91 protein-coding genes, 7 tRNA genes, 1 rRNA gene and 1 other RNA gene (2 of these 100 running past the window's edge) are annotated in these 115343 nt (G+C 51.8%); 18 read left to right on the top strand and 82 right to left on the bottom strand.

Features of this window, described 5'->3' with window-relative positions; all coding sequences use genetic code 11:
* The 4 genes from HH215_RS26135 to HH215_RS36905 all read right to left on the bottom strand — a co-directional run.
* On the bottom strand, positions 1-480 hold the 5' portion of the coding sequence (locus tag HH215_RS26135; RefSeq protein WP_169282552.1) for an S-layer homology domain-containing protein. The gene continues 1704 nt to the left of window position 1, outside the view; the window shows 480 of its 2184 coding nt (coding positions 1-480); its start codon is at positions 478-480; the stop codon falls past the left edge of the window.
* 225 nt (positions 481-705) lie between these two features.
* A complete protein-coding gene (locus HH215_RS26130) occupies positions 706-963 on the bottom strand; it encodes a type II toxin-antitoxin system RelE/ParE family toxin (protein ID WP_169284587.1) in 258 nt (85 codons plus the stop codon).
* A gap of 50 nt (positions 964-1013) precedes the next feature.
* Entirely contained in the window at positions 1014-1400 is a 387-nt protein-coding gene (locus tag HH215_RS26125) for an AbrB/MazE/SpoVT family DNA-binding domain-containing protein (RefSeq protein ID WP_169282551.1), read from the bottom strand.
* A gap of 190 nt (positions 1401-1590) precedes the next feature.
* Positions 1591-2739: a YecA family protein gene (locus tag HH215_RS36905; protein ID WP_310735505.1), complete on the bottom strand. Its 1149-nt coding sequence runs from the start codon at positions 2737-2739 to the stop codon at positions 1591-1593.
* A gap of 114 nt (positions 2740-2853) precedes the next feature.
* Between HH215_RS36905 and HH215_RS26115 the strand changes: the two genes are divergently transcribed.
* The 3 genes from HH215_RS26115 (at position 2854) to HH215_RS26105 (ending at position 5880) form a co-directional block, all read left to right on the top strand.
* Positions 2854-3507 carry a response regulator transcription factor gene (locus HH215_RS26115; protein ID WP_169282550.1) on the top strand — a complete coding sequence of 218 codons (654 nt, stop codon included), beginning with the start codon at positions 2854-2856 and terminating at the stop codon, positions 3505-3507.
* A 2-nt stretch (positions 3508-3509) separates the two neighbouring features.
* Positions 3510-4907: a HAMP domain-containing sensor histidine kinase gene (locus HH215_RS26110; RefSeq protein ID WP_169282549.1), complete on the top strand. Its 1398-nt coding sequence runs from the start codon at positions 3510-3512 to the stop codon at positions 4905-4907.
* Positions 4908-4992: 85 nt separating this feature from the next.
* On the top strand, positions 4993-5880 hold the full coding sequence (locus HH215_RS26105) for a hypothetical protein (RefSeq protein WP_169282548.1): 888 nt from the start codon (positions 4993-4995) through the stop codon (positions 5878-5880).
* A 71-nt stretch (positions 5881-5951) separates the two neighbouring features.
* Here the strand turns inward: HH215_RS26105 and HH215_RS26100 are convergent, their stop codons facing one another.
* The 4 genes from HH215_RS26100 to HH215_RS26085 all read right to left on the bottom strand — a co-directional run bounded on the left by HH215_RS26100 (position 5952) and on the right by HH215_RS26085 (position 10772).
* A complete protein-coding gene (locus HH215_RS26100) occupies positions 5952-6917 on the bottom strand; it encodes an ABC transporter substrate-binding protein (RefSeq protein WP_169284585.1) in 966 nt (321 codons plus the stop codon).
* A 38-nt stretch (positions 6918-6955) separates the two neighbouring features.
* The gene (locus HH215_RS26095; protein WP_169282547.1) at positions 6956-7987 is read right to left on the bottom strand and encodes a FecCD family ABC transporter permease; all 1032 of its coding nucleotides are present in this window, start codon (positions 7985-7987) and stop codon (positions 6956-6958) included.
* Positions 7987-8994 carry a FecCD family ABC transporter permease gene (locus tag HH215_RS26090; RefSeq protein ID WP_169282546.1) on the bottom strand — a complete coding sequence of 336 codons (1008 nt, stop codon included), beginning with the start codon at positions 8992-8994 and terminating at the stop codon, positions 7987-7989. The genes HH215_RS26095 and HH215_RS26090 overlap by 1 nt, the downstream gene beginning before the upstream one ends.
* A 137-nt stretch (positions 8995-9131) precedes the next feature.
* The gene (locus HH215_RS26085) at positions 9132-10772 is read right to left on the bottom strand and encodes a helix-turn-helix domain-containing protein (RefSeq protein ID WP_169282545.1); all 1641 of its coding nucleotides are present in this window, start codon (positions 10770-10772) and stop codon (positions 9132-9134) included.
* Between the two features lie 204 nt (positions 10773-10976).
* Here HH215_RS26085 and HH215_RS26080 point away from each other — a divergent pair, with 204 nt between their 5' ends.
* Positions 10977-15119 (top strand): Ig-like domain-containing protein, encoded by a 4143-nt coding sequence (locus tag HH215_RS26080; RefSeq protein ID WP_169282544.1) that lies wholly within the window; start codon positions 10977-10979, stop codon positions 15117-15119.
* A 157-nt stretch (positions 15120-15276) separates the two neighbouring features.
* On the opposite strand, the gene HH215_RS26075 is transcribed toward HH215_RS26080, so the two are convergent.
* Both HH215_RS26075 and HH215_RS26070 read right to left on the bottom strand, forming a co-directional pair.
* A complete protein-coding gene (locus tag HH215_RS26075; RefSeq protein WP_169282543.1) occupies positions 15277-22758 on the bottom strand; it encodes a putative Ig domain-containing protein in 7482 nt (2493 codons plus the stop codon).
* A 145-nt stretch (positions 22759-22903) separates the two neighbouring features.
* Positions 22904-24148 carry a fibronectin type III domain-containing protein gene (locus HH215_RS26070; RefSeq protein WP_169282542.1) on the bottom strand — a complete coding sequence of 415 codons (1245 nt, stop codon included), beginning with the start codon at positions 24146-24148 and terminating at the stop codon, positions 22904-22906.
* Between the two features lie 141 nt (positions 24149-24289).
* Here HH215_RS26070 and HH215_RS26065 point away from each other — a divergent pair, with 141 nt between their 5' ends.
* Positions 24290-25549: an MFS transporter gene (locus tag HH215_RS26065; protein ID WP_169282541.1), complete on the top strand. Its 1260-nt coding sequence runs from the start codon at positions 24290-24292 to the stop codon at positions 25547-25549.
* A 1-nt stretch (position 25550) separates the two neighbouring features.
* Here HH215_RS26065 and HH215_RS26060 read toward each other — a convergent pair whose 3' ends face one another.
* The 9 genes from HH215_RS26060 to HH215_RS26020 form a co-directional block, all read right to left on the bottom strand.
* Positions 25551-25943 (bottom strand): type II toxin-antitoxin system death-on-curing family toxin, encoded by a 393-nt coding sequence (locus tag HH215_RS26060; RefSeq protein ID WP_169282540.1) that lies wholly within the window; start codon positions 25941-25943, stop codon positions 25551-25553.
* A gap of 1 nt (position 25944) precedes the next feature.
* Positions 25945-26238, bottom strand: coding sequence for an AbrB/MazE/SpoVT family DNA-binding domain-containing protein (locus tag HH215_RS26055; protein ID WP_169282539.1), 294 nt, complete (start codon positions 26236-26238; stop codon positions 25945-25947).
* 214 nt (positions 26239-26452) lie between these two features.
* The gene (locus HH215_RS37095) at positions 26453-26656 is read right to left on the bottom strand and encodes an S-layer homology domain-containing protein (protein ID WP_169282538.1); all 204 of its coding nucleotides are present in this window, start codon (positions 26654-26656) and stop codon (positions 26453-26455) included.
* Between the two features lie 26 nt (positions 26657-26682).
* Entirely contained in the window at positions 26683-28578 is a 1896-nt protein-coding gene (locus HH215_RS26045) for an AraC family transcriptional regulator (protein WP_169282537.1), read from the bottom strand.
* Positions 28579-28684: 106 nt separating this feature from the next.
* Positions 28685-30919 (bottom strand): SfnB family sulfur acquisition oxidoreductase, encoded by a 2235-nt coding sequence (locus HH215_RS26040; RefSeq protein WP_169282536.1) that lies wholly within the window; start codon positions 30917-30919, stop codon positions 28685-28687.
* Between the two features lie 58 nt (positions 30920-30977).
* Complete coding sequence (locus tag HH215_RS26035) at positions 30978-32210, bottom strand: acyl-CoA dehydrogenase family protein (protein WP_169282535.1); 1233 nt, start codon at positions 32208-32210, stop codon at positions 30978-30980.
* A gap of 165 nt (positions 32211-32375) precedes the next feature.
* A complete protein-coding gene (locus tag HH215_RS26030) occupies positions 32376-33353 on the bottom strand; it encodes a MetQ/NlpA family ABC transporter substrate-binding protein (protein WP_169282534.1) in 978 nt (325 codons plus the stop codon).
* A gap of 53 nt (positions 33354-33406) precedes the next feature.
* Positions 33407-34069 (bottom strand): methionine ABC transporter permease, encoded by a 663-nt coding sequence (locus tag HH215_RS26025; RefSeq protein WP_169282533.1) that lies wholly within the window; start codon positions 34067-34069, stop codon positions 33407-33409.
* Positions 34059-35084 (bottom strand): methionine ABC transporter ATP-binding protein, encoded by a 1026-nt coding sequence (locus tag HH215_RS26020; protein WP_169282532.1) that lies wholly within the window; start codon positions 35082-35084, stop codon positions 34059-34061. Before HH215_RS26020 ends, HH215_RS26025 begins: the two co-directional genes overlap by 11 nt.
* A gap of 342 nt (positions 35085-35426) precedes the next feature.
* Between HH215_RS26020 and HH215_RS26015 the strand changes: the two genes are divergently transcribed.
* Together HH215_RS26015 and HH215_RS26010 are read left to right on the top strand one after the other, a co-directional pair.
* On the top strand, positions 35427-36812 hold the full coding sequence (locus tag HH215_RS26015) for an LLM class flavin-dependent oxidoreductase (protein WP_169282531.1): 1386 nt from the start codon (positions 35427-35429) through the stop codon (positions 36810-36812).
* Positions 36813-36975: 163 nt separating this feature from the next.
* On the top strand, positions 36976-38178 hold the full coding sequence (locus HH215_RS26010; RefSeq protein WP_169282530.1) for a M20 family metallopeptidase: 1203 nt from the start codon (positions 36976-36978) through the stop codon (positions 38176-38178).
* A 108-nt stretch (positions 38179-38286) separates the two neighbouring features.
* Here the strand turns inward: HH215_RS26010 and HH215_RS26005 are convergent, their stop codons facing one another.
* From HH215_RS26005 to HH215_RS25960, 10 genes are all read right to left on the bottom strand, one after another.
* Positions 38287-39447: a mandelate racemase/muconate lactonizing enzyme family protein gene (locus tag HH215_RS26005; RefSeq protein WP_169282529.1), complete on the bottom strand. Its 1161-nt coding sequence runs from the start codon at positions 39445-39447 to the stop codon at positions 38287-38289.
* 17 nt (positions 39448-39464) lie between these two features.
* The gene (locus tag HH215_RS26000) at positions 39465-40001 is read right to left on the bottom strand and encodes a zinc-binding dehydrogenase (protein WP_169282528.1); all 537 of its coding nucleotides are present in this window, start codon (positions 39999-40001) and stop codon (positions 39465-39467) included.
* Positions 40002-40102: 101 nt separating this feature from the next.
* A complete protein-coding gene (locus HH215_RS25995) occupies positions 40103-40477 on the bottom strand; it encodes an alcohol dehydrogenase catalytic domain-containing protein (protein WP_169282527.1) in 375 nt (124 codons plus the stop codon).
* Between the two features lie 33 nt (positions 40478-40510).
* Positions 40511-41212, bottom strand: a complete 702-nt coding sequence (locus tag HH215_RS25990; RefSeq protein ID WP_169282526.1) for a PIG-L deacetylase family protein — start codon at positions 41210-41212, stop codon at positions 40511-40513.
* The gene (locus HH215_RS25985; RefSeq protein ID WP_169282525.1) at positions 41209-44127 is read right to left on the bottom strand and encodes a DUF5107 domain-containing protein; all 2919 of its coding nucleotides are present in this window, start codon (positions 44125-44127) and stop codon (positions 41209-41211) included. Before HH215_RS25985 ends, HH215_RS25990 begins: the two co-directional genes overlap by 4 nt.
* A gap of 22 nt (positions 44128-44149) precedes the next feature.
* A complete protein-coding gene (locus HH215_RS25980; protein ID WP_169282524.1) occupies positions 44150-45430 on the bottom strand; it encodes a hypothetical protein in 1281 nt (426 codons plus the stop codon).
* Between the two features lie 85 nt (positions 45431-45515).
* Entirely contained in the window at positions 45516-47621 is a 2106-nt protein-coding gene (locus HH215_RS25975) for a carbohydrate binding domain-containing protein (protein WP_169282523.1), read from the bottom strand.
* 22 nt (positions 47622-47643) lie between these two features.
* On the bottom strand, positions 47644-49419 hold the full coding sequence (locus HH215_RS25970; protein WP_169282522.1) for an extracellular solute-binding protein: 1776 nt from the start codon (positions 49417-49419) through the stop codon (positions 47644-47646).
* A 62-nt stretch (positions 49420-49481) separates the two neighbouring features.
* Entirely contained in the window at positions 49482-50372 is an 891-nt protein-coding gene (locus tag HH215_RS25965; protein WP_169282521.1) for a carbohydrate ABC transporter permease, read from the bottom strand.
* Between the two features lie 20 nt (positions 50373-50392).
* A complete protein-coding gene (locus HH215_RS25960) occupies positions 50393-51355 on the bottom strand; it encodes an ABC transporter permease subunit (protein WP_254450229.1) in 963 nt (320 codons plus the stop codon).
* A 291-nt stretch (positions 51356-51646) separates the two neighbouring features.
* Here HH215_RS25960 and HH215_RS25955 point away from each other — a divergent pair, with 291 nt between their 5' ends.
* Genes HH215_RS25955 through HH215_RS25945 form a run of 3 tightly spaced genes read left to right on the top strand, consistent with a single transcriptional unit; the run spans position 51647 to position 54964 of the window.
* A complete protein-coding gene (locus HH215_RS25955; protein WP_169282520.1) occupies positions 51647-53404 on the top strand; it encodes a sensor histidine kinase in 1758 nt (585 codons plus the stop codon).
* Positions 53382-54047 (top strand): response regulator, encoded by a 666-nt coding sequence (locus HH215_RS25950; protein ID WP_169282519.1) that lies wholly within the window; start codon positions 53382-53384, stop codon positions 54045-54047. The genes HH215_RS25955 and HH215_RS25950 overlap by 23 nt, the downstream gene beginning before the upstream one ends.
* Positions 54048-54088: 41 nt before the next feature.
* Complete coding sequence (locus HH215_RS25945) at positions 54089-54964, top strand: helix-turn-helix domain-containing protein (RefSeq protein ID WP_169282518.1); 876 nt, start codon at positions 54089-54091, stop codon at positions 54962-54964.
* Positions 54965-55119: 155 nt separating this feature from the next.
* Here HH215_RS25945 and HH215_RS25940 read toward each other — a convergent pair whose 3' ends face one another.
* From HH215_RS25940 to HH215_RS25930, 3 genes are all read right to left on the bottom strand, one after another.
* A complete protein-coding gene (locus HH215_RS25940; RefSeq protein ID WP_169282517.1) occupies positions 55120-56517 on the bottom strand; it encodes an MFS transporter in 1398 nt (465 codons plus the stop codon).
* Positions 56518-56583: 66 nt separating this feature from the next.
* Positions 56584-56775 carry a hypothetical protein gene (locus tag HH215_RS25935; protein WP_169282516.1) on the bottom strand — a complete coding sequence of 64 codons (192 nt, stop codon included), beginning with the start codon at positions 56773-56775 and terminating at the stop codon, positions 56584-56586.
* 40 nt (positions 56776-56815) lie between these two features.
* On the bottom strand, positions 56816-57079 hold the full coding sequence (locus HH215_RS25930; protein WP_169282515.1) for a hypothetical protein: 264 nt from the start codon (positions 57077-57079) through the stop codon (positions 56816-56818).
* 174 nt (positions 57080-57253) lie between these two features.
* On the opposite strand from HH215_RS25930, the gene HH215_RS25925 reads away from it, so the two are divergent.
* The gene (locus HH215_RS25925; protein ID WP_169282514.1) at positions 57254-57598 is read left to right on the top strand and encodes a winged helix-turn-helix transcriptional regulator; all 345 of its coding nucleotides are present in this window, start codon (positions 57254-57256) and stop codon (positions 57596-57598) included.
* Positions 57599-58099: 501 nt separating this feature from the next.
* Here the strand turns inward: HH215_RS25925 and HH215_RS25915 are convergent.
* The 3 genes from HH215_RS25915 to smpB all read right to left on the bottom strand — a co-directional run bounded on the left by HH215_RS25915 (position 58100) and on the right by smpB (position 60003).
* A complete protein-coding gene (locus HH215_RS25915) occupies positions 58100-58537 on the bottom strand; it encodes a RelB antitoxin-like protein (protein WP_169282512.1) in 438 nt (145 codons plus the stop codon).
* Between the two features lie 435 nt (positions 58538-58972).
* Positions 58973-59338: a transfer-messenger RNA gene (gene ssrA, locus HH215_RS25910) on the bottom strand.
* 182 nt (positions 59339-59520) lie between these two features.
* Positions 59521-60003 carry an SsrA-binding protein SmpB gene (gene smpB, locus HH215_RS25905; RefSeq protein WP_169282511.1) on the bottom strand — a complete coding sequence of 161 codons (483 nt, stop codon included), beginning with the start codon at positions 60001-60003 and terminating at the stop codon, positions 59521-59523.
* 471 nt (positions 60004-60474) lie between these two features.
* Between smpB and HH215_RS25900 the strand changes: the two genes are divergently transcribed.
* Positions 60475-61656, top strand: a complete 1182-nt coding sequence (locus HH215_RS25900; protein WP_169280657.1) for an IS256 family transposase — start codon at positions 60475-60477, stop codon at positions 61654-61656.
* A gap of 325 nt (positions 61657-61981) precedes the next feature.
* On the opposite strand, the gene pyrB is transcribed toward HH215_RS25900, so the two are convergent.
* From pyrB to HH215_RS25880, 4 genes are all read right to left on the bottom strand, one after another.
* Positions 61982-62917: an aspartate carbamoyltransferase gene (pyrB, locus tag HH215_RS25895; protein ID WP_169282510.1), complete on the bottom strand. Its 936-nt coding sequence runs from the start codon at positions 62915-62917 to the stop codon at positions 61982-61984.
* Between the two features lie 154 nt (positions 62918-63071).
* Positions 63072-66050 carry a ribonuclease R gene (gene rnr / locus HH215_RS25890; RefSeq protein WP_169284583.1) on the bottom strand — a complete coding sequence of 993 codons (2979 nt, stop codon included), beginning with the start codon at positions 66048-66050 and terminating at the stop codon, positions 63072-63074.
* A 134-nt stretch (positions 66051-66184) separates the two neighbouring features.
* Positions 66185-66421 (bottom strand): preprotein translocase subunit SecG, encoded by a 237-nt coding sequence (gene secG, locus HH215_RS25885; protein WP_169282509.1) that lies wholly within the window; start codon positions 66419-66421, stop codon positions 66185-66187.
* 170 nt (positions 66422-66591) lie between these two features.
* The gene (locus tag HH215_RS25880) at positions 66592-67794 is read right to left on the bottom strand and encodes a GNAT family N-acetyltransferase (protein WP_169282508.1); all 1203 of its coding nucleotides are present in this window, start codon (positions 67792-67794) and stop codon (positions 66592-66594) included.
* A 195-nt stretch (positions 67795-67989) separates the two neighbouring features.
* Here HH215_RS25880 and HH215_RS25875 point away from each other — a divergent pair, with 195 nt between their 5' ends.
* Both HH215_RS25875 and HH215_RS25870 read left to right on the top strand, forming a co-directional pair.
* Complete coding sequence (locus HH215_RS25875; RefSeq protein ID WP_169282507.1) at positions 67990-68580, top strand: TetR/AcrR family transcriptional regulator; 591 nt, start codon at positions 67990-67992, stop codon at positions 68578-68580.
* A 27-nt stretch (positions 68581-68607) separates the two neighbouring features.
* Positions 68608-70056, top strand: a complete 1449-nt coding sequence (locus tag HH215_RS25870; RefSeq protein ID WP_169282506.1) for a DHA2 family efflux MFS transporter permease subunit — start codon at positions 68608-68610, stop codon at positions 70054-70056.
* A 101-nt stretch (positions 70057-70157) separates the two neighbouring features.
* Here the strand turns inward: HH215_RS25870 and HH215_RS25865 are convergent, their stop codons facing one another.
* From HH215_RS25865 to HH215_RS25850, 4 genes are all read right to left on the bottom strand, one after another.
* Positions 70158-70922: a sugar phosphate isomerase/epimerase family protein gene (locus HH215_RS25865; RefSeq protein WP_169282505.1), complete on the bottom strand. Its 765-nt coding sequence runs from the start codon at positions 70920-70922 to the stop codon at positions 70158-70160.
* Between the two features lie 175 nt (positions 70923-71097).
* Positions 71098-71958, bottom strand: a complete 861-nt coding sequence (gene ant(6) / locus HH215_RS25860; protein WP_169282504.1) for an aminoglycoside 6-adenylyltransferase — start codon at positions 71956-71958, stop codon at positions 71098-71100.
* Between the two features lie 34 nt (positions 71959-71992).
* Entirely contained in the window at positions 71993-73117 is a 1125-nt protein-coding gene (locus HH215_RS25855) for a response regulator (protein WP_169282503.1), read from the bottom strand.
* A gap of 27 nt (positions 73118-73144) precedes the next feature.
* Positions 73145-76261 carry a hybrid sensor histidine kinase/response regulator gene (locus HH215_RS25850; RefSeq protein WP_169282502.1) on the bottom strand — a complete coding sequence of 1039 codons (3117 nt, stop codon included), beginning with the start codon at positions 76259-76261 and terminating at the stop codon, positions 73145-73147.
* A gap of 226 nt (positions 76262-76487) precedes the next feature.
* Here HH215_RS25850 and HH215_RS25845 point away from each other — a divergent pair, with 226 nt between their 5' ends.
* Positions 76488-77525 carry an LCP family protein gene (locus HH215_RS25845; RefSeq protein WP_169282501.1) on the top strand — a complete coding sequence of 346 codons (1038 nt, stop codon included), beginning with the start codon at positions 76488-76490 and terminating at the stop codon, positions 77523-77525.
* 176 nt (positions 77526-77701) lie between these two features.
* Here HH215_RS25845 and eno read toward each other — a convergent pair whose 3' ends face one another.
* The 6 genes from eno to HH215_RS25815 form a co-directional block, all read right to left on the bottom strand.
* Positions 77702-78994, bottom strand: coding sequence for a phosphopyruvate hydratase (eno, locus tag HH215_RS25840; protein WP_169282500.1), 1293 nt, complete (start codon positions 78992-78994; stop codon positions 77702-77704).
* 81 nt (positions 78995-79075) lie between these two features.
* Positions 79076-80614, bottom strand: coding sequence for a 2,3-bisphosphoglycerate-independent phosphoglycerate mutase (gpmI, locus tag HH215_RS25835; RefSeq protein ID WP_169282499.1), 1539 nt, complete (start codon positions 80612-80614; stop codon positions 79076-79078).
* Position 80615: 1 nt separating this feature from the next.
* The gene (tpiA, locus tag HH215_RS25830; RefSeq protein ID WP_169282498.1) at positions 80616-81371 is read right to left on the bottom strand and encodes a triose-phosphate isomerase; all 756 of its coding nucleotides are present in this window, start codon (positions 81369-81371) and stop codon (positions 80616-80618) included.
* Positions 81372-81383: 12 nt separating this feature from the next.
* Entirely contained in the window at positions 81384-82565 is a 1182-nt protein-coding gene (locus HH215_RS25825) for a phosphoglycerate kinase (protein ID WP_169282497.1), read from the bottom strand.
* A gap of 445 nt (positions 82566-83010) precedes the next feature.
* Positions 83011-84021: a type I glyceraldehyde-3-phosphate dehydrogenase gene (gap, locus tag HH215_RS25820; protein WP_169282496.1), complete on the bottom strand. Its 1011-nt coding sequence runs from the start codon at positions 84019-84021 to the stop codon at positions 83011-83013.
* 116 nt (positions 84022-84137) lie between these two features.
* On the bottom strand, positions 84138-85160 hold the full coding sequence (locus HH215_RS25815; RefSeq protein ID WP_169282495.1) for a sugar-binding transcriptional regulator: 1023 nt from the start codon (positions 85158-85160) through the stop codon (positions 84138-84140).
* A 228-nt stretch (positions 85161-85388) separates the two neighbouring features.
* On the opposite strand from HH215_RS25815, the gene HH215_RS25810 reads away from it, so the two are divergent.
* From HH215_RS25810 to HH215_RS25800, 3 genes are all read left to right on the top strand, one after another.
* Positions 85389-85463: transfer RNA gene (locus tag HH215_RS25810), tRNA-Arg, on the top strand.
* A gap of 356 nt (positions 85464-85819) precedes the next feature.
* Positions 85820-86404 carry an ATP-dependent Clp endopeptidase proteolytic subunit ClpP gene (clpP, locus tag HH215_RS25805; RefSeq protein WP_169282494.1) on the top strand — a complete coding sequence of 195 codons (585 nt, stop codon included), beginning with the start codon at positions 85820-85822 and terminating at the stop codon, positions 86402-86404.
* A 219-nt stretch (positions 86405-86623) separates the two neighbouring features.
* The gene (locus HH215_RS25800; protein WP_254450228.1) at positions 86624-86884 is read left to right on the top strand and encodes a sporulation histidine kinase inhibitor Sda; all 261 of its coding nucleotides are present in this window, start codon (positions 86624-86626) and stop codon (positions 86882-86884) included.
* 325 nt (positions 86885-87209) lie between these two features.
* On the opposite strand, the gene HH215_RS25795 is transcribed toward HH215_RS25800, so the two are convergent.
* From HH215_RS25795 to HH215_RS25635, 33 genes are all read right to left on the bottom strand, one after another.
* A complete protein-coding gene (locus HH215_RS25795) occupies positions 87210-87980 on the bottom strand; it encodes an SIMPL domain-containing protein (protein ID WP_169282493.1) in 771 nt (256 codons plus the stop codon).
* Between the two features lie 113 nt (positions 87981-88093).
* Positions 88094-88363: an HPr family phosphocarrier protein gene (locus tag HH215_RS25790; RefSeq protein ID WP_094042918.1), complete on the bottom strand. Its 270-nt coding sequence runs from the start codon at positions 88361-88363 to the stop codon at positions 88094-88096.
* A 102-nt stretch (positions 88364-88465) separates the two neighbouring features.
* Positions 88466-89401, bottom strand: coding sequence for a DNA-binding protein WhiA (gene whiA, locus HH215_RS25785; protein WP_169282492.1), 936 nt, complete (start codon positions 89399-89401; stop codon positions 88466-88468).
* 4 nt (positions 89402-89405) lie between these two features.
* Positions 89406-90401: a gluconeogenesis morphogenetic factor MgfK gene (gene mgfK, locus HH215_RS25780; protein WP_169282491.1), complete on the bottom strand. Its 996-nt coding sequence runs from the start codon at positions 90399-90401 to the stop codon at positions 89406-89408.
* A 9-nt stretch (positions 90402-90410) separates the two neighbouring features.
* Positions 90411-91301 carry an RNase adapter RapZ gene (gene rapZ / locus HH215_RS25775; protein WP_169282490.1) on the bottom strand — a complete coding sequence of 297 codons (891 nt, stop codon included), beginning with the start codon at positions 91299-91301 and terminating at the stop codon, positions 90411-90413.
* 78 nt (positions 91302-91379) lie between these two features.
* A complete protein-coding gene (locus HH215_RS25770) occupies positions 91380-92333 on the bottom strand; it encodes an ROK family glucokinase (protein ID WP_169282489.1) in 954 nt (317 codons plus the stop codon).
* Between the two features lie 87 nt (positions 92334-92420).
* Positions 92421-93368 (bottom strand): thioredoxin-disulfide reductase, encoded by a 948-nt coding sequence (trxB, locus tag HH215_RS25765; RefSeq protein WP_169282488.1) that lies wholly within the window; start codon positions 93366-93368, stop codon positions 92421-92423.
* Positions 93369-93396: 28 nt separating this feature from the next.
* Positions 93397-95127, bottom strand: a complete 1731-nt coding sequence (locus HH215_RS25760; protein WP_169282487.1) for a tetratricopeptide repeat protein — start codon at positions 95125-95127, stop codon at positions 93397-93399.
* A gap of 224 nt (positions 95128-95351) precedes the next feature.
* Complete coding sequence (locus tag HH215_RS25755) at positions 95352-96311, bottom strand: ribose-phosphate diphosphokinase (RefSeq protein ID WP_174887641.1); 960 nt, start codon at positions 96309-96311, stop codon at positions 95352-95354.
* 84 nt (positions 96312-96395) lie between these two features.
* Positions 96396-97202: a histidinol-phosphatase HisJ gene (hisJ, locus tag HH215_RS25750; protein WP_169284581.1), complete on the bottom strand. Its 807-nt coding sequence runs from the start codon at positions 97200-97202 to the stop codon at positions 96396-96398.
* A gap of 18 nt (positions 97203-97220) precedes the next feature.
* Entirely contained in the window at positions 97221-97901 is a 681-nt protein-coding gene (gene hisIE / locus HH215_RS25745; protein WP_169282485.1) for a bifunctional phosphoribosyl-AMP cyclohydrolase/phosphoribosyl-ATP diphosphatase HisIE, read from the bottom strand.
* Complete coding sequence (gene hisF, locus HH215_RS25740; RefSeq protein ID WP_169282484.1) at positions 97898-98656, bottom strand: imidazole glycerol phosphate synthase subunit HisF; 759 nt, start codon at positions 98654-98656, stop codon at positions 97898-97900. The genes hisIE and hisF overlap by 4 nt, the downstream gene beginning before the upstream one ends.
* A 30-nt stretch (positions 98657-98686) precedes the next feature.
* Positions 98687-99454, bottom strand: coding sequence for a phosphoribosylformimino-5-aminoimidazole carboxamide ribotide isomerase (hisA, locus tag HH215_RS25735; RefSeq protein ID WP_169282483.1), 768 nt, complete (start codon positions 99452-99454; stop codon positions 98687-98689).
* Positions 99455-99459: 5 nt separating this feature from the next.
* A complete protein-coding gene (gene hisH / locus HH215_RS25730) occupies positions 99460-100089 on the bottom strand; it encodes an imidazole glycerol phosphate synthase subunit HisH (RefSeq protein ID WP_169282482.1) in 630 nt (209 codons plus the stop codon).
* On the bottom strand, positions 100090-100698 hold the full coding sequence (hisB, locus tag HH215_RS25725) for an imidazoleglycerol-phosphate dehydratase HisB (RefSeq protein WP_169282481.1): 609 nt from the start codon (positions 100696-100698) through the stop codon (positions 100090-100092).
* On the bottom strand, positions 100695-101984 hold the full coding sequence (gene hisD / locus HH215_RS25720; protein WP_169282480.1) for a histidinol dehydrogenase: 1290 nt from the start codon (positions 101982-101984) through the stop codon (positions 100695-100697). Before hisD ends, hisB begins: the two co-directional genes overlap by 4 nt.
* A 113-nt stretch (positions 101985-102097) precedes the next feature.
* Positions 102098-102706 carry an ATP phosphoribosyltransferase gene (gene hisG, locus HH215_RS25715; RefSeq protein WP_169284580.1) on the bottom strand — a complete coding sequence of 203 codons (609 nt, stop codon included), beginning with the start codon at positions 102704-102706 and terminating at the stop codon, positions 102098-102100.
* Between the two features lie 26 nt (positions 102707-102732).
* Positions 102733-103953, bottom strand: coding sequence for an ATP phosphoribosyltransferase regulatory subunit (locus HH215_RS25710; protein ID WP_169282479.1), 1221 nt, complete (start codon positions 103951-103953; stop codon positions 102733-102735).
* A gap of 183 nt (positions 103954-104136) precedes the next feature.
* Complete coding sequence (locus HH215_RS25705; protein ID WP_169282478.1) at positions 104137-106032, bottom strand: FAD-dependent oxidoreductase; 1896 nt, start codon at positions 106030-106032, stop codon at positions 104137-104139.
* Positions 106033-106076: 44 nt separating this feature from the next.
* The gene (locus HH215_RS25700) at positions 106077-106553 is read right to left on the bottom strand and encodes an acyltransferase (RefSeq protein ID WP_169282477.1); all 477 of its coding nucleotides are present in this window, start codon (positions 106551-106553) and stop codon (positions 106077-106079) included.
* On the bottom strand, positions 106550-107245 hold the full coding sequence (gene ppaX, locus HH215_RS25695) for a pyrophosphatase PpaX (protein WP_169282476.1): 696 nt from the start codon (positions 107243-107245) through the stop codon (positions 106550-106552). The genes HH215_RS25700 and ppaX overlap by 4 nt, the downstream gene beginning before the upstream one ends.
* Positions 107205-108215: a prolipoprotein diacylglyceryl transferase gene (gene lgt, locus HH215_RS25690; RefSeq protein WP_174887640.1), complete on the bottom strand. Its 1011-nt coding sequence runs from the start codon at positions 108213-108215 to the stop codon at positions 107205-107207. Before lgt ends, ppaX begins: the two co-directional genes overlap by 41 nt.
* Positions 108216-108226: 11 nt before the next feature.
* Positions 108227-109159, bottom strand: a complete 933-nt coding sequence (gene hprK / locus HH215_RS25685) for an HPr(Ser) kinase/phosphatase (protein ID WP_169282474.1) — start codon at positions 109157-109159, stop codon at positions 108227-108229.
* Between the two features lie 132 nt (positions 109160-109291).
* Positions 109292-110413, bottom strand: coding sequence for an ABC transporter ATP-binding protein (locus tag HH215_RS25680; protein WP_169282473.1), 1122 nt, complete (start codon positions 110411-110413; stop codon positions 109292-109294).
* A 91-nt stretch (positions 110414-110504) separates the two neighbouring features.
* The gene (locus HH215_RS25675; protein WP_169282472.1) at positions 110505-111596 is read right to left on the bottom strand and encodes a PucR family transcriptional regulator; all 1092 of its coding nucleotides are present in this window, start codon (positions 111594-111596) and stop codon (positions 110505-110507) included.
* A 77-nt stretch (positions 111597-111673) separates the two neighbouring features.
* On the bottom strand, positions 111674-112621 hold the full coding sequence (locus tag HH215_RS25670) for an MraY family glycosyltransferase (protein ID WP_169282471.1): 948 nt from the start codon (positions 112619-112621) through the stop codon (positions 111674-111676).
* A 629-nt stretch (positions 112622-113250) separates the two neighbouring features.
* A tRNA-Lys gene (locus HH215_RS25665) sits at positions 113251-113326 on the bottom strand.
* 73 nt (positions 113327-113399) lie between these two features.
* Positions 113400-113483 (bottom strand) — tRNA-Tyr (locus HH215_RS25660).
* A gap of 35 nt (positions 113484-113518) precedes the next feature.
* A tRNA-Phe gene (locus tag HH215_RS25655) sits at positions 113519-113594 on the bottom strand.
* A gap of 21 nt (positions 113595-113615) precedes the next feature.
* Positions 113616-113692 (bottom strand) — tRNA-Asp (locus HH215_RS25650).
* 75 nt (positions 113693-113767) lie between these two features.
* A tRNA-Val gene (locus HH215_RS25645) sits at positions 113768-113843 on the bottom strand.
* A gap of 19 nt (positions 113844-113862) precedes the next feature.
* A tRNA-Met gene (locus HH215_RS25640) sits at positions 113863-113939 on the bottom strand.
* Positions 113940-114104: 165 nt separating this feature from the next.
* Positions 114105-115343: ribosomal RNA gene (locus HH215_RS25635) — 23S ribosomal RNA — on the bottom strand (it continues 1691 nt past the right edge of the window).

The following is a 115343-nucleotide window of genomic DNA, read 5'->3' as shown; positions in this document are numbered from 1 at the left end:
AAATAAATACGCTAAGTAGGCCAGAGATACTCCGTAACTCCCTTCGTCCTCCATATCGGTACGATTAACTAGCTTCTGCATCAGATTAATGCCCGCGACTTGATGCGCTTTTCCCCCGGCGGCGGAATAGGCCATAATCGCTAAGGAAAGCTCGGACGCCGAATCGTATTTGCCTTTGCGTTCTAATATTTCATTCCCCTTGCTTTCCAAGTAGCCTTCGGGCAAAGGGGTGCCGTTCCGCACGAAAGCTAAAGCCGCCCAATCCGAGAACCCCTCGCCCTTAAGCAAAATAGCCTCCGCTTCTTTCATCGCCTTTTGCATCTCCGACGGAAAGCGAGGATTAGGGAGATTAGCCGTTGACTCCGCCGCATGTGTCGATGGATTACTGCCTACGAATAGTACGGTTTGAATAAGCAAACAAACGATCACCGTAATCTCAATGAAGAGCTTGCCAAGCCGTTTACTTAGACCGGATTTCATTAGGCACAGTCGCCCCCCTGGATAAAGTTATTCCTTTTTTAATTCTTGCCCCCTATATTGACGCGGTGATATTGTAAATAGTTTCCTGAAAAAACGAAGTCCTCGTTGGAGAAAACTTCTTCTCTTGTTTCATGGGATTTGCGTCTTTCTTCATACTTTGGCGAGAGGATGAGAGTTAACGTTATTGCATAACGTTATTCGAAAAAAGAAAAACGCCCCCTTGGCTTACTTAGGGCGCTTTCTTACACGTCTTTTCAATTCCGCATAAAAATTCTCTCTAGTAACGGCTAAGATAACAACCACCAATTCACCGCTATCATTTTCTTCGATAATATAGGCGATTTCATAATTTGTCTTACCGTAATAAACGTCATAACAATAGTATCCAGCTAAATCCCCGGTCTTAAGCTCACCAATGTAGGGATCTATTCGAATCTTGATAATTGATTCATAAAAAGCTTTTTGGAGCGGCTTCTCAACAATTTTTTTAAGAACCGCTCAGCAGCTTTCTCTATTAATATTGGGAGCACAGACTAACCTCCCATTACATCGCCAAACAGTTCTTTCATTTGCTCGTCACCAGTTCCCTTGAATTGGCGCGCAGCTACTTGGGCTTCTGCAAGCAAATCCTTAGCCGCATGACGAATTTCAGTCTGTCTCTCTCGAAACTTCTCCAACAATTCTTCTTGAGGGCAACCATTTGCAATCAATTCAGCCAAGATTTGCTCGGCGAAGTGATCGCTTCCAGTACTCTGGCGAATTGGACGAATAATAATATTTTGGCCTTGCAATCCAACCTCTACTTCATCTTTTATTCCAACTTGCTCGAAGAACTTTAGAGGTATCGTCACCTGACGCTGTTTCGAAACACGAGCACGCTTCCACTCCACATGCTTCACCACCTCATCAGCTATTGCCATAAAGTATACCCTCCTTTTTCTTGTATATTCCTTTCCTTTACGCTCTGTGATCATTATTTTTCATTTCTTTATTTCTTTATTTCTTTATTTCTTTATTTCTTTATTTCTTATTACACATTATACACCGCTAAAAAAAACATTGAAAAGAGTTTTTACTACTTTTGCAGTTTCTCTTCTGACTGCGATTTCATTAATTTCCGCAACACTTCTTGAACTTCTTGCCGCTTCCGCACGGGCAAGGGTCATTTCTCCCGACCTTATCAGGAGCGATGCGTTGCCCCGGAATCACCCGGGTAGCACGGCCTCCCGACAAAGCACCCAACTCGGCAGGCGTATGACCGCAGTTAGACCAAAGCCTGGTATGATTGTATACCTCCGTAACTAGAGAAGCAAACCGCTTAACTTGCTCCATGTTATCGAAATTGATATCTCTTCTTTCCAACTCGTTCACGATCTCTTGCAAAGGCGCTTCCATAGAACAAGCAAGCTGAATATCATCTAGGAGTTCATCCACGAGCTTAGCATTATTGCACAACTGATTCAAAATAAACAGTCTCAGCTGCAATAGCTGCGGCGTTTTCTCATAATAGTGATTTTCCGAATGCTTTAGAAACTCCTCTTTACCGGGAATATACAGAGGCTTATTCCGAATACGTTTCAACAGACCCTGCAGCTCGTCAATACTGTCTGAATCAAAATAATGACTCGCGAAATACCCATCGATACGTTCGTAAAGCTGCATTCTGTTCAGATGAAAATGGGTGATCTCCTCAAGCTCCGCCATGGTCAAACTCTGCCCGTTCTGATCGTTATAGATGTTGAGAAGCTGCTCCGGCGTACACACCCCATAGAGATTAACCGCCGCATCTACATACTTCAGCACCATTTGCTCCGATGACCGAGTTCGCAGCACCGCATCCCAATCCAACTCCCGAATAGCCTCTTTCACTTCTTCGGGAATTACCAAATAAAGCTTGTCCTCATCGAAAAACGTAAATAAGACGCCACGCTCGTTGAAGTGCAGATAGGTCCCAGGCGTAATTTCGTTATTTTGCACGTAAGGCTGACGCAACAATTGTTGATAAAACAGAAACTCCTCTTCGGTAGACAATCGCAAGGTGAAATCCAATGCGGAAGGTTCCGGAATACTGCGCGTCAGCTCAGCCGCAAGCTCTGCCTTATTCATCTTAGAACGTCCAGGCAAATTGACCGATGAAGCGATTTCGGTTAAGCGACCTTTACCCAGTAGCGGGAGGATTTCCCCAAGATGAACTTTTACTGCTCCCTGTATGGCAAGCTCTTTGTTCCTCTGTTTAAAATGTGCTGAAAAATCGTACATCTTTAACCCTCGATCCCGTAATTTATTTTCTTATTATACATGCTTATGGACAGAAATCATGACTTTACAACTCTATTACATTTCTGTGATATATTGCGTGCAGAGGTGATAGCAGTGGCGACCATTCTTATCGTCGAAGACGAAAAACCGATTAACGAATTGATCCGAAGAAGCCTGCAAACCGTCGGGCATCGTTGCATCTCCGTTTACGACGGACAAGCGGCGGTCGATGAGCTCGCGCGGAATGAATATGATCTCTTGCTGCTTGATATTATGCTCCCTGAATTGGGAGGTTATGAAGTATTTGAAAAAAACACGAGAACCCCGACTATCTTCCTAACTGCGAGGGACGGGTTGTCCGACCGGGTGAAAGGACTGACGATGGGCGCCGACGATTACATGATCAAGCCGTTCGAAATGCTGGAATTGCTCGCCCGCGTGGACGCCGTGCTGCGCCGAACGATGAAAGCAAGCGCGAACGAGAGCTTCGAGCTGGACGACGTGCGAATCGATTTCGGTAGCCGTATCATCTATTGCGATCATCAATCGGTGGAATATACGCCAAGAGAATTCGAGCTATTGGAGGCGCTGGTTAGAAACCGCAACATCGCGCTTTCGCGGGAGAAGCTGCTAGAGTTGGCTTGGGGCTACGACTATGAAGGAGATACCCGGACAGTCGATGTCCATATACAAAAAATTCGGAAAAAGTTCGGCCTGGAAAATCGGATCAAAACGGTCTATAAGCTAGGCTACCGGTTAGAGGTGTAAAGATGAAAGCAAGAACGTTTCTTGTTACTTTACTGCTATTCCTTCTTTTTTTCAACCTGGCCATCTTTCTGTTCTCGGCGATTACGCTCAGAACGAATCTCGACAGTTCGCGCGAGCGCAGCCTTGGCGAGCATTATTTTATCGCTTCCACATACGGGAAGGACTTGTACGCTTTGGAAAGCAGGGGGACAGTCGGTGAGGAGGCGCTGGGCTCGCTATTCCGGTCTTACTCGACTTATTACGGCAAGCAGGGAGTGGCCCTCGAGCTATCCGATAGAGTCGGCACGCTTTACTCTAGTCTCCCGAAAAACTTGCAACTCTCAGGCGATTCTCCAACGGCAATCCCGGGAGAACGCACGGTAACGACTACGAAACAGAACGACCGGACTTACGTCCTCGTAACCGGTAATCTTCCAGCGCCTTACGAGTCCTATACGCTAAACTACCTCTACGACGTCACGGGCAACTTATCCGCGTGGAGCCGAATGACCGGCATGCTCTTCCTGCTAGGTATCGTATTTTGCACCTTGCTGGCCCTTTGTCTGCATTTCGTGCTCGGCCGCGTATTCAAGCCGCTTCGCCAAATTTCGGAGGCGTCCAAGAGCATCGCGCAAGGCGAATACGGTAACCGAATTCGGGTGACCCGCCATGACGAGCTATCGGAAATGGCCGACAGCTTTAATCATATGGCCGAGGAAATTCAGCAGCAGATGGAGCAGTTGAAGCTGGCGGCCGAACAAAAGCAGCGTTTTATCGATAACTTCGCTCATGAGCTTCGAACGCCTTTAACCTCGATATACGGCTATGCGGAGTATATTCAGAAGGTCGCGTTAACGGAGGACGATAAGCTGGAGGCGACCGATTATATTATGTCCGAGAGCCGCAGATTGCAAAATCTAGCCCATCAGCTGCTGGAACTGGCGACGCTCGGCCGCAGCGATATTGTGCTTGAAACGGTCGAGCTGGAAGATCTGTTCCGTAAAACGGCGGAGACCCTTAAGCTCAAGCTGGAAGACCGCGAGGTCCGATTGTCTTGGAAATGCCGATTGGATTCGGTACGGGGCGACCGCAATTTGCTGGAAAGTCTCGTCGTCAACTTGGCGGATAACGCCGTGAAGGCTTGTTCGCCGGGAGGACAAGTACGGCTGGAAGCTTACGTGGAGTCGGAACGCCCCGTCATTGTCGTGAGCGATGACGGCAAAGGAATGACCAAAGAGCAATTAGGGCGAATAACGGAAGCTTTCTACCGCGTCGATCAAGCTCGCAGCAGAGCGGACGGCGGAGCCGGCCTGGGACTGTCGCTGTGCGAGCAGATTGCTGCCAGCCATGGCGCGGAGTTATCTTTCGCTTCCCAAATCGGCAGAGGCACGATCAGCAAAATTACTTTTACAACTTCATGATAACTCGGTGATCGTTTGCTAACCTGGCGTTCTTATACTTGCACTTGCAAACACCAATACGCGGTAACGCAAAGGAGAGCTGAACATGAAGGAAACAACGGTAAAAAGAAAAGAGCTCAAGCTGCTCGTACTCGGAGCGGCAGCGGCAATTACGGCGTGCACGCTAGCGTTCGGCGGCTTGTCGCAAGCGGCGAAAGCCGCCGAGCTGGGCAAGACGGCCAAAGTGCCTACCAGCTACAGCGCGCCGATTGCTCAAACGGCGAAAACCAGCTTGCCAAGCGATTATGTCAAGGCCGATTATCAAGTCAAGCTTCACGAGCTCAGCGGGAAAGGAACGGCTAAGGACCTGAACATGAGCGAGGCCGCCGAACTCGGAGCGCAAAATCTATGGATGCTGTTTCACGCGAACCTGAAGGGCAAAACAATCGTCATGTCTTACCATCCGGCAACCGAGCTCGATCCCCGGGCCGTATGGTACGGCGAAGTCGCCGAAGCGGCCGGGCAGAGCTATACGTTCGAAGTGGACGCCATTACCGGAGATCCCCGAACCGCGTTGCAAGGAAAGTATTGGAAAGATGCCGGATCGCTTGGATTGGACAAAAAACTGCTGAAGCAACACGACGATTTCTCGAAGCTCGTGAAGGAAACGGCTGAAAATCACAAGCTCCTTGCGGGCAAGATCGCTTCGGTTGAATACGTCTCGCAAGGGCACAGCAGTTCGAACTACGGCAGCAATCCCGATATTACCTTTATGGTGAATTCGGAAGACGGCGAACGCGCTCAGTTGACGTTCTCCCGTTATAACAAGGAGCTGCTGTCGGTGGAATATAACGGCTGGCTGAAGGACATGCAGCCTAAAGCGGATGCTGCCGAGAACAACGCGATAGACAAAGCGATGCAGTTTGTGGAAACGCGAAGCGAATGGGGAGACGGAAAAGTCAAGGTGAAGGAGTATCCTTCGGATCAGCAATAAAGATAGAAGAAGCGCAATCCCGGTGGATTGCGCTTCTTCTATTCCGTTATGCTACATGATACCTACTCCGCTTATTTGCCGAAGAAGTCTTCCGCTTCATCCAGCGCCATCTTGTTGCCGATCGAGGAATAGTCCAACCAAGGCTGCTCGCCGATCACGTACACATGCCCGTTCTGAACCGCCTTCAAGCCTTTCCAGATCGGACTGTTCTGCATTTCTTCATAAATCTTCTTCGCATCGTCCTCTACGTTAACGACGACGAAGATCGCATCCGCGTTAAAGTCGGGCAACACTTCCTGGGAGATGACCTCGTAAGGCGCATCCGTAATCTTCTCTACGCCGCTCGCAGGCTGGAAGCCCAAATCTTCGAACAAAATCGGCCCCATTGGACGAGGCGTTCCGAATACCCGCAGTTCCTTCGCCGTGACGCGAATAGCCATCGCTTTCGGGTTGTCGCCGAACTTCGTTTGAATCAAACCTTTAACGCGCTTAAGTTGATCTTCATAATCGGCAATGAACTTTTCCGCTTGCTGCTCCCGACCCAACTCCGCGGCTAGGAGCTTCAGATGATCTCTCCATGTTCCTTGATCGAGATCGAACATCTTAACCGGGGCAATCGCTTCTAGTTTAGACGTATCTTGACCCGCGAACTCCTTATCGGCATAGATCACGTCCGGTTCAAGCTGCAGCAATGCCTCCATGTCCACTTCCTTTGCAACGCCGAGCTTCACTGTATCTTTCAAGCGACCGGCTACATGAGAAAGGAAATCCTTCGCTTTGCCGCCCATCACGCCGCCCGCGGCCGTAACGTCAAGCGCAAGCAAATTGTTCGTAATATGAATCGACAAGGAAGCGATTTTCGGCGCTGCCTGCGCCTCGGGAGAAGCCGGGTCCGCGCTTTGCTCCGCTGCCGGGCTCGTCCCCGCAGTCGGGGAAGCCGTTGCGCTCGATTCGTTATTGTTGCTCTGGCCGCATGCGCCGAGCAATAGGATCATCGCCAGACCTAACAGCATCAAAGCGTTCGTTTTCTTAAGCATTGTTTTCTTAAACATCTTATTCATCGACCTCGGTTCGTTTATTTAGATGATCTTAGTAACAAATAGAGAAAATACGGGGCTCCGATACCCGCAACCAGAACTCCGGCAGGAATCAGGCTAGGCAGAAATAAGGAGCGTCCCGCCGTATCGGCCAGCACAAGAATAACAACGCCAATCATTCCGGAGATCGGAATCACATGCCGATGCGACGAACCTACAAGCCTCCGCGCGAGATGGGGAGCAACAAATCCGATAAACCCGATTCCCCCGGCCATCGCTACGCTTGCGCTTGAGAGGGAAACCGCCGCAACGAGCAGCCCGATTCGTTTACGATTAAGCGACACGCCTATGCTTACGATCGTTCCGTCTCCTAACCCGAGCGCGTTCAACGTTCTCGCTTGCAGCAAGGCATACGTACCGAAGCCGATAATCCAAGGAAGCAACGCGAACACATGGATCCAATCTCTCCCCCATATGTTGCCGACAAGCCATCTTGCCGCGAAGGTATAGGTTTCCGAATCGAGCCGGAGCGAGAGATACAAGGTCAGGGCGCTGAATCCCGCCGCTACCGCGATACCTACGAGAATCACGCGGGTGGGCTGCAAATTCTGACCGCGCTCATAAGCCAGTACGCCGATAAGCAGTGCCGTAAGCATCGCGCCGCAGAAAGTGAATAGCGGGATCAAAAGCGCGGACATCTGCTCCATCGATTGAAAGAAGCTGACAAATACGATAAGCCCGACCGCCGAGCCTGCATTAAGCCCAACGACTCCCGGATCGGCGAGCGGATTGCGGAATACTCCCTGCAAAATGGCGCCGGAAACGCCGAGTCCGATCCCCGCCAGCATCGTAATCAGTATGCGGGGCATTCGATAATCGAACAATACCGTTTCCTCTTTCGCCGTGCCGAATCCAAACAATGTTTGCAGCACCTGCATAGGCGACAGCTTAATCGTTCCTGTATTCAGACTGAATATCAGAACCCCTAGACAGATAACCATCAAGACAACGCCGACGAACATCGCTCCGCGAGCCCGGTTGTTACCGGGTTGTAAATCTTTCAAGCCCATTACAGATTCCTCTTCTCTTTCCGTGCCAAATAGAGAAAGAACGGAACGCCGATAAGCGCCACCATAGCACTCAGAGCAAACTCTCTAGGAGGATTGACCATCCTTGCCGCCAGATCGGCTAACACGAGTAAAACGGCGCCTAATATCGCGGACAATGGAATGATGGCTCGATAGTCCACGCCGACTAGCTTGCGAGAAATATGAGGGATGACGAGCCCGACGAATGAAATCGAGCCCGCAGCCGATACCGATACGCCAGCCAGAATAACTCCGGCTGTAACGGCCAATATTCTCGCCAGCTTGATTCGTCCCCCTAAGTTCACCGCGACCTCTTCTCCAAGCGAGAGCAACGAGATAGTCCTGCTGAGCACCATCGTTAATAGCAACGTCGCCACGATAATCGGCACAAGAAACTTCAAATGCAGCCACTTGATTCCCGCTACTCCGCCGGAAAACCAGAACGCTAAATCCTGGCTAAGATCATAGTAGATGGCGATGCCCGTGCTTATTGCACCGAGCATAGCCGCGATTACGGAGCCCGCGATAATAAGCCGCAAAGGCGTTAAGCCACCGGGTACTTTAGAACCTAATGCAAATATGAAGAGTGTGCTGAGCGCGGCTCCAACGAATGAGCATCCGATTAATCCTAGATATGGCATGCTCGGAACAAAAGCAAAACATAACGCGACAACGCAGGTAGCCCCCGCATTCACGCCGAGAATCCCTGTATCCGCCAGAGGATTACGAGTTACTCCTTGCATGAGAGCACCGGCAACTGCGAATGCAGCCCCCACTACGGCCGCGCCGATCACCCTCGGAAGGCGTAATTCATGAATCACTTGATGGGTAGTCAACGTCTCGTCATACTGAAATACGGCTGCCCATACAACGAACATCGACAGCTCCTTCGCACCGTAGGATATCGCTAGGAACATAGAAGCAAGTAAGGCCAGCAGCGCTATCATATAGATAGCTATTCGCAAAGACAGCTTGGCGCTCCGCTTCATTCCCCCGCTGCCTGTATCGATAGGCGATCCCACCTCGCATTAATACTGATAATCATTATCAATTATAAGAAGACGACGAGAAGCCGTCCATGGTCTATTTTAAGAGTTTCCCGATGGAATATTATTAGATTGTCGGTTTAATGCACATCCGTGTAGTAGTCAACCGCTTCATCCAGTTGGCTCTCGATGGACATCGGAGCATATACGATCCACTTCTCCCAATCCAAGAAATGAACGCGATTTCGGCGAACGGCTGAATGCCGAACATACGCCTCGCTCGTCTGAAGGCGGTGCAAATATTGTTGCTCATTCCCGTCCGAACGAACGGCGACGAACAAATAATCCGAATCGTATTCGGTAAGCTGCTCGATCTCGATTGCTTTCCAATTGAATAATTTAGCACCCGTATGCTCCTCCATATCTTGCAGAAGCCGGTTAGGCGGCAGTAAGCCGAGAGATTGATAGAAAACATGGCCAATGTTCCGATTACCGTAAATGCGCATTCCATAATGGCCGATCACGCATAGAGTCACGGTAGCTTGTCCGATGGCGGCTTGCACTCGCCGACGCGCAGCTTCCGTTGTACGCTCATGCCGCGCTATCCATTCCTTGGCTTCCTCGGTCCGCTGAACGATTCGCGCGACCTCTCGAAGATGCTCGAATACAGTCAGCGTCCCCCATGGAATCGTGATAATCGGGGCTAGATCGCCGATGAGCTCACGAGCCGTCGCAGACACGTTGTCTTTGCCGATCACGAGATCAGCCTTAGCTTCGAGGAAGGTTTGGCGGCTGACCTGCCATACTTCCGATCCGTGAAAGGGCAGCGCGAGCATTCGAGTCGTCTTCGGGATTTCCTTGTACGTTTGCGCGGCGACGGGAGTAATGCCGAGCGTCAGCAAGTGGTCCGTATACGCATACGATAAGGAAATCACGTTCGGCTTCGGTTGCTCCCTGTATAGCGTTGGCGCGCAGCCCGTATACTCCTTGAAGCGGCGGCTGAAATAGAACGAATCCTGATAACCGACCCGCTTTGCCACTTCGCTCATTTTCCGACCGGTCATCAGCAGCTCTTCCTTGGCACGGTTCATCCGAATCTCGGTAAGAAACGTAATCGGGGACCTGTTCATCTCTTGCTTGAACATCTGAGAATAATAAGACGGATGCATCCCGGCCAGCTCCGCCAATCTCTCCAGCGTCAAGTCGGAATCATAAGCCCGGTGCATATAGGGAATCGTCATGAGAATCGCTCGCTTCTCCCCGCCAGGCAACACGGCCGGCGTACTCCCCAGTAGCAGTTCCAGCAATTCGTACATATGCAAACAAGCGCGATTTTTTCCCGATTGATCTGAGATTAAGCCGTTATTTTCTTCATTGAATTCCTCCGCAATCATTAGCACTAGCCTTTGAATCCTGTACTGATCCTGCTGGATACTGCCCGTAATCGGAAAAGAATCGACCTGATCGAACACTCTTCTCGATGCCGATTTTTCCGATAACCGGTACATATCAAAGGTAATCATATAAAGTTTCGTTTCATGGCCGCTTACGCTTCTAGCCTCTACGGTCATGCCGGGTTCGAGCATAAACGAGCTCTTGCGGTTCAATTGGATTGGGATTCCGTTCAATACGAAAGTTCCTTGTATTTTCTCAAAATAGAGAAAGGTCAGCTTCGTCATCGTCTGAGACTCCAACCGCCAACCGTCGGCTTCGAACGAATACGAGACTTCCCCGATCTCGATCAGCGTATTCGATATGTCCAGCAGTTGCTTACTATCCATAACCCGTCTCCTTACCGCGAGAAGTTTCTTAGCTATTTTTCCTATTATAACTTAATTAGCATTGGAAGCTCTCTGGAATAAGTTGTGCCCGCGAATCGAAACAGTCGGCCTTTGACCTTGTGAGTATTTTGTGAGCGCGAGTTGCTATCATTCGACAGAATGAGCGAAATTCAGAAGCTCCACAGGACAAGGAGAGGAATAAGAATGATAATTCGATCTTGGAAACAAGCGAAACTGACGGTTCTTGCCGTACTGATCGCTCTGCAGGCAATGCTGGCTCTGGGGGTGGAACGCGCAGATGCGGCGGGATTCAGATGGCAGGTTATAGGGGAGGAAACGCGTTCCGGGCCTGGGGGATTTGGGGGATTCGAGGACTATGAACCGGAATTACTCGCTCAAGGAAACAGCTTGTTCGTTTCTTATGGAACGTTTCCTACGGTAAAGCGTTGGGATGGAAGCGGATGGCATGGCGTCGGCGAACCGAAATTCGTAATAGCCCCGACTTCGAAAACTTCTTTTCAGGGTGCTCCGGATGGCACGTTGTACTTTGGGTACTGGGATCAAATCAACAACCAACGCCCGAAAGCAATGACCTATGAAGCCGGGGAGAATTGGACGACGCTCGGCGGAGCTGAAGCCGCGGCAGTGAGATCGGACTGGCCGAGCATTGCGGTGGATAGCGCGAAAAACGTCTATATGTCGTATCTCAATGTAGACGATGGAAATAAAATGTACGTTTCTAAAATTCCGGACGGAGGGAACGGTTGGTCCGTCGAAGGCGGTCCCGTGTCGGAAGGGGCAGCTTGGTTCGGAGATATATCCATAGGTGCGGACAATCGGCCCTACGTCGTATACGCGGATGCGGCGAATAATTATCTTCCTAGCGTACGCTTCTACAACGGAACGGCTTGGGAGTACGTTGGAGGGAATAGATCGATCGCTGAAGTAAGTTCCAACTTGCCGCAAATCGTAGCCGCTCAGAACGGGAAACTCTATGTTGTTTATCTATCAGGTAACGAGATCGCTGCTAAAGTGTATGTCGAGCAGTTCGACGGCACGTCCTGGAATACAATCGGTTCCTGGAATGCCGATGAAAGCAATCGCCCTGCATTGGCTCTCGACATCAACAGCAACCCTTACTTGGCCTATAGCGACGCGGACAACGGGGATAAAGTTACGGTACGGTATTATGACGGGGACACATGGGATACGATAGGCCCGACAGGCTTCTCAAGCGGTCGTCCAAACGGTTTGTCGATCGCCGTCGATGCGGACGATAGTCTTTATATCGCTTATAACGATATGGATGATGGGAACAAGCTGAAGGTGATGGGATATTTATGGGACGAAATCGAGCCGACCGTTCAATCCTTTTCCCCGGCGATAGGCGCAACGAACGCGGCTCACAACGCTTCGTTAACGATGACGTTCACCGAAGAAGTCGCGGTCGACGGCACCGATGTAGCCGGACTATATCGAACCGCCAGCGATATGCTCGTGGAGTCGTTCGACGCCGCAGACGCTACGGTAAACGGCCGCTCGGTCACTTTCCAGCCTTCCGAGCCTTTAGAAGACGGAGTCTCTTATTATGTTGTAGTAGAGGCAGACGGTATCCAAGATTTGGCGGGCAATGGTTTTGCCGGACTGCAGAGGACGGATTGGTACTTTACGGTTGAGGATACGCTCGACCCCGCGTTGGAGTCCTTAAATCCGGCTAACGGTTCGTCCGGCGCATCCGTACACGTCAAACCAAGCCTGACTTTCAGCGAAAGCGTAACGCTGGAATTCGGCAAAACAATCGTCATACGCAACGTGTCCGACCAATCGGTCGTGGAATCGTTCGATACGAGCAGCAGCACCCGATTGAAAGCTCAAGGAAAAACGATCGTGATCGAACCTTCGGAACCGTTGGCATACGAAACCGAATACCAGATCGATATCCCCGAAGGAACGATTCGGGATTGGTCAGGCAAGCTGTTCGGGGCAATCGTCGGTACGCAATGGCGCTTTACGACCGGAGCGGAGCCGGATACGCGGCAGCCAAGCGTCAGCGAAGTGGCGCCGGCGAATGGTGCGACTTCCGTTCCCGTCGACAGTGCTCTGACGATGAAGTTTGACGAGCCCGTCAAGGCGGGAATCGGAAATATCCTAATCGTAAATAGGGATGCATTAGAGATCGTAGACACGATATCGATTCTGGAGACGTCCAAAGTTTCGTTCAACGCGGACACGGTCACCATACAGCCTTCAAGGTCTTTGGACTTCGGTACGAAGTATGGCATTTCCGTTATGCCAGGCGTGATAACGGATCTAGCGGGTAACGCCTTCGCGGGCATCATGCCGATGGGCTGGACGTTTACGACGGTACTTCCCGATACCGTCGCGCCGACGCTGACCGCTTCGTCACCGACGAACGGACAAGCGAATGTGGCGGCGAATGCTCCGTTACGTATTGCTTTTGACGAGAATGTGACGGCCGTAGCAGGTAAAGAGATTTTCATCACGGATGCCGATACCGGCAATCGGTTCGCGACGATCTACGCCAATAACATCGAAGCCGTCACGGTGGCGGGCAGCGACGTTACGATTAAACCGTTCGACGATTTCGAATTCGGCAAGACTTATTACGTGGAAATAGAAGATGGAGCTTTCGTCGATGCCGCAGGCAATCCGTACGCCGGCTTGACCGGCATTTCGGAATGGCGCTTTACCATCGGAGCGGCTCCGGATGTTGTCGGTCCTTCGGCAATCTCATTGTCTCCTGCGGATGGAACTGTCGGGGTTGAGCTAAATTCTGAGCTGGCGGTGACGTTTAACGAGCCTGTTCAACCGGCTGCGGGGGGAACGATTACACTCGTTAAGGTAGCAGGCGCGCAACCTGTTGAAAGCTTCCCGGCAACGGATACGGCGAAAGTGACTGTGAACGGAGCGACCGTTCGCATTCACCCAAGCTCACCATTGGCTTACTCGACGGAATACGCGCTGCTATTTTCTGCGGGGGCGTTTCAAGATTTGGCGGGTAACGGCATAACGGGATTAAATGCGATGGGCGACTGGACGTTTACGACGAAAATAAGGCCTGCTCCAATCGGAGGCGGCGGTGGGGGTTCCTCCGAACAAACGTTGTTTGGCCAAGTCAAGAGCGATGGAACAGATGGCGTTATGGCAGAATTTGTCGTTCGAAGGACTGCCGATCCTTCCGGACGTTTTCTCGATTCGGCTACTTTTACGACAGATTGGATACAATCCGTTCTAAAGAAACTAGAGGACAAAGGCGTTAAAAGGGTAACCTTAAGCTGGCCGACAAATAACGGCGGTGCGGACCTGGCGGACTTAAAGATGAGCAAGGAAGCCGTGCAAGCATTAGCCATCGCTGGAGTCGCGTTGAATCTAGAAACAAAGTTCGTACAAGCCGCGATTTCGAACGAGACTTTTCAAGGATCTGCGAAAGAAGTCAGTTTCCATATGGAATCGTTGCAAGATTCTGCTGCCCGCGATGCGTTAGTTAAGCGCGCCAGCGCTTCGAACGGCGCCGTCGCCCTATTCGGCACTCCGGTGAAAATGGAAACAACCGCCCAAGGACACTCAATCGAGTTTACGCTGCCGATCGGGGCGGATGAAACGAAGAAAGCATCCGGCGAAGAGATGGGCATCTATCTTGAATATAACGATGGAACTACTGAGCTTGTAAGCGGCAAACTGGGGTCCCAGGGCGTCAAGTTCTCCGCGAGCAAACCCGGTACGTTCGCCTTAGTTCAAGTTAAAGGTTGGAAAGAAGAAGCCAAGCCGCAGCCCAAGGCACCGTCTATGGCCTACATGAACGGTTTTGACAATGGGACATTCCGCCCTGAAGCCGAGCTGACGCGAGCGGAGATCGCGACGATCGTTAGTCGCGTCGTTCAACGTCCAATCGTTCGCGAGAGCGTTGCGTTCGCGGATATGACAAGTCCATATTGGGCTGGACCGGCGATCGACAAAGCGGTGTCCATGGGCGTAATGCGCGGAAGCCCGGATGGCAAGTTCTACCCCGATAAGACGATTACAAGAGGAGAAATAGCAGTCATCGTCGCTCAACTGATCGAAGGGGATATTGGCATGGGGACGACGTTCAAGGATACTAACGGACATTGGGCACAAAAAGCAATCGATACAGTGTCGGCTGCGAGGATAATGAAAGGCTTTACAGACGGAACATTCCGCCCGGGTCAACCGCTCCATCGAGCAGAAGCGGTCGTCATCATAAACAGACTGCTGGGTATCGCCCCGGCGGTTCGATCCGAGCCTCGCTGGTCGGACGTTCCGGCCTCGCATTGGGCGTTCGGCGACATCCAAGCGGCATCTAAGTAACATGCAAGGTATCCATTTATTCACGTATTACGGCATTCCCCCAAAATCCTCACAAGTGAAAAATCTTGAAATCTATCGCCGCTCCGAAAAAAAGAAGCCTTCGCAACCGCAATTGCGAAGGCTTCTTCCTTATTGCAGGCGTCCCTTTCGGAACGCTTTATGATGCAAAAGTCACGAGGTTCAGCAGCCTCTGCAGCACGGCAACCGCCTCCGCTCTCGTTGCCGATCGCTCTGGCGCGAGCTGCCCGTCGGTTTGGCCAGTCAGAATGCCCTTTGCCAGCATCACCGCAAACGCTTTTCTAGCCCATCCGGCAACTGAATCCTTAACTTTATAAGCGTCAAGCGATAACGCTTGGCCTTCAATGTCTTCGCCAAGATAATTAAGCGAATTGACGAGCATGACCGCCATTTCCACCCGCGAAATCGTTTGATTCGGACGGAAAGATCCGTCGGAATAGCCGCTTGCTAACCCGGCTTTGGCTGCTGCCTTGACCGAGGAAGCATACCATTCCCCGCCGTCTACGTCTTTGAATGCGAGCCCGTCCTCCACTTCCGATACGCCTAGCGCACGCACGAGCATGGTTGCGAACTGAGCACGGGTGACTTTTCCTTCCGGAGAAAACTTCCCGGCGGCGACACCGCTAACGATTTGCTTCGATGCCATTTCCTCAACCGCTTCGCGAGACCAATGCGTTCTCACATCTCCGAACGTCACATGCGAAGTAACCGCAGCATACACGCTGTTGCCTTTTCGTTTGAATACGGCCATGCTCCGACCGGCCTCTTTCTCTAGACGAGAGAGAACGGGCCGCCATTTGCCCGCTTTTTCGTCGAACCATACGACCGTTGTGCGGCTCGCCTCTGGAGAAGAATCCATGTAAATCGCCCTGTTCAAAAATCTATCGAACGAATCCAGCTTTATCGACCGATTCTGTCCGTCATTCAAAGCGACGCTGAATTCGAATGGCGGAGACGCCGCCGTAAAGCCGGCCTGTTGTAGCTCGGACAGCATTCGATCACTCGCGTCGCCGCTCAGCTTTTCGAAGCTTGCCGTTACAGAGCCTTGGCTGCCGGCATAAGCTTGCAAGGAATCCGCCAAGTCCCGAAGCGGCAAGATCAGCCACCCCTCCGTTGAACGAATTCGCAGCTTGGCTTGTTCGCTCGCTTCTAGCAGCTTCTTCAGCAACGCGGATTCCAATCGCACGTCTCCGCCGGATGCTGAAGAAGGAAAACTCAATTCATACTTTCCGGCAGCCGTCTCGATAATGTCCACATTAACCGTTCGTCCGTCCGTCAGCGTGATCTTTGCGACGTTCGGTTTGCTTGTCGGCGCCGTCGGCACCGGCTGCGGAGTAGGTCCAGGGTCGGTTGTTGGATTCGGCGTGCCCTGTTGAACCTGAACGGGAACGACGACGTTAACTCTCGTTCCATACACCGCATCCGTGACGGTCGCCGTCACGTTCGCGGCGCCCGAACCAACAGGCGATAAGATCAGGCCGCCGTCGGCTGACTGAACAACGACCACGCCCGAATTGCTTGAGCTGGCGCCGTCGATCCGCAGCGCACTTTCGGCGTAAGCCGACGTAGCCAATTGATCCGCCGTCATGGCTACCGCTGAGCCGCCGGTTTGCATAATCAAGGTTTGTATCGCCTTGGCCACGGGAGGCAGCTTCGCGGCGGCATGTACCGTGACCGGAACATACATTTGGACGAATGCTCCGTACACCTCGTCCTTAACCGTTACCAGCACTCGGGTGCTCCCGGGACCAACCGGGCTCATGGCCAATTGTCCGTTTACGAGCTGCACCTGCACAATTGCCGTGTTCTCCGATTGCGCGGAGCCGATCGCGAGCAATCCGTCCGGATAAGCCGGAGTCGCCAGATCGTTAGCCTTAAACACGGCGCCGACGCCGCCTTCATTCAAGTCGGAAGCTGCGATCGCCTTAGGGATCGGCGATAAAGGCGTAGCCACCGTCACCGGCAGCAGAATGTTCGTGCTGGTGCCGTATACGGATTCCGTGACAGTAACCGTAACGTCCGCGGCGCCCGCCGCAACGGGCGTAAGCTGCAGTTGTCCGTCTGCGATCCGTGCGGCAACAATGCCGTCGGGATCGAGCGCAATGCTTACGATCGTTAGCTCCGGCAATCCGTCAATGGAAGCCAGGCCGCTTGCGGGAATTTGTACCCCCTTACTACCTATCAAGAGATGCTGCGGCTGAGCCAACTGCTCATACACGACCAAGGGCAGCGCGGTTACCGCCGAACGAACGCCGAATTCATCTACGACTTCCGCTTGGAGTACGTAGGCACCGCTTTTCGCGGGAACGCCTTGAATGACCCCGTTCGCGTCGACCGATAATCCTGGCGGGAGCTCCCCCGCGATGTGCCATTCTGCGTCGGTTTGACTCCCTTGGAACGTCAGTCCGAATTGATACGGCTTGCCGACTTGTCCGACCGGAAGCGAGGTTGTCTCGATCGCCGGCGTATCGATTACGGTCAATTCGAACTGTCGGCTGTCTAGCCCTGTGCCGCCTGTCCCGCTCACTTGCAATCCGAAAGCATACGTGCCGGGGGCAGTCGGTTTTCCGTAGATGACGCCTTCCGAACCGAGCGACAGTCCCGGAGGCAATTGTCCCTCCGCAAGCGTCCACTTATACGGACGCACTCCCCCTGCCGCCGTTATTGGAACCTCGTACGGACCCATTCCGGCATCCGGTAATTTCTCCGGGCTTGTAATGACCAGTTCGGCAGACTCTCCGGTATAGGTAAAATTCGCAGCTTCCACCCGCTCACTGATCCCTAATGCGTTCTGCACCCGGACATCGACGGTGCCGTTTCCAGGCGGCGTTAGCGCGCGGAGCGTATGCTCGTCCACGAATTCGGTCGATGCGGCAGGTTCGCCACCGAACAGAACGACGGAGTCCGGCGTAAACCGATCGCCTGCCACCGAGACGGCGGTACCTCCGACGGCCGGTCCCGTATTGACGTCGAGTCCCGTCAACGCCGGCGGCGGTTCAATCGGCGATCCGACCGCGAAGACGGTACCCCCGGACAAGCCGGCGATTGTATCGGCATCCAATGTCACCGTCGTTACGCCCAGCGCCGCATCGAACGTCTGATTGGGCAGCAGGCTCCATGACGAGCTTGCTGCGTTCCAACGATAAATGTGAACCGCCGATGGCTCAACGTTCTCTACGTTAAACTGAATATCCGAGAAGCTGCCGTCATTTCTGATCTGGAAATATTTATTCGCCGTACGGAAAGTTCCGCTCGTATCGCCGCCGGGATTCCGCTGGAAGATGGAAACCTCCATCGTGCCTACGCCGGTCGCGATCGCAGTCACGTCGCCTGAGACGACTTCCAAGGTTCCATCTTCGGTCGTGCTGGTTCCGATGCCAACGTAAGCGGATTGGACCGGCAGGACGGTAAAGCCCACGGCGGATTGCGCAGTCGCTCCGACGCTGTCCTTCACCTGAACGGTGACCTCGTAATCGCCGGATTCGATCGGCACGCCGTCGATAATGCCGTTTCGCGCGTTAAGCTGCATTCCTTTCGGTAGGAAGCCGGAGACGACCGTCCAATCGTAGCTTCCGCTTCCGCCTTCCGCCTTCAGTTGAATGTTGGCATAGTCGCCGACCTTCATGTCGCTGTCTTCGTGGATAGACGGAGCAAGCAAGACAAGCTGAGGCGGAAGTACTTTTAGCTCGAGATTTGCGGTCGTCGTTTGAACCGGAACAGATTCATCCGTCGCCCTCACGGTAATGGCATACTTTCCGTAACTTCCCGGAACCGGCGTGCCCGTCAATTGTCCCTGGCTGCCAAGAGTCAATCCGGGAGGAAGGTCACCGTCGATTAGGCTCCACTGGTAAGACCCGTTTCCGCCGCTTCCCTCGAGCACACGATAATATGGAACGCCCGTCTGCCCATCGGCCAGACTGCCGGTCGTAATCGTCAACGGGCGATGCTGCAGGACCCGGAGCGAGATTTCTCCCAGCGGGAAGCTGACTGATGACGGTTCTGCCGCTTTACGGGCCGATACTGCCAGTTGGAGCGTCCCGGCCGTCGTGTCCGTAATCGTGAACGCCGCCTTTCCGTCAGGACCGGTCGTACCGAGTCCTGTTCCCGCACCCGTAACTTGCGCCGTGGAAGAATGAATAGCAGCTACGGAAACTTCGTATCCCGGAACGGGTACTCCGTTGATATTATTGACGATGACTTCGAGCGTAGCCGGCGTCGCGCCGTCTCCTAGGATTTCCGTCTCGGATAACGACAAGGAGGATCGGTCGGCGTCGGGAACCGGTTCGGTGAGCGCAACCGTCGTCCCGCCGAGCGTCTCGCCCGTCGAGATGTCGTCAATACGCAGGACGAGAGTTTCCGCTTGCGTTCCTGTATATTCGAAATTAACGATGCCGGAGCTGTTCGAAACCGCCGTTTGCACCGGCAATGCTCCCGACGCGCTGCCTGTACCGACTAGCTTCACCGAACGTCCCGGCATCGGATTTCCGTTTCCGTCCGTCACTTGGAACGTCAGTTCCGCGCTCGCCACGCCATCGGCCGGCAGAACGGCTGGATTGGCGACCAAGCCGCTCAAGCTCAAGCTGTATTGATTGTCCGTGCCCGCGAATTCTTTGGCGAACGCCATCAGCGTTCCCCGCTTATCGTCGTACGTCAGCATGACCGGATAAGAGTGAGAAACCGACAGCTCCGGATTGCGAAACGTTGGCTGACCGACGGCTTCGATTCGTGTCCAGGAGGACAACATGCCGTCTCCGTTGCCGGAGCCCCCAAGCGTGCCAAGGCCCCAAAAATCTTGCTTCATCGGGCCGATGCCATAGCTTCCGGCTTGCTTTTCATAGCCGCCGTACAAGACAAGCTGGCGCGAAGCCTGATGATAGGCTGCGCCGGATAAATATAAATCTTGCGGACCGACCCCTGCCTGATAGACTTGGTTGGTCTTGTCCACCCAATCGATTCCGTTCCATTCATACACTTCGGTATTTCTATTCATCAGATGACGTGCGATCAGCACCGGCTTCCCGACTCCTTTATGGAAGGCCATAAGCGGATCAAGGGTCATCGGCGGCTGGGTCGCGGTCGTTTTCTGCCCCCATGTCGTTCCCGATAGCACCCACGTATCTCCAAAGGCAGGAAGCATTTCCTCGTTGCCGCCGTATAGAATCAGATTGCCATCCCGATCCTGCGTAAGGGCCGCGTTGAGGCGCGGCGGAGGAGCTTCCGTACCGGAAATCGTCCTTACCGGCTTCCCGTTCACCAGCTCCACTTTCCAAAATACGCCGTCGCTGATTTTCGTCCACGCTCCCTCTTTCCAGAGCCACGTATCTCCGAAAACGTTGTAGCTGACGGAACCCGACCACTTATTCGCGGAGCCCCCGAACAGAACGATGCCCCCAAGCTTAGGCGAATACGCCATCGACGCGAACTCTCTCGCTTTAGGAGCGGTCGACAAGCCCTTCGCTTCCTGCCAGCCGCCATTCGCGTACAGCATCGTCTTGCCGTCGCTTGTAAAGCGCATCAACTCTCCCGTCTCCGTGTTATAGACCATCCCGTTGCCGTTGCCGGGATCGTCCGCTATCGTTCCTTCCGCCTTCCATCGGTAATTTCCCTTCGCGCTTGGCGGTACGATCGCGGCGGTGATTTCAACCTTATCCTTCAGATTGGCCCAACGGCCTTTCGTTGCCGTGCCTGTAGAATCGACGACGCCGAAGGTCATCGGGTAAGTCCCTACCGTCGTTGGCGTGCCCGACAGGATGCCGGTCGCCGGGTTAAGCGATATGCCCGGCGGAAGCTGTCCCGATTCGAGCGTCCATGAGAATGGAGCCGTACCGCCCTTGACTCCTAATGGATAGCTATACGGCTGATTCACGAACTGCCCGATCTGAATGCGGCTCGTTGCCGTCTGTATGATCGGGATCTTGAAAGTAAAATCCTTGGAATAATTCTCGGAATCCGTCATGCGGAGCACGACTTCTTCATCCGCGTTAGGCGCGAGAGGCGTGCCTTCGATGACGCCCGTTATCGGATCCAGCGCCAAACCTTTCGGCAGCTTCCCGGATACGATCGATAGCTTGTAATCGCCGTGCCCGTTCAGCTTCTGCTGCTCGGCCGTGAACGGGTACCCTCCGGCCGGCTTCAAGTGGACGCGGTACGGATCTCCGACCCTGCCGCCAGGGAGGTAAGGCTCCATCGTCATCTCCGGCGCAGCCGTAAAAGATACCGTGGGCGGCGTCCCTGCGGCTCCGAGTGTATAATTCGTGTATATGGATATCGGAGGGTAGGGGAATGCGGGAACCGGGATCATGCCCACCGATCCCCCCACCTTGATCTGCAGTTGAGCGTAATTCACCGAGGGGGCATATTGAACCTCCGGAAATTGGATCGTACCGGATGTCGCCGTAGGCGTGATATCCCAAGTAGAGAATTTGACCACATGCCTATCCGCCGTATAATTGAAACGATCCTTAACGACCGCCCCCGCGGCGCTAGGCCGAGTCGAATCCATAATAAACGGATCGTTTCCGTGGAGCATATAATCCAGCAGCAACGAAATTTTGATTTTCAGCGGCGTTTTCGGGATGGGGATCGGAATGGTGATATTCGTCGTGCGGTCCATCCAGAAATAACTGCCATTAAACGGCGCCGCCTTGTTCGTCGAGTTGCCGAATCCGAAATTGAGAATAGGGACGCCAAGATTATATTGCTTTCCTAACGCTTGGAGGATGAAATGAACGTAAAATCCGACGCCGAAAGTCGAGTACATCGTATGCTCGTTCGCGCCTACTCCCTTAGGCGTCATCTGAACGGTAAACTTGGAAGTCTGTCCGACCTCCAGCTTCGGAAGCTTGAAATTCGCGTCGACAGGCCACTCCCAGGAAGCTCCCATCCCTGCGTTGAATTCAAACCAAACTCCGATTTTCACCAAGTCTCCCAGATCGACGATATCGACGATCGGCCAATTCCAATGAATGCCGGGGAATCCCCATTGTCCCTGGAGCTTATATTCGACCGTCGAGTTAGCAGTGCTGGCGGTTGCGGCGGCCGTCTTTTGCATCCTTGGCTCGGAATCCCCGAGCAAAGGAACCCCTGCTTCCGATAATGCTTCGGCACCCGCATCGGCGAGCTCCGGAGTGCTCTCTACCCTTGCGGCAGACGACTCCGTCATCGAATTTGGCAGCACGGGCTGCTCTATCGGCGCAACCTTGGACATGTCGCTGACGAAGTCGGCAACCAGCTTGCCGTCCGCAAGCTGCCCCGCCACGAGCAAGCCGCTGCCGACCCGAATCGGAACCCCGGCCGAATTTTTCTGGAATACGGTTTTCGACGTCAACTGGACGGCAACATATTCCGCCAGCCCCATGGGAAGCTCCGAAGCTTGAATCTCCTCGTCCGCCTGTTGATCGGGGCGAATCGCTTCCTGCTTCAGCACGAGCTCCGTGCCGTTAATCGACACGACCTCGCCGATCAGGGCCTGTCCTAAGCCGGATATCTTCGAGCTTGAAGCCGGCTGTGCGGGCGCCGCATCGGCAGCGCTTGCCTTTGGCATGCCAGAGAAGGTCTGAAAGATCATCAAAAATGCAATAATTATTGCAAAATAAGGGATACGTTTGCGCAGCCTGCCCATAGAATGGGACCTCCTATCGTCTAGTAAGCTAGTAAATTTTACTCTGCAAAATTCTACTAGACTCCGCTCACAAAATTCTCCCAAACTAATTTTTTTCAACTTTAAAATAGAGAAAGCCCGAGAGCCGAAGCTCCCGGGCTTTCTCTTATGGCATCGTTATCTCATCGTACTCATCCACGTCGAACGTGAGGATCTTATCAAAGATCACGTATTCGCTGCGAGCTTTGAACGGTCCTTTGTTACCCGTCTTCGTAAGCTTGTATTTTGCCGATCCGGCCCCTGCATCTTTGGCATCGTACCATGCGAGGAAGGCGTCAAGTTCGGATGCGGAAATGTCGTATTCTTTAATTTGACCGCCGGATAAGTATATCGTAAGAAGCGATCGCATCGGATCGGCCCCGCCTATTGCAGCAGAAGCTTCGTTCGAATATCCGCTTTCTTGACCTAGATTATTCGTTGCGGTTACTACGTAATAATACTCCGTGTTCAGGGCGGCATTCCTGTCCGTGTACGAAGTTTCGTATACGCTTTTGGCAACGGTTATATACGGTCCCTCTTCGAAGATCGATCGTTTCACTTTGTAATACGTCGCACCCGTCACAGTGGTCCAATCCAATGAAATGGATTTATCCTCATTATTAGCGACAGCCCGCAGATGGGTTGGAGAGCTTATCTTCGGTACAGCCGATACCTCGTTCGACCTATCGCTTTCTCTGCCCTCCATAAGATAAGTTACGTTATAGTAATAAGTCGTCCCGTTGACGACATCGTTATCTTCGAAGGAATCGTTTGTAGATACGCCGATAAGAGAATAGGGACCCTCCGGCATTCTTGAGCGCTTGATATAAGAATAAGTTGCTTCCGTAACGCTCGGCGTAGTCCATTGCAACTTTACTTTTCTATCCTCGGAAATGGCTGCAAGATCCGTGATCGGAGGTTGGGTCAACGCGCCGAAAATATCAAACTCATGCAGTCTGGATACGGAAGCGTTGGAATCGATATTTTCGATATGAATATACACGACATTCCTGACTGGCACCTGTAAATTAACCGTTTGAACGGAAGATGCGCGCTCTATCTCTTCCGAATACAAGAATTGCCTCATCCCGTTATAAAAGGTTACTCTCGCTCTCCCCTCCGTCAAATACGATTCGTAGCTCGAAACCGTGACCGGCGACGATCCCCACTCTAGGGCAGAGCCCCAATAAATATCGGCGGAGGTCTGAAGATCGTTATCCGTTGCTCGACTCTCAGTTTGCCACTGCCACGACGGGTAATAACCCGATTTGCCGTTTAACAGCCCGCCCGGCGCGGCTTCGGTTTGCGGTACGGAAATGAATAGACCGAACAACAATGTAAAACTAATTAATGAGCACAAATACTTTTTCACCTGTTTACCTCCTGAAATTTTGGTTTTACCCTCAATTAAAGGTGGCATTCGTACGACATGGGGATGGCGGGGCAGTCTTCGATTGATTTACGCCTACTAGAAGAGTAAGGTTGTTTGGAATAGCATTCCGGAGGCGTATCTATGAAGTTTATCCAATCTACCGCAACGGAGTTGCAAGGCTGGTCCAGAAATATTCGTCTATTCTTCCTAGCGAACATGTTATATCAGATCGGTACGGGCATGTTCTCCGTTTTATATAATTTGTACATCCACGAACTCGGCTACCCTGATGCGATGAGCGGTAAAATCGTCAGTATGCAGTCGCTCGCGACGGCGATATGTTTTATTCCGATCGGTTTGTTCGGCGATCGCGTCAGCCGCAGGAGATTCCTCGTTATCGGCGCTCTGTGTAGCGGAATAATTCTGGCTGGCCGTTCAATATTCGAGTCGGAGAGCAGTCTGCTAACGATGGCTGTTCTCACAGGCTTATTCGCCGCTATCTTTCAAGTACTCGCGATTCCTTTCCTCGCCGAAAATATAGCCAAAGCGGATCGAATACGAATATTCAGCATCTATTCCGCGTTCGTGCTTGCCTCTCAAGTTGCTGGCAGCCTTGGCGGCGGAGTAATTGCGGATGTTATGCAAGCTGCGGGATTAAATGCGCTTCTCTCGTTTAAAATCGTTTTGCTCGCGGGCAGTCTAGCGACGATAGCCGCGTTTCTCCCCTTGCTAGCGATAAGGGAATCAGCACGTAGCCGGAATCAAAATACTAAACCACTCGACAAAAAACCCACCGTTAAGCCAGCAGCTCAACCGAAGGGCGAAATGTCCTTTATAGCCAAGTTTGCCTCCGTTCAGCTCTTGATCGGCATCGGGTCCGGACTTGTCGTTCCCTATTTGAATTTATATTTCACGAATCGATTCTCGACCTCTCTTAGCGCTATGAGTTTATTAATATCGTTAGGTCAAGTGATGACCATTATTTCCATGCTCATTGGTCCGTCGCTGGCCAATCGAATCGGGTCGGTGAAAGCGATCGTTATTTTCCAAACCCTGTCGCTGCCATTCTTACTAATAACGGGTTTCACGAATTTGCTGATCGTTGCCTCCGTTAGCTTTTTATTCAGACAAGCGCTCATGAATGCGGCTAATCCGCTTCAATCCGCGATTCTTATCGATCGAGTCTCCACCAAAAAACAAAGCCTCGCGAATTCCTGCATGCAGACGGCTTTTATGCTTGGCTGGGCAACGATGGGACCTGTTCATTCTTACCTCATCGCTACTTACGGTTATTATTGGGGATATGCCCTAACGTTCAGCATTACAGGCATGTTGTATGTCACCGCGTCGACACTCTTCTTACTATTATTTCGCGAGAAGAGGCCGGTGGCGATAAATTGAATCATCTTGAATCAGAATGTTCTTCGAGCATTTGAATAATCGTCTCCAACGTATGCATCCCTGTTGCAATATCGACAATGAACTCCACTGCGTGCTTTCTTTCCATTCTTAAATGATACCCATTCAACAACAAGAACGACTTTGTAACAAGATAGGCTGTCCGCTTATTCCCATTATGAAAACAAAGATTTTTGACTAACGATTCCAATAATGCCGCAGCCTTATCAAACAAAGATGGATATGCATCTTCTCCGAATACACTCTGCCGAGCCCTTTGTACCGTAGAGTCCAACAGCGAATGATCCTTGACACCTGCTTGATCTGCATCGTTCATTTTCCTCATCATGAAATAATGCGCCGTGACAACTTCTTCTTTAGTTAAATAGTACGTCATATTATCGGTCCCTTAAATCCTCAAGAATACCTGCATCCTCTTCAAACACATCAAAGAAAGCTTCTAGAACTTCAGGGCGAACATTATCGGGCAATTTATTTTGCCGCGCTTTTTTTAACACGATTTCACCACGTTCATTTTCGATGAATTCAATCTCATCGCCAAGCGATATTTTTAATTTTTCAGCAAGTTTTTTAGGCAAGCTTATGCCCAGACTGTTTCCCATCCGCCCTATTTTGCGAGAATAACGAGATACATCCCTTTTGTCTTTCTTCAATCGGACCACACCATTCATTTTTACATTCTCCTTTCTATAGTATGATCACCAGTTAATAAGTTATACCTTCTTACAGTTATAACTTTATAACGTACATATATTTTAACAAGTATCCAAAATGAAATAAAGAAAAACAACAAAAGCGCACCTCCTAGAGTTCACCGGCTAACCCGAATGGGCTTTATCGAATGATTATTCTAGAAGGTGCGCTTTTGTAATTCCGAACCTATGATTACGTGTTGAAGGTAGTCACAAACCGATTAATAATCGCCGCAACTTCGGCACGCGATACAACCCCCGCGGGATCCAGCGTACCTTTACCTTTTCCAGAAAGCAAACCGTTGCTTACGGACCACTTCATCGCATCGACTGCCCAAGTCGAAATTTTGTTCGCATCTGCGAAAGAGACTAGGGACTGACTAGCGTTGACATTCAATTTGTTTTGAGACGAGATTTGTTCTATTATTTATTGCTATCAACCATTAAACTGACGATGATATCCAACTGTTGTTCTACTGAAATCGGATCGCTGGGAAGAAATTGATTGAAATCGATATTGTAGATCCTTCCGGTCTTCCCTGCCGGCGAATTTTGAATAAGCTTCTCCGCTTCCTTCAATTCTTTCTCTGCCCCTTCATTCACGGCCAGAAATAACCGATCGCCTATGAAATCGGGGATTACCTCGGCGGATATTTCCCATGTTTCTCCCTTAATGACGTCAGTCTCTACTTTATCCGTCGGCTTCAAACCTAGATACTTGTAGAGAATGTTGCCTCCCATATTGGTATCGCCGTAAATATAATACGCACCGGGACGCACGTTCAAAATCGAGAAGGTTTCATCGGCACCAATGAACGGGCTAATCTTCTCCTTGTATTCCGCTATTTTTGTCGCGAATGTCTCATTCCATTTCCGCGCTTCCTCTTGCTTACCGAGAATATCGCCGAACATTTCAACATCCTTAATCGGATCGTTGTACTGCTCCACTACAATCGTTGGCGCGATTTTGCTCAATGCTTCGTACCCGCCCTCGAATGCCTCTGCAAACGGTGCCGTTGTTACAATCAGATCAGGCTCCAGCGACATAATCTTTTCCGCGTTAGGCGGAACTCCGACATCCGCAATATCGGAAGTATCGCTTAGGAGCGGATTTTTCAGAATGAAGGTAGTCGAGCCTACCGGCTTTACTCCAAGCGCTATCAGTTCGCCCAGATGGAAGAGGCTGACCACGCGCCGAGGCTTCACGGGAATTTCCGTTTGGCCTTTCAAATGCTCGTAAATCCGCGTTTCTCCAGCCGTGCTGTCCGTAGCGGCTTCTACTGAAGCAGGTTGGGAGGCAGGCGTCCCTGTATTGCCGTTCGACTGACATGCATTCAGAAGCAAAGTTGTGCATAATAGCATCATTGCTCCGAACGCCGGTCTTGAAAATCTGAACATCGATGTATCCCCTTCTCTAATCAAATGATAATAATTATCATTATCATTATGGAGAACATGCTTTTGAGATACAATGGACGATTTTAACGGACGTGATGGATTATGCTGAACAGTCTGCCTATTGTCCTCCCGGAATTGAAGCGGAGAGCAACCGGTATGCTTCTTGAACAAGCGACTGAAATAATAGACATCCGAGTAGCCAACGCTGCTCGCTATTTCCTGGACACGAGCCTCCGATCTCAGCAGGAACTGCTTCGATTTATGAACGCGTACATGAATCAAGTATTCAATCGGACCTAGTCCTAAATGGCTTTTGAACAAGCGAGACAAGTAGCTCGCGCTGCAGCCGTAAATCCCGGCCAATTCCTCGGCCGTAATCGGCTTCCTGTAATTCTCATGAATATAGTGAATCGCTTCGGTTACCAAATTATGTTTGCCGCTTTCCGTTGCCGATGTGCGGATTTGTCGCATGACTTCATGTACGAACGGAAGAAAGGCGGACTGCGCCTGCAACTTGTCCAATGGAGTTGATTGCTGCCACAGGCGATCCATCGCTTGACACTGTTCCTTCAGAGGCAAAACCGCATAAGGAATAAATTCATAAGACATACGGAAGCTCTCCCGATCCTCCGGCAAGGCGCATTCTGCGTTATACAGAATCAAATAGCAGGCAAAGTCGTTTCCCAGCGGCATAAAGCCTAGCTCCGCACCCTTTCCTCCGTGTAGAATGTGGAGGGAACGGGTTTGATAGTCCTTCCCCGACAGACTCACCTTCGCCTCTCCCTGGGTCGTAACTACGAAAAAGCTCGTATGCGCCAAATAGCGATCAGGTAAAGTTCCGTTCTCCACGCGATACTGTCGAATATCCAGCAATCGAACGGCGGTTCGGCTCCACCGTTCGATGTGGGCTTCCCAATCCATACCTTCTTCCCCTCTCGCTATTCGACGAATTCAACAAGGTAGCAGCTCGCACTCCGAATAAGTATCTTTTTACCAGGACGGTTTGTCAAGCTACGTGCTAATTCCGCTAAACTTTGTATTCATGATAAATTCCATTGAGGAACCACTTGCCTACGTTATGAAGTTTGAGACGCGCCGGATCGTGGAGCGTATGGATGCGGACGTTGCGCCAATGACGGTCGTAGTTGTGCTTGCGATCCATCGAGGATGTGCCCGCGACCTCGAATAGGGCGTTCGTAATTTCGATCGCGGTCTCCGTAACCAGCCATTTCGCCGAGTCCACCGTCAACGCGGCATGGCCTGCCGTCTCCGGGTTGAGAACCTTCCGCGCTGCGTCGATGGCATCCGCGGCCCGGTCCAGCAAAGCTTCCGCCGCTTGCAGGCGAATGCCTAGCTCTCCGAACCGGCGGATCAGATCCGGCTCCTCCGACGCGCTGGCCGCTCCGCTGCCGAAAGAAGGACGCGAGTGCTCTCGAACGAACGAAGCAGCATCCTCCAAAGCGGCCCTTGCGATGCCGACGTCGATCGCCGCATGCATGATTTGACCGAATGCCGAGAAATATTGCGGTCCCTCGAAGATTTTCCAATGTTGGAACCGATGACGTTCCGGCACTTTCACTTCCCGGAGCACGACGGTGCCGCTAGCCGTCGTACGCTGGCCGATGCCGGACCAATCGTCCAGTACCGTCACTCCCGGAGCATGTCTCGGGACGAATGCGGTCACCCGCTTCTCCTCTTCGTCCAGCGCAGTGACGGGAATCCAATGGGAATAGAGCGCCCCGGTCGAATAATACTTACTGCCGGAAAGTTCGTAGATTTCCTCGCCATCCGATTTCCTAATCGTGGTCGATATTCGCTTCTCGCGTTTGCCGCCGCTTCGCTCAGCCAAAGCGTTGCCGAATTGAGCTCCCTTCAGCACTTCGCCGAAGAAAAAGCTTTTCTGATCCTCGCTGCCGATGAGCTCGATCGACTTTAAAAAGAAATGGTGGTTTTGCGGGATTTGCCCGATCGATCCGTCGGCGTGAGAGATCAGCTTGAAGATTTCCACGAGCGTGCGGGTGCTCACGTCAGGTCCGCCGTAAGCCTTCGGCACAACGAGTCCAAGCAGTCCGAGCTCGGCGAGTCGCTTCATTTCCCCGAGCGGCAACTTACGCCGACGATCCCGGTCCGAAGCGCCCGGCCGGATCTCCGCCGCGAACGTTCGTGCCGCCTCGAGCGCATCCTCGTCCCCGGCAAGCAGCCGGGCCGGTCGACGATCCGTAAAGAACGAACGCGCCAGATCGCTCTCCGCGTATAGAGAGATTGGCTCGCTCTGGGGAATCTCGATCTGCCCGCCGTCTATGAGCGATTGTGCCCTCTGAGTTGTTGCCTGATCCAGCGCATCGTCCAGAGAGAAATCCGGTTTCAGCAAACCGATCTCTTGCAGCTCCCTCTTGAGGCGGACGAGATGACTCCACTTGTCGTTCGTGACGGTTGTACCGAATTGCTCATATAGGCACTCCGAAAAGACCGACTCCACGGCGTCTTCGGGCAATCCGAGTTGTTTGGCCGCGAATCTGTTCACTTCGTCGCGGTTCTCGGAAGCCCAATCGGATGCGAGGGAGATATGGGCCAGAGTGCGTTCAACCCATTCGGGATGTTCTGCAATCAAGCCAGCGGAAGCAGTCAGCACTGCCACGGCGGGTTTATAGGAAATGTAATCCTCCAGTTCCCGAACGCCGAGCAACCGACGAGTCTTCGCAGCGAGGGCTCTGCCTTCGTAGACGGCTTCCACCTTTCCGAGCAGCAGAGCTTGCAATTCCCGCCTCCCGGCATGCAAACCGTCCGCTCCCTCACGATGGAGTTCTATCCAATTCGGCCTTTCCGACGAGATCCCGGTTCTCGCGAGCGCGACATCAAGATTCTTTTCCGCTTCGCGAATGCGAATAGCATCCTCGGGGTTGCCGCAAGAGGCGATCCCGAGTTTCGTATTCTTCAAGTCTGCCAAAGTCCTCAAAGGCGATTCCGAACGCACGAGAATCGCCTCGCGCCGATACTGAAGCGTAATTCCGACGATGCGAATGTCTTCCCCGGAGGACAAACGCCGCAGCGCCCGCACTGGACTTTCGAATTGAAGCGTATATTCGGTCGCAGTGTTGGTTCTAAACTTCAAGCCGCCGTTTCCTTCGGCACCGGCATATCGAATCGCCGGGATGCCTCTCCGCCGAAGATCGAGCGGCAATTCCCCAAGCTTGTAGGCAAGACCGATCGCGTCTGCAACTTCCGGTTCCGTCACGGTCTGAGCTTCTATCTTAACCGACATGCCTTCCCTCCTTTTTAGTTGATCGAAACATACCTCGTATCGGAAGGAATCGCTTGCGTTATTTATTTGCAATTCCGGTCTGCCAGCCGATGGACGGCCGAGTTCCATTCACCGTGTAATCGCCCACGATTCTCTCTTTGTAGATTAGAGGATTGTGCGAAGCGATCGTCCGGGCGTTGCGCCAATAGCGATCCATTCCCTTCGAACGGGCGGTGGCCGAGGCGCCGAGCGCGTCGAAGATGGAGGAAACGGCCTCCAGCGTTAGTCCAGTAACGACAGTCTGCGCTTGCGATACTTCGACATCGGCCTCGTCTTTCACCTTATCCTCATACTCCGTATCGCCGGCCGTCTCTTCTAAGTCGCATACTCTCTGCAGGGCTTCTGCCGCCTTCAATACAATCGCTCCCGCGGCATACGCTTGGCTGTGCACTCGCCCAACGACCTGAAGCACTTGCGGATCTTCGGCAGAACGGGCCGCTGACGCATGCGAGAACGTTCTCCGGCGCTCCGCAACCGCCGCCGAGACATCCCTCGCGGCCGCTCTGGCAATACCCGCCAATGTCGCGAGATGAACCATCTGGACGAATGCCGTCCCGTATTTCGGATACGATTCGCGGCTCAGCACTTCGTCCTTGTCTACCGGCGTATCCGAAAACGTCGTCGTACCGCTGCCCGTAAGCGTCTGGCCGAATCCTGCCCAATCGTCCGCAATGTCGACTCCTTCCGCCGTCGCCGGTACGATCGCCGTCACGATTTCGTCTTCTTCGTTAGTCGCTCCCACGACGATCCAATCGGCATAAATCGTACCCGTCGAATAATACTTCACTCCGGTTAGCTTCAAGCGCTCCTCTCTCGTGGATAATGTTGTGGCGTAGCTGCCCACTATCGACTCTCCTGTCTCCGTCTGGGCGTTGCCAATGAGAGCCCCGTCCGCCAACCGCTTTAGCCATCTATCCCGCTGCCCGCCGTCCGGCAAACCCAAGATTCTCTCAACGAAGCCGAAATGAATTCGCAACGCCTGCGGCAGGTTTGAATCCGCCTCCGCCAATTCGATCAGCAGGTTGAAGAATTCGGGAAGCGTAGCGCCGAACCCGCCTTTTTCCTTCGGAATCCGTACGGCTCCGAAGCCGATATCCTTCAACCATCCGATTTCTTCGTAAAGCAGTTTACGGTTTAACTCTCTCTGAACGGAGCCTTCCCGGATTCGATGAAAAGTGTGCCTAAATCGATCCGCAAGCCGTTCGTAGCTGTCCGAAGGGCTGCTGCCCCATACGCCTTTGGTATGTCCCATTCTGCTCCTCCTTGCTGATTTCACAACTCGACGGTTTGCCTTCAAATAAATAGACTCTAAGCGACTGCTCTCCGGCAGAATTACCGGTAAGCAGCCGCAGGAGAGTCGGAATTGGCGTGAATTATGGCTCCGTAATTGCCTTCAATCCAGTTGCAGATGTTTCAATTACTTCGCATTCGACGCTTTAATATTCTCGATCAATTGATCTAACGTTTGTTGAAGCTGATCGACCGGAATGTTCGTAACGAAGCTAGCTCCGTTCGTATCCTTCAATACGGCTTCCGCGATATCCGGCTGCTGATAGAGTTTGGCAAGTTCAAGGTAACTAGCGTTATCTTTGTCTTCCTTACGAACGGCAAAGACATTGATATAGGGTCTTGTCGATTCGGCTTCAGGATCATCATGGAAAATCGCATCCGCTAATTTCAGTCCTGCCTGCCCCGCAATCCCCCCGTTAATAATAGAAGCTGCAACGTCCGGCAGTACGCGAGGAGTTTGTTGGGCGACGACCGAAACAATCTTGATTTTGTGCGGGTTCTCGACAATGTCGTCGGGAGTAGCGAACAAACCAGGGTTATCCTTCAGCTTGATCAGTCCTGCTTGTTGAAGCACGAGCAACCCGCGTCCTTGATTGGACGGATCGTCGGGAACGGCGATCTCGGAGCCATCCGGAATCTCGGTCACCGCTTTGTATTTTTGGGAATACAGACCGAGCGGCGCTACAACGGTTGAGCCGATCGGTACGATGTCCAGCTTATGCTCCACGTTAAATTGGCTCAAGAAAGCCAAATGCTGAAACGAGTTAATGTCGACTTCTTTATTCGCCAATGCCAAGTTAGGCAAGGTGTAATCGGAAAACTCGATCAACTCGATATCGATATTCAGTTCCGCTTTCGCTTTTTCCTTAAACAACGGCCATTGCGGTCCGTCCGATCCGGTTACGCCGATCTTGACTTTGATCGGTTCTTTGGAGGGTTCGGGAGACGGTGACGGGGAAGGCGATTCCGCGGCGGCGGAGGATGCCGGCGCCGAGCTCTCCGGTGCCGCGGCTGGATTGCTATTTCCGGAATTTTTGTTGCCGCAAGCGGTAACCGCCAAGAATGCGAGGACAAGTACTAAGCTAAGCCATGCTTGTTTTTTCATTGAGATACAGCTCCATTTCGTATATTTTTTAGTTTGGAAAACAAGATCACGGGTTACCGGCGTAAAAACTTGCGCGAGATTCGGTTTCCCAGGAACTGAGCAATCTGTACAAGAAGAATAAGGATAACGATGGTGACTAGCATAACCGAGCCATCGAAGCGCTGATAGCCGTATGTCATCGACAAGTTGCCTAAACCACCTCCCCCAACCGTTCCTGCCATTGCCGAGAAATCAATAAGCGCAACGGTTATGAACGTTAAACCAAGGATCAGGGGTCCCAGCGCTTCAAGGACAAGAACGCCGAATATAATCTGGAACGAATTGGCCCCCATCGCTTTGGCCGCTTCGATAATGCCCGGATCAATAGAAACCAGGTTATTCTCGACCACTCTGGCAATGACGAATGAAGCCACGATAGCCATCGGGAAGATAGCCGCCCATGTTCCAATGGTCGTACCGATTACGAATCGCGTTACGGGACTGATCGTCACCAGGAAAATAATGAATGGAATCGGACGGATGATATTAATAAACAAATTCAATACCATAAAAACAAATCGGTTTTCCAAAATGTTGCCTTTGCGCGTAACGAACAGCAGAAGCCCGATGAGCAAACCGAACAAACTCGAAATAACAAGAGTGATCGACACCATTGTGATGGTTTGGCCGGTCGCCTCGACTACGCGCGGCCAGAATGTATTCCAATCAACTTTCATGATCGATAACCTCCCCGAGCTCGACTGTCCTTCCCAGTTCGCTGATCACTTCGTCGATTTTGCCGTTCTCCGCGATAAACTCTACGATCAGGCTGCCGAACAATTTGCCTTGCAGCTCATTGATGCTGCCATAAACGATGTTAAAATCGACATCGTGTTTTCTCGTAGCTTTCGACAAGATCGGCTCGCTAGCCGTGTCGTCTTTGAAAATGATTCGAAACAATCGTCCTTTGTGGTCTCTTCTTAACGTTTCCAGCAACTTAGGGGAAAGCTTGTCGTTCTGAACGGAACCGATGAAGTTCCGGGTCGTTAGTTTTTGCGGATGGGCGAATATATCGAATACGTTCCCCTCCTCGATGACTCTCCCCTGCTCCATAACCGCGACACGATCGCATATGCTTCGAATGACGTGCATTTCGTGAGTGATTAAGAGAATGGTAATGCTGTACTCCTCGTTTACTTTTTTAAGCAGTTTGAGAATCTCTTGGGTCGTCTCCGGATCAAGGGATGAGGTCGCCTCATCGCAGATCAGAATGTCAGGCGATGTCGCCAACGCTCTCGCGATGCCAACCCGCTGCTTTTGCCCTCCGGACAACTGTTCCGGATATTGATCCGCTTTGTCCTCCAATCCGACAAATCGAAGCAGCTCTTCGACTCTTTGCTTGAGCTGATGCTTTGGATAACGCCCCAGTTTTAACGGATAAGCTACATTGCCGAATACGGTTCGGGAGTTAAAAAGATTAAACGTCTGAAAGATCATCCCGATTCGCCTGCGCAGATGACGAAGCTCCTTGGATGAAATTTCGGTAACGTCGCGATCGTTAACGAGAATTCTGCCTTCCGTAGGCCGCTCCAACAAATTCACGAGCCGAAGAAGAGTGCTTTTCCCGGCTCCGCTATAACCGATTACACCGTAGATTTCTCCTTTCGCAACCGTTAAGGAGACATCTTCGACAGCGCGGATAGGTTTGTTCTTGGAACCGAACGTTTTGCCGACGGATTCAAATTTGATCAATGATGATCTCTCCTTTGCTGCATGCAACCAAATGAATGCGTAGATTAAACTCATAAAACAGATGCAAATAGTCGGATATAAAAAATAAAAGAAACCTCCCCCGCGTTCGGAAGAGGTTTCGCCCACAGAACTGGCCTCCTCCGCTCCGAAAAACAGAGCCACTTGGAAGTGGAATACAGTTCTGAGTGTTCAGTCACCTGTCTAGGAATAAACTTTAAGTCTAACCGGACGATGTTGTCAATCCTTTTTTTCACGGGCAAAAGCGAGCGTCTTTACCTCTCTTGACACCCAAAAAGGAAAAATGATAGAGTATCGTCAATTTCAACATTGAGGGGAATCGATATGAGTAAACAAATCCGTATGAACGCATTTGACATGACAAGCGCAATGCACAACTCGCATGGGCTATGGAAACACCCGCTCAATGTTCGAACATCCCGGTACAAAGATTTGGACTATTGGACGGAGCTGGCTCAGCTGCTTGAGCGCGGCAAGTTCGATGCTGTTTTTTTGGCGGATGTCGTCGGGATTTACGATATCTACGGGCAGAGCAGAGATGCCGCCGTCCGCGATGCCGTGCAAGTTCCGCTCAATGATCCGGCCTTCGCTATTCCCATCATGGCGCAGGCAACGAAACACTTGTCGTTTGCCCTAACCGTCAGTACAACCTATGAGCATCCATACGCACACGCCCGAAGAATGAGTACGCTGGATCATTTAACAAAAGGGCGGTTGGCCTGGAATGTGGTGACGTCCTATCTGCCAAGCGCCGCTCGAAATTTCGGGTTGCAGGAGATGATGAAGCACGATGATCGTTACGAAATGGCGGACGAATTTCTTGATGTCGTATATAAGCTATGGGAGGCAAGCTGGGAAGATCATGCGATCGTCCACGATGTGGAGAATCGCATGTTCACGGATCCGGCCAAGGTTCATGAGATCAATCATGCAGGCAAGTATTACCGGGTTCCCGGCCCCCATCTCAGCGAGCCCTCGCTTCAGCGGACTCCTGTTATTTATCAAGCCGGAGGCTCCCCGCGCGGAAGCGACTTCGCGGCTCGTCATGCGGAATGCATATTCGTCGGGGGACCGACACCGGCACAGACCAAGCAATATATTCAGGATATTAAGAACCGCGCGGAATCTTTCGGACGCAATCCGGATCACATTAAAGCTTTTACGTTCCTGAACGTTGTCGTAGCGGAAACGACCAAGGAGGCCGAGGCGAAGTACGAGGAGTATGCGAGCCTGTGGAGCTCGGAAGCGGCCAAGGCGCAATACGGAGGATCTACCGGATACGATCTTTCCCAATACTCCGATTTGGACACCTCTTTTGAATACAAGCACACGGAACACGGACAGTCCAGAGCGGCATCCTTGACGAAAGACAATCCGAAGAAATTAACCGTTCGCGAGGTGCTGAACGGATTCGAACGGCCCGGACGCAAGATGTCGATCGTCGGTAATCCGCAAGAAGTGGCGGACGGCATTCAAAGTTATTTCGAGGCGGCGGGTGTCGACGGGTTTAACTTGACGCATATGATTACTCCTGGCAGCTTGATCGATTTCGTCGATCTGGTCGTGCCCGAGCTTCAGAAACGAGGGGTGTACAAAACCGAGTACGAGCCGGGAACCTTCCGTGAAAAGCTGTTCGGAGAAGGCCAACGCTTGCTTCCGGCCGGTCACCCGGGCGCGAATCTTAGGAGGGGAATTTCGCAAGACGGTTGACGGCAGCACAAATAACCGTTATTATCCTCATATATCCCATGTAATTACTTGGTTTTAATACATTTTACCCATCAGACCACTGAAGGTATCTTATTCGAGCGAATTCGCTGCGTATAGGGTTCTTTTTTTTATTCAGTGCATGAATTCAAGGAGGCCGGTTTAGATGAGCACTGCCCTAGAGACATGGAAAACCCAAATCTTACAGCACATCGACGACGCAAAATCACTTTATATCGACACTAGCCATCGTATCCATGCGAATCCGGAGATTGGCAATCAGGAATATTTCGCCTCTAAGACATTAACGGACATTTTGCAGAACGCGGGCTTCGAAGTAACCCGCGATGTTGCCGGCCATGAAACAGGGTTTGTTGCCCGTAAAGCATCGTCAAAACAAGGACCTAAAATCGGTTTTCTCGCTGAATACGACGCTCTCCCCGGTCTTGGACACGCTTGCGGCCATAACATCATCGGCACAACAAGCACAGCGGCCGCCATTGCGCTTTCACGCGTAATTGACGTAACCGGCGGTGAAGTGTTTGTATTCGGAACGCCCGCCGAGGAGGGCGGTCCGAACGGCAGCGCAAAGGGGAGCTTTGTCAAACACGGCTTGTTTGAAGGGATCGACGCGGCGTTGATGATCCATCCGCTCGGTACAACGCGCCTGTCGTCATCAAGCTTGGCATTAGAACCGCTCGATTTTCGATTTTTCGGAAAAGCGTCCCATGCCGCGGGAGCGCCGGAACAAGGGATTAACGCGCTGGATGCGGTTATCCAATTGTTCAACGGCATTAACGCTTTACGGCAGCAGTTGCCTACCGATGTCCGGATTCACGGCATCATTACTCACGGCGGAGATGCGCCGAACATTATTCCGGAGTATGCCTCTGCGCGATTCTTCATCCGGGCAAGCACGTGGGAACGTACGGAAGCCGTCTCCGAGAAGGTACGTAATATCGCTGAAGCCGCCGCTCTGGCAACCGGAAGTACGGTAAAGATCGAAAGGTTCCAAAATGAAGTGCACGACTTTGTTTTGAACCGCCCGCTGGACGAAATCGTCGGCAAACATCTCGAATCGTTAGGCGAAACCATCGTCTATGAGCAGAAATCGGGCGTGGGCTCGACCGACGCCGGAAACGTCAGCCGAGTCGTTCCGACAGCCCATCCTTATATCAAGATCGGTCCCGACGATCTGACTCCTCACACGCCTGATTTCCGTGAAGCGGCAGGATCAAGCAGAGGGGATGAAGCGTTGCTTATCGGCGCTAAAGCTTTGGCCTTAACAGGGTTGGAGCTCATTATCGATCCCGAGCTTCTTGCATCGGTAACAGCAGAATTTAACCTCAATAATCAGGCAGCACAATAAGGTGACCTCCAAAAAAGCCGTCGGCTGCAATCTGGCTGCATTTTTGGGGGGATAGTAAAGCCCCGTCCGAATGAGGACGGGGCTTTGTTTATAAGCTGGTAGAGAAAGCTACAAAATCTGCCCAATTCGAGGCTGGAATTGGGGATCCTCCGGGTCATAGAAAACCATTTCCCTCTTAAAATGATTGCCGAAATGGTCCAGCTTGGCGATATCCAAATCGATGCCGAACCCGGGACGGTCGGGAACCGTGATTGTCCCCCGATTAAAGATGATCGGCTCCCGCAGCAGATCGCCGGTCATGAAATTTAAATGCGTATCGTTGGCAAACGGGAAGTTGCGTGAAGACGAAATGAAATGGACATTGCCCATAGTGCCAATACCGGTTTCCGCCCAGCTTCCGGTTACGCACCAGATACCGGCGTGGTTTGCCAGATCGACAATTTGCTTCGCTTTCAAGATTCCTCCGGCCTCGGACGGATAGACAAGAAAACACGCGCAAGCTCGTTTATCGATCAAACGCAAAGCATCTTCATAGGTGGCGCATCCTTCATCCGCGATGATCGGCACATCAACCGCGCGAGCCACGGTCGCCATACCGTCAACGTCATCATACCGGGTAGGTTGCTCCACCATTTGCAAATCGTATTTTTCCATTTTTCGTATGGCTTTGATCGCGGTGGGTATGCTCCAGTTTTGATTGGCGTCAATGCGGATTTTGATTGCGGGGCCTACCGCTGCGCGCACGGCTTTCACGCGCTTCTCGTCGAAGTCGATATCCCTGCCGACCTTTAATTTGAGTTCGCTATACCCCGCAGCGACGAATTTCCGTGCTTCTTCCGCATTGTTTTCGGGCGTGTCGATAAATATATAACCGGCGAATGCCACTTCGGATTTGCACTTGCCGCCCAGGAGATTGTACACTGGCGTATTTAAGATTTTACCCCGCAAGTCGAGAAGCGCCATCTCGATTCCGGCCATGCCGTAATTACCGATTTGTTGCCAATTCACGCAGTATTCATCCAACTGATGAAGAATCGATTCCAATTCCATCGGGTCGCGCCCGATCAGAAAAGGCCCAAACTCTTTGTCGACCACAGTCTGAATGACGGGAATGGTCGGCCCCACCGACTCTCCGATTCCGATCAGCCCTTCGTCGGTCTCGATCTGGACGATCAGGGACGGAGCGCTGTACCTTGTGCCTCCGGACCATTTTTCTCCTTTAAAAAAGGGGATTTTGATGGCTTTGGTTTTTACTGCGGTAATTCTCATGATGATTCCTCCAGGCTTTATGGATTGTGGACGATGATTTTGATCGCTTCATCGGACTGGCTGCGTGCGGTTTCAACGGCTTTATCCAGCTCATCAAAAGCATAACGGTGCGTAATTAACGGATACACCTTCACTCCGCCCGAGGCGATCATTTCAATAACCCGGGGCCACACGCCAGGCGCATTCGTCGAGCCGTACAATCGAAGTTCTTTTAACACCACGGATTGAATGTCCGTTACAATCGGTTGGCCGGGCAACCCGAACAACAAAAGCTGTCCGCCTTTTTTCAACAATTGTATGCCGCTTTGGAGCGATGCCTCCGTACCTGCCGCTTCGATCACGATATCCTGGGTTTCAGCCAAGGATTGGAGGGTCTGAGTCCGTAAATTCGTCGTTTCGTCCGCACCTAAACGGCGTCCAAGCTCGAGTCGGTTTTCTCGCATGCCGACTAAACGGATCTTACCTGTACCCGCTTTTTTTAACAGCTGCACATAAAACAATCCCGTCGGACCGTCCCCTAGCACCGTCGCATTCATGCCTAAACGGATTTCCAAAATATCGACCCCGCCTAAACAGCAGTGCAGCGTTTCGGCTTGACTGGCCTCTTCGTAGCTTATGGATTTCGGAAGCAAATACAGGTTCGCAGCCGGAATCGTTAAGAACTGTTGCCAACCCCCGGGAACTGGAGCCCTATCTCTCCCGCAGCAGGACAACGATGTTTGTTCCCCGTTAAACAGGCCGGACATCCGCCGCATCCGATCAAAGGATCCATGCATACGCGATCGCCGGCTTTCCATTGACTAACCCCTTCGCCGACCCGCTCCACCACTCCCGCCAGCTCGTGGCCAAGGGGCAGCGGCTGCTCGGCAAACCGGACACGGCCGCTCATTATGTGCAGATCGGTTCCGCAAATGCCGATTGCCTGAACTCGGACTTCCACCTCGCCGGGACCTGGCGCATTGCGTTCGACGAGACGGGACGCCAACTCGTTGTATCCCGTCCACTCCCATATTTTTTTATACGAATCCATAGGTATCCGTCGCCCCTTTAATTCGCCCATGCTTTAAGGCAGCATATATGATCCGCCGCTTATCGGATACATCGGGAGGCTGCGAAACGCTTCGGCGTACTTGACGCCGATCGCCATTCCCCGCATGGCAGTCGGTCTGGCCAAAAATTCGGCGTAATCCATTCCGTAAACATATTGCAGCCATGCCCCCTGGCTCTCATGACATTGCAACATACGGCCTCTCAGCTCATAGGTGTCGGTAATGTCCACGTACGCATCAGGCTCAAAACCGACGGAGCCGACCGTATCCATTAGGAATACGTGAGGGATTTTGCTCATCGGCGGATATTCCGTTTCGATTAAGGGCACCGTCACCGGAATGCGGCAGTCAATGGCGATCTCTCCGCATATCCGATGATCGGGATGATAATCGTTGGGACTGGTGACGAACATGAAGTCCGGGTCGGCTTTCCGAATCGCGTTGATAAAGGCAAGCCGGGTCTGACGATCGTGAAACAAAAACTCGTCGTCGAATCCCATCCAAATCAGATCCGCTCCTATTAACGCGGCGGCGTCCTCCGCCTCTTTCTTTCTAACTGCCGCAATCTCTTCGCGGGATAGCGTAGAAGAGCCTACGTTGCCGTTCGTGGCAATCATGATCGTGATTCGATCGCCTCTTGCCGCGCATTTCGCCAGCGTTCCTCCGCATAGCGCCTCCACGTCATCCGGATGCGCCCCGATGGCCAATACTCTCATTTGAGATTACCTCCTCTTGATTGGATCTGATGTCCGTTTCTCCGCTCATAGCACTTGCGGCTGAACGCTTTGCTGCGTTCCGTGTGGGCGATTACGCCGTTATGCAATTCCCAAGCGCCTTGATCAAATTCACGCCAAGCCGCCGCCGGATCGCCGGTCATGTCAAAGATGATTCCTTTGGTATAATGGACTTCGGCCAATGGCGCGCGCGCCGAGTCTCCGTAATTCAAATTGGGGGGATAGCGATCGATTCGTTCGATCCATTCCCTTGCTTTGCCCATATTCCCTTGCTCGGCTTCATGGAATGCCAGGCTTTGGATGACCTCTCTATAGCAGGAGCCGCTTAATTCCTGACCCTCCCAGTTTTCGAACTCTTCGGTTTGCAGCATCGACAGCGCCTGCTCGTATAACCCCGAATCTTGGAGAATTCCAATCATCGTCAACAGGACCAGGCTGCGATTCCGGATGTTGCCCAAATAAGGCAGCAGATTCGTTCGCCTCTCCAATTGACTCGTTTGCTTAAAGATCGCATCCAGACCGATGAGCACAAGCGCGTTGCTTCCGCCATTGATCCGCAGATCCTCAGACCAGTATTCGACGGCCATAGCGTTATCGTTCATGCCATGGCGATAGATATAACCGATACTGTACAACAGCACCGTATATTTAAGTCCTTTCTCATAAGCGCTCGTCAAGTGCCGCAGCGCTTCTTCCTTCCTGCCACCGGCGTATAAATATGTGCCGAGCAAATAATCCGCCCGTCCCTTATCGTCCTGACCGGCATGCTCCTGCAAGATCTTGGCCAGACGGCTTTCATTGATGAACACATAATCCAGGCTGCCTGCCAGCGCCTCCTGGATCGATCCTTCAGTCTTGCCGTTCTGCCGGCAGACGTCATAATAGAGCAGCCGGCTCTTCATCCCCATCCCGGGTTTGCCGATCAGTTCCAAGATGTTACGAGCTTCCTCGAACAGCAGCAAGCCCGTGTATTCCAGCGCAATGCGCAGCAAGACTTGCTCGTCGCCGCCCGTGAATCGCATCAGACTTTCCTTATGTCCGCCGTTGAAGGCCGATAAATATCGTTCGGCAAGCAACAGTTCATCGGCCGCAGGCTCCGTCGGATCGACCTCAGCCGCACTCCGGCTTCTCGCGGATTTTCTGCTTGCGATAGCTTGCAGAAAGTCCGTATATCGATTGGGAAGACGGATCGACTCGAAGAGCGATTCGGCCTCCTTATAGTCGCCGAGCATAATATCCAGTTTGATCAGCTCGATGACCGATGCCTCGTATTGAGAAGCATCCAGCGCAATATCGAGCATGAGGCTTTTCGCTTTGGTCAGTTGGCCTTTTTCCTTGAAAACGACCCCAAGCTGAAATCTCGCTTCATCGTTCCGATTGTCATAGGCCAACGCTTTCCGAAAAATTTGTTCCGCCCGTTCCAGCTCCAAGCGTTTCAGATGAATCCCCCCGACCCTGTTCAGGGTCAGGACGCATTGAGGGAACGTCTCCAGGTTGCGCATATACAATTCGAATGCCTGATCCGTTTCGCCCAGGGATTCCTGCCTGACGGCGTAATCATAAAGCCGCTGCCGATCCCGTTCCTCAAGAACGATTCTCGCGTCCCCATATACATTCGCATCCGCGTAGTCTTCATCGGATGGTTGATTTCCTCGCCATTGCAAGACGAGATCATCCCCGGAATAGATGTCCAGTTCTATTCGACTGTCCAAGTCAAGCGATTGTTCGGTCGTCCAGACGATCGATTCCATCCGTTCGGGCGACAGGCTGCGCCGATCCGAATATACCTTATCGCCCGACTTCAACCGGATGCGGCAGTCGTCCAGATGTTCCACGGCGCGAAGCTTGAGTTCCAGCCGACTGCCCTCCGGACGATAGTTCACCGCGATCGACTTATTGGCGTATTTCAATCCGCCCAGCTCCGGGATCGGATACCAGTATTCGCTCCACTTCATCTGCTGATATGGCTTCATGAATTTGTAAACCATCTGGGTTTCAAAAGGTCCGCTTTGAATTTCTAAATACTGCGATTCGTCGTCCGTCAACGACTTGTTCCACGCCTTGCTTAATTCGTCGTTGCCCCAAGAGAAAAATTTGGCTCCCTTCAACGCCTTGCGGTCGGCATAATGGGCAACGCCATGGCCGGCCGCATGGTTGTAGGACCCGAAGAAGTTGTCCGTCGTCAACTTGCCGAATGTCTCGAACGCGTACGGAATGTCGTCGGCATTCCTGCAATCGAATTCTCTGAAATAGGGCCATTTCACGTAATTCGGCGTCAAATTGTTGACGCACCAGTCAAAGGGATAGATCAGTTCCAAGCCCGGATCGTACGCCACCGCCGCATTGGTCCAGAAGTAAAACCTTTGGTCGCAGGAGGTCGGGTTGTACAAGGTGACATTTTGCTCGATTCGGGCTTTCCCCGGCATCAGCTTTAATTCCACCTTCCAATTCATCCCCGAGATGCGCTCGATGTTGCCGAATTCGACCGAACCGCTGCCGTCCTCATGCTCGCGGATCGCGTAGTTGACCCGTTCCATCGTATTGGGAGAATGGCTGATCGGAAAATTGAATTCGACGCCGCCCGAGAACCATCCCCCCCGTGTGCCGATCATTCTGGGTTTAATGACGTTGTTTTTATAAAACATTTCCTTGCCGGTCCGCCTGTCCAATGCACTGTACAAACGTCCGCCCAAAGAAGGCAGCAGCACCAGGCGCAAGTATTCGTTCTCAAGGACAACGGTCTCGTATTCCGTCAATTGGATCGCATTATCTCGATAGTTCTGCATGGAATAGGGATAAGGATCGAGCGCCTTATCGAAAATCGGGTTAATATCGTCCTGCAACAGCGGATAGGTTGGAATCCGCAGCATCTCCTGGAAAACCTGTACTTTGTTCAAAGATATGTCACCGCCCTGATGATTAAAGCTCCGTCGGCTCCGTCCTGACAAGCTCCATTAATTCCCCTTGTCCTGGAGCCAACCAGATCTTCGATTGAAAAATATCGGCATATGGGGCCGAATTGACCACGTCGTAAGCCTCGCCGTAGGCGTTGAACCGCCTCAATCGCAGGACGCCCTCCAGTTGAACCTGAACCTGCACGGAATCTCGCGGATTGGCATTGACGATAAACGCATAAGATTGCCCGGAAGTTCTGTGCCGGAACTCCGAGAGGATCAGTTTCGGCTCGCGTCCCGTCAAGATCTCGATTTCCTTCACGGGGCCATTGTAATCAACCGTATTCAGTTCTTTCGCCGGAACTTCCGGATAATGCCCGACCTGCAACAACTGCAGCTCGAGAAACAAGTCTCCCCAGCGTTGATGAAGCTCCCGATTCGCATTTCGGATTCCGTAAAAGGTGTCCGTACGTTCTCCCCACCAATCGATCGGTCCCTGTCTGTAGTTCGTCTCGCTGTTATACGCGTTATCCGGCGTATAAAAAGTAAAATACAAGATGCCTTTGGCGCCATAGGCAAGCGACGTATTCACTTGCCACCTCATATCTTCATAAGAAGGACGTCGATAATTAAAATGAGGCGTAGACAAGAGGGTCGTCCAAAACTCGACGCCTTGCCGCGACAAATTGCGATAATGATTCAGATTGACGTAATACTGCGAACTTTCCTCGTTCCTCTCCATCATCTGACCATAGTAGTCGTAGCAAACTTGTTGAGCTCCCGTTCGTTCGGCAAAGTCGGCCAGATAACGATCATAATGGCGGAATTGCAGCAAATCCACGGTCGACGGCATAGCCGGCAGCAAATTAACGAAAGGCAAGAGTCGATCCGAATGCTTCTTCACCGTTTGCACGGCTTGTACCACGGCTTCATAGTAATTCCAATGAGGCTCGTCGAGAATAAAGAAGCCGTAAACCTGAGGATGATCCGCAAATTCCGCCACCGCCTCGGCCACGAGGCTGTCGTAGTCCGCGGCAAGTCGCATTTTCTCGGATGAGCCGGGCTCAGTATGACGAAGGGATACGCGCGGGTCGCGTAAAATGATGTTCACCTTATGTTCCGCGCACCAGCGCAGGAGGATATCCAGCTTCCCCCGGTCCTCCTCTTCGAGCGTAAAGAAGGGGGACAAGATGCAGGAAAATGCGGCCTCTTCCCAATCGGCAAGCACCTGGTCATCCAACTCCCGGATATCCATGTAATTCCAGAATCCTAACGGAAACCGGCTTATACCGGCAAATTTGCGCATAGTCATGTGCTCCTGTTCGTCATAATGACCCCTTAATAACGATCCCTTCCTCCATCAAGGAAGGGATCGTTCGCGAATGATCGCATTACGAAGCATAGAATGCATAAGTTCCGCCACCGTAGATCATGCTTGTAGGCGCAGATGAAGGCAGCGCCGAGGAATAGGCATAAGGCGCATATTTCAACTCGTACGAGGAAGGATTATACGTTATCACGCTCCCCTTCGAACTTAAATCATACACCAGCCAATACGAGGTTCCCGATGTCAGGCTAGTCGTGGGGATCAGACCGGTATTCCACCCATTGGCAAGCGTAATGGCCGTCGTTTCCGCCAGCTTGGCGCCAGGGCTTCCGGCGTTGTCGCTGTAAATCCCCATCTTTACGTTTCCTGTAGCGCCCGATAATACATACAGTTGAAGTTTCGTCACGTCCATGTTCGCGCCCGCGGTCGCTTTCGTGGCGACGAAATAGTTGTTCGCTACGACTTCCGTATGACTACCGGGCGTATCGAGCCCGATATGATTGGTCGAGAGCGGAACGACGCTGAAGTCGTCGCCGAATGCATTGCCGGTGCCCGAATCCTTGGACAAAAAGATCGTCGCGGTCGTATTCGTAGGTCCCGTTGTAAACGTAAGCGAACCTTTCGCGTAACTTGTACTAGACAGGGGAACAGCCTGCTGTGCTCCGCCGTGGTTTTTCACGCCGATCGATACTTGTTCACCCGACGCCGCCACCTTGGCAAAGCCGCTCATTGCATACGTAGTATTCGGACTAACCGCGATGGCCTGCTCGAAAGCGGAGCCCGCTCCTCCGACTTGGGCCGCGTAAGATCCGCTGTGCACGTTCGAAGCGGTCACGTTCGCCGTACCCGATCCCGTCCACGGATTGGCCACGCCGGACTCGAATCCGGGGTTGCCGACAATGCCGGCAGGAGAAGAGACATACATGCTATTGTTCGAGACGGCGTACCCCGCAGGCCATGTTTCGGTCAAACCGATACCGTTGACATAATTCAATCTTTGGGCAGAATGAATCTTGGTGACGGTATTCCCGGAAATCGTCCCGGCATTGTTCGGATTGCCATACGACCGAATGAATGCGGGCAAGTTGACAGGATCCTGAGTGCCGTTATTGGTTGCGGTAATATCCAGAATCGACGTTCCGGGATTCGTTTCGCCCGAATTGTTGTAGATCAGAAACGCCGATCCCGCATTATCATGAATATTTAACCGTACGGCGCTGCTGTTCACGTTGCCTCCTTCGAAGTCGAATCCGACCCCGTCAGGCTGCCCGTTGGGACGGTACGTAAAGGCAATTTCGCTATCTTGAACGACGACGTTCACGCAATGCCTCAACGTAAACCCCGCCGTTCCCCAATACATGCCTTTCGTAATGGAATTGTTCAAAAACCTCGAGTTCTGAACGACTCCGTTCTCGACTCCGTACAGCACCGGCCCCATAATGAGGGAGTTCTTGGTCTCGACGTTGTCCACTGTCAAATTTTCGACGAAATCGATCCAAAAAGGAGAGTCGTTGTTTAGAAAATCGCTATCCTTGATCGTCACGTTTTTCAGGAGCGGTACGCCCTCGTTATTCAAAATCATAATGGCTTGAGAGTAGTTCAGAAACGGAAGCAGCAAGGGAGCGGGATATACCGGACCGTCCTTCAAGTCATGGAAAGAACAGTCCTCGATCCACAGCCCGTCTCGCTGCGCGCTGGAGGTATCGTCATTCATGTAGACGATGCCGTTGCGCGCGTTCCCGATCTCTAGTCCGACGAATTTCCACCCTCCGTACTTGTTGATATAGATCGCCCAATTCGTGCTCGCGCCGGGCAACAGTTTCGGCTTGGCGCCGGTTCCGTAGGAAGAGACCGTAATCCAGTTCGTCGAAGTGCCTTCTCCGTGCGGATACAGGATTTCCCCAGTCCATTGATCGCCCGCTTTGAGCAAAATCGTATCGCCGGGGTTAAACGTGATCGACGAGATCTTCGTCAGCGTTCGCCACGGTGTGGCGCTGCTTAATCCGTCATTCGAATCGTTGCCTCCGGAAGAGCTCACATAATAAGTCGTGCCCGTTGCGTGAATGCGTTGAGGGAAAGATGGCAACATACACAAAATTGCGGTCATAACGATCATGGCAAGCTTTAACGATTTCTTCTGAAATAGCAGTCGAATTTGAACGGCTTCCATACCTTATCCCTTCCTTCACTGATTATTTCAGCAAGTCGTAAATAGGCGCCAGCTCTTGAGCCGATTGATCGGCCTTCGATTTCCAGTAGGCGAAGATCTCGTCCACCTTAAATTCCTTCAAGCCCGCAATGAATTCGTCTTGCATCTTATTAAATTCCGCATCGTCCTTGGCCAGGATCAGCGGGAATTGCTGCTTAAAGGTATAGGCTTGCAGATTCGTTTCATAAGTCTTCAGATCGTCCGGCAGTTCTCCCAAGCTAAAGAGCGCGTTGGACTTATAGGCTTTCATATTAGAAGTATAAAGATCGAACAACGACTTCGCGCCATAATGCTCCAGCATATCTTGGTGAACCGGCTTCAGCTTCTTGGCGATGGCTTTCTCCGAATTCGCGAACAGATTAACCGGAGTATCCGTTGCAGGATCGATTGTGCCGCTTGCAAAGCCGACGAAATGCTGGTAGATCAATGCTCCGGTTTTCTTCATGAATTCGAAATCGTTGCCGTCCTGGTTCAGGAAGTCATCCGTCGGCACGGGCTTGCCGTCTTCCATGTTCCAATTCGTCCCTTCCAATCCGTTCCATACGATTCTGGAAGCTTCATACGAGGAAAGGAAGTCCAGCAGCTCCAAAGCCCTCTCCGGATCCTTGCATTTCGATGAGATTACATACGTCCTTTCGCCGGCCGGCAACATATTAATCAACGTATATTTGTCCGTACCGAGCGCAGGCAGCGCTACCATTCCTTTTTCCGGCGTTCCCTCTTTTTCGAAGAAGTTGTTAATGCCGTCTACATACCAGCCTTCGCTTTCATACAGATATCTCCCGGTATTCATCTTGGCGACATAGCCGTCCGACTTTTGCGAGAACGACTCCGGATCCAGAATGCCCATCTGATTGGCCTTGTTATAGAATTTGATGGCACGCCAGAAAATACTGTTTTTATCGGTCAACGCGTTATTCGGATTGACGGTGTTCGTTTCGATGTCGGCTACCACCGTTTTATCCAAAGTCACATAGCTTTGACCTTCCGAAAACGAAAGCGGATAAGTGATTCCCCAGTCTCCCCAGCCTTGCGCGTCGGCGAACCATCCGCCTAAGGCGTACACTTTTTTGCCGTCTTTCGTCGTCGGCTCTGCTTCTTGCATCTGCTTGAGCACGTTCAGAAGATCGGTATCGTAATTCTCGAGCTTAGGGTAACCGAGCTTTTTGTAGAGATCCCATCGGATAAAATGTCCCGCGATCGGCGCTGTTCCCGTATCCCACGTCCCCATGTTCATGCCGATGGAATACAGCTTGTCGCCGCTTGGACTATATTTCGTTTGCAGTTCGACCATCGCTTTGCCGAGATTATGGGACAGTATATTTTTGCCGTTCTTCTCCAGCAGCGGACCGAGCTCAACGATTTGTTTTGCTTTGATCATCTGCGGAATTTGTTTCACCGGATCCGTGACCAGGAAAATATCCGGAAGGTCGTTGCTCGCGATTAAAGCGTTCAGTTTCTGGGGCCAATCGTCGCCGCCGCCCACCGAAGTCATGTTCATCGTAATCCCGAGCTTCTCCTCAATATATTTCGCGACCGGGTTTTGCCCAACGCCATTCGGCTCAGCCTTGGAAACGAAGGCGGAAATCTTCAACGTAATTGGCGGTTTGGCCTCCGCCGACGCTTGTCCTTGCGAAGTCGCGCTCGGCGACGACGTTGTGGCAGGCACGCTCGTCTCATTCTTGTTTTCGCTCGAACAACCGAAAAGGGTACCGATCAACAATAGGGATAGAAGACAAGACGCCGCTTTTTTACTCATGACAATCCCCTCACTTTTTGTTTTATAAAAATACCCTTGCGGGCAGTTTTACCAGCAATCGCTTAACCTTTAATTGCTCCAAGCATGAGTCCCCTGACAAAATATCTTTGCATTAACGGATAGACCAACAAGATCGGCAGCACCGTAACGACCGTCATCGACTGCTTAATCGATGCCGCAGTCACCTGCACGGAACTGGCCATGGATGTCACGGAACTGCCTCCGGAAGTCGCATTCATCATATTGGCCATATTGGTTTGTAGATTCGTATAGAGCAAATATTGAAGCGTATTCAGGTTGCTGTCGGATACCAGGTAATAGTTATCCGCCCACGAATTCCATTGATTCACCGCGCTGAATACGGCAACGCAAGCGATGATCGGCATGGACAGCGGCATGATAATTTTGAAGAAGACCGTAGTCAGTCCCGCGCCGTCCATCTCGGCGGATTCTTCCAATGCGGCAGGAAGCGACTCGATATAGGTTTTGACCAGAATAATGTAGAATGCCGAAATCATGCTGGGCAACACGTATAGCAGGAAGCTGTTCTTCAGGTGAAGCTCCTTCATGAGCATATACCAGGGAATAAGTCCCGAATTAAAGAACATGGTGAATATGATCGATCTGTATATCCATTTCCGTCCGGGCATCGTCTTTTTCGAAACCAGGAAACCGACGAAGGCGCAGCTGAAAACCGTCAGCACGGTTCCCACGACCGTTCTTGAGAGCGATATGAAAACGCTTTGATAAATCGACGGAATTTGCGCAAGATGCTCGTACGAGACAAGCGTAATATTTTTGGGAAACAGGTAAATGCCATTAGCGGCATCCGCGGGATTGCTCAGAGAGTTAATAATCAAATAGTAGAACGGATAAATGCAGCTAAAGGCAAACACAATCAAGATTCCGGAATTTATAAACTGAAACAGAAAATCTCTTTGTTTGATTCGCACCGGCGGTTCCTCCCCTCCCCTTAGATGATGCTTTCCTTGCGAACGGCTTTGGACAAAGAATTGGCAGATAGAAGCAGAATGATGCTGATTACCGATTTGAAAATACCCATTGCCGTCGAAAAGGCATATTCCGCGTTGGCGATCCCCATTCGATAGATGTAGGTGTCGAACACCTCAAGCTTGTTGCTGTTCATGGCGTTCTGGAAGACATAATACTGCTCGAAGCCGTTGCTCAGAATATTCGAAATGGCAAGCAGCAGCAGAACGAAAAACGTGGGAAGAATACCCGGAATCGTCACATGCCATATTTTCCTGAACCGCCCGGCGCCATCGATCTCGGCCGCTTCGTACTGCTCCTGATCAATGCCGGCGATTGCCGCAATATAGATGATCGCTCCCCAGCCGGTTCCCTTCCAAAGTCCTATCAAGATCTGAAAGTACCATGCATAGGTGCTGCTAATTAACGGTTCTAGCGGTTTATCGATCACATGCCAATCCAGCAGAATTTTATTGATCATTCCTTCCTGGGAAGAAAACAGGGCGAAAGCGATTGCATAAACGAGAATCCAAGAAATGAAGTTCGGGATTGAAGTGAGGGTCTGAATCGTTTTCGATAACTTGCTATGCCGTACTTCGGACAGCATAATGGCGAAAATGACCGGAATCGGGGCTGTCGCCAAGCCAAGGAAGCTGAGACTCAGCGTATTTTTCATAACGAGCAAAAAATCGTTGCCTCCGGAAAAAATGATTCTGAAATACTTCAAACCGACAAATTGTTGCTCGAAAATGGGCACTCCCGGAATATAATCCATAAACGCGAATGACCAACCCAATAATGGCAAGTAATAAAAAACGAACGTAACTACCAAAAAAGGAGAGATCATCAATAACAGTTTGATCTTTTGTTTTTGCTTGCCGGTTAACCCTCCTGCCTGGGCCGGGAGATGGGGCGGTGTCTTGGTCTGCAAGGTTTCCATTGTCATTCTCTACCTCCTGCCACTAAGTATAGAGCCCATGAAGGTCGTGTAACAATTGCAATGATTATGAGATTTTATATAAAAATTATGGTTCTCGTGAAGTTTTATGGCCGAGCATGTTATAGTGAATTTTAAGATCATAGAGCAGGAAACGGGTGAACAGCCATGATTCGCTTGATGTACGCCAAACACATCCGAAAGCGCTTTTTTAACAAATTGTTGCTTATGAATTCGCTTATTATCCTAATTTCGTTAAGTATTTTAACGTTATTAATCGTTAATAGAATTACGAATATTTTGAAAGAACAGGCCCTGAGCTACAACGAAGAAGTGTTGCAATCGGTCAGCTCCTTCTTCGCGGATCAAAACGCAAATCTGAAAAAGACGATGAATTACATCTATTATGGGGAAACGATGGAAAACGGACGGGGAAACGCGATCATTTCATCCTTTCAATACTTAAATTCCCATTCCCCCAAATCGTCCAATCTCTCGATCTCCAACGAGACTAGAAAAAATGCGGAGTCCGTCTACAGCTTTTTGGATGAAAGAGCTTTGCCTAGCGATCCGAATCTATTGGATACCCTATTGGTTAACGCAACGTTCGATTTTAAGTTGATGGGTACCCGTAACGGCTTGATGAAGACGGAACAATACTTCCCCAAGCTGAGCGCGGCCATTACGGAGAACAGTAAAGATTCGAACATCAATCGGAATAAAACGTATCTAATACCCGCATTTGCTGAAACCCGCGATGATAGTTCCCCCAGAGTTTATTCCATCTATGACTACTTGAGAGATCCGGAGGATCCCTCGGTGTCTATAGGCTACTTGATTATGACGTACAGATCGGACATGCTAAAAAAAGCCTATGAGCGATATCAAAAATATTTGGTCGGCACGATTTTGATCCTTTCGCAGGACGGCGGCATCATTTTCGATTCGTCCGGCCAATATTACGACAAGCCCTTTCCTTATTCCTCAGCTATTCTTGAATCTTCCGGCAGTACAATGACGATTCGAAATTCCATCATAAACATCAACGAAAACGAAGAGTACGGTTTTCTGGTTGTAGGGATGATTCCGCAATCCGAATTGTTCAGCGACGTTCGTTCGATAACCAGAGTCATTTCGTATACGGCTCTCGTGTGCCTTCTCCTTACGCTCGCTTTGACTTTCCTCGGCACTTCCGTATTTTCTAAACGGTTGGGCGACGTTCTTCGTACGATTAAGGAAATTCAAAAAGGGAATCTCTCCGCAAGGGCGCTCACGCAAGACCGTAAGGACGAAGTAGGGCTCATTGCCTATAACCTGAATCTGATGAGCGAAAGACTGGAGGAATATATCAAAAGGGAATATATTTGGGAGCTTCAGCGGAAAGATGCCGAACTGAAACAGAAAACCGCCGAATTATATGCGCTGCAATCGCAGATTAACCCTCATTTTCTCTATAACACGCTTGAGGCCATTCGAATGAAAGCATTGAGCATGCAAGACTATACGGTAAGTCAAATGATCAAGATGTTGGCTAATCTCTTCCGAAGCAGCATCAAGGATGAAATGGTCATTTCCATCGATAATGAAATCCGTTATTGCCGTTCCTTCCTCGAGCTATACAATTTACGGTTCGAAGAACTGTTCGAGGTTGTCGTCGACGTGGAGGAAGAAATTCTTACTTACGGCATTCCCAAGCATCTGCTTCAGCCGATAGTCGAAAATTCCATTGTCCACGGAATCGATATGAGCAGAGACAATAACGTGATCACGATCAATGGACGCCGCGCGGGCAATTTGATTCAAATCTCCGTCTACGATAATGGCAATGGAATCGAACCCGCTCGGCTCGGCTTGATCAACAATCAGTTGCAAAACCTGCACATGTTCGGCCAGGAAAATATCGGGTTAGTCAACGTCGAATCGCGGATCAAGCTCATTTACGGAAACGAGTGCGGGATTCACATTCAAAGCGGCAACGGGGGGACCAAGATCACCTTGACGCTTAGCGCTATGACTAAGGAGGAGCTGCGTAGAAATGTACAAAGTATTGATCGTTGACGACGAGCTCTTTATTTTGAACGGCTTGCCTCATGTCATCAACTGGGAAGAGCACGGCACCGAAATCGTCGCCAGGGCGAGGAACGGACTGGAAGCGTTGGAGATTATGCAGAATCATGACATCCATATTTTAGTTACCGATATTATGATGCCGGCAATGGACGGCTTGGAACTGATTAAGCAGATTCGCGACAGGGGCTGGAACGTTAAAATCATTATTTTGAGCAGTCACGATGATTTTAAGTTTGTAAAAGAAGCCTCCAAGAGCGGGATTGAAAATTACTTGCTAAAGCCGATCGAAGAAGACGAGTTGTCCAACACGATCTTGAATACGGTTGAAAAGCTTGAAAACGAAGCAAACGCTACGGTTCAGAACCACGACAATCTCAACATCGTCCGGGAGAATATTCTTTATCGATGGGTCACCCGCAACATCGGGTACGATGAACTCGAAAACCGCGCCGAATTTTTGCAGATCGATCTGAGCCGCGAATCCTATATGGTTGGTATCGTCAGCATTTTAAAAAATACCAAATCCCAGTCGTTCGGGATATCCAGCTCGGTCCGCTGTCGATTGCCCTTCTTAACATTTGTTCAGAAGTTCTTGACGGTTACGAGAACTTCTTACCCTTCAACAGCTTAAACGGCGATTTGATCATTATATTTTCATGGGACCAGGGTCGGATGGATATTCAGAAGCTAAATCGCCTGCTGGAGCTGTGCATTCAAGAAATTACTGAAAATTTGAAAATCGACGTGATCGTTTCGCTGGGCCCCATCGAAAACGGATACCGATCCGTTCATAGAAGTTACCAACACGCTTGCCGGATCAAGGATTACCGATTGCTGCCTTCCAATACGCTCCTTAATTTCGAAAATTTGCATGAGAATAACGCAAAATACAATCCTGATTTCGAGCTTGATTTCGGACATTTAAAAAGCTTGATTGTTTCCAAGGATAAGGACGAAGCCATACGATATATCGACCATACCTTTAATCGCCTGGAGACTGGCGAGGGGGTCACGCCTGAATATGTTCAGGGTTTGACTATGGAAATTTTATTTCACATCTTCGGCACTTTACACGTTCCCAACCATCACTTGGACGTCTTTCGAAAGCACTCCGACCATGCTCTGTTTGATATCCTGCGCATGCATCGAATCGCCGATATGACCGTCTGGCTGAAGTCCCTTATTACAGATTATATGGATAGTCTTGAACACGCTTATGACAATATTCACCCTCTAGTCAAGACCGTCCTTCAATATATAGACAAAAACTATGCACAGGAAATGTCGCTTAAGACGCTTTCCGCCACCTTTAACATCAATGCGGCCTACCTCGGTCAATTATTCAAAAAAACAACCGGCGAAATATTCTCCAACTATTTGAATAATGTGAGAATCCAGAAATCCAAAGAACTGCTGGCCGCCACTCAGCTGAAATCGAACCAGATTGCAACCGCCGTGGGCTTTGTCAATGTGAACTACTTTTCAAACGTGTTCAAGAAGCTCACGGGCGTTTATCCTATTGAATATAGAAAGTCGATTCAAGCGTAATGTCGTGCTCGTCCGCATCGCTACCTGCGCGGAACGAACCCCCTTTGCCACGCAAAAAAGCCAGCCTCTTCCGGCTAGCTTTTCGTTCGGCCTCCTCATTGATCAAGGTCTCGTGGATAAGATTAAATAAAGGGTTCGGGATCTGACAATTGGTATTAATGGATCCGTTGAAGTATTTTGCGCTTCCGGAAACCGATCGCAGTAATTGCGGCACCGAGGACAGCCGCGCCAACCGGAACGAGCAGAGCGGTTCGAAAGCCTTCCAAGATGGCCTGCGGCGATTCATTATCTCCCGTGGCAATGATACTGACGGCGGTCACCACCGAGAGGCCGAGAGCCGCACCGAATTGGAGAGACGTGCTCAGAAGGCCGCCGGCAATCCCTTGCTCTTCTTCGGCAATGCCGTCCGTAGCCGCGATGGTAAGCGGACCATAGGTTAGCGCAAAAGCGATGCCGGTAAGAATCATGGTAGGAAACATTGCCGCATAGCTCCAGTCGAGGCCAACCGGCAGGAACAGGGCGTAAGACAAAGCAGCCAGACATAAGCCTCCGAATACAACCCGCACGTTGCCGAATCGGTCAACGAGTCGGGGTGTGAGCGTCGGTGCGAGTACGGCATCGACGCCAACGGCCAAGAGCGCAAGACCGGTCTCAAGCGCTGACCAGCCGCGCAGCTCCTGAAGATATAGGACGGCGACGAACTGGAAGCCGAAGAAAGCGCCAGCGAACAAGATTGCTCCAAGGTTAGCACGCACGAGCGCGCCCGAACGGAGAATGCCAAGTCGCATTAGCGGCGCTGCCGACCGCCTCTCAATTACAATGAAGGCGACCAGGGACAAGAGCCCTGCAGCAAGCGTGCCGATTGTCCAAGCCAATTCCACTTCCGGCGCATTGACCACCGTCGAGACGAGAAGGAGCATCGCCCCCGTCACGCTGATTGCTCCGGCGAAGTCAAAACCAGGGGATGAGCGCTTCGGGCGGACCGAGACCGGAATAAGACGAATCGCGGCCAGGAGAATGATCAGTGCCAGTACGACCGGAGCGAAGAATACCCATCTCCAGTCAATCGCCGTCAACAATCCGCCAACGACAAGGCCAAGAGAGAAACCCGCGGCCGCCGTTCCCGCGTAGACCAAGAGTGCCTTATTGCGCAGCGGGCCTTCGGGGAAACTCGTCGTTATGATGGAGAGACCGGCGGGTGTCATGAATGCAGCGGCGACCCCTGTCACGAAACGGGCGATAATTAGGACCCACCCCTCGGTAGCAAATCCGCCTATACCGGAGAAAAGGAGGAAAATGAAAAGCCAGATAAGAAACATTCGCCGACGGCCGAGCAAATCTGCTGCTCGCCCTCCCAGCAGCATAAATCCGCCATAACCGAGAACATAGGCGCTCACTACCCAACTCAGTTCGCTGGTGGACATGCCTAGTTCCGCGCGAATCGACGGCAAGGCCACTCCCATCATCGACACGTCGATTCCTTCGAGGAAGATCGCCCCGCATAGCACGAGCAACAGCCCCCACGACACTTTATTGCTTGCGCTTCTTTGCATTTGAAACATCCCCTTTTATTTCATGAATGGTCAAATCCCGATGGACTCGCCTTGTAAAAAATCAAATCAAACATTCGGCGAGCCAGTAGCAGCCGTTAAGCTAGGTACATCGAGCAGTCCCATCGGAAGCCCCTCCAACGTGCTTCCGTCGGTAAGCTGGACATTTCTCGGGTGCTGACTCGCGTCGATCCAGACCCATTGGCCTCCATCCCGAACGAGCGCGCCGCCAATGAAGCCCTCCGAATCGCCAACCGTCATAGGTCCCATCTCTTCACGCTCATCGTAGAGACCTGCTGTTTCAATCGAATTGATCCGGCTGAAGGATTCGGCGGATTTCAAGGCAACGAGCGTTAATGTCGCCCAGATTGTCTAATCCAAAATTATTCTCCAAATCCAAGTAAGCCGAGGTGGCATTGCTCAGTTCTATAGCCTGCGCGGTGCCGCGATCCGGATTACGTCCTGCAAGCACGATTTCTACATCCTTGTTGATTTTACGAACATGCTGGGCGATGGTGCTGCCGACAATCCCGTATCCTCCGGCGATTAATAGGCGTTGAGTCATATTGTTTCCTCCACTATTTAGATTTGAATTCTGGTATGTGGAGATTATGTTCCATATAATAACATTAGGGAAGAACGCACTTTATTGTGCTAATAGCACTAATTAGTTATATAGGTACCGAAAAGTACTTGCATTTTTATTGAGATTACGTTCATCGACAAGAGGAGAGATCCCATGGAAGCACAACCGAAGCACTCGTACAATATCCCCGCGGAAGCCACGCTCGATGTCCTCGGAGGGAAGTGGAAAACACTGATCCTGTGCCACTTGGCCTACGGACCCAAACGAACGAGCGAGCTTAAGAAAGCAATGCCCGGTATTACTCAAAAAATGTTAACTCAACAACTTAGAGAGTTGGAGGACGACGGAATCATCTTCAGGACGGTCTACAATCAAGTACCGCCAAAAGTAGTCTATGAAATGACTGAAATAGGAGAGTCGCTCAAAGCGATCTTAGATCAGCTATGCGAGTGGGGAGAAAAATTCATTCAGGGGCAGTTTAACCGGAGCAAATCTTAATTGAGCCAGTTGTTGCGATTACCGTCCTACACGACCCTGACTGGCAAGCTGGATGTCCTCCTTCGGACTGTGACGCCCCCCCCCCCCCCCCCTTTTTTTCCACGCAAAAAAGCCAGCCTCTTTGCGGCTGGCTTTGATGATGGTGGAGGCGAAGGGAGTCGAACCCCTGTCCGAAGACAACGCCACATGTGCTGGGCTTCGCCGTGGGTGTAGTGACAGATTTGATGTCACCTGAAAGTCGTTGTAAGGCATTGATTAGCATCCTTAAAGCTGCTGAAACTCATACATCATTTGTTATCATTAAACTCATTTTCAGTAATTTTCAACTGGTGCTTAAGGATATTCTTCCAGATATTCCGAGGTATCTCCTTATGAACAGCAAGGCTTACCTTCGTTTTCAATATGTCCCCATTCTGTAGCACCTTCTCGTAATACCAATGATCGGTATTACCGATCAAAACCCACCCATTTTTATCGCAATAAGATTTTAAATCTCGAAATCTAGGAGGCATCTGGAATTAGCATTTGCTTTACTTCTTTAGGATCATTGCAGCACATCACTTTAAACACATATGGTAAGTGATGTTTGCGATTAGGGGCACTTATATAGCGTTCTGGGTTTTGGGTATATTCCTTACAGTAGAGGAGAAGGTCATCAATGAGTGAATTAATCGCATCTTCCTTAGTCTCACCATAGCCATAAATATCAAGTGGGTCGAGCCAATAAGCATAACTGCCTTCTTCTTCATCCACAAGTGTACATTGAAACTTATACTCAGACAATAATTGATGGACTACCGCTTGCTTAAACAGAAAAGTAGGTTCTTCGGATTTCTTGCGAGGCTGAATCACAACTGGAAGTAGATGCTGAACGCGATCTATAACACTAGTAAAGTCTTTTCTTGCCTCTGTGAAGCCATATTCCATAAACATCGTCATCGCCTCCCTGCCTCCCATTATATCTAATTATGAGCAATCTGTACAGATTGCTCGCACTCTAATTGCAATATATTCATTCCCAACAATTAAAGAACCTATTCATTGAAAATACATACCCGCTATCTCCAAGTGTACGAACCACATTACACTCCTAAGGGTCAAGTTCCTTTTGGCTCCCCAAACGAAACGCGACTACTTCGTGTCGGTTTCTTGTGTCGCATTTTTATGGTGGCGGCTTAAGGAGAGTATTCAATTCTTGATTGAAATGGCTGACGAAGTGAACTCGACGATGACAATCTTAGCGGTAGAATTGAATTGCGTGCTCAGTCCGCTCCGCTGCCTTCCGCGCGATCGAACCCCAATGTCCTCCTTCGGACTGGCGACTCCCCAATTTTGCCCACACAAAAACCCGACCTCATGCGGTCGGGTTTTTCGTGGTGGAGGCGAGGGGAGTCGAACCCCTGTCCGAAGACAACGCCACATGTGCTTCTACGGGTGTAGTGACAGATTTGATGTCACCCTAGAGACTCCCCGTCACCGGATTCCCTTCGGGTCAGCCTGATTGTCTTCTTCTAATCAGCCCCAGGCGGAGACTAGTTAGCGTATCCCACTATAGGTTAGCCCCTATCCTGCCACATGGGCGATGGAAGGTAGAAGCACGCAAGCAGTTTCTTAGGCTGCTAAAGCGTAGTTGTTTTGTTGTTTGCCGTTTAAATGGCTTTCCGCGTTAGTGAAGCAGACGCAGCCCTACTACCCGCTACCCACGCTCGTTCTATCCCCGTCGAATCCATAAACGCCCCCAAAAAGTTGGTCGCCACCGCTAAAGCGGTCGGACTTCCAGGAATCACCCCGAAGGATGATTATAGATCAAGCTTGCTTAGCTTACTCATCTATTATAACACGTGCGACTTGCTATTACCTAAAGTGTTACTGGCAGTCTTGGTACAAACTTGATTACAACGAATACCGATCAAGCAACAACGCTAACGGCTAACCTTCTGCTTCTCGCGAAGAATACGCTGAATGTCTCGCTGAGAATCCCGCTTGGCGTCGGCTTCGCGCTTGTCGAACTGCTTCTTTCCTTTACCGAGGCCGATCAGACATTTGGCGTAGCCGTTCTTGATGTAGACGCGAAGAGGTACGAGGGTGTAACCGTCCCGCTTAACGGAGCCGAGCATCTTATGGATCTGGGTCTTATGCAGTAAGAGCTTGCGAGCCCGAGTCGGATCGACCGGATTGTGACGATTGCCTTGCTCGAAAGGGCTGATGTGCATGTTATGAAGGAACATCTCGCCGTTGCGGATCGTTGCGAACGCATCGCCTAACGTCGCGCGGCCGGTGCGAAGAGATTTAATCTCCGTACCTGTCAGAACCATACCGGCTTCAATGGCTTCCTCGATGAAGTAGTCATGGGACGCCTTCTTATTCTGAGCTAACGGCTTGTCGAATTGGTCTTTCTTGCCCATTTTCCTTCACCACGTTTCATTAGGATACCCGAAATTGCCGGATCTTCATTATAGCACGCTGCCCGTAGCACCTTCAACAACGGCGTGAATTGAACAAGTCGCATTGAACCCGAACAACATTCAAAAGAACATCAGCATATACGCACATACGAATATCAATTGATTTTCTTCACAAATCCGAACAAACTCCACAGTACAGAAACTGAGTATTACCGACAAAAGTTAGGCCGAAGTGGCCCTCATACCCGCAGTTTCCAACAAGTTTTATCATAGCGGAATTCTCTGCCGTTATTCATGAGGAAAGTTGGTTTTCTAAAAAGGTAGCGGAACGGATTTCCGTTATTCCGTGTCCCCAGTCTCCATTCGAGATGATGTAAAGTAGTCTGTGTACCAACATTTGGAGCCTTAACAGGCAACAAAAAAGTAGGGTATCCTCGGGATTACGACATCACCAAGAAGGAGCCCTACTCGATGACTACTATATCCGAAAATGCGTACGACAATCTACTTGAAAATGCTGTAAAAAAGCTGTTGCAGGAGAAACTAGAACTGCTCATGCGTGAAGAAATTAAGAACTACATGCTTAACGAGCAACAGGATCAGCGAAACAGTCGTAATGGTCACTACAAGCGTACGTTCCAAACCCGTTACGGAACCATAAACGAACTCCAAGTTCCTCGCGACCGTAAAGGGACTTTTCAAACACGTTTGTTCCAACCCTACCAACGTAGGGAAGGCTGGCTGGAAGAGGCCATCATTCATATGTACAAAGGCGGAATGAGCACACGCGAAGTTGCCAAGTTCATCGAGAGCATGTTCGGTACTCAGTATTCTCCGACCACCATCAGTAACATTACTCAGACGGTTATGGAGGACATCGAACAGTGGCAGAAGCGCCCGCTAGAGAAACGCTACTCCGTTATCTATTTGGACGGCCTCTATGTTAAGCTCAAACGTAATACAGTCAGTAGCGAGGCTGTTTACTTGGTCATGGGTATCGACGAGAAAGGGATACGTCAAATTCTAGGATTTTACGTCGGTGGCCAAGAGAGTTCTAACGTTTGGAAAGAGGTCTTAATTGACTTAAAGAACCGCGGAGCAACCGAAGTACTAGTTGGCGTTTTTGACGGACTACCTGGACTTGAGGAAGCTTTTCGAGCAGTGTATCCTCAAGCCGATGTGCAGCATTGTATCGTCCATAAAGTGAGAAGTACCTTTCCAAAAATTCGAGTCAACGATAAAACCGAGTTTCTCGAAGATTTGAAGGGTGTATACACGGCATTCGATGGCGATGTAGCTTTGGCGGTCTTCGATGGGTTCAAAGCCAAATGGAGCAAGCAATATCCGAAGGAAGTGAAGTCGTGGGAGGAACAACTCCCGACGTTACTGACCTTCTACAAGTTCCCAGCACTCACACGACCTGCGATTTACACTTCGAACCCCATTGAACGGACGAACAAAGAGTTACGCAAGCGCCTGAAGCCAATGAATAGTCTAACTAACATTGAAGCAGCAGAGAAAATCATCTACCTCCAATCCCTAGACTACAATGAGAAATGGTGCGGAAGAGCAATTCGAGGCTTTGTAGACCCGGACACCAAAGCAGCATTTGAGAAGATGTACACTGAGAAATATTCAAGACAAAGGACATAAAGCGGTAGCTCCCGCGCCTTCGCTTGAGCTACGCGCCTCAAGTCACACGACCTTAAACAAATTGATTTTTTCTATCCATCGTCCCGATGGAAAAACCTACTACACAGACTACTTGACGCTACCCCATTCGAGCAATGTGCAATGGATTAGCGGAAATCCCTGCCGCTATGCGGCGCCGGAAGTGGCGAGACGATGAGTTTAACGGCACGCAGTTCCGCTATCGATGCAAATACCACAGTTCTGTGATGCGCATCCCAAAAATACAAAGAACAACGACGGATATTCTCATCCGCCGTTGCCCTTGATACCACCGTACCTATTCGCATTATTTCCCCTGAGACTCCGTAATGCTCTTGTCGATCAGCGCCATCCGGATGTACAAGCCGTTAACCGCTTGGCGGAAGTACGCGGCACGCGGATCGGAGTCTACTTCTTCCGTAATCTCGCCAGCGCGAGGAAGCGGATGCAGCACGATCGCGTCCTTGTTCATCCGGCTCATCAGATCGGCATCGACGATGAATTGGCCGGACGCCTTCTCGTACTCCTCGACCGATGGGAACCGCTCCTTCTGAATCCGCGTCTGGTACAGCACGTCGATGGAGCCCGCGACCGAATCCAGATCGTTCGTCTCCGCGTAGCGGATGCCCTTCTCGTCCATGTACTTCTTCACGTTGTCCGGAATCCGTACATTATCCGGAGAGATGTAGTACACCATAACATCCTGATAATTCGCCAGAATGTAGCTCAGAGAGTGAACCGTCCGCCCGTACGCGAGATCTCCGACCATCGCGATCTTCAGGCCGTCGATTTTGCCGAATTCCTTGCGAATCGTGTAAGCGTCCAGCAGCGCCTGAGTCGGATGCTCGCCTGCTCCGTCGCCCGCGTTGATAACCGGTACGGTCGCGACTTGAGCTGCCCGCTTCGCCGCGCCGATCTCGGTGTGGCGCATAACGATGATGTCGCTATAGCCGCTGATAATCCGAATCGTGTCCTCCAACGTCTCGCCCTTGATCGCGGAGGAGAATTGAGCGGCGTTCTCCGTGCCGATGACGTTACCGCCAAGCCGGTGCATCGCCGACTCGAACGACAGCCGCGTCCGCGTGCTCGCTTCGAAGAACAACGTCGTCATAATTCGACCTTCATGTCTTCTATCCCCGCCGCGCGCGACGATTCCTTCCATCTCCCGCGCCGCGTCGAATAGTCTTTCCAGCTCGTCTTTCTCGAACTGTTTGGCTCCAAGCACATGATAATACTGCTTCATATTCGTTTGCCTCCCCGACGTCACTCCGTACACACTAAGTACTATCCTATAAGATACGGCGAAGTTTGTAAAATGGTTTGCGCGGTCATTTCGGGCCAATCTTTCGACGAAAAAAGAGCCTCCCGGCAATTTCGTCCGGAAGACTCTGTCCTGCTTATTCTTTGGGCTTTTTACGCTTGCTCGGCTTATTCTCTCCGCCCGATCTCGGTACCGAAGCTTCCGCTTTGGTGAACGGTCTTGGAGGACGTTTGTTTCCTCCGCTAGCGCCGCCGGCGCCATTGCCTCCGCGACCTTTGCGCAACCCGGATGACATGCCGCCATCCGTACCATCGTCGATTGGCTTATAGTTACCGGAACGTGGAAGTCCCCACATATCGAGCTTGCCGCGTCTAGCCGGAGCCGATGCGGAACCACCAGAACCGTTCGCGCTAGTACCAGTACCCGAATCCGATCTTGCATCTGATCTTGTTTCTGCTCTAGAATCCGGTCTCGATTCCGATCTCGGATTCGAACCCGGGGCTCTACCGCCTGTCGATCTATTCGCGCCCGAAGAGGTCGACGAACCGTTCGCTTCCGCAACGATACCCTCGCGATCTCCGTCGCGACCTTTGCGCTTCGAAGTTCGTCCGGCAGCATTACCCGCCGCTTCCACAACCGCACTTACAGGCGTCGCCTGTATGCCAATCGACTCCGCAGAAGGCTCCCGCACCGGCAACGTTCCATTGCCGATCGGCTTCTTCTTCCGCTTGCCTCCCTTGCCCGACGGCGCGTTGCCGCCGAACTTGCCGCCATCGCCGGCGCTCGCGCCCCGATCGTCCGGCCGCACGCCTTTAGCGCCGCCGCCCGGCTTACCGCCGCGCCCGCCGCGACCGCGGCCTCCGTCGCCGCCACCGCCGACGCCAACGAACCGACCCGCCGCGTTCAGCTTCTTCCGCTTCCGGTCGAAACCGCCCGGTCCGCGCGCGTCGACGAAACTCACGCGGCTGCCGCTACGCGACTTCATGTCGACCATCTCGAAATCGATCGTATGGTCGCTCATGTTCACGCGGCCGACGCGGATTTTCACCTCGTCGCCGATCCGGTATATCTTCGACGTGCGCTCGCCGATCAATGCCATATGAAGCTCATGGAAATGGTAGTAATCGTCCGTCATATCGCTTAGACGAATTAAGCCTTCCACTGTATTTTCCAGCTCGATGAACATGCCGAAGCTTGTTACGCCGCTAATAATGCCGACGAACTCTTCGCCGATCTTGTCGAGCATGAACTCGGCCTTCTTCAGCTTCTCGGTATCCCGCTCGGCATCGACCGCTACGCGTTCGCGCTCCGAAGATTGGGAAGCGATATCCGGCATCCGCGCGTTCAATGAATCGAAGCGATTATCCGGCAAAGTGCCGCCGTTCTCCAGCACCTCGCGCATAACGCGATGGATAGCCAAATCCGGGTAACGACGAATCGGCGAAGTAAAGTGAGAGTAATATTCCGCAGCCAATCCGAAATGTCCGAGACTTTCCGCGTCGTACTTCGCTTGTTTCATCGAACGCAGCATCATCGTGCTGAGCACGGTTTCTTCCTTCGTGCCTTGAATCTCTTCGAGCAACGTCTGAAGCGCCCGCGGATGCACGGTATTTCCTTTGCCGCGCACGGCATAACCGAAATTGCCCGCGAACTGCATGAACGTCATCAGTTTCTCGTTAGAAGGCTCCTCATGAATCCGATAAATAAACGGAACCTTCAACCAGTGAAAATGCTCCGCTACCGTCTCGTTCGCCACGAGCATGAATTCTTCGATGATCTGCTCCGCGATCGAACGCTCCCGCTTCACGATCTCGATCGGCTTGCCCTGTTCGTCGACGATAACCTTCGCTTCCTGGAATTCGAAATCGATCGCGCCGCGGCGCATCCGCATATCGCGAAGCCCCATTGCCAGCTCGCGCATCAGCTTAAAAGTATCCACCAGCTCGGAGTATCGCTCCGTCACTTCCGGATCCTCGTCGTTCAATATTTTACGGACGTTCGTATAAGTCATTCTCTCCGTCGTCCGTATAACGCTCGTGAAAATATCATGGCGAACCTGCTTCATCGTCCCCGGCTCGAATTCCATCTCGCAAGACATCGTCAGTCGATCCACCTGCGGATTCAAGGAACAAATTCCGTTGGATAACCGGTGCGGAAGCATCGGAATTACCCTGTCCACCAGGTAGACGCTGCAGCCCCGATTGTAAGCTTCTTCATCCAGCTTCGATTTCTCGCGCACGTAATAGCTCACGTCGGCGATATGAACGCCCAGCACAAGATTTCCGTTAGCCAATCTTTCCACGTTAACCGCATCGTCCAGATCTTTGGCATCTTCGCCGTCAATCGTTACGATGACTTTATCGCGTAAGTCGCGACGCCCTTGTTGCACGATCTCCTCTTCGGTAATCGTATCGGGTGCCGCATCCGCTTCCTCGAGCACGTCGCCCGGGAAACTTTCAGGCAAGCCATGCTTGCGGATGATGCTGAGGATATCGACTCCCGGATCATCTTTGTGGCCGAGAACTTCGACGATCTCGCCTTCCGCCGCGGAACGTCCTTCCGGATATGTAAGGATGTTAACGACGACCTTCTGTCCGGTCACCGCGCCCTTGAAACCTTCGCTGCGGATAAAAATATCCTTATTAATCCGTTTGTCGTCCGGTACAACGAAGCCGTAGCTCTCGTGATTCTGGAAAACGCCGACGACCTGCGTCACCGCCCGCTTCACGATGCGAACGATCTCGCCTTCCAGCTTGCCGTTCTCGTTCTTGGCGGACACACGCGCCAGCACGATATCCCCGTTCATCGTCCCCTTCATGTCGTTGGCATGAATGTAGAGATCGGGATGCTCTTTGTCATCCGGAATCAAGAACGCAAAACCTTTCGGATGGGATTGAATTCGTCCCCGCAGCAAATTCATCCGTTCCGGAACGCCATAGCGATCCGTACGGGTTAGCAGAATCTTGCCGTCTTGCTCCATCTCGGTCAGCAAGCGAAGGAAAGCTTTGAATTCAACGGCATCCTCTATGCCGAAATGCTTTTCCAATTCTTTATAAGTTAACGGTTTATAGGCGGTTTCCCGCATGAAATCGAGCAGCTCCTGCTCTGTGCACATCGGCATCCGTATCACCTCGTCCTACGTATAGTATACACACTTTGCGTCCTCGGCAACCGGATGTACCTGCCCGCCTCATGCGCATTCGCACAAAAAAAGCAGGAAGCTCGCGCTCCCTGCCTGATCTCATCCCGTTAGTTTTTCACGAAATAAGCAACCACCAAAGAAAGGATGAAGAAACCGACCGCCAATCCGATCGTCAAGCGTTGCAAGAACAAATCGATACCGCGGGCCTTCTGTTTGCCGAACAGCTGCTCTGCTCCGCCGGAGATTGCGCCCGACAAGCCTGCGCTCTTACCGCGTTGCAGCAGAACGACTGCAATAAGTCCTAACGAGAAAATAACCAAAATTATTTTAAGAACGACGTCCATCGTTTACACCTCCCAAATCCCGTTACAAAAACAGTATTTTCATTTTATCACAATGCCCATCGGGTTGACAACCATCGCTTTAAAAGACAACAACTTACATTGTTCCCCTATTCTAAGATAAATCGCCAGGTTCCGCCCAGCTTCCCCATTTTCCCCCGACTAAGCCGTCTTTAGAAGAAATCCATCAGATGCGTCGTCCGTTCGGAAATATGTCGTTCCAGCAACTTCACTTTAGCCACAGGTCCGCTTATTCGCCCGACTTCCCGCAAGAACGACGGCTTCCGATTGCCCAGCAGCATCGCCGTCAACGCTTGAATATCGCAAGACACCGCTTCCCCGCTTGATGCTGCTTGCTCGTACGATTGGCCTTCAAGCCTCTCCAACCTTGCCGAACCTCCAGCGCTCCAAACCAAGCGGAAAATACCATTGTTCCACGGCGCATGAGCATCCGATAAGTTTATCGCGACCTCTTCCTCCCGTTCGCCTCCGGCACTCTCATCCCAAGCATATTCCCGTACAAAAGCTTCCGCATCCACGATCCGCGACATGAAATACGGAATCACCTCCTGCTTGATCCGGGGGTCGGATAATAGGAACGGCAGCGGATCATCGATCGGCGCGATTAACGTGACCTCGTCGATCATTGAATCGTGATTGGCGACAAAAGTCCACAACGCCGTGCGCGAAGCTTCATTCGTGCTTACCCACTCGTGAATCGTCATTTTACCGTCCGCGATCTGGTAGAAAACATACCCTTCCGGTTGACCGTTCTCGTTGGAATAGACGGCAAAAGCGCCCGATTTCTTCAAAATCCGATTCTCCCACCAATCCTGCGTCCGAACCAGGTTTCCGCTATAACGCGAGGCGTACGATGAGTAGACGGCGTTCAGAATCTCGATGTCCGGTTTCATCATCCGCTTCACTTGTCCCGGCGTTTCTTGGCGCGCTGGCAGTTGTTTCGTTTCGATCGAATATTTCTTCCGTTCGACGGTCATTTCGTATCCATATTTGCGGTAAAAAGGAAAAGCGAAAGGGTGCAGCATACTGATCGTTTGGCCGTTCTTTCTCATCGTATCGAATCCGTGCACGAGAAGCTTGCTTACGCATCCCCGCCTTCTCGCTTCCGGCCAGGTCGCAACGCCCGCTACCCCGCCCATGGCCAGCTTCCGTCCTTGAACCCATGCTTCCAAAGGAATGATCAGCATTGCGGACAGCAGCTCTCCCCGTTCGTCGAATGCGCCCCAGTCCTGCTCCGGACGATAGTTAAGTCGCTTGGACTCCTTCTCTTCCGGCGTTAAATGATATTGAAACGCGAATTGCGATAACGCCGTCCTATCCTCGAATTCTTCCGATCTTAACTGTCTGATTTCCATTGCGCCTTGCCCCCAATCCTATTCGTTCGCTCCCTCTATATTAACAAAACGTCGATCTACATGTAACTGCCCAATGCTACGGGGTCATCCTATTCTTAATACTCTTATGAATAAATTCCAGTTGACTTTATCCGCGTTTTTCTGGTTTTATTATATAGACCGATCGCTATAATTTCTAAAAAAGGAGGGTTTCCCTTGCGGGAGAAAACGAATTCTCGCGAAGTGATCGTCGAGACGGCCGCGGGATTGTTCAACAAACAAGGATTTCACGGAACGGGACTAAACCAGATCATCAAGGAAAGCCAATGCCCGAAGGGCTCCTTGTATTACTATTTTCCGGAAGGCAAAGTGGAATTGGCTTTGGAGTGCATCCGCCATACGAAAAGCCTCGTCGCCGCAAAATGGAATCGCTTGTTCGCGGCCCACGAGCACCCTGCGCAAGCGATCCAACTGTTCGTAGAAGAGACGGCGCAAGAGGCGGATCAAACAAACTTCGAATGCTTCCTCCCGCTCAGCTTCTGGACGGCGGTAGAAGCTTCTTACATTAACGAGAGGCTTCGAGAGGCTTGGCAGGACGTGTTCTTAACGTGGCAATCGATCGTATCCGAGGCGCTGCAACGGATCGGCATCGCCGAATCCCAAGCGGACGAGACGGCCATGACGGTCATTTCCCTGCTCGAAGGTTCGCTCCACTTGGCGCTGACCGCGAGAGACACTCGGCCGATCCTGAACGCTTCGAAACATGTGCGGTTATATCTCGACAACGTGCTCGCCCAACAACTATAGACAGATATTCGGAGGTAGGAGCATTTCATGGAGGCAACCATACATCAGCCTGCGCAAGACGGAGCAGGCAAACCTTTCAAAGTCGTACCCATTATGATCGCTTTGCTCATTAGCGGCTTCATCGGCCTGTTCAGCGAAACGGCGCTTAACGTAGCGCTAACCGATCTCATGGAATTACTGAGCATTACCCCTGCTACCGCGCAGTGGTTGACCACGGGTTATTTGCTGACGCTCGGCATTCTCGTTCCCGTGTCGGGTTTTCTTCTGCAGTGGTTCACGACTAAGCAATTATTCGTTGCGTCGCTAGCTTTCTCTATTCTCGGCACCCTCACGGCCGCGCTCGCTCCGAGCTTCGAGGTTCTTCTGATCGCGCGGGTCATTCAAGCGATCGGAACGGCGATTATGCTGCCGCTTATGTTCAATACGATACTCGTCATCTTCCCGGCGGAGAAACGCGGCGCCGCCATGGGGATTATCGGCCTCGTCATTATGTTCGCTCCGGCTATCGGACCTACGATGGCCGGACTTCTCATCGAGAAGCTTAGCTGGCACTGGATCTTCTGGTTGTCGCTTCCGTTTCTCGCGATCTCCTTGCTGTGCGGCATCCTCTTCATGCAGAACGTCTCTAAAATCACGAAGCCGAAGATCGATCTCTTATCGATCGTGCTTTCCACGCTCGGCTTCGGCGGAATCGTGTTCGGCTTCAGCAGCGCCGGAGAAGGAGAAGGCGGCTGGTCCAGCGCCAAAGTTATCGTTTCCTTAGCGATCGGTATCGTCGCCCTGATTCTCTTCTCCGTGCGTCAGCTTAGGATGAAGAATCCGATGATCAACCTGAGGGCATTCAAGTTCCCTATGTTCGTCATTGGCGTCGCCACCGTTTTCATCTGTATGATGATCATTCTGTCCTCCATGCTCGTGCTGCCGATCTACTTGCAGTCCGGCTTCGGCATGACCGCCTTCTCGGCGGGTCTGCTTATGCTCCCGGGCGGTATCGTCAACGGGATCTTGTCCCCGATCATGGGCAGGCTCTTCGACAAATACGGTCCCAAATGGCTTGTCCTTCCGGGTTTCCTTATCGCGGCGTCCGCGCTCTGGTTCTTCTCGGACGTTACGCCGGCTTCGACTTCGGCGCTAATCATCGTTCTGCATTCTTGCCTCATGATCGGGATTTCCATGATTATGATGCCGGCGCAGACGAATGGATTGAACGAGCTTCCGCGCGAGTTCTATCCGGACGGCACGGCCATCATGAACACGTTGCAACAGGTCGCAGGAGCAATCGGTACGGCACTCGCCGTAAGCATCATGTCGGCCGGTACCTCGAGCTACATGAAGACGGCGAACAATCCGAATCCGATCGACGCCCTGACTTCCGGCGTGCAGAACGCGTTCCTGTTCGGCATGATCGTCGCCTTGGCAGGCCTCGCGCTATCGCTGTTCATTAAGCGCGTCATCGTTAAAGGCCATAAACATTAAACCGCGTTAAAAGATTCGAAAAGCAAGAAAGCCAGCCGACGAGGGCTGGCTTTCTTGTTGCGGAATAACTTTCCGTTCCGGGTCTCCAGAGCCGTCGCTCCTTAAATCCAGCCGCGTTCTTTGAACCAAACGTAGTTCAATTTCGCGCTCTCTAACGAGGATACGTCGTATCTCTCCTGCTCGATGATCACGTACTCTACGCCAGCCGCTTCGCAAGCCGACAACGCCGAATCCCAATCGACCGATCCTTTGCCGATTTCCGTATCCGTGCCGTCTTCTTTGAAATCTTTCGCGTGGACGACCGGAAGACGTCCTGCGTATTTTTTCACGTATGCCGCAGGGTCTTGACCCGCTACCTTCACCCAACCGAGATCGAATTCCGCGAATAACAAATCCGCTGAAACTCTTTCGAAAATATGATCGATGACGAGTTTGCCTTCTACGGGCTTGAATTCGAACGCATGGTTATGATAACCGAATTGCAGGCCGGAATCCGTAACGATTTTAGCCGCTTGCTCAAGCGTGTCCGCCATTTTGTAAACGTCGTCCAACGTCGGATTGTCGCCAAGAGGGTAATAAGGCACGATAAACCGCTTCAAGCCCAACTCCAAGCTGTATTCGATTTGTTTCTTCAGATTATCCCAGATCGCGGCATCGTTAACGCTTAACCCGATGTGCGCGGACGGAGCGTTCAAACCGGCATCGTCCAGAGCTTGACGAACTTCCTTCGCCGAATGGCCGTAGTAACCTGCCAACTCGACATTCTTATAACCGATTGCTCCAATCTCCTTGATCGTGCCTAGGAAATCCTTCTCGCTGCGATCGCGAACGGAGTATAATTGAATGCCTACTTGCGGTTTGCTCATCTTATTCCCACCATCCCTATATATTGGGTCTTCGCCTACTGCTTTCTATTATAGCCCGTTGAATGCGTTATCACGATAAGGGTTTTTGTCCTCTTTATATGCATTTTGGAGATTTCGGGTCCGCATAGCCATCCGTATGACTTTCCGAATCGCATCCTCTTGCCCTTAAGTCAATTTATAGCGCCTTTATTGAATGATAAATATGATTCGTATACTTGGTGATAGCTTCATCGTAAGAAGGGTACTTATATTCAAGACTTTCCGCCACGGCTTTAGAATATTTTCTGAATAGCTCGTAACACGCGAACAAAGACTGCCACATGTTCGGGTAGCCATTCTCGGAAAAAGTCGAAAGCAGATCGTCCCAATCCGCTTTTGGCAGGTAACGATTAATAAATTTATAGTTTTTCCCCACGCTGAAGGCGTAACCTTGCTCCGATCCGATCTGCCAAGCCATCATTCTCAACAAATTAGGCCGGGCAACCTCATTTAAGTGGTCGATCGCAAACAGGATTTCTTTTCTCGCTAACCCTTTAACTACGTAAGTAGAAACCATCCAGAACTCATTGCAACAATCGTCGAATTGTCTTGCGGTCGGCTGTTTAATCCAATACTGGCGGTCGTCTGCGGACACTTCGTTCGGGATGAGAGCATCTTTATCAAGCAAAACTTCGACTAATCCGTCGCTATTACTGAAGTAATCCTCAACTTCGTTAATCGGAATAAGGGTCAGGTCTAATTTATTTCCATCTTCAAAAAGAATGATATACGAAAACCAATTTCCTAATTCCGACGGAAAAAGTTCCATGTCCTCGGGCTTTTGCATCATCGCACGCGTGCCGAAAATATCGAGCCATTGATCGGTTTCTTTGAAGGAATCCATATCCGTCACGAAATAAGAAACGTCGTAATCTTGGAATTCGTCAGGGGAAATGTTTTTGTTCGTACGCGACCCTTCCAAAGTAACCAATCGGATTCTACTGTCATTCATAGCAAAATCTATAAACAAATTCATCATTTCTTGTTCGCTTCTCAATACAACAGTCCCCCCCCATTCTAACTTAATTCGCTTAGTTAATAGAAAGCTCCTTCATCATCTCTCGAATCTGATCTGACGGCGCGAGACCAAGCTCTTCCGACAACAGCCCGGCATACTTGTCGTAATGGCTTCGAAACAACCCCAGTTCCCCGCTCTTCGAATACAAACGGAGAAGCTCAGCGTTCATCTTCTCGTCCAGCGGCGCATAGGACAAATACGCTCGCAGCATTTCCTTCGCGGCGGTTTCGTCCCCCGATCGGCGGTAATAATCCGATAGCTTGCTGGCAAGGGAAGCTTGTTGCTGGAAGATCTCCGCTTCTAAGCCCGCGCTCCACGCATAGTCTTTGCCGGCAAACAATGCGCCCCTTGAAGATATAAGCAGCTTCGTACCTTCAACCGCTTTTTCTTCGTCAATCGAAGCCGCGCCCTTCATAAAATCCCGAAAGAGCTCCAAATCCGTGAAGATAGGAGGCTTTCGCAGATCGTAGCCTTCGCCGGAATGCGTCAATTCTACCGCTATTCCCGCTTCCCTTAACGCCTTCTTCAGACGATAGACCGTATTATGCACGTTATGCAACGCCCTGCTCTCGTCCAGATCCGGCCAAAGGAGGTCTGCCAAATGCCACTTGCCCGCAATCCGGTTCGGGTAAACCAACAAATAAGCGAACAGTTCCTCCGTCTTTCGCGTAGGCCAGCTCATCAGGCTACCGTCCGACAGCCTCGTCTCGAACGTACCCAAGCAACGAACGGTCGGTTCCTCCGTCGCGGCGGCATGAGGCGGGGGCATGGAGTGAAGCGCATGATTTTTACTTAATCGGGATACCACCCGCTCGATCGCATCCGGAGTGACGGGTTTCAGCAAATAATCGACCGCGCTTACCCGGAATGCCTCGACCGCATACTGGGGATAGGCAGTCGTAAATACGATCTGTACCCGCTCGTCTATTGCTTTCAGTTTGTCCGCAAGCTCGATGCCTCCCATCCGTGGCATCTCCACATCAAGAAAGGCGGCATCCGGCTTAATCTCCTCATAAGCCGCCAACGCCGCCGCAGAGCTCGTGAAAGTTCCAACAATCGTTAGCGAAGGATGTTGTCCGACCAGTCTTGCCATTAAATCCAGTATCGGTTTCTCGTCTTCCACGATCATGACGCGCATGGCGCCCCCTCCTTCCTATGCTAGCTCCTACCCCGCAGTTTGATCCCCGTGTTCCATCTTCGGCAAAAAAACAATGACCTTCGTCCCCTGTTCCAGAGCGGAGTCAACGGTCACGCTCGCGCCGGGGATCGCCAGAAGCCGCCTTCTCACGTTCGTCATGCCGATGCCCGAATCGTCGGGCCGATCGCCCGTATTAAGCCGATACAGCATATCGTCCGCCATGCCCACGCCGTCATCGGCGATATCGAATCGAACGTAGCCGTTTCCGTCCGTAATCGTCAGCGTGACCGTTCCTTGTCCTTCCTTCTCGAACAGGCCATGCCGGATCGCGTTCTCCACGAACGGCTGAATGCTGAGCGAAGGAATCCGTAAGTCGTCCAACCCGGGGTCGGACAGGAGTCTGAACTCGAAGCGATCCCCAAAACGGGCTTTCTCGATCTCTACGTAAGCTTGAATCAGCTCCAACTCCATGCTCAGAGGCACATGCATGGAATGCAAGTCCCGCTCGAACACGAACCTTAAATAGCGACTCAACATCGATAGCAAGTACGCCGCCTTTTCCCCATCGGTGTAACAAAAAGAAATAATGCTGCTAATCGCGTTATATAGAAAATGGGGCTTAATCTGAGCTTGCAGGAAAGCCATTTCGCTCTTGAGCGCTTGATCCATCGACGTCTTCATCGACAAGAGCGTGCGTACCCGTGCCGTTAGAGTCTTCGGATCGAACGGCTTGGCGATAAAGTCGTTGCCGCCGGAACGGAAACATAATTCGATGTCATGCAGCGAATCCTTGACGGTTGCGAACAAGATCGGCAGGTCGATCACCGAACGCGTTTCCCTGACGTTCCGGCACAGATCGATTCCCGACATCTCCGGCATCATGACGTCCAGAATCATCAGATCGATGCGCGGGTGATCTTCCAGCTTCCGCAGCGCTTCCCTAGCCGAGAACGCCGTCAGCACGTTGTAATCCTCGCCAAGCAAATTCAATAAGATGCGAATGTTGGACGCTTCGTCGTCGACGATAAGCACCGTATGCTCGCGACGCTCATCCACGATGTCCAAGCCGGATAGCGAGGCAGCAACCTCTCTCCGAGCTTGTGACGCCGCTTCCCGTTCCCTCCGAACGGCTTCGCCTTCATAAGCTGCAGGCAACGTAAACGTCATTCTCGTCCCTTGCCCCGGCTCCGACCATTCCACTCCGATCGTCCCGCCCATTCTTTCCACGAGCTGGCGGCTGATGAACAACCCCAACCCCATACCCGTATAACCGTCTTGCGGCAATGAACGGTCCGCTTGCTCGAAATAGCCGAATATCGCTTCGCGGCTCGTTTCCGGGATGCCGATTCCGGTATCTTCGACGGAAATTGCCGCGTGACCCCCGGTTTGCCGGGCGGAGATTTCGATCCGGCCGCTCTTCGTATGCTTGATCGCGTTATGAATCAAGTTGTACAGCACCTGACGAACCCGATTCTCGTCGCCTTTCACGAGCGTATTGGGCTCGATCCGGTTAATCCAGCGTACGTCCTTGCCCGCGAGTTCGAATTCGAGCACCTGGAATGCCGTTTGAGCGACGACGAAGACGTCAAGCACCGTTTCCTGAAGCCGAAGCTCCCCATGCTTCAACTGCACGACGTCCACCAGATCGTTCACGAGCGCCGAAAGCTTCGTCGACGTATCTTGAATGAGCGTTAGCTCGCTGCGTTGCTTGCCCGTTAACTCCCCGGCCTTCTCCTCCAGCAGATAGGAGGCGATATTCTGGATTCCGTGAAGCGGCGTCTTCAGCTCGTGGGACGTATTCGCGAGGAATTCGTCCTTGAGCTGATCCCTGAGAATGAGCTGCTCCGTCAGTTTCTCGGTCTGATCCGTCGCGTTGTTAAGCCGTAACGCAAGAAGCGTGTTCATGAAGGCGATGACCGCGAGCATCGCGACCCTACGCCCGACGTCGGTCTCCACCCAACCATAATAGTAAAACAACCCGAAAACGAAGATCATGACGATGGACAGCAGCATACCGCACAGCAGCGCGATCTCCTTGCGATTGAGCAATTCCCCATCCTGTTTAAAGTAGAGGCGAACAGCCCTATAGAAGTAGAAGGCAACGACTAGCAACACATAATTCCAATTCCAATCTCCAAGCGCTTTATATATACCGGTAGGTAAAGCAACGGCCGCCAACATAAAAAGGGCGATAGGCGAGAGCAGCAAGCGCAGGTGCCATTTGCCGAGCAGTTTTCCATCAAGATGATGGAGGAAAAAGCCGAGAATCGCCATGTTGGACAAACCTACGAAATCGTATATCCTATAGCTCGCATCGTAAGGAACCCACGGCCAAAGCTGAAGCAGCAGCTTATCCCCGAGCAAGGCCAACATCACCAACATCGTCAAAAAAAAGAGGCCGCTGTATAAGTACGACTTATCCTTCCTTCGCATCGTATAAATGCTAATATGGTAACCGCCGAATAACAGCAGGATGAATATGCCCGACAGTTCCGTACCGTAGATGACATTAGCCGAACGAAGCATGTTTGCTTGCGTACCGAACAGAACATCTTCGAAGCCGCCGCCAGTTGGATAAGTATGGTCGGCGACCTGGATAACAATCTCGATTTCCCGGTCATCGGAATCGAAAAAAGCCGTGTAAGGCGTGTTCCCCGGCTCGTAATCGGCCTTGTCGATCGCCGGATTGCCGCTGTGACCCTTCGGGTCGCCGTTAACGAACAACTTGTGGGAGTTAAGAATGTTCATAGTTTTAATCCCGAAGCTTCCTTTTTTTTCCTTCAGCTTCACCGTTAGGCGGTACGTCCCGATGTCCGGCTCCTCCGATGAATCTAACGGATTTATTCCGTACCAGGCGTTCGGAATTTCGACCTTGACGCTTGCGCCTGCATTTCCCGCGCGAAAATCTTCCGGAGAGAGCAGCTTGTCCGGATATAGCTCCCATTCCCCGTCCAGTCTCATGATCCCTTGTTCGCGCAAATCCCATTTGCTCAGATCCAGCACGCCTTGGACGGCGACAGGAGCATCGCTATTCGGAACCGTGAATTTGTAGATGCCCAGCAGAAGCGCGATCGCCAAGAGCGGGATCACCGTAATGGCCAATATTCTGTTCAGTAACGTAACGCCGCCCTTCAAGCTCTTCACCGCCGTCCTCCTCTTTTCTATCCAGTGACCAGCATAAACCCACCCGCTCACAAAAATCTCCCAAAACGCTTCACCGATACTTCCTAGATTATCATAGACCCTTCGACATGAATACGGATGCCAAGCCTCTCAATTAATTAGAAGAAATTTCTGTATACTGGAACAACTTTCCACGCCTTTACATCGTATTATTGATGACATGGACTCGGAAAGGATGAACGACCGAATGGATCAATCTACCGAATCGACCCCGCCCTCCGCTCCACCGCTACTCAAAAAGATGCTCGCAAGGATCGGCAAACGACGAATGATTCTCTACAGCGCCTTAGGCGTAGTTCTTATTCTCGCGTCCATCGCTGCCTATTATATTTATTCTCTCTACTCTTTCGCCGATAAAATCTACGTCAAGCCGGAAGACAGCCAACCGACCGCGGTCATTCCGACGGATGGCAGCAGTCCTTTGCCGGTCGCCGTCATCGAACCGCCCGAATGGGTCGGAGACGAACGAATCAACATTCTCCTGCTCGGCGGAGATTCGCGCGGCGTCAAGGCCACCTCCAAGCCTCGTTCGGACACGATGATGGTCGTTTCCATAGATCCCGTCGACAAGAGCTCGCATATGTTCTCGTTACTGAGAGACACCTATTTAGAAATCCCGCAGCGCGGCTCCAACCGACTGAATGCCGCGATTACGATGGGCGGACCGTTGCTTGCGATGGAGACGGTGAATACCTTGCTCGATTTACCGATCCACTATTACGTGTATACCGATTTCGAAGGGTTTATCTCCCTGATCGACGAGCTCGGGGGCATCGATTTCGAAGTCGACAAAGCAATGAACCGAACCGACAATCGCGACGATCCGAGATATAACATCAAACTGGAAAAGGGCTTGCAGCACCTCGACGGCTTAACCGCTCTACAGTATGTGCGTTACCGCAGCGACGCCTTATCCGACTTCGCGCGCTCGGATCGGCAACGGAAGTTTCTAAGCGCCATCGCCAATAAACTTCAGAGCACGACCTCGCTGCTGAAGCTGCCTCAATTGTTGAACGGCGTCGCTCCCTATATCGAGACGAACATTCCTCCCAGCGATCTGATCAAGCTGGCGCGACTAGGAATGAAGCTCGACACGAGCAAACTGACGGGAATCCAGATTCCTCAATCGGGCGCTTTCACGGAAGAGAGAATTAACGGCATGGACGTACTCGTTCCCGATATCGGGAAGATTAAGAGCTATGTTCAGGAGCAATTGGGTTCTTGAGATGGGCGGAAGAAATAGCGGGAATTATTTCATTTAAAACGATAAAAAGGACGGATCGCGCATAAGCGCAAGGATCCGTCCTTCTTGTTGTCGCGATGACTGACTAAGTTGTCGTGGTTTTGATGCTCTAGTTGTACGATCTTGATGCGATTGCCGAGTATAACGAGCAGCCTGAATTATTTCAGGTTGCTAAGGTTGTAGAACGCCGCTTTGCCGCCGTATTTCGCAGTGGAACCTAAGCGATCTTCGATACGAAGCAATTGGTTGTATTTCGCAACGCGGTCCGTACGGGACGGAGCGCCTGTTTTGATTTGACCGGCGTTCGTCGCTACTGCGATGTCCGCGATCGTGCTGTCTTCGGACTCACCGGAACGGTGAGAGATAACAGCCGTGTAACCGGCGCGTTTCGCCATTTCGATCGCATCGAAAGTTTCGGTAAGCGATCCGATTTGGTTAACTTTAACGAGGATGGAGTTACCCACGCCTTGTTTGATTCCGTCGGACAGACGCTCGGTGTTCGTTACGAACAGATCGTCGCCAACGAGTTGTACTTTGCCGCCCAATTTCTCGGTAAGCAATTTCCAACCTTCCCAATCGTCTTCGGAACAACCGTCTTCGATGGAGATGATCGGGTATTTATCCGCCCAGCTAGCAAGCAGGTCAACGAATTCAGCAGAAGTGTAAGACTTGCCTTCGCCTGAAAGGTGGTATTTGCCGTCTTTGAAAAACTCGGTAGAAGCAACATCCATACCCAAGAATACGTCAACGCCGGCTTTGTAGCCTGCTTTTTCGATAGCTTCCATGATTGTGGAAAGAGCCTCTTCGTTCGAACCAAGGTTCGGAGCGAAGCCGCCTTCGTCGCCAACCGCAGTGTTCAAGCCTTTTGCTTTCAATACGCCTTTCAACGCGTGGAAAATTTCGGTTCCCATACGAAGAGCTTCGGAGAACGTAGCTGCGCCGATCGGAAGAACCATGAATTCTTGAACGTCGATGTTGTTGTCGGCGTGCTCGCCGCCGTTAACGATGTTCATCATCGGTACCGGAAGCGTCTTAGCGTTGAATCCGCCAAGGTAAGTATACAAAGGCACGTCCAAAGCTTCTGCAGCCGCGCGAGCGACAGCCATCGATACGGCAAGGATAGCGTTAGCTCCCAGCTTGGCTTTGTTCGGAGTCCCATCGAGCTCGATCATTTTTTGATCGATTTCGACTTGATCAAGGGCATCATAACCGATGATTTCAGGAGCGATAATCATGTTAACATTTTCTACGGCTTTCAATACGCCTTTACCCAGGTAACGGCTCTTGTCGCCATCGCGAAGCTCAACCGCTTCGTAAGCACCGGTAGAAGCACCGGAAGGCACGATCGCGGAGCCCAGCGCGCCGGATTCCAAACGAACTTCAACTTCGACAGTCGGATTTCCACGGGAGTCTAATACCTCGCGTGCGTATACATCAGTAATCATCGTCATGAGTAACACTCCTTTAATGGGTTCATATTTTAACGACATAAACGATTTCCGCTATCAGAGGATAACATCCGCCGTTTAGACTTAGTTAGATAACAACGTCTTGCCCGTCATTTGCACCGGCTGAGGAAGCTGCAACAACGTCAGAAGAGTCGGTGCCACATCGGCTAGAATACCGCCTTCGCGAAGCGCATGTCCCGCCTGAGTCACGATGCAAGGAACCGGATTCGTCGTATGTGCCGTGAAAGGACGCTCGTTATCGTCAATGACCATGTCCGCGTTGCCGTGATCGGCGATGATCACGCAAACTCCGCCTTTGGCCGTAACCGCATCGACCACTTTGCCCAGACACTCGTCCGTTGCTTCCACCGCTTTGATCGTCGGCTCCAGAATCCCGGAATGCCCCACCATATCCGCGTTAGCGAAGTTCAGAATGATGGCATCGTGATTGTCCGCTTCGATTTCCTTCACCAGCGTTTCCGTGACCTCGTAAATACTCATCTCCGGCTGCAGGTCATAAGTAGCGACCTTAGGGGAATTAATGAGTATGCGCGTCTCGCCTTCAAGGACATGATCGCGACCGCCGCTGAAGAAGAACGTTACGTGAGGATACTTCTCCGTTTCGGCGATTCTGAGCTGTTTTTTCCCGTGTTGAACGAGAACTTCTCCCAGCGTGTTATCTAACTCCTTAGGCTTATACGCAACGAACCCGCCAACGGTTTCCGCGAATAGCGTCATGCACACGAAATACAGATTTTTCGGAAAAGCCGCTCCGCGGTCGAATCCGCGGAAATCCTCGTTCGTGAACACGTTGGACAGTTGAATCGCGCGGTCGGGACGGAAGTTGAAGAAAATAACCGCATCCTCCGATTCCACAAGTCCGACCGGCTTGCCGTCCGCACCCACGATTACTGTCGGCATGACGAACTCGTCGTATACCGATTTCTCGTAAGATTCTTTAACCGCCGAAATCGGGTCGACAGCCGTCGGTCCGTCTCCGTATACCATCGCGCGGTAGGATTTCTCCGTACGCTCCCAGCGTTTGTCCCGATCCATGGCGTAGTAACGGCCTTGTATCGTCGCGACTTGGCCGACGCCGAGCTCTTCGATCTTCGCTTGAAGTTCGGTCAGATAGCCGACCGCGCTATCCGGCGATACGTCGCGGCCATCGAGGAAAGCATGGATATAAACCTGATCCAGCTCTTCCTTCTTAGCCAACTCGAGCAACGCGTACAAATGCGCGATGTGGCTATGCACGCCCCCATCGGACAGCAGACCGTACAGATGGAGCTTCTTGTTGTTCGTTTTCGCATGCTTTACCGCACCGACTAGAGTAGAATTCTCGTAAAATTCCTGATCGCGGATCGATTTTGAAATCCGAGTCAAATCCTGATAGACGATACGTCCCGCGCCGATGTTCAGATGTCCGACTTCGGAGTTGCCCATCTGGCCTTCCGGAAGTCCGACCGCTTCCCCGCTCGCCGTTAAGGTCGTGTGCGGAAACGTGCTCCAGTACTTGTCGAAGTTCGGTTTCTTCGCTTGCGCTACGGCATTGCCGTGAGAGCTTTCGCGGAGACCGAAGCCATCGAGGATAATAAGCGCAACCGGTTTAGGAGCCGCCATCTTACTTCGCCCCTTCGACTAACGCCACGTACGAAGCCGGTTCAAGGCTTGCTCCGCCGACCAAAGCGCCGTCGATATCGGATTGGCCCATGTACTCGGCAACCGTATTCGGCTTAACGCTTCCGCCGTATTGAATGCGAACCTTGTCGGCGACTTCGGCGCCGAATTGAGCTGCAACTACGCCACGGATATAGCTAGTAACTTCGTTCGCGTCTTCGGAAGTCGAAGATTTGCCCGTTCCGATCGCCCAGATCGGCTCATACGCGATTACGGTTGCAGCGACTTGCTCGGCAGACAATCCCACCAAACCGCCTTCCGTTTGAACGCGAACGACTTCTTTCGTTTGACCGGCTTCGCGCTCTTCGAGCTTCTCGCCTACGCATACGATCGGAGTCAAGCCGTGGCGGAACGCCGCGTGGGCTTTCTTGTTGACGATCTCGTCCGTCTCGGCAAAATATTGACGACGCTCCGAGTGACCGATGATGACGTAGTGAACGCCAAGGTCCTTCAGCATAACTCCGCTAATCTCGCCCGTGAACGCGCCGTTGTCTTCGAAATGCAGGTTTTGCGCGCCGACTTTGATCGATGTGCCTTTAACCGCTTCTACCAACGCCGGAAGCGCCGTGAACGGAGCGCAGATGACGCTCTCCACGCCTGCGACTTCAGCCTTGCCTTTCACTTCGGCAACGAAAGCCGTAGCTTCTCCAGCCGTCTTGAACATTTTCCAGTTACCCGCGATAATCGGTGTTCTGCTCATCTCTGTCACCTCTTATTTGTCGTTAAGTGCTACTACGCCCGGAAGTACTTTGCCTTCCATGAATTCCAGCGAAGCTCCGCCGCCCGTGGAAATGTGATTCATTTGGTCAGCCAGCTTGAACTTCTCCGCCGCTGCCGCGGAATCTCCGCCGCCGATTACCGTATATGCATCCGTCGTTGCGCAAGCTTGAGCAACCGCACGCGTTCCATGGGAGAAAGGCTCGATCTCGAATACGCCCATCGGTCCGTTCCATACGACCAACTTGGAGTTTTTGATAACATCCGCGTAGATTTCGCGTGTTTTCGGTCCGATGTCGATGCCTTCCCAATCAGCCGGAATACCGTCGGTATCCACGATCCGAGTGTTCGCGGTAGCGCTGAATCCGTCCGCTACGACGATATCGACTGGAAGGTAAAAGTTTTTGCCGAGTTGTTTCGCTTTCTCGATGAATCCGAGGGATTGCTCCAGCTTGGAATTGTCGAGGAGGGATTGGCCGATTTCTTTGCCTTGCGCTTTAAGGAACGTGTAGGAAAGACCGCCGCCGATGATGATATTGTCCGCGATCTCGATCATTTTATTGATAACGTCGATTTTATCTTTAACCTTGGAACCTCCCACGATCGCCGTGAACGGACGCTCGGGATTGTTCAAAGCTTTGCCGAGTACGTCCAGCTCTTTCTCCATCAGCAATCCGGATACAGCCGGGATATGGTGTGCGATGCCTTCCGTAGAAGCGTGAGCGCGGTGAGCCGCCCCGAACGCGTCGTTCACGAACAGATCCGCCAATGCGGCGAAAGCTTTGGCCAATTCGGCATCGTTGCTTTCTTCGCCCGGGTGAAACCGAACGTTCTCGAGCAATAGAACTTCTCCGTCTTTCAGCGCGTCCGCTTTCGCTTGCACGCTTGCTCCGACGACTTCGTCCGCTTTGTTCACTTGTTTGCCGAGCAGATCGGACAATCGAGCCGCAACGGGCGTCAACCGCAATTCTTCTACGACTTCGCCTTTCGGACGGCCTAAGTGGCTAGCCAAAATGACTTTCGCGCCTTTCTCGATCAAATACTTGATCGTCGGAAGCGTCTCGCGGATACGAGTATCGTCCGTGATGGCGCCATTCTCTAGAGGTACGTTAAAATCAACGCGGACAAACACCTTTTTCCCTGCAACATCGACGTCTCTTACGCTTTTCTTGTTCAAGAGTCAAACCTCCTCGGGTGGCTGTCAATCTCCGGGCGCAAAGCTAGGCTCCAATGAGGGAGCCCGCCTTTGTGTCCGTATTACGCTTTATCCTGCAAACTCCCCAAGAAGCGCAGTCATGCGCGGGGGAGTTACGCTCTTGCCCTTAACTCCCCTAGAAGCGCAGTCATGCGCGGGGGAGTTACGCTCTACTGATGACCCGAAGCGCCGATAGCGCGAGCGGTGTCACCCCGTTTGCTCCAATAGTAAAGCGTAGTCCCGGTTTGCAAGGCAAATCCGGGACGGAGCGATCTATGCACAATGTATCCCCCCGCCGTCTTCGGAAGCTCCCACGATAACCGCCGGGTGTCCAGAGGGCAGAGCCCTTTGGGGTCCCCCTTCCTGGAGGAAGGGGGATTTAGGGGGATAGTCGAAAAATAGTCGAAAATTTCTTCGGAGAAGAAACTTAAAGTCCTTTAGACGCGATGAAAGCAGCCAAGTCAACGACGCGGTTGGAATAGCCCCACTCGTTGTCGTACCAGGAAAGAACTTTAACCATGTTGCCTTCAACAACCATCGTGTTCAACGCATCGATTGTGGAAGAAGCAGGATCGCCGTTGTAGTCGCTGGAAACAAGCGGCTCTTCGGAGTAGTTCAAGATGCCTTTCAAAGGACCGTCGGCAGCAGCTTTCAGAGCCGCGTTAACTTCTTCAACCGTAACGTTAACTTTCAGCTCGGCAACGAGATCCGTAATGGAAACGTTAGGAGTAGGCACGCGCATGGACATACCGTTCAATTTGCCTTTCAGTTCAGGCAATACGAGGGAAACGGCTTTAGCGGCGCCAGTCGAAGAAGGAATGATGTTTTCAGCCGCTGCACGCGCGCGACGAAGGTCTTTATGCGGAAGATCCAATACGCTTTGGTCGTTCGTGTACGAGTGGATCGTGTTCATCATGCCTTTAACGATTCCGAATTGATCGTTCAATACTTTAGCGAACGGAGCAAGACAGTTCGTCGTACAAGATGCATTGGAGATGATCGTATGAGCGGATGGATCGTATTTGTCTTGGTTAACGCCCATAACGATCGTGATGTCTTCGTTCGTAGCGGGAGCAGAGATGATAACCTTCTTAGCTCCGCCTTTCAAGTGAAGCTCCGCTTTTTCTTTCGCAGTAAAGATACCCGTGGATTCAACAACGATTTCAGCGCCTACGGAAGCCCAAGGCAAGTTGCCAGGATCGCGCTCGGCGAATACTTTAACCGTTCTGCCGTTTACGATAAGCGCGCCTTCGCCCACTTCAACCGTACCGTCCAATTTTCCGTGAGTCGTATCATATTTCAGAAGGTGAGCAAGCGTGTTAACGTCCGTCAGATCGTTGATTGCAACGATCTCTACATTCGGGTTGTTCAGGGAAGCGCGGAATACGTTACGTCCGATACGTCCAAATCCGTTAATACCAACTTTTACTACTGCCATGATTGGTTCCTCCTTGGAATGAGAAAGATTTTTTGATCTATATGTCAGGCGCCTATAGCGCCGAGACCACTGTAATTAGGATTACCGTATTATCGAGCTTAAAACTTCTAGCCTGATTAAACATGCCGCAGAGCAACCGTCGCTGCCGCTTCATCCGTTACCAAGACGTCGTCGTGGCCGAATCTCATGACCGATGCGATCGCTTCGCCCTTGCTGCTGCCGCCAGCGATTCCGATTACCATACCCGCCGCTTCGATATCGTCCAATCGTAAGCCCGCCGTAGCCATTCGGTGAACGACTTTGCCGTCGCGATCGAAATAATATCCGAAAGCTTCCGCAAGCGCGCCGTCCTTAACCAGTTCTTCCTTCGTCTCGTCTTTGAGTTTCCGGCGCCTGGCCATCGTCACCGCGTCTCCGATCCCGTGAACGACGATCCTAGCGCCGCGGATCATATCGACCACTTCGCGAACATTAGGCTCCTGCATGATCGTCTGGTAAGCTTCCTCGCTCAGATGATCGGGCACATGAAGCATGCGATACCTCGCTCCCGTTCGCTTGGCTAATTCCGACGCGATCGTGTTCGCTTGATAATCGACGCTTTCGCCCAGGCCGCCTCTGGCAGGAACGAACCAGTTGTCTTTAAGCTGCGTTGGCGTCGTGAATTGCGAAGCCATACGGGCCATTGTTGATCCTCCCATGACCGCAACGACGTCGCCCGAGGAAAGACTGTCTCTTAACACTCGGCTTCCTGCCCTGCCCAGTTCCATCTTGACATGGTCGGAGTCATCGGAATCGCCAGGCACGATAATCACCCGTTTCAATCCGAAAGCGGTACGAACCGTCTCTTCCAGATCGGATAAACCGAACAACTCCTTGACGATCGGTTCCATCTCTTCCACGAGCTGTCTACCGCTCGCGCTGAGCGTCATACCGGATGCTGCCGTATCCAACAAGCCTTGCGCTCGTAGGATCTCCAATTCCGATCGAAGCACGCGCTCCGTCATATCAACGCCGGTGGCGAGAGTACGACGTCCGATCGTTCCGGCAAGATAGATCCGGTGCAGAATATCGTACCGTTTCTCCATAACCTGCAGAAGATCGGGAAGTAGCTGCTTCTGAATGTCTACGATTTTTCGCATTCTGTTTCGCGTACCCTCCTGAGACCGGATGGTCATCGTCGGCAACGAAGATAAGGTTTTGTTGGACGAAAAACGTCCCACCACATCACTTTAAGTCCCACCTCTATTTTATCTAAATTCGCGAAGGGATGCAATACTTGTCGTACACGAAAATAACAAATTTAAAGACGCGACTTCCCTTGCTTTTTCAGTGTTTATCACATATAATAACTCTTGCTGCATTAATGAGCGCCCGTGGTCCAACGGATATGACGCAGCCCTCCGAAGGCTGAGATTGAGGTTCGATTCCTCACGGGCGCGCCACTTATAACTTTTACCCCATTTGATAGCTTACAGCACAACCGACCGGTCACGCGGTCGGTTTTTTTGTTCCCCTTTTCCCCTCTCAGCTTAATAAAAGTTTCCGTTATTCTGAAGCGTATAGAGGAAAGGGGTGCCACCGGAGAGTTTACGTCCGCCTTTAAAATCGAGTTGTAACCCATACATTCCATTCAAAACAACTCGATTTTAACCAGCGGCGGAGGGGGTACCCCTTTTCGGCATACGCGGATATCAGAATAACTACTTTTTTCATCGCCGAGACCCCTTTGACTTTCTTTGACTTTTGCCCTCAGATTAGCTATGATAAAAAAACCAAATCATGAGGAGGGACGTCAAACATGAGTTTTGTACCTATGGTTGTCGAGCAAACTAACCGAGGAGAACGCGCCTACGACATTTATTCCCGCTTACTCAAGGATCGAATCGTATTTCTAGGTACTCAGGTGAATGACGTGGTTGCAAACTCCATCATCGCCCAGCTGCTGTTCTTGGCGGCCGAAGATCCGGAAAAAGACATCCACTTATACATCAACAGTCCCGGCGGCTCCATTACGTCCGGGATGGCCATTTACGATACGATGCAATTCATCAAGCCGGACGTCTCCACGATCTGCGTCGGCATGGCTGCATCCATGGGAGCATTCCTGCTCGCGGCCGGTGCCAAAGGCAAGCGATTCGCCCTTCCGAACAGCGAAGTCATGATTCATCAGCCGCTCGGCGGCGCGGAAGGTCAAGCTAGCGATATCGAAATACGGGCAAGACGCATCCTTAAGTTGCGAGATAAGCTCAACGGCATTCTATCCGAACGCACAGGTCAACCGCTTGAGCGCATCGAGAAAGATACGGATCGCGACAATTTCATGGAAGCCGAAGTGGCACGTGAATACGGGCTCATCGATAAAGTCATCGACAAAGTCCAATAATCTTCCGACAACGCAAAACGCGTAACGCCGTTCAACAAGAACGGACGTTACGCGTTTTTCCATCCCTTAACATACAGAAAGTCCGCTGTCAACAAAAATTCAATTCTTTGAATGCCCTCTCTGCTAGTCGGACAATCCGTGATATGCTATTTTATGAGGTAATACCATTTACCTCCAATTCTAGTTATCTCTTAGGAACTCTGGAAGAGAGGGATCTATATGCCTGAACGGTCCTATCCGTACTTGGTAGCCAATTCATCTGAAGTCAAAACGCCCGTAAAGAACGTCCACGAAGGCCACTTGGACATGGTAGCCGCTAGACGTTTAAGCGATAAAGCGTCATTGCTTCGCCCGCTAAAAGATGAACATTTATTGGAAGTTTACAGGGAAGCCAAAAAAATGAACTTGTCCAACGAATTCATCGAGCTGCTGGAAGAAGCGCTCTCCATTCGTCAACTAAGTCATTATAGAGAAGCTTAATCCACATCGATGATTCCCATACCTTGACCGTTATCCTTTATGGATGACGGTTTATTTATTCACAGGATGGAATGGCAAATTCTATCTGGCTGCGACGGGTTATTTCGGTTCGCGTACCTCTCCCAGCCGCGTGTGCGTCGGGTGCTGGCACAATTTCGATCGCATACCGCATGAGCTTGCCTGCAGGAACGATTCAAGCACGCAAAAGAGACGGGACTAAGCCCGTCTCTTCACTCCAGTCGCCTCCACACTAACACTTACGACTGGCACAAACTATACGTTCATTTCCTCTCTTACCAGCCACGCTACATCAACCTCAACCCGCTTATTGCATCTCGTATTGAACGGACACCGTCGTGCTGATCTCGATCTGACCGGATTGTACCGAAGAGGAAGCGCCTGCGCTATCGGCCATCGCCTTCATCTGAACACTCGCCATTTCATTAGCATACATCACGGGTCTGTTCTGTACGTCGCCTTGAACGATGTTCATTACGCCTTTGAGCTGACGTTTAGCCGATGTCGCTAGCACGCCAGCTTTCGCCGCAGCGTTGTCCATAGCCTTCTTCAGCGCGTCTAGCTCGTATTGCTCCTTTTTCTCCGTAGAGAATTGCACGCCGTTCAGACGGTTCGCCCCGGAAGCGGTTAACGCATCGAACAGCTTGCCGATTTCCGGAAGTTTCCGGTAAGTCACTTGAATGGAATGCACGGCGATGTATCCTTTAAGGACTTGACCGTCCTTCTCCGTATAATTGTATTCCGGTTGGACGTCAAATCCGGTCGTCTTCACGTCCTTCTTATCAATTCCGAACTTCTCGTACAAAGTCTTCTCAACGCCCGCGAATTTGTCCGCATTGGATTGTTGCGCTTCCGTCGCTTTCGCCCCGCGAGTTTCTACTGCCAAATTTAAGTACGCCACATCGGGCTCAACCATGATCGATCCGCTAGCCCCAACCGTAACCGTATACGGCTGGGTAGTTGCCGCCGGCAATGATTCAGCAGACACGACATCGCCCTCCCCTCTTCCGAATCCAATCCAACCCACTACGACTACCGCCATCGCTACCATCATAATTTGCAGCGTTTTTTGTTTCATGATCCAAACCCCTTTCGAATGTTTGACCTTAAGACGCACTTCGCCACCCAAATGTTTCACCTTTTGTTTAAAAATGCAAAAAACCCCTTAAAGGGGCTCTTTACAAAAGTCACTTATTGGTTCTCTAGCTCTTCTTTGCTTACAAGCTGCACTAAAGCGGTTACAGCTTGCTCTGCGTCGGAACCTTCCGCGCTGATCGCGACTTCCGTACCCGAGCTGATCGCCAAGCTCATAATTCCCATGATGCTCTTCGCGTTAACTTTCTTCTCATCCTTCTCTACAAAGACGTCAGAGGAGAATTTATTGGCTTCTTGCACGAATAGTGCCGCCGGTCTGGCGTGAAGACCCGTTTTAAGCCGAACTACCACCGGCTGTCTCGTCATGGACCGGATACCCCCTATCTTTGTTCGTCCCGCTAATCGGGACCCCCGTGCTACAGTTTCTTGTCTATTATAACATTGATTCGAACAAATGCGCCATACGCTTTATGCGCCGCCATTCCGGATTTTTTCAGCCCATTCATCAAGCTTGCGCAGCCGGTGGTTTACCCCGGATTTGCTGACCTGCCCTTTAAGCAGATCACCGACTTCCTTCAAGTTAATATCCGGGTGCTGAAGCCTCACTTCGGCCACTTCGCGAAGCTTATCGGGCAAATTGTGCAAGCCCACCTCTTTCACGAGTAACTTAATATTATCGATCTGTCTGACCGCCGCCCCGATCGTTTTGTTCAGGTTGGCCGTCTCGCAGTTTACGATCCGATTTACGGAGTTGCGCATATCCCGCATGATGCGGACGTCCTCGAATTTGAACAGCGCTTGATGAGCGCCGATGATACTAAGGAACTCGATGATTTTCTCGCCTTCCTTAATATACAGAATAAAGCCTTTTTTACGCTCGATAAACCGCGCGTTCAGATGAAATTTATTTGCGAGGTCCACCAATGCCTGACAATGCTCCTCGTACATCGATGCGATCTCTAGATGGTAGGACGAGCCTTCCGGATTGTTGACGGAGCCCCCTGCCAGGAACGCTCCGCGTAAATAAGCCTTCTTGCAGCAGGGCTTGCGAATCAAGTTTTTATCGATGCTCGGATGGAACAGGAACCCTTCGGAGACGATCGACAAATCGTTTAAGATCGCTTCCGCACCCGCGGGTACTCTTACGACGTATACGTTGTTTTTTTTGAGCCGCATTTTTTTACGAACGAGGAGTTCGGTCACGACCGTAAAATGCCGCTTAAGAAGGGTGTACATCCGGCGCGAAATCGCGGCATTCTCTGTGGCTATATCCAGTACGACGCGCTTATTCGACAACGCTATCGTTCCGTTCATCCTAATCAATGCCGACAGTTCCGCTTTCTCGCAGCAGTTCTCGGTTTCGAGCAGAGTCAATTCCTTCTTCGTTAGCGCCGCGAACGACATGCCTTTATCCCTCCTTTCGCAACATCCAATCTTCGACCAGATGATAAATATGATCGCTTAACTTGGCTGCGTCATGACGTAAATAAGTCCTGAACAAAACTAGAGTATCCGCAATGACCTTATAACCGCGCCGCGTAACTTCTTCCAAATCGAGATGTACCGCCGTTGAGCCTTTTTCCGCGTATAAATTCTGAACCTGCGGTGGGATTTCCCCATCGTTCACGATCACGTAATCGAACAAATGATGCCCGATATGGGCATGAACCGCCGCCAAATGGTCGCTGACGGAATAATTGTCGGTTTCTCCCGGCTGGGTCATGACATTGCACACGAAGAGCTTCACGGCGTCCGATTGGATAATCGCCTCCGCAAGCTTAGGCACGATCAAATTCGGAATAATGCTCGTATATAAGCTGCCAGGACCGATTAAGATCGCATCCGCTTCGCGTAACGCTTGAACGGCTTCCGGCAACGCCTCTACGTCCGCAGGCTCGATGAATACTTTGCGTATCGCCAACCCCGACTTAGGTATCGTGGATTCCCCCACGACGATCGAGCCGTCTTCCATCTCCGCCTTCAGCACGATCGCATGATTCGCCGCCGGAAGCACGCGTCCCCGAACCGCGAAGATCCGGCTCAACTCGGTAATTCCCGTAACGAAATCCCCGGTAATATCGGTCATCGCCGCTAGGATTAGATTGCCTAAACTATGCCCGGCCAATCCGGTTCCGTTGCTGAAACGATACTTAAGCACCTCGGCTAGCAAGGGCTCCGTATCCGCCATCGCGGACAATACGTTACGAATATCCCCCGGAGGAGGGATCTGCAGCTCTTCGCGCAGAATGCCGGAGCTTCCCCCGTCGTCCGCGACCGTTACGATTGCCGTAATATCAAGCGGCTTCTGCTTAAGCCCGCGTAACATGACGGATAAGCCCGTACCGCCGCCGATTACGACGATACGCGGCTTGCGGGAGAGGGTAGGCTGCTGTTTTATCGCCATCACCGCACCTCAGCTTTGCCGATCGCGTTCGGAATCGCGATGGCTCACTCTCACCAATTCTGTATCGCTGGAACCCAGTCTGCGACCCAAGTACTCAGCCAAAGCAACGGAACGGTGTTTGCCCCCGGTACACCCGATTCCGATCACGACTTGGCTTTTGCCTTCTTTATGGTACAACGGAATTAAATATTGCAGCATATCGAGCAGCTTGGTAAGGAACGTCTGCGTTTCCGGCCATTTCATGACATAGTCGTACACTTCCGGTTCTACCCCCGTCTTCGGACGAAGGTTCTCGATATAGTGCGGATTAGGCAGAAACCGTACGTCGAAGATCAAGTCCGCGTCGATAGGCACCCCGTACTTAAATCCGAACGATGTGACGTTAATATTAATATTGTTGCGATCCAAATTCGTAAATCGCCCGATGATCTTTTCCTTTAACGCCGCCGGTTTAAGGCTGCTCGTATCGATGACCTGGGACGCCCAGCCCTTCAGATCCTCCAGCAATTTCCGCTCCGAATGTATGCCGTCAAGCGGTAGCCCATCTGGGGCAAGAGGATGTCGGCGCCTGCTTTCCTTGTACCTCTGCACGAGTACCGAATCCGTTGCATCCAGGAACAGAATCTCGTACTGAAACGTGTAATGCTCGCGAATATGATTAAGAGACTCGGATAAGGCCGTAAAAAACTCTCGCCCCCTCAAGTCTATAACCAAAGCCACTTTAGCGATCCGGCCTTGCGATTGTTCGATGAGTTCCGCGAATTTCGGTATGAGTACGGGAGGCAAATTATCGACGCAAAAAAAACCCAAGTCCTCGAGGCTTTGCACGGCAATGGTTTTTCCCGCACCCGACATCCCCGTGATGATCACGAGCGTCGGCTGAGTCGTTATCGTATCCATGCTTTCCCCTCCCCCAGTATCTTTAACGCAAGAACGCCCGACCCGCCTTGTGAGCGCGGAGCCGGGCGCCTGCTTCAATTATGCGCGTAGGAACAATCCCGCCGCTCCAACGACCCCAGCGTCGTTGCCCAACTCAGCCGCTACGATTTGGACTCCCTTACGGGCATTGTCCGGCGTAAGTTTGTCGAACACCTCGCGAATTTGCGAGAAGAGGAACTCCCCGGCTTTGCTTACCCCTCCGCCAATGATGAATCGCTGAGGATTGACCACTACGGCGACCGCCGCCATTGATTTACCCAGATAGAAGGCCGCTCTGCTGACGATACGCTGAGAGACTTCGTCTCCGCCCTTCGCGGCATCGATGACGTCTTTGGCCGTAATCTCGCCTTCCACGAACGTCAGCGACGTCCGATCTCCCCTGCTTACCGCATCGTTGGCCATCCGAATAATTCCGGTCGCCGACGACACCGTCTCCAAGCAGCCCATTTTGCCGCAACCGCATTGGATCGCTTCGAGGTCGGCCACGATGGAAATGTGGCCCAACTCTCCTGCCATACCCGCGGATCCTTCGATTAGCCGATCGTTCAGAATAATGCCGCCGCCGACTCCCGTTCCCAACGTGTAACACACGACATTGGGCACGTTCTTGCCCGCGCCTCCCCAAGCTTCCCCTAGAGCGGCCACGTTGGCGTCATTATTGATCTTGACCGGCTTGCCGATCTTCTCTTCCATGATCTGCTTGACCGGCACATCCTTGAAGGGAAGGTTCGGCGAGAAGTCGATGATCCCCTCCGGAATATTCAGAAACCCTGCGATCCCAATCCCTACTCCTTGGACGGCATCCCATTCCGGCGTTCCCGGAGTTACGAGTTCTTTGACATAGGTCGCAATATTGGATAATACGGCGTCCGCCCCATCGGCAGCTTGCGTTGGTCCTTCATACTTACGGAGCAGTTCCCCCGCCGAATTGCACAAGCCGACCTTAATTGCGGTTCCACCCAAATCAACGCCTACGAACAACGATTCTGACATTTTTGTCGACACCTCATAGAAAATAATGTTGTTAAATCAAAGCGTTATAATGGCATCGCCGCCCATAGGACGGCGTTGTACTTCGTATTAAAGCGACTGGCTCCAGTCGTGAACGGCGGAGCCTTCCATAAACTTCTCGCAATCCAGAGCGGCCATGCAGCCGCTTCCGGCAGCGGTGATCGCTTGACGATATTTATGATCCTGAACGTCTCCGCATGCGAATATGCCCGGAATATTCGTTTCCGTCGTGCCCGGCTTTACTTTGATATACCCGAGCTCATCCGTCTCGATCTGATTATCGAGGAACTTCGTATTCGGCGTATGTCCGATAGCGACGAACAATCCTTGCGTATCGATGACCTCTTCCTCGCCGGTTTCGTTGTTACGAACTTTTAATCCTGTAACGCCAAGCGGTCCGGAGACAACCTCTATAGGAGTTTTGTTTAAACCCCACAAAATTTTGTTGTTCTCGCGAGCCCGGTCCTGCATGATCTTAGACGCTCTCATCTCATCGCGACGATGGACCAGGGTAACTTCCGAAGCGAACCGAGTCAGGAAGTTCGCTTCCTCCATAGCCGAATCTCCGCCCCCGACAACGATGATTTTCTTGCCGCGGAAGAAAAATCCGTCGCAAGTCGCGCACGTGCTAACGCCGCGTCCTACGTTGTCTTTCTCCCCAGGAATCCCCATATATTTGGCGGAAGCTCCCGTGGAAATAATCAAAGTTTCCGCTTGCAGCGTCTCTCCGCCTTCCAGAGAGAGCGTGAACGGACGTTTCGACGTGTCCACTTTGTTAATCCAGCCCGTGCGGAATTCCGCGCCGAACCGTTCCGCTTGCTTGCGCATGTTCGCCATTAAGTCAGGACCCATGATTCCTTCCGGAAATCCGGGGAAATTCTCGACTTCCGTCGTTGTCGTCAGTTGACCGCCAGGCTCCGGCCCTTCGATGACTAACGGGGACAAGTTCGCCCGAGCCAAGTAAATAGCAGCCGTAAGTCCGGCTGGTCCTGTTCCGATTACGATCGTTTTGTGCATCGTTCGTTCCTCCTAGGTGCGCTTCTATTTAGTGAAATGAAGGTGTCGTTAAGTCTAGCTTCTCCCGAATACCGCAAGCTTCGTCAATCCGATTGGCATAACGGCTGATACTGGCCTGGGAAACGCCATAGCGATTGACCAAATCCGAGTACGTTACCGTTCTGCGGTGCATCTTAGCCGTCCAATATTCCAATGCCGCCGCCCAACCGGTCGATTTATGGAGCTTCGGAACTTCAGGGTACACGCGCGATAAGTAATCGACCCATAAGGTCATCATATCGTGCTGCTGCACGACGTCGTATCGCCCGGACATGCCTTCGAGCGCATGTTCCAGCACCGTTTGCCACGCGCTGTCCCAGACCGGCAGTTTAGCCGACTTGCGCCTAGCTTCAAGCGTAAGCGTTCGCCCGCTGAACGTTACGGTCAGCGAATCCTGCACGCCGATCGAACGCAGCACAAGAACGGCCACCCGCTTCAGTTCATCCTCTTCGTCCGCATCGATCAGGAAAGCTTTCAGCGCTTCGATGACTTCCTCGTCCGCAACGAGTCCCAACGCCTGAATGACCTGAACCTTCGTATGGCGATCTCCATGACGGAGAGCCCAGAAGAAGGAAGAACGGATAAGCGGATCCCGCTTCAACGCTTCCGTCACTTGTCCCGGACTGTGCTCCCATTCCCGGAATTGCTCTTCGAACGGCAGATGGTAGTGATAATGCGTCGGCGGACTTTCTTCGCCCGTTCTTACTTTCTCCAGCCTGCGCAAATAAAACGAAGGCACGGGTGATTCGCTATCCAACTTCTCCGCATGCTTCCAATGCTTCTCCGCATCGTCGAAGCGTTGCAGATTCACGGCGGCCACCGCGGCGAAATGGTGCAAGCTCGGTTCGCCCGATAGCTCGCCCGTTCTCAACAAGCGCCGGAAATGGTTATACGCTTCGCGGTGCTCCCCCACGATACCGAGGGTCGTCGCCATCTTAAATACGTGCTCGGGATGAAACGGCACCGTTTTATTGAGCTTCTCGATCAACGCCTGCAGAGGACCGTCTTGGTTCGAATGCTGGTAGAAGATCGCCAGATTGCACAGCGCGTGCAGATTGCCCGGCTCCGCTTCGAGCACCTCCGTAATGGTGACGACCGATTTCTCGAACAGTCCCATATAGTAGTATGCCAGCCCCAAGTTATTCCTTGCCGCGAGAAAATCCGGTTCTCTCCCGATAATTTCTTCGAGCATCTTGACCGCTTCCGCAAAATGTCCTGCTTCCAACAGCTCGCGGGCTTTGTCATGCGCGTATATGTTTTCTTTCGCCTTAATGGTCACCAGCTTCGTCGGCCGGTTCAGTTCGTAATTGAGCAGGTCGAGCAGCTCGTCCGACTCGTCGAGGAATTGCCCTTCGACATCGTTCTCCAGATACCGGACAAGCGCCTCTTCCGCGGCTTCGAACAATTCCATATTGGCGTAGTTATTGGCTAAATAGTAATAACACTCCGTCATGGCGGGATCGATCTGATCCAACACGGAACGAAGAATAACGTTCGACTCCTCGTAACGGCCCATCTCCGACAGAATGCCTGCCATATTGCAATGGTTCACCGGGTTTTCCGGTTCGTACTCCACAGCACGGCGAAAATATTTAAGTGCCTTGTCGTAGTGGTAACGATCCAGCGACTGCACGGCGCGTTCAAAGAAGAAAGTAGCGTCCAGACGCATCGGGATTACTTTAGGTCGTCGGTTCTGGGCCGCACGCTTCCGCTGACTCATCGGCAAGGCACCTCCTAGTTGTTCTGGAACTCCATCAACCAAGATTATAACACAGCCTGAGCGAACCATAAAATAAATCCATCATAACGACTTCGCTTTGCCCAATTCAGTCTCTTATGTCGTACTGGCCAATTTCCCGGTGGCGCGATGAATACCAAAGACCGCCAGGACGTTCCTGACGGTCTTCACTAATCGTTATTTGCTTGGAACGGTCCAAAATGTTCCTAAACCCCTGCGTTCTTAAAGAGCGTACTGATCGAGCCGCCCTCCATAATAATGCGCGTGGCTTCGGCTAACATCGGAGCAACCGTAATGACTTTGAAGCGCGAGGAACGATCTTCCGGCAGCAGGATGGAGTCGGTTACGACGACTTCCTTGATGTTCGGATGGTCTAACCGTTGAAGGGCGGGGCCCGAGAACAATGGATGGGTCGCGCACACATAGACGTCTTCCGCACCACGTTCCTTCAAGCCTTCCACGACGTTCACGATCGTCGTTCCTGTATCGATCATATCTTCGATAATGATCGGCGTGCAGCCTTCTACATCTCCGATAACATGAGTAATAACGGACTCATTATGTGCAGGACGTTTCTTGATCATGATAGCAAAGGAACAATCCAATTGGCTCGCCAGCTTCTCGGCTGTAGAAGCCCGCCCCGCATCTGGAGATACGACAACAGGGTTGCGAATGTTCTTGGATTTCAAATAATCGCTGATTAAATCCAGTGCTGTCAGATGATCGACCGGAATATTGAAGAAACCTTGTATTGCCGGGGCATGCAGATCAATCGTAATAATCCGGTGAGCACCTACCGTCGTTAATACGTCGGCAACCATCTTAGCGGAAATAGGCTCGCGGGGAGCGGCTTTCCGTTCTTGACGGGCGTAGCCGTAATACGGCAGCACGACATTAATGGTACGGGCGGATGCCCTTTTGGCAGCGTCAATCATGACCAGCAATTCAACGAAATAGTCATTGATTGGGTGGGACAACGACTGAACCAGGAAGACATCGCAATTGCGAATCGTTTCCTCATAGTGAACGTACACTTCACCGCTCTTAAATCGGGAAAGTTTAATTTTCCCAAGCGGCATACCGAGGTTCTCGGCAATTTTCCCTGCCAATAACGGATTGGATGATCCCGAAAAAATACGTAGCTTACTGCTGCTGCTGCTGTACATGTGCCCCTCCAAATTTAGCTTTTCAACACTCATGGTGTCGAAAACCGTCAGTCAACCTTCATTATACATGAGTACGGCTATATTTCAAAAAGGTTTCATAACCCGTTTGCGCCCTAGAAAGGTCGCTAGGTGCGTATATCCGACGTTTTTCAGCATCGTTTGCGCTTCTGCCCCTTTTTGTCCTACTTTATCGGGGTGATGGGCATCGGAACCGTAGGTTACCGGGATATTATAAGCCTTAGCTCGTTCCAATATTTGGAGGGACGGGTACATCTCTTTGCATGGGGCATAAATGCCGGCGGCGTTAAGTTCGAATGCGAGATCGTGTTTCTTGACCGCTTGAAGAGCGGCATCTTCCAGGGCGGTTACATCCTCTTCCGGCCGACTGGGAGCGAACCGCTTGATCGCGTCGATGTGGCCGATGTAGTCGTAAAATCCCGTAGCGGCAGCTTTGCGTATGGCATCGAAATACCGCTCATAGGCATCCGAAACGTTGCGGCCTTCCCACTGGTGAACCTGCCTGAAATCCGTTACGTCCCATTTGCCGAGAAAATGGACCGAGCCGATCACGTAATCCCATGGATATCCGTTTACGATCGCTTCGATCTTCTCCTCGCAACCTTCGATATAATCTCCCTCAAGCCCGACTCGCACCGCGATTTGGTCCTTGTATTTTTCTTGCAGACTCAGGCATTCCTCCACGTAGCGCGGGAGTTCCTCCATCGACATCGCGATGTCGGGGTGCTCCTCCTGGCTCAAGTGAAGCAAAGGCATGTGATCGGACAAGCCGATTTCGTCCATGCCTTTGTCTATGGCGCTCAGAATATATTCTTCCAACGTTCCGACCGCATGTCCGCATCGGTAGTTATGGGTATGATAGTCGATCCGCATGCCGCTCATCACCGTCACCTAATCTTTCTTAACCGGCTTCCGGTGCCGGAATTCAAGCTCTTGCAGAACTCCGTCGAACGGAATGCCTTGCTCGCGCAACAGAACCATCAAGTGGAAAATCAAATCGGCCGCTTCGGCGCGCAACTCTACCTGGTCGCGATTTTTCGCGGCAATGATGACCTCCGCCGTTTCCTCCCCGACTTTCTTGAGGATCTTGTCGACGCCCTTCTCGAATAGGTAAGTCGTATACGCGCCCTCCGGACGTTCCGCATCTCTCTGGGCGATTGTCGCCTCCAGGCGGCTTAACGGTCCGAATCGGTCTTCCTGTTGCCCCGTCGAGGTTGCATTCTCCTCCGCGCTTGCTCCTTCGCGATAGAAGCAACTGTAAGCGCCCGTGTGACACGCCGGACCTTTTTGTTGCACCTTCACGAGCAACGTATCCCCATCGCAATCATAGTGAAGGGAGACGATTTGCTGCGTATGTCCGCTTGTCGCGCCCTTGTTCCACAGCTCGTTCCGCGAACGGCTCCAAAACCAGGTTTGGCCGCTTTCCAGCGACTTCTTTAGCGATTCTTCATTCATGTATGCCAGCATGAGAACTTCTTTGCTAAGCGAGTCCTGCACGACGGCCGGAACAAGTCCATCCTCGCTCCATTTGATTTGATCCGCCCATTCCGGCGATTGTTGTTGCAATGTCATCGTACGTTCACTCCTTTACCGCGCAAGTTCGCCTTGACCTCTTGCACCGATACTTCTTTGTAGTGGAAAATGCTTGCCGCCAGCGCCGCATCCGCTTGGCCTTCCGCGAATACGTTCGCGAAGTGCTCCGCATTGCCCGCTCCGCCCGATGCGATGACCGGAATGCCTACGCTGCTCGAAACCGCCTTTGTGAGCGCGATATCGAATCCGTCCTTCGTTCCGTCCGCATCCATGCTTGTCAGGAGCAACTCTCCAGCCCCCCTGCGTTCGGCTTCTTGAGCCCAAGCGAGCGCGCGAATGCCTGTCGCGTTGCGTCCTCCGTGGGTGAACACTTCCCATTCTTCCCACTCCGCGTTATACTTCGCGTCGATCGCCACCACGATGCATTGCGCCCCGAACGTCCTCGAACCGTCCGTAATCAAGCCCGGATTGCGAATCGCCGCCGTGTTGATGCCGATCTTATCGGCACCCGCGCGAAGCAAACGTTTCATATCTTCAACCGCGGAGATGCCTCCTCCTACCGTAAAGGGAATCGTGATTTCCCCGGCCGTCCGGCGTACGACTTCCACCATCGTAGCCCTGCCTTCCACCGATGCGGAGATGTCCAGGAATACAAGCTCGTCCGCGCCCTCCCGATCGTAGATCGCCGCAAGTTCCACCGGATCTCCGGCATCGCGCAAATTCACGAAGTTAACTCCCTTAACGACTCGTCCGTCCTTCACGTCGAGGCACGGAATAATCCTTTTTGCTAACAAGTGGCGTTCCCCCTTTTATCGCGTTATCCGTTATCGCGACCGCGACGGATCGCAATAGGCCACGACTTCGCTATAGGGCAGAGTCCCTCCGAAAATATCGAGAGCGCTGCCTATCGTAATGTCCAGCTTACCGCACGTCAACTCACGGAATCGCGCCAAATCCTCGATCGATCGCGCCCCGCCTGCGTAAGTGGTCGGAATTGTTGCCCATTCGGAGAGCTTAGCAGCAAGCTTCTCTTGGACGCCCTCCCGCTTCCCTTCAACGTCGACCGCGTGGATCAGGAACTCGTCGCAGTAGCTTTCGAGCTCTCGGACATTTGCTTCATTTACTTCCAGATCGCTGAACGTCGTCCACTGGTCTGTCACCACGTACCATTTGTCATCCCGTTCCTTACAACTGAGATCAAGTACAAGTCGTTCCCGGCCGACCTCCGAAACGATTCTCCGCAGGTTGTCCATCTGAAGGCGAGCGTTTCGGAAAACGTAAGAAGTGACGATGACGTGCGAAGCCCCTTCGCTTAAGTAAGCTGCCGCGTTCTCCGCCGTGATCCCTCCGCCGATCTGCAAGCCGCCTGGATATGCCCTTAGCGCGGACAAGGCCGCCTCCCGGTTGCCGCCGCCGAGCATGATGATATGCCCGCCAGTTAACCCGTCTTGTTTATACAGCGAAGCATAGTAGTCCGCCCCGCGTTCGGAGACGAAGTTCTCCACGACCTTCGAGGTGTCCGCTTGAAGCGTCTCCCCGACGATCTGCTTCACCTTGCCTTGGTGAATATCGATACAAGGTCTGAATTTCAAAGCTCTCAGTCCTTTATTGTAGTTTTCCCGAACGTCATATCCGTGAACTTGCGGAGCAGCGCCATGCCAAGCTCGCCGCTTTTCTCCGGGTGGAATTGCATCCCGAACAGGGAGCCCCGTCCCACGATCGCGGTTACCGGCTGATGATAGTCCGTTACCGCGAGCAAATCCGACTCCCGCTCGGGCAAAGCATGATAGGAGTGGACGAAATACACATGGCCGGGTTCGACTCCCTCGAACAGAGGGCTCTCTTGCTTAAATGCAAGATCGTTCCAGCCCATATGGGGTATCTTGTAGTCCCCTTCGCCTGCGAATCGGACGACGCGGCCCGGAAGCAAATCCAAGCCTTGGTGAACGCCGTGCTCTTCGCTCTCCGTGAACAGCAGCTGCATCCCCAGGCAAATTCCGAGAAGCGGCTTACCCGAGGCCGCGTAGGCTTTAACCACGTCCGCCAGCCCCGTGTCCCGCAGATTGACCATCGCATCGCCGAAGGCGCCGACGCCGGGCAATATCGCGCCGTCCGCGGCGAGAATTCGCTCCGGATCGGAGGTCACGATCATCTCGCAACCTAGTCTCTCTACGGCATTGCTGACGCTGTGCAAATTTCCCATGCCGTAGTCGATAATGGCGATCACTTACAGCACCCCTTTGGTGGAAGGCACGCCCTTCACCCGCGGATCGATCAAAGTCGCTTCGTCAAGCGCGCGTCCAAGCGCCTTAAATACCGCTTCGATCATATGGTGCGTATTGCGACCGTAGTGAACGATGACATGCAGCGTAATACGAGCTTCCAACGCAAGCTTCCACAAGAACTCGTGAACGAGTTCGGTCGTAAAGCTACCCACGGTCGCAGCCGGGAATTCCCCGCGCAACTCGAAGTGCGGGCGGTTGCTTACGTCGACGACGACCTGCGCGAGCGCCTCGTCCATCGGCACGAACACGCTGGCGTACCGCTTGATGCCCTTCTTGTCGCCGAGCGCTTCGCGCAGCGCTTGCCCGAGGCAGATGCCGATGTCTTCGACCGTGTGGTGGTCGTCGATGTCTACATCGCCGCGAGCGTCGACTTTCAGATCGAATTGACCGTGTTTGGCGAACAGGTCCAGCATGTGGTTCAGGAAAGGCACGTCCGTCTCGAGGGACACCTCGCCGCTGCCGTCCACTCCCAAGGACAATTGAATGTCCGTCTCGTTCGTCTTGCGGGATACGGCCGACGCGCGGCCTGCTTTTACTTGATCTTCACTCATTTGGATTCCCTGCCTTCTAATCGAATTTCCACCGCGCGGGCGTGACCTTCCAGCCCTTCATGGCGGGCTAACGTTGCAATTCCTGCCGCATCTCTTAGTAATGCTTCTTTACTGTATCGGATCAAGCTGGATTTCTTCAGAAAATCATCTACATTAAGCGGCGAGGAAAAGCGAGCAGTTCCATTCGTCGGCAAAATGTGGTTCGGACCCGCGAAATAATCTCCCACCGGCTCGGAACTGTAAGGTCCCAAGAAGATGGCACCCGCGGTCTCGATCCGTCCGAGCAGATCGAGCGGATCCGCCGTCATCACTTCCAGATGCTCCGGCGCCAGCTTGTTCACGACATCTAGGCCTTCGTCCAGGCTGTCCACGACCAAGATCGCGCCGTATTGCTCGAGCGAGCGCCGAGCAATCTCGACCCGCGGCAGCGTAGCCACCTGCCGCTCCAACTCCGCCGCGACCGCGTCGGCAAGCCCCTGCGACGGCGTCACGAGCACCGCCGACGCCATTTCGTCGTGCTCCGCTTGCGACAGCATATCCGCGGCAATATACCGCGGATCGGCGCCGTCGTCAGCCAGCACGACAATCTCGCTCGGGCCCGCGATGCTGTCGATATCGACAGCACCGTATACGGCGCGCTTCGCCAGCGCCACGTAGATGTTGCCGGGCCCGCAAATCTTATCGACGGCGGGAATGCTCGCCGTCCCATAAGCGAGCGCCGCTACCGCCTGCGCGCCTCCGACCCGGTACATCTCCGTCACGCCCGCTTCCGCGGCCGCTACTAGGATGTACGGATCGATGCCTTCCCGGCCACCGGTCGCCGGGGGCGTCACAAGCACGATCTCCGGCACGCCGGCTACCTTGGCCGGAAGCACGTTCATGAGCACCGACGACGGATAAGCCGCCTTACCGCCAGGTACGTAGAGCCCTACGCGCCGTAGCGGTCGAATAACCATGCCTAACATCGTTCCGTCCGGCGATACGTCCATCCATGTCCCGCGTTTCTGTTTCTCATGGAAAGCCGTTATGTTCGCCGCGGCTTGGCGCAGCACGTCAAGAAACTCCGGCTCTACTTTGGCGTATGCGCTCTGAATCTCCTCATCCGTGACCCGCAATTGCTCCGGCTTCAAAACGACTTTATCATGCTCGGCCGTATAACGAAGTAGCGCATCGTCGCCTTCGCGTTGTACGGCCTCCACGATCTCCTTAACCGCGGCGTTCTGCTCCGGGGAACCATACTCGCTTTCCCGCTCCAACCGGAAATCCGACGCTTTACCGATAAACATCTCTACCCCTCCTAACCCTATCACAAAGATCAGCTCTTAATTGACCTTCTGGTCCCGAACTTAAATCGTGTCTTTCCAAGTTCCTGCCGATTCCTTACAGCAGCTCAACTTGCTTACGCCCGAGCGGCAATCGTCGTCCCCAGGCGATCGCACAGTTCTTGAATCGCCGTATTTTTTAACCTGTAACTCACCCGGTTCGCTATCAGTCGGCTCGTCACCTGGAACAGCGTCTCCATCTCGACGAGACCGTTCTCCTTCAGCGTCTGTCCCGTCTCCACCATATCGACGATCCGATCCGCCAAGCCGATCAGCGGCGCTAACTCGATCGAACCGTTTAGCTTGATCACTTCCACCTGTTGTCCCTGCTCGCGAAAATATTGCGAAGCCACGTTCGCGTATTTCGAAGCTACCCGAGGGTTAATGACCGGCTTCCAATCCGGCAGCCCGATGACCGACATTCTGCATTTCGCGATCCCGAGATCCAGCAATTCGTACACGTCTTTGTTTTCTTCCATCAGCACGTCTTTGCCCACGATTCCGATGTCGGCTACACCGTATTCCACGTAAGTAGGGACGTCGACCGGCTTCGCCATAATGAATTCCATGTTCGCTTCGGGAACCGGAATGATCAGACGCCGGGAATCGTCGAAATCCTCGGGGATCGGAAGCCCCGCTTGCCGAAATAGCTTACTCGCCTGCTTATAGATACGCCCTTTGGGCATCGCAACCTTTAATACGCCGTTGTCCGTCACGCCAAACCCTCCGCTTCCTTGCCGATCCTCACCGTATACCGGTACTCCGTCCCCCGATATGCGATCGTTCCGGCGCCGTTCCATTGCTTTACGGCTAACTGCTCCTTATCGTCGGGCGAATAGACGACCGTCACGACCGTCTGCCCCAATGCCCGCCGGCGTTCCGCTTCTTGCAAAGCTTGTTTTCGCTCCGCTGCGTCGTATAGGATCAACAATCTCTCCTGTTCTTCCGCAGTATCCTCCACGACTTCGAGAATTCGGGTTGTTTTCAAAGCGAACCCCGTCGCATGCGCCGGACGGCCGAATTGAGCCAGCAGATTGTCGTATCTGCCCCCGCTGCATACCGGAAAACCCAAATGGGACGCATATCCTTCGAAAGTCATTCCCGTATAGTAGGAGAAGTCTCCGATCATGGTCAAATCGATCAGCACGTGCTCCTGTATTCCGTAAGCCTCCAGAACGTCCCATACTTCGCACAGATGCTTGATCGCCGATTGCGCTCTCTCATTCGCGCTAAGCTCCAGCGCCTGGGCACACACTTCCTGTCCGCCGCGAAGTCGCAAAATATCCTCGAGCTCCCGCTTCCACGCGGCATCGAGCGACAACTTGCGGATAATGTCCCGGTAACCGACATGATCCCGTTGCAGCAGACACGCTTTTAACGCCTCCTGCTCGCTCTCAAGACCCGGCAACGTTTCCTCGAATAACCCGTTCAGGAAACCAACGTGACCCATGGCGATCTTGAAGGACGGAACGCCGGCTGCCTTCAAGGAAGCAATCGCCAGCGCGATCACTTCCGCATCCGCTTCGGGCGACGAATCTCCGACGAGCTCGACCCCGGTTTGGTAGAACTCGGCATCCCTTCCCCCCTCTTCTTCGAATGCCCGAAACACGTTGCCGTGATAGCTAAGCCGAATCGGGAACGGCTCATCCTTAAGCAACGACCCGACGACCCGCGCAATCGGAGCCGTCATGTCCGATCGCAGAACGATCGTCGTGCCCCGTTGGTTAAGCAGCTTGAACAGCTTCTGATCGGAAGTGGAGCTTGCCACCCCTACCGTATCGTAATATTCGATCGTCGGCGTTATGATTTGATCGTATCCCCAGAGGCGCATGCACTCCAATACGCTTTGCTCGATCTTCCTGAGCTTGGTAACGGCGTGCGGCAAATAATCCTTTACCCCTGTCGGTTTCTCGAATACTTTTGGTTTCGTCATAGCGGTTTGCCCTCATTTCTATCGAACAATATACACTTCAATACGTTAAAGTGCTACCAAGTTACCATACTGCCAAAATAAAGAGTTAGTCGTATATTACCACGCCGCTCCCGCTCAGTCAATCCCGTGAAAACGTCAAAGCCGCCTTATGCCAAAACTGGCAACAGACGGCTTGAATACCCCTTACTCGAACGTAACGCCCACTCTATTCTTTACGAAATCGCGAATGAGCATGAATGTATCTCCGTTTGTCAGCTTGTCCGGGTTATTCATCCCATTAACGGTATCCTTCTCTATCCATCCCTGCTCCATAAGCATCTGAAGCGAAGCATCGCGCTCTTCCTTCAGTCCTGCCGCTAGAACGATAATAGAGCATGCCTTCTCCAATGTCAGGGGCTCGTTCGGTGACTGCTCTGTTATGAACGAAGCCTGTAACTTATTCGGCAAAGAATCCGGATATCTTTTCTGCAGCGTACGAATTCCGTTCGCGAACCGTTTGGCGCTAGAAGCACCGTCCAGTTTCCATCCGTCATTGGCATACCCTCCGATCGTGAGGAACAGACTGGTAGCCGTTATAAGCCCCTTATAATCCTTATGCTTCGCGTAAGCGGGAGTAGCGAAATTCCTCATCCGTAAATCCATGCCTTGATTCGTTAACCTGTTGCGCAGCTCGGCGATATCCAGCTTGGAGCGAGACAGCTCGCGCAGCGTGATCCCGCGGTCGATAGCTAGCTTGACGGCCGCTCCCGCCGCTTCACCTGTCGCCATGCCCAGCGGCATCACCCGAGCGCTTCCATGAGGCAACGTATCGAAGCTCGCCGACCTGCCGACGACTAGCAGCCCGTCCACTTTAAGAGGAACCAAAGATCGGAACGGAATTCCATATTGCTCTGGAACCATCATGATGGAGCCTTTGTTGCTCGCGTCCAGACTTTGAATGTCGACTTCATATGCTCCATAGGCAATCGCGTCCCAGTGGTCGCGGTTTTCCATTAGATCCGCCATTCGCAACCGATACTCGCCAACGATATGCCGCGTCTCTCTCACGTACAGTTCGGGAGCGGTACCCGCGAATTCCAGCTCTCGAAATTCCTTGAACTTTTTCTTCAAATAATCGACGATAAGCGGCGCTTCCGTGCTCCCGATCCGTATTCCCTCTTGTACCGATACCGGTTCCAGAGGATTCACCCCATAGATTTGCATCGAATTGATGAGCAAAGTATCGCCATCTTGACGCCCCATGTTCAAGCTGCGGATTTTCACCCGGGACGGATTGGAGGACTCGTATTCCCGCGCTTCCTGGTAACCCCATATGCTACGATCGTCAAACCCCGTGTTTTTATGGTGCTTCAATTCGTTCCATATTTTATCGGTTACTCCGCTAAGCTTAATGACCAGCGTAACGGCCATCTGGGCGTTCGGTTCTCCGATATCCTCGCGTCCGGTCGTATAATCAGCGCCTGCGGCAACCGCTACGTCGGCATCCTGAGTCGCGTCGATAATGGCATTCGAGCTTATTCTTGCCTCCGTGCCATCCTCTTTGATAATACGCATCCCGATCACTCGATTATCCGCCATCTCGGGAACCATTTTCCGAACCTTAAGCAACAGATCGATATTCGGTTCCGCCGCTACCATACGATGAAACAGATTCGCGGCATGATTGACATCGAAAGATGTCCCTCTTATCCCTTCGTGCCATTCCTGAAATAGGCCTTTGTCCAAATAAACCGGCTTATTCCAGAAACGATACGACACCGGAGCTTTGTTCAGATCCAAAGAATTCAGCCAGCCCAGCGTCATTAGTCCGCCTAGAATAGAACGATCTCTATTGTCGATCAAGAGAACTTTCAGATCGTTGCGCGCCGCGGAAATCGCCGCCATGATTCCTTCCGGATCCGTGCCGGTCACGATGACATCGTAAGCGGGGGCTAGATTCGCGGTCGAAGTCACGATATCGAGTTTCTCTTGTACCGGCTTATAGGAGGATTCATTGATCCGATTAGAGTAGGTGAAAGTAAAGAACACCAGGATTAGAATCAAACACAAGATCGCTTTTTTATAATGATTTAATGCCATGGTGAACTTCTCTCCTCAGCTAACTCCGCTTGCAGCGGCTTTTCCTATCCTAGTTCCCGCAAGGGATTTCCGCCCACTCTGGCATGAGGCGCTACATCCTTATGCACGACCGATCCGGCAGCCACGACGGCTCCGTCCCCTATCGTCACTCCAGGCAAGATCGTAACGTTAGCTCCGATCATGACGTTCGCTCCGATTCGGATATCTCCAAGACGATATTCCTTAATTAAATATTCATGCGTGAGCAGCGTCGAGTTATAGCCGATGATGGAGTTGTCTCCAATCGATATCCGCTCTGGAAAAAAGACGTCTACCATCACCATGAGGGCGAACGCCGTATGGCGTCCGACCTTCATACCGAGGACACGTCTGTAGATCCAATTTTTCACGGGCAAGCTCGGACAATAACGCGTGATCTGGATGAACACGAAATTACGGACCGCCTTGAACCGCGATATCGTTCGATACATTTGCCAAAGCGCATTCGGTCCTTCCACCGGATACCGCTCTACGTTTCTCAACCTTCGACACCCTCTGTCTCGATACCGCACAGGATTAAGAGCTCGTTCATGCTATGAAGCATATGTAACGCGCCGTTTTCTATAAGATGCTCTTCGCCCTTAAGCGACCAGGCCACGCCTACCGGAATCGCTCCGGCGGCGATAGCCGACTTCATGTCGACTGAGCTGTCACCGACCATAAGCGTTTCGGACGGCTCCGCGCCCAAAGCTTGGATCGCTTTGGCTACCGGCTCCGGATGCGGCTTAGCATTCTCTACGTCATCTATGGAAACGATCGTTTCCATGTGTTGATGAAGACCTAGCAATTCTAAAGCGCGAATGGTCGTCGCCCTCATCTTAGTCGTCACGATCCCGACGCGGATTCCCGCTTGACGAAGCTTCGGAATGACATCCGCAACACCGGGAAACAACGAAACCATCTCATCGTGCTTTAACAAATTGTAATCCCTGTAAGCCTGCACCACAGTAGCTACATCAACATCGTTCTCGTTTTGTTTCCACTTCAAGAATTGCTGCATCTGCATCGTAAGCGGCTGTCCCATTAAAGGGATAATATGCTCTCTGCCGAAATCCTCGCGGACGTGCCCGCGAAGCGCATGCATGCAAGACTCGATGATTAATTCGTTCGTATCGATAATCGTCCCGTCTAGATCAAACAGGACGGTCGTTATTTTCCTCGTTGCTTGCGTCATTCTTGTTAGTCTCCGTTTCTACTTGCGCAACGTCGGCATCCGCGGCTTTCTTTTTATGATTGATCAGCGGATCGTTGTATTTCTGCTTGGCTACGCCAAGCTTACGGCGCGTAATAATCAGGACGATGCCGGCCACGACGATCAGTAAGGCCAACAATTGAGAAATACGAATGTTGCCTTCCGCCGGATTCAGATAACCATATTCAAATACCGGTTTCATTGGCGACCATAACGCATCCACGAACGACACCAGCCAGTCCGGACCTTTAAACGCCAAGCTGTCCGTACGCAGCGGCTCAATGAAGAAACGACCGATCGAATACCAGATAAAGTACGAGAAAAACAGCTCACCCTCGCGAAGAAAGTTCCGACGGCGGATTACGAACAATATCATTAATCCGACCAAGCTCCACAACGATTCGTATAAGAACGTAGGGTGATGGTAAACCCCTTGCACGTTCATTTGATCGACTATGAATTTAGGAATATGTAACGTATCGCTTAAGAACGAACGTTCAACCTCGCCGCCGTAAGCTTCCTGGTTCACGAAATTGCCCCAACGCCCGATCATTTGGCCAATCAGCAAAGAAGGCGCGCAAATATCGACGATCCGCCAGAAATCGTAGCCCTTGGCTCGGATGTAGAAGAATCCGCAGATTAGCGCTCCGATTAAGGCTCCGTATATGGCAATACCGCCATTCCATATCTGAATGATTTCGCCTGGGTGGTCTTGGTAATAATCCCATTTGAAAGCAACGTAATACAACCGCGCGGCAATAATAGACGAGGGTACTCCATAGAGCATTAAATCCAGGAAAAAATCGGGGCTTATTCCGAACCGCTTACCTTCCTGAACCGCGATTAGCAACCCGGACAGGGCAGCCAGCCCAAGAATGATGCCATACCAATGTACCGATAAGGGTCCAAGCGTAAACGCGATCGGATCCAAGAGTAGAGTATACATGCTCATCCTCCATATATTTATTCGTAATCGTCTTCGGAGATCGCTTCGGTCAACTTATTCGTAAATTGCAGCGCAGCATTATAACCCATCCGTTTCAGACGGAAATTCATCGCCGCGACTTCCAGAATAACCGCTAAGTTCCGGCCCGGTCTAACCGGCACGGTCAACAACGGTACTTCCGTCTCGATGATCTTGGTCGTCTCTTCGTCCAAGCCAAGGCGGTCGTATTGCTTGTCCTGCTGCCAGTTCTCCAGCTTAACGACCAAGCTAATGCTTGTCTGGTTACGAACCGCGCCGGCTCCGAATAACGTCATGACGTTCAATATCCCCAGACCGCGAATTTCAAGCAGGTGCCGGATGAGGTCCGGCGCTGTTCCGAACAAGTTATTGTCGGCAGTCTGACGGATTTCTACCGCATCATCCGCTATCAGACGATGTCCGCGTTTAACTAACTCCAGGGCAGTCTCGCTTTTTCCGATCCCGCTGCCTCCGGTAATAAGCATCCCCACGCCATATACGTCCACGAGTACTCCGTGAATCGTTGCCGAGGGCGCAAGCTTCTTCTCCAGAAAGTTCGTAATCCGGCTCAGAAGAATCGTTGTCGCCACCGAGCTTCTTAATACCGGAAAATTTCTCTCGTTCGCGATTTCAATCAATTCCGTCGGAATATCCAACCCGCGCGTAATGATAATGCACGGCGTTTCCTCGTGACATAACCGTTCCATCCGATCGCGACGTTCCTCGGTCGTTAAAGTCTCAAGGAATGCAAGCTCCGTACGTCCAAGCATTTGCGCCCGATCTGCCGGGTAATAGTTGAAATAACCAGCCATCTCTAGTCCAGGCCGATTCAAGTCGTCCGTAACGATCGTTCTTCTCAGTCCGTCTTCGCCGGCGACAATTTCGAGGTGAAATTGCTGCACGAGTTCGGATACTCTCACTTTTTTAGCCATCGTACAGCTCCTTTCCTAATTTCCCCTATTTATCGTAACGAAAATAAACGCACAAAGCAATTTATACTTTCGAATATGTAAAAATGAAAACCGTCCGGCCATCGGCCGAACGGTAAACGTTCTAAAAGTATATTAGTTCTCGAAAATGTTCAATTCCGAGTCTTTGTCGAATACGTGGATTTTGTTCATGTCGATCGCGAGTTTGATGTTTTGGTTCTCGCGAAGGCCGGAACGTCCGTCAACGCGCGCGATAACGTTGTCTTTACCCAAACCGTTCAGGTAGAGGAACATTTCATGACCCAAGTTCTCGGAAACTTCGATCGTTGCGTTCACGATGCTGTTCGGAGAAGCTTCGATGAACACTGGCTCTTCGTGGAAATCTTCCGGACGAATTCCGAGAATGATTTCTTTGCCGATGTAGCCTTTAGCGCGAAGCGCTTTTGCTTTGCCTTCAGGAACTTCAACGTTAAAGCCTGTAGCACGGAAGCGAACCGATCCGCCGTCTTCAACCAATTGACCCGTGATGAAGTTCATCGCAGGAGCTCCGATGAAGCCTGCAACGAACAGGTTAACCGGGTGGTTGTAAAGAACGTCAGGAGTTGCAGCTTGTTGAATAAAGCCGTCTTTCATAACGACGATACGATCTCCCATTGTCATTGCTTCCGTTTGGTCATGGGTTACGTAGATGCAAGTCGTTTCAAGACGTTTCATCAATTTACTGATGTTAGCGCGCATTTGAGTACGCAGTTTAGCATCCAAGTTGGAAAGAGGCTCATCCATCAAGAAGACTTGCGGTTCACGAACGATTGCGCGACCCAAGGCAACACGTTGGCGTTGGCCCCCGGACAATGCTTTCGGTTTGCGATCAAGCAAGTGCTCGATTTCGAGCGTGCGAGCTGCTTCGCGAACGCGGCGATCGATTTCGTCTTTGCGGAATTTACGCAATTTCAGACCGAATGCCATGTTTTGATACACGTTCATATGTGGGTACAAAGCGTACGATTGGAAGACCATTGCGATGTCGCGATCTTTCGGTGCTACGTCGTTCACGACGCGATCGCCGATGTACAGCTTGCCTTCGGAAATTTCTTCAAGACCTGCGATCATACGCAGCGTGGTCGATTTTCCGCAACCGGAAGGACCAACGAGAACGAGAAATTCCTTGTCCTGGATATCCAGATTAAAGTCGGTTACCGATGCTTTGTCGGTACCTGCATATTTTTTGTACACATTTTCTAAGCGAACGCCTGCCATTGTTCATTTCCCCCTAAACTTCGTTTGAAGGTACATGATTATCTTAACTCACGCACAGGCCAAATGACTATGCACAAAGCGTACAAAAAATTCATTTCCTTTTCGTGACTTTGTACAATAGCAATAATATCCTGACCAATACCGCATCGTTGAACGATCGTACGTCCAAGCCTGCTTCGTGCTTAATTTTATCCAATCTATACAATAAAGTATTGCGATGTATAAATAATTTCTTAGCGGTTTCGCTGACGTTGCAATCCATCGAGAAAAAGGCATCCAACGTCGACACCGTTTCCGAATCCGTAAACAAATCGGGCCTGCCCATCATTTCCTCGACGAATCTCGAACGGACCATTTCCGGTATTCCGCTTAACAATCTCTCAAGGTGAACGAGCCAAGGCAGATGGATCTGCATGCCGACATGGAATTTACGCCCTAAAAATATCGTTTCCCTAAGAGTACCGACGATGCGGACAACGCTTTCCGATGGGACGATCGGCTCTCCTACCGCGATATGGCATTCTCCGCCCCATTCCCCCGTAATCAACTGATGGAGACCTTCCGCCAGCGTGGATAAGAGCTCCTTCGTTTCCTCGTGGCCTAGTACTTCGTCTCCATCGCCGTCCGCTTCCGTTAGTACCCGATCGCTGCTCAGAATAAGCCATTCATGCTCGCGCAGCGGGATTAATAACGTTTCATCGGAGATAAAGGAACGAATCGTCTTCTCAAGTTCTCCATAGGAAGGCTCTTTTTCCTCGAGTTGCTCGCATAGAAGAAGAAACGGGACCATCCCGTCGAATAACCGATTGCGAAGCTCCATTCGATCGGGTACCTCGGCTCGCCATTCACCGGCGGTAACGGATTGCTGAACCCAATCGCCGAATTTCCTGGCTTGACGCTCCAAGTCCGATGCTCCGGAAACGGGTCTCGCCCCGCCTTGCTGGACGGCCCAACCCAATAATTGTTTCTCGACCGGCGTCAGCGTGGCCGCGATCTCGATGCAATGCAGTTCCGCACCGTTCACTCGGACGACCATGAGACAAACCTTTTTCAGTTGGATCGCATCTCCGACCTCGGGATGTTTCTTTCCGCCTTCTTTTTCCCATTCGGGTCCCGTCAGTACTTTAGAGACTACCGACGCATTCAATAGTTGGCCCAATTGCTGCAGTCTGGTTTTATTCATCGTTGAAGCCCCTTGTCCGCGAAGATAAGCGATATATATGCGTCATTGTACCATATTTGACACATGCAAGGGATGAATCAGCGAAGGACAAGCAATACGACGATGGACAGTAGAGAGAAGACGGCTGCAATCAAATACAGAAAAGTAACCGTCTGCACCTGCGTCAGTCCCCACTTCATTAAACTGTGATGAGTATGCAAATTGTCCGCCCGATGTAAGCCTTTGCCTTCCAACAGCCTTCTGGCGAAGACGATAATCGTGTCTAGGATAGGCACGCCAAGCGCCAACATAGGAACGGACAACGATAATAACGTCGCACCTTTAAGCGTTCCTTCGATTGCTGTAACCGCAAGCGTAAAGCCCAGGAATGTCGCTCCGGCGTCGCCCATGAAAATACGCGCGGGATGGAAATTATAGACGAGGAAAGCAAGGCAAGCTCCCGCTAGCGCAACGCCGATCAGCGCAGTTACGTTCTGGGCGCCGATTAACGAAGCTGCGAACAACGTGAAGGCCGAGATTACGCATACTCCCGAAGCCAGCCCGTCGATCCCGTCGATGAAATTCAGCATGTTAATCAAAGCGAATACCCACAGCAATGTAAAAAAAGCGGCCCAGCCCGGAGAGAACAGAATCATGGCCGAACGGGAAGGCGCGGAAATACCGGCGATCGAGATCCCGAATGCTGACGGGATCAAGGATACGCCTATGTAGACGATTAATCTTGGCCATATCGGGAATTCCCGCCCGTATGATTTATACGCATCATCGATCAGGCCGATAGCGACTAGCAAACCGCCTCCTAGAGCCAGTACGCGCAAAATCGGAGTATTGCCTAGGAAGATCCAAGTGGTGGCGATCACGCCGCCGTATATCGCAAGACCTCCGCTAAGCGGAATAGGCGCCGAATGAACTTTACGTTTAGTGGGGCGATCGACGAAACCGATTTTGAGGGCGAACGCCCGTACGATGGGGACCAGCAGGAGTACGAGGAGAAAGGAAAATCCGAGCGCATATAGGTAGATCAACTGGCAGCCCCTCCTGGTCGGCAATATCCGCGAGCTTCTTTACTTTTCCCTAAAAAAGAAAAATCACCCCTTGGGGTGGCTCGATTTATCCGTAGGCACACTACCGCGCGCCTTGGCACCATCTGCGTTTGGAGTTGCGTTTTAAATCGGTACTGTAGTGTTACTTTTTGGCGCTATGGATTCATTTGTGCTCGGAGTCGGTGCTGTAACGTTACTTTTTGGCGCTATGGATTCATTTGTACTCGGAGTCGGTGCTGTAGCGTTACTTTTTGGCGCTATGGATTCATTTGTGCTCGGAGTCGGTGCTGTAACGTTACTTTTTGGCAATGTGGCTTCATTCGTGCCGGTGCTTCCGCTTACGAGGTAAGATAACGTTATCATGTAACGTTATTTCGGTTTTGCAGATAACTGTGAGATCAATTAGCGTTATCGCATATCGTTAATTATTTATTATTGTCCAGTTTTCTTCTTGAGATAGGGGTTAGCGTTATGGCATAACGTTATTGCTTCTTTTTGGGTAACTTTGTAGACGAATAACGGTATGTGACAGCGTTATTAATTGAAGATATTGTTGGTCTGTTCCCTACAACAAAAAAACAGACGTTTGCACGTCTGCGCGTTTGATAAAATGGTGAGCCATGAAGGACTCGAACCTTCGACACCCTGATTAAAAGTCAGGTGCTCTACCAACTGAGCTAATGGCTCGTATTGCGAGTGGTCCCCCGAGAAGTAATCGGATTTCGCTACAACGCTTTACGTCACTTACTAGGGTAAAAAATGGTGGAGGATGATGGATTTGAACCACCGAACCCGAAGGAAGAGATTTACAGTCTCCCGCGTTTGGCCACTTCGCTAATCCTCCACAATACAAGCCGGTCTGGTAACCGGATAAAGAAATGGTGGCTCGAGACGGAATCGAACCGCCGACACGAGGATTTTCAGTCCTCTGCTCTACCAGCTGAGCTATCGAGCCTTAATCTTGCCAATAAAATAATGGCGGAGCTGACGGGATTCGAACCCGCGGTCTCCTGCGTGACAGGCAGGCATGTTAGGCCACTACACCACAGCTCCATGCTGTTAAGGGGGCCCCGAAAAGTAATCGGAATAAGCTACGAAGGCTTTCTTCACTTTTTGGGGTGAACTTTATGGTGGAGGCTGACGGGATCGAACCGCCGACCCTCTGCTTGTAAGGCAGATGCTCTCCCAGCTGAGCTAAGCCTCCATGGGATATAAGAAATTCTTGGTAGCGGCGAAGGGACTCGAACCCCCGACCCTCCGGGTATGAACCGAATGCTCTAGCCAGCTGAGCTACACCGCCACATTGCGTAACGCGATTCGGTACAAGACCTGAACCGTCATACCAAAGAACATGAAACCAAGGCTTGCGCCTTGAAAACTGGATGCGAAGTAAAGCGATCAGAAGAAGGTGAGTATCGTTGTCTTACAGTGTCTTTCGTGACGACTAAAGTCGCACGACTTCGTTTAGGATAAGCCCTCGACCGATTAGTACCCGTCAGCTCCACACATTGCTGCGCTTCCACCCCGAGCCTATCAACCTGGTGTTCTTCCAGGGGTCTTACGAATTGGGAAATCTCATCTTGAGGCAGGCTTCGCGCTTAGATGCTTTCAGCGCTTATCCCTTCCGCACTTGGCTACCCAGCGGTGCTCCTGGCGGAACAACTGGTACACCAGCGGTGCGTCCATCCCGGTCCTCTCGTACTAAGGACAGCCCCTCTCAAATTTCCTACGCCCGCGACAGATAGGGACCGAACTGTCTCACGACGTTCTGAACCCAGCTCGCGTACCGCTTTAATGGGCGAACAGCCCAACCCTTGGGACCTACTTCAGCCCCAGGATGCGATGAGCCGACATCGAGGTGCCAAACCTCCCCGTCGATGTGGACTCTTGGGGGAGATAAGCCTGTTATCCCCAGGGTAGCTTTTATCCGTTGAGCGATGGCCCTTCCATTCGGTACCACCGGATCACTAAGTCCGACTTTCGTCCCTGCTCGACTTGTAGGTCTCGCAGTCAAGCTCCCTTATGCCTTTGCACTCTGCGCGCGATTTCCAACCGCGCTGAGGGAACCTTAGAGCGCCTCCGTTACTCTTTAGGAGGCGACCGCCCCAGTCAAACTGTCCGCCTGACACGGTCCCTCTACCGGTTAACGGTAGTAGGTTAGAACTCCGATACGATCAGGGTGGTATCCCAACGGCGCCTCCACAGAAGCTTGCGCTCCTGCTTCATAGGCTCCCACCTATCCTGTACAGACCGTACCAAAGTTCAATATCAAGCTACAGTAAAGCTCCATGGGGTCTTTCCGTCACGTCGCGGGTAACCTGCATCTTCACAGGTACTAAAATTTCACCGGATCTCTCGTTGAGACAGCGCCCAAGTCGTTACGCCATTCGTGCGGGTCAGAATTTACCTGACAAGGAATTTCGCTACCTTAGGACCGTTATAGTTACGGCCGCCGTTTACTGGGGCTTCAATTCATAGCTTCGGGTTGCCCCTAACCACTCCTCTTAACCTTCCAGCACCGGGCAGGCGTCAGCCCGTATACTTCGCCTTACGGCTTCGCACAGACCTGTGTTTTTGCTAAACAGTCGCTTGGGCCTCTTCACTGCGGCCCCCTCGTGCTATTCACACTACCGGGGCACCCCTTCTCCCGAAGTTACGGGGTCATTTTGCCGAGTTCCTTAACGAGAGTTCTTCCGCGCGCCTT

Source organism: Cohnella herbarum (assembly GCF_012849095.1).
Lineage (GTDB): Bacteria > Bacillota > Bacilli > Paenibacillales > Paenibacillaceae > Cohnella > Cohnella herbarum.
The sequence above is the reverse complement of the archived record's forward strand: the minus strand, read 5'-3'. Positions and strand labels throughout refer to the sequence as shown.

Excerpts from the sequence above, each read along its gene's own strand:
- hisJ (WP_169284581.1), bottom strand. The coding sequence starts at position 97,202 with ATGCGGATCGACTATCATACCCATAACTACCGATGCGGACATGCGGTC.
- HH215_RS25935 (WP_169282516.1), bottom strand. The coding sequence starts at position 56,775 with ATGACGGTTGGCGATTCGGAGGGCTTCATTGGCGGCGCGCTCGTTCGG.
- HH215_RS26045 (WP_169282537.1), bottom strand. The coding sequence starts at position 28,578 with ATGGATTGGGAAGCCCACATCGAACGGTGGAGCCGAACCGCCGTTCGA.
- secG (WP_169282509.1), bottom strand. The coding sequence starts at position 66,421 with ATGGACGTCGTTCTTAAAATAATTTTGGTTATTTTCTCGTTAGGACTT.
- HH215_RS25705 (WP_169282478.1), bottom strand. The coding sequence starts at position 106,032 with ATGGCATTAAATCATTATAAAAAAGCGATCTTGTGTTTGATTCTAATC.
- HH215_RS25795 (WP_169282493.1), bottom strand. The coding sequence starts at position 87,980 with ATGAAACAAAAAACGCTGCAAATTATGATGGTAGCGATGGCGGTAGTC.
- whiA (WP_169282492.1), bottom strand. The coding sequence starts at position 89,401 with ATGTCGTTCGCGGCGCTAACGAAGAAGGAATTGACTCTGCTCGAAACC.
- HH215_RS25915 (WP_169282512.1), bottom strand. The coding sequence starts at position 58,537 with ATGACGATGTTTATGGAATATGGCTTCACAGAGGCAAGAAAAGACTTT.
- HH215_RS25900 (WP_169280657.1), top strand. The coding sequence starts at position 60,475 with ATGACTACTATATCCGAAAATGCGTACGACAATCTACTTGAAAATGCT.
- HH215_RS26030 (WP_169282534.1), bottom strand. The coding sequence starts at position 33,353 with ATGAAAAAACAAGCATGGCTTAGCTTAGTACTTGTCCTCGCATTCTTG.
- HH215_RS25800 (WP_254450228.1), top strand. The coding sequence starts at position 86,624 with ATGCCTGAACGGTCCTATCCGTACTTGGTAGCCAATTCATCTGAAGTC.
- rapZ (WP_169282490.1), bottom strand. The coding sequence starts at position 91,301 with ATGGATACGATAACGACTCAGCCGACGCTCGTGATCATCACGGGGATG.
- HH215_RS25950 (WP_169282519.1), top strand. The coding sequence starts at position 53,382 with ATGTACAAAGTATTGATCGTTGACGACGAGCTCTTTATTTTGAACGGC.
- HH215_RS26125 (WP_169282551.1), bottom strand. The coding sequence starts at position 1,400 with ATGGCAATAGCTGATGAGGTGGTGAAGCATGTGGAGTGGAAGCGTGCT.
- gap (WP_169282496.1), bottom strand. The coding sequence starts at position 84,021 with ATGGCAGTAGTAAAAGTTGGTATTAACGGATTTGGACGTATCGGACGT.
- hisD (WP_169282480.1), bottom strand. The coding sequence starts at position 101,984 with ATGTTTATCGGTAAAGCGTCGGATTTCCGGTTGGAGCGGGAAAGCGAG.
- gpmI (WP_169282499.1), bottom strand. The coding sequence starts at position 80,614 with ATGGCGGCTCCTAAACCGGTTGCGCTTATTATCCTCGATGGCTTCGGT.
- HH215_RS26075 (WP_169282543.1), bottom strand. The coding sequence starts at position 22,758 with ATGGGCAGGCTGCGCAAACGTATCCCTTATTTTGCAATAATTATTGCA.
- HH215_RS26040 (WP_169282536.1), bottom strand. The coding sequence starts at position 30,919 with ATGTCGGTTAAGATAGAAGCTCAGACCGTGACGGAACCGGAAGTTGCA.
- HH215_RS26015 (WP_169282531.1), top strand. The coding sequence starts at position 35,427 with ATGAGTAAACAAATCCGTATGAACGCATTTGACATGACAAGCGCAATG.
- HH215_RS25990 (WP_169282526.1), bottom strand. The coding sequence starts at position 41,212 with ATGAGAGTATTGGCCATCGGGGCGCATCCGGATGACGTGGAGGCGCTA.
- HH215_RS25755 (WP_174887641.1), bottom strand. The coding sequence starts at position 96,311 with ATGTACAGCAGCAGCAGCAGTAAGCTACGTATTTTTTCGGGATCATCC.
- HH215_RS26065 (WP_169282541.1), top strand. The coding sequence starts at position 24,290 with ATGAAGTTTATCCAATCTACCGCAACGGAGTTGCAAGGCTGGTCCAGA.
- clpP (WP_169282494.1), top strand. The coding sequence starts at position 85,820 with ATGAGTTTTGTACCTATGGTTGTCGAGCAAACTAACCGAGGAGAACGC.
- HH215_RS25815 (WP_169282495.1), bottom strand. The coding sequence starts at position 85,160 with ATGCGAAAAATCGTAGACATTCAGAAGCAGCTACTTCCCGATCTTCTG.
- HH215_RS25940 (WP_169282517.1), bottom strand. The coding sequence starts at position 56,517 with ATGCAAAGAAGCGCAAGCAATAAAGTGTCGTGGGGGCTGTTGCTCGTG.
- ppaX (WP_169282476.1), bottom strand. The coding sequence starts at position 107,245 with ATGACGCAAGCAACGAGGAAAATAACGACCGTCCTGTTTGATCTAGAC.
- HH215_RS25770 (WP_169282489.1), bottom strand. The coding sequence starts at position 92,333 with ATGTCAGAATCGTTGTTCGTAGGCGTTGATTTGGGTGGAACCGCAATT.
- HH215_RS25790 (WP_094042918.1), bottom strand. The coding sequence starts at position 88,363 with ATGACGAGACAGCCGGTGGTAGTTCGGCTTAAAACGGGTCTTCACGCC.
- HH215_RS25880 (WP_169282508.1), bottom strand. The coding sequence starts at position 67,794 with ATGGAAATCAGACAGTTAAGATCGGAAGAATTCGAGGATAGGACGGCG.
- hisIE (WP_169282485.1), bottom strand. The coding sequence starts at position 97,901 with ATGACATTGCAACAACAATCGCCGGAATGGGCGGATCAAATCAAATGG.
- HH215_RS26090 (WP_169282546.1), bottom strand. The coding sequence starts at position 8,994 with ATGAAGCGGAGCGCCAAGCTGTCTTTGCGAATAGCTATCTATATGATA.
- HH215_RS25930 (WP_169282515.1), bottom strand. The coding sequence starts at position 57,079 with ATGACTCAACGCCTATTAATCGCCGGAGGATACGGGATTGTCGGCAGC.
- HH215_RS25855 (WP_169282503.1), bottom strand. The coding sequence starts at position 73,117 with ATGCGCGTCATGATCGTGGAAGACGAGAAACCGATACTGGATTTAATG.
- HH215_RS26035 (WP_169282535.1), bottom strand. The coding sequence starts at position 32,210 with ATGGGACATACCAAAGGCGTATGGGGCAGCAGCCCTTCGGACAGCTAC.
- HH215_RS25870 (WP_169282506.1), top strand. The coding sequence starts at position 68,608 with ATGGAGGCAACCATACATCAGCCTGCGCAAGACGGAGCAGGCAAACCT.
- HH215_RS25675 (WP_169282472.1), bottom strand. The coding sequence starts at position 111,596 with ATGAATAAAACCAGACTGCAGCAATTGGGCCAACTATTGAATGCGTCG.
- HH215_RS25680 (WP_169282473.1), bottom strand. The coding sequence starts at position 110,413 with ATGGCAGGCGTTCGCTTAGAAAATGTGTACAAAAAATATGCAGGTACC.
- HH215_RS26055 (WP_169282539.1), bottom strand. The coding sequence starts at position 26,238 with ATGAATGGTGTGGTCCGATTGAAGAAAGACAAAAGGGATGTATCTCGT.
- HH215_RS25980 (WP_169282524.1), bottom strand. The coding sequence starts at position 45,430 with ATGCGCAAATTTGCCGGTATAAGCCGGTTTCCGTTAGGATTCTGGAAT.
- HH215_RS26105 (WP_169282548.1), top strand. The coding sequence starts at position 4,993 with ATGAAGGAAACAACGGTAAAAAGAAAAGAGCTCAAGCTGCTCGTACTC.
- hprK (WP_169282474.1), bottom strand. The coding sequence starts at position 109,159 with ATGGCTAAAAAAGTGAGAGTATCCGAACTCGTGCAGCAATTTCACCTC.
- rnr (WP_169284583.1), bottom strand. The coding sequence starts at position 66,050 with ATGTGCACAGAGCAGGAGCTGCTCGATTTCATGCGGGAAACCGCCTAT.
- smpB (WP_169282511.1), bottom strand. The coding sequence starts at position 60,003 with ATGGGCAAGAAAGACCAATTCGACAAGCCGTTAGCTCAGAATAAGAAG.
- hisB (WP_169282481.1), bottom strand. The coding sequence starts at position 100,698 with ATGAGTGAAGATCAAGTAAAAGCAGGCCGCGCGTCGGCCGTATCCCGC.
- HH215_RS25960 (WP_254450229.1), bottom strand. The coding sequence starts at position 51,355 with ATGACAATGGAAACCTTGCAGACCAAGACACCGCCCCATCTCCCGGCC.
- HH215_RS25970 (WP_169282522.1), bottom strand. The coding sequence starts at position 49,419 with ATGAGTAAAAAAGCGGCGTCTTGTCTTCTATCCCTATTGTTGATCGGT.
- HH215_RS36905 (WP_310735505.1), bottom strand. The coding sequence starts at position 2,739 with ATGTACGATTTTTCAGCACATTTTAAACAGAGGAACAAAGAGCTTGCC.
- HH215_RS25710 (WP_169282479.1), bottom strand. The coding sequence starts at position 103,953 with ATGACGAAACCAAAAGTATTCGAGAAACCGACAGGGGTAAAGGATTAT.
- HH215_RS26005 (WP_169282529.1), bottom strand. The coding sequence starts at position 39,447 with ATGAGAATTACCGCAGTAAAAACCAAAGCCATCAAAATCCCCTTTTTT.
- eno (WP_169282500.1), bottom strand. The coding sequence starts at position 78,994 with ATGACGATGATTACTGATGTATACGCACGCGAGGTATTAGACTCCCGT.
- HH215_RS26085 (WP_169282545.1), bottom strand. The coding sequence starts at position 10,772 with ATGGATAGTAAGCAACTGCTGGACATATCGAATACGCTGATCGAGATC.
- HH215_RS25995 (WP_169282527.1), bottom strand. The coding sequence starts at position 40,477 with ATGGATTCGTATAAAAAAATATGGGAGTGGACGGGATACAACGAGTTG.
- HH215_RS26080 (WP_169282544.1), top strand. The coding sequence starts at position 10,977 with ATGATAATTCGATCTTGGAAACAAGCGAAACTGACGGTTCTTGCCGTA.
- HH215_RS25945 (WP_169282518.1), top strand. The coding sequence starts at position 54,089 with ATGGATATTCAGAAGCTAAATCGCCTGCTGGAGCTGTGCATTCAAGAA.
- HH215_RS25925 (WP_169282514.1), top strand. The coding sequence starts at position 57,254 with ATGGAAGCACAACCGAAGCACTCGTACAATATCCCCGCGGAAGCCACG.
- HH215_RS25760 (WP_169282487.1), bottom strand. The coding sequence starts at position 95,127 with ATGAGTCAGCGGAAGCGTGCGGCCCAGAACCGACGACCTAAAGTAATC.
- pyrB (WP_169282510.1), bottom strand. The coding sequence starts at position 62,917 with ATGAAGCAGTATTATCATGTGCTTGGAGCCAAACAGTTCGAGAAAGAC.
- HH215_RS26025 (WP_169282533.1), bottom strand. The coding sequence starts at position 34,069 with ATGAAAGTTGATTGGAATACATTCTGGCCGCGCGTAGTCGAGGCGACC.
- HH215_RS25865 (WP_169282505.1), bottom strand. The coding sequence starts at position 70,922 with ATGAGCAAACCGCAAGTAGGCATTCAATTATACTCCGTTCGCGATCGC.
- HH215_RS26010 (WP_169282530.1), top strand. The coding sequence starts at position 36,976 with ATGAGCACTGCCCTAGAGACATGGAAAACCCAAATCTTACAGCACATC.
- HH215_RS25845 (WP_169282501.1), top strand. The coding sequence starts at position 76,488 with ATGGATCAATCTACCGAATCGACCCCGCCCTCCGCTCCACCGCTACTC.
- mgfK (WP_169282491.1), bottom strand. The coding sequence starts at position 90,401 with ATGGCGATAAAACAGCAGCCTACCCTCTCCCGCAAGCCGCGTATCGTC.
- HH215_RS26110 (WP_169282549.1), top strand. The coding sequence starts at position 3,510 with ATGAAAGCAAGAACGTTTCTTGTTACTTTACTGCTATTCCTTCTTTTT.
- tpiA (WP_169282498.1), bottom strand. The coding sequence starts at position 81,371 with ATGAGCAGAACACCGATTATCGCGGGTAACTGGAAAATGTTCAAGACG.
- hisG (WP_169284580.1), bottom strand. The coding sequence starts at position 102,706 with ATGCCCAAAGGGCGTATCTATAAGCAGGCGAGTAAGCTATTTCGGCAA.
- HH215_RS26060 (WP_169282540.1), bottom strand. The coding sequence starts at position 25,943 with ATGACGTACTATTTAACTAAAGAAGAAGTTGTCACGGCGCATTATTTC.
- HH215_RS26100 (WP_169284585.1), bottom strand. The coding sequence starts at position 6,917 with ATGCTTAAGAAAACGAACGCTTTGATGCTGTTAGGTCTGGCGATGATC.
- trxB (WP_169282488.1), bottom strand. The coding sequence starts at position 93,368 with ATGCACAAAACGATCGTAATCGGAACAGGACCAGCCGGACTTACGGCT.
- lgt (WP_174887640.1), bottom strand. The coding sequence starts at position 108,215 with ATGAGCATGTATACTCTACTCTTGGATCCGATCGCGTTTACGCTTGGA.
- HH215_RS26095 (WP_169282547.1), bottom strand. The coding sequence starts at position 7,987 with ATGGGCTTGAAAGATTTACAACCCGGTAACAACCGGGCTCGCGGAGCG.
- HH215_RS25975 (WP_169282523.1), bottom strand. The coding sequence starts at position 47,621 with ATGGAAGCCGTTCAAATTCGACTGCTATTTCAGAAGAAATCGTTAAAG.